The sequence below is a fragment of the Shewanella sp. HL-SH2 genome (assembly GCF_051164935.1).
Classification (GTDB): domain Bacteria; phylum Pseudomonadota; class Gammaproteobacteria; order Enterobacterales; family Shewanellaceae; genus Shewanella; species Shewanella glacialimarina.
The window spans coordinates 332,844-448,186 of record NZ_CP195035.1; the positions used below are offsets into that span (position 1 = coordinate 332,844).

Sequence of the window (115,343 nt, forward strand, 5' to 3'; positions counted from 1 at the left end):
GCGCTAATAACTAATTTTTTAGTGGGCTCGCTCTCCGCTAAGGTCAGCCTATAAACTGTTTCACCTAACAAGGTATCGACACTGATATTGTCAATATGGGGATAAGCTTGAATGAGCTGTTGCAGTGAATAATTCATCTGGGCGGGCTGCACTTTAGATTGCGGGTTGGTAACCAAATCATCACCATGGATAAAATCGATATCCATATAGACCATATAAGCGCCCGTGACCGACCATATCGCAAATTGCAGCCCTAAAAATAACATCAACCATTGATGAAGCGTTCTTGCGGTTTTATGCATGACTTTCTCTGTATTTGAGCTAAAACACTTTTATATTATTACCTTAACAGTTTTAGCTAGGTAATCGTTAATCATCTTGTTGCTGCAATAATAGCTTAATACCTTGATAGCTTTGCTGATTGTTTAGCACTGGTTTGCACCCAGTTGTTGAGCTTGGGAGGAGGATAAGTTCAACATCATCGATAAGTTTGCTCGATAACCGTCCCTCACGGCAAGCTTGCACAATCCACTGTTGGTAAGCTGGATAATTGGCAGCCATATTAACTGAAACCACCCGATTGGCGAATTCAATATTAGCCAGACGCTGTTTGTTATCAATATCGGCTTGGCTGCCTGAAGTTAAATAATGAGACACCCCTTTAAATATTGATTTGCCATTATCATCTTTACGGGCTTGAGTTTGCTCGATAACCCACACACCATGCTCACCAATAACCGACAGATGTTTATCAGCAATATTGACTAACAGTGCGGTATTTTCATCCACCCCAAATCCCATTTCACTATCAGTGGAGGCGGTTAGCATTAACAATCTTATTTGGCGATCCCGCTCAGAAAAATGCGTATCCATTATCCCAAAAGGAAATAACCCCAAGCCACCCTCTGCACGATAGGTCACTGCCGTTGCGGGTATATCCCCATCACACTGATGTATTTCGCACCGCTCACTCGGTGGTTTGGCACTCAATACACCATGCTGTATTGCGCCGTCACTAGTGCCGCCAGTGATCATATTCGCCGCTGTCATCACTGCTGTTCCCGCACTCGTCCCGCCAATCACGATTTGTTTATTGGCCAAGCGATTTTTAATGACGGCTAACGCTTTAGACGGCTTTTTATCCGGCGTTAACCAAGCTGTTAAGGTTAAACTTTGATCGCCACCATTTAAAAATAAGCCATCAATATGCTCAAGCTGCTGATACAAATTTTCGGGTGACTCACATAGACGTTGTTGTAATTGTGTGTGTTCAGGATAAAGCCTCGCTTTATCAGTATTTCCTTGCAGTTGCTGGCGAAGCAATGGCAATTTCTCGCATTGATCATGATGTATACCAGCTTGCAAAGCCGCATCTAAGGGCAACCAAATAACATCAGCGCCAGCTTGTTCAAAAGCACTGGTGTAGAAAGAAATGGACTCAAACGGGTCTCGGGCTGAAGCGGTTACAATACCAATTAATGGGCGTGTCGCATCGGGATTTTTTTGCTGTTTTTTTAGTAAAGCCTGCAAGGTAAATAGTCGATAAATAGCCGGACCATAAGGCTTGGTTGTGGCATCAAGCCTGACTTGTTCTTGCAAGGGGCTGCCATCAATAGAGTGTTGTTCTTGTTCTAATAAATCGAGTAAAGCATAGTATTGCTGATCGGTTAACTCATCCAATAAATGCTTATCAACCTGATACACAGCATCTTTTAACTGGTTTAAATTAACACTGCTTTTTGCAGCTTTTCGACTGGCTTTGCGCAGATTGTTAGTTTGATTTAAAGATAATGTTTGCAAGCTAAAATGATCAAGTGCTCGTTCAAGCCAATCAAGGCTGAAGTGATATTGGATTGATAATTTGGCATTAGGTGAAAAAGTGATGCTGTCGACGCAGGAATGAGGTGAAAGTGAGCTACAGGTTTTTAAGCCACCCCCAACTAACATCAAATCAAACCCAGGTGATAATGGTTTTTCTAGCTTTGGTGAAACGTCTTGATTTGCCCATACATTATCAACAAACAATAATTGCAATAACAAGCAAAAAGCTAAAGTGCTAAAAAATATAAATAATTTAATTCTAGAAATAATTTTCATGGTTGCACTCAAAAAAAAGTGTCTGCCACGTATTGACTCAAGCATCATATTACGGATAGCCTCTTAACATATCAACAACAAAAGATTATTTTTTATAACATGATATTTTCAGCAACTCTTTTCCAAAGATACCACTTCCGTAATTGGTATCTGTCTGAATGGTGGGACGAATAACCTACTGAACACGTTAGTGTTTGGTGGAGTTTTGTCTAGCCGTCTTACTCCCCTCTCAATCATTTGATTGACGTTCTACTGCCTGCAAACATTTATTAATGCCAAGCGTATTGACTCACGCGCAGTGTAGCCACGTCTAAAAATTACAATTAGAGATTTATCGGGAGCTTACCATGAGAAGTTCAGTACTTTTATGCGCCGTGTTTGGAATGGCGTTATCACCTGTTGCCTTAGCCGTTGCCAACGAATTAGAAAAATCACAACCAGAACAAATAGTAGAACGGGTTGAAGTGACGGGGTCACGCCTTAAAGGTGTCGATATGGAAGGGGCTAACCCTTTACAAAGTTTTAGCCAGGATGAAATAGCCAAAAAAGGCTATGGTTCTGTCAGTGAGTTTTTACGTGATTTACCCCAGGCATCAAGCGCTGGAACTTTCTCTGAGTCTGGCGGCGTAGCAGGAGCAGATGGTGCCCCTGCTGGCGCTTCAGGGGTCAGTTTACGAGGACTAGGCTCAAGCTCTACCCTAGTATTAGTCAATGGTCGACGTGTTGCAGTGGATTCATTTTCAAACGGTTCAGACTCATTTGTGAACGTTAACTCCATCCCGCTTACTGCAATCGAACGGATTGATGTGTTAACCGATGGCGCCTCATCGATTTATGGCTCTGATGCTATCGCTGGGGTGATTAATTTTATCCTACGTAAAGATTTTGTCGGCCATGAATTAAGTGCACAATATGGTAATGACACTTCAGACCACGATGCCAGTAAAACCAATCTGACCTATGCTGGCGGGTTTGAAACCACTAATAGTAATACAACCATTGTGGTTGACTATGCTACGCGCAATCCAATTTTTAACAGTGATAGACCGGTTAATGTGACATATGAGTCTAATACGCGTATGTCAATTGACGGTGATGACTACGCCGAAAATTGGTGCGGTGACGATACCCAAAAAAGTGGTAGCCGTTGTAACTATGACTACGTCATTCAACGCGCCATTCAACCTGATTATGAAAACATAGGCGCTACACTGAATCATATCTATCGACTTGATAGTGGTTTAGAATTTTTTGCTGAAGGCATGTTTCAACAAAATAACGGCTCATCCTATGAAGCTCCAGCTGGCTACACGGCTTATGTGGCCGGTGATTCGGTAAATGTTCCTCAATACGTTCAAGATATCGATATACTAGATGGCAGCGTGAGTGATTTTATCACTGTAAGAACGCGTTTCCCTGAGCGTCGAATTCAAGAATATGACACCCAAAGCTACCGCATGTTAGCGGGTATTAGAGGGGATATAGCCGATTGGAGCGTCGAGTCGGCACTGAGCTACGGTAAATCGACCAATGAAATTAGAAACGTATCTGGATACATGAATGCCAATCGTCTAGATGCCGCGGTGGCAAACGATAGCTTTAATCCATTTAATTTAGGCCAAGATAGCAGTTCAGCCCAAATAGCGGCATTACGAGATCCTGGCGTGCGTCAGGGTGAGTCTGAAGTATTATCACTCGATTTTAACTTCGCTGGAGACTTATTTGAGCTGCCTGCAGGTATGGTCAGTTCAGTATTTGGTGGCGAGTTCAGAAAAGAAGATATTTTTGACAAACCTTCAGTGAATGCCGTTAATAATGAAATCATTGGCTTGGGTGCCAGCGACGCCGCCGCAGATCGCACTCAATACGCTGCATATGGTGAGTTTAACTTCCCATTAGCTGAATCACTCGACTTAATCGCAGCCTTACGTTACGACCATTACAGTGATTTTGGTGGTGATGTAAACCCTAAAGTCTCGTTACGTTATAACCCAATCGATGAGCTGGTATTACGTGCATCTTGGAGCACAGGGTTTAGAGCGCCATCGTTATCGCAACTTGGGGCAGGTACTTCATTAGGCAGCCAATATATTAATTGCGGTGCAGATGAAGCTTATAGCGCATTATGTGGCACAGCTGGTGCCGATTTAGGCGAATTAGAGTTTGACCAAGAAACCTTAGGCAATAAAGGCTTAGAAGCAGAAAAGTCGCAAGCGATTAACGTGGGCATGTCTTGGAATGCGACCGATGAATTGCAATTGACTGTCGATTATTGGCGCTATGAGCATGATGATATTGTTGATATTGACGCGAATACCACCCTGGATGCCTGTATTAAAGATCCTGCTAACGTGGTCGGTAGTGTTGCTGAGTTAGGCGATAATTTTGGCTGTGTTGTTGATGGACGAGGTGATATTAGCTTCTTACGCACAGGTTATTTTAACGTTGGCAATCAAAGTACTGACGGCTTAGATTATAACGTTAACTATCGCTTAGACACCAAAACAATAGGTGAGTTTAAGTTCTATGTAGCTGGTACTGAAACCTTCTCGTTTGAACGCCAAGTGACACCGACTAGTCCTGTTGAAGACTTATTAGGCAAGCTCAGTGGTGCATCTGAAACCGCGCGCCCTGAACGTGTTATTGATTTAGGCACAGACTGGGAAGTTGATAACTGGAATGCCAACATTTCAGGTCATTACATTAGCTCCATGGGTGACGGTGACTTTAAGTTTGATAATGAAACCGTTGAAGATTGGTTAACCTTTAGCGCCAGTATTGGCTATGAACTTAACGAAAATCACACTGTATTGTTATCGGTCCGCAACCTAACCGATGAAGAGCCACCCTATGCTTCTTCACCCACTAATGGCTATGCCAGCTCGGTACATGATTGGCTCGGACGCCGCTGGAATGTACGTTATACTTTTAAGTTTTAAATAACTTAAGCCCTGTAGGTCGTGCATAGCACGGCCTACATTTTCTATCACCAAAATAAAAAGTAAAACAATATGAAGTTACAGACAGCTCGAGAAATGCCAGATGCCTTCATCATCTTGTTTTTTGTTGTGTTATTTGCCGCAATTACCACCCACTTTGTCCCAGCAGGTTTTTTTGAAGTGGCTATCAATCCTGATACTAATAAATCAGCATTAATTGCCGGTAGCTTTCAGTTTGCCAGCGACTATCAGGGTGTGCCTTTATTTGCCGAACAGGGTGAAATTGGCTTTCTTAATTTTGCCTTTGAAGGCATGGTTTCAGGTGACAAATGGGGCTCAGCCATTGGAGTAATGATGTTTATCATTATTACTGGCGGCGCCTTTGGCATCATCATGCAAACCAAAGCGGTTGATAATGGTATTTTGGCGTTAATCGCTAAAACCCAAAAATTTGAACTGGCTTTTATTCCTATTCTATTTGTATTATTTTCTGCAGGCGGTGCGATATTTGGTATGGGCGAAGAAGCCATTGCCTTTTGTATTGTGCTGTTACCCTTAATGCGCGCCATAGGCTACGACGGTATTGTGACAATTTTAGTCACTTATGTGGCGACTCAAATTGGTTTTGCCGCATCTTGGATGAACCCTTTTAGTGTTGCAATAGCTCAGGGTATTGCTGACCTTCCGTTAATGTCAGGCTTAGAGTTTAGAGTGATAATGTGGTTTATTTTTACCTCTGTCGGTGTTGCATTTACTATGCACTACGCCCAAAAAATAAAACGAAACCCTGAACTATCCCCCTGCTTTAACGAAGAAGTTTTTTCAACTGAGCCGCAGGTAAAAGTTAAATTCAATTTAACCGATGGCCTTATTCTCACCACTTTTATGCTGGGTATTGTTTGGGTTATTTGGGGTGTTATTGCCAGAGGTTATTATATTCCCGAACTGGCAAGTCAGTTTTTTACCTTAGGTTGTGCGATAGGTTTAATCGCCATTCTCAGTAAACGCCTTAAAGTTAATGATGTTGCCAATGCCTTTAAAAAAGGCGCACAAGAATTATTGCCGGCGGCAATGATTGTCGGCATGGCCAAGGGTATCGTGATTATATTAGGCGGCGATCAAGCGGACACTCCATCTGTATTAAACACCCTGCTGCACTATACTGGTCTATTTTTAGGACAATTACCTGAAACCGTTTCAGCGGTTTTTATGTACTTATTTCAATCCATATTTAACTTTTTCATCGCATCGGGTTCTGGCCAAGCTGCGTTAACTATGCCGATTATGGCGCCATTGTCTGATATTTTAGGCTTACCCCGTCAAATTGCCGTATTAGCCTTTCAATTAGGTGACGGCTTAACCAATATCATCATCCCAACATCTGCCGCGCTGATTGGCTGTCTTGGTGTCGCTAAAGTAGATTGGTTTGTTTGGGCCAAATTTATATGGCGATTTATGTTGCTGCTGGTCAGCATTTCGATCACGTTTATGATTGTTGCCGTCAGCATCAATTTTAGCTAAGGGTTTTCATGCAATTATTTAAAAATGCACAAGTTTATGCCCCAATGTACCTGGGTAAAAAAGATGTTCTGTTGGGCGGCGGTAAAATTATTGCCATTGAAGATAATATTGAACTCACCGCCAATTCATTCATTACTGTCATTGATGCAACAGGACGACTATTAACCCCAGGATTTGTAGACTCACTGGTACACATTACCGGTGGGGGTGGCGAAGGCGGATACACGACTCGCACCCCTGAAATGCATATAAACGATGCCATTAAAGGCGGCGTAACTACTGTGATAGGCGTACTGGGGACTGATGCTCAAACCCGCAGTTTAGAAAATCTTCTCGCCAAAGCATATGCGTTAGAAGAGCAAGGTTTATCAGTATTTTGTTATACCGGCTCCTACCACTTGCCTATGGTCACCATTACCCAATCAGTTAAGCATGACATTATGCTGATCGATAAATTTATTGGTGTCGGTGAAGTGGCTATTGCTGATCATCGCAGCTCGCAAATAACCTCACACGAAATGGCCCGACTCACATCAGAAGCAAGAGTAGCTGGCATGCTGGCTGGTAAAGTCGGGATTGTTAGTATTCATGTGGGGGATGAGCCCAGTAAACTCGATTTACTTGAACAGGTGATTAGTCAGTTTGATATCCCCATTACCCAGTACTACCCAACCCATATTAACCGCAGCAAAGCGCTGTTAGAGGCAGGGATTGAGTTTGCCCTTAAGGGTGGGTTTATTGACTTCACCACCAGCACCACGGCACAAATTATTCAACAGGGGGAAGTTCCCGCTGCAAAAGCATTAGCATTAGCACTAGACAAACAGACTCCAATTAGCCAGCTAACTATGAGCTCAGATGGTAATGCTAGTCTGCCGGTATTTGATACTAAAGGTAACCTAGTTGATTTACAGATGGGCCAAGTTAGTAGCCTACATCAAGCTATGGTTGATGCTGTTAATCTATTCGACGTGCCTATTGAACTTGCTTTAGCCTCAATAACTGAGTCACCGGCAAATATATTAAGGCTGACACACAAAGGCAGAGTAGCTATTGATATGGACGGCGATATTAATTTATTGAATGCTCAGACACTGTCTATTGAAGCGGTGTACAGTAAAGGTAAGTTAGTTTTTTCTGAGGGAATATCGCGTCTTAGTATACCGTTCTAATCATGATTAAAACGGCTATATAGAGCTAACTTAACATTGAATTGTTAGCTCTATAATCTTATTAATGCTCATGCTGATATATTTGCCCAACTTCTAAAACAGGTGATGCATCTAACTTTTCTGCATCCATCATGCTTGAAATTCGTTGCATGGTCGCCAACATCTGCGACTGTTCCCACTCTTGCATTGACTCAAAGCGGGCAATGAAGTGATCTTGCAAAGGCTTAGGAGAGTCTTTAATTATCTCTTTGCCTTGATCAGTTAAACTGATCCCCACCTTGCGCTTATCTGTGGTTGAACGCGTACGCGTCACCAACCCTCGCTTTTCTAAACGATCGACAATACTGGTAATGGTTGCTGAGCTTAAGTTAATGGTTTTAGCCACTTCTTTAACCATAGCACCGTCATGTTCCGCAATAGACAGCAAGACCAATAGTTGTGGGCTTGTTAAGCCAGTCTCTTTACATAACTTCTTTGAATACAAATCAATCGCGCGGATTACCTGCCGCAAAGAGACCAGTAACTCTTCATACTTTTTCATCGGACTTATTCACCCCAACTATCTGTTCAACGCTAATAATTACAATTCTATCAAAATCTGAATAACTCATAAACAGACTATTTTGTTTATTTTAAAACGAAATAGTTGTCATAAAGTTACCAACATGGGTTGATCTTCCCCGTTAACAACGTATCATAATGGTTCGTACTCTAATCATTCGTGGTGAATCATATGAAACGCAATAATTTTATGAGAAAAATCTTCAAATCAAAAGTAAAGCCTAAGAGAATCGCTAAGAACTCAATGGAACTCCTTTGTTTCTGGTTAATTCTTGCGACTTATGTTTTTAGCCCTTTGTATACAATATATAAGTCGAACTCAAACAATAACGCAGGAAAGTAATGAATTATACCTATTTCACATTAACGTTATATTTTATGTTAATGCTAGGCATCGGAATTTATGCCGCTAAAAAATCCACTTCTAACTTATCTGATTACATGTTGGGCGGCAGAAAAGTCAGCCCTCAAGTAACCGCACTCTCCGCCGGAGCCTCAGATATGAGTGGCTGGATGTTGATGGGTTTACCCGGCGCTATTTTTGTCTCAGGTTTTAGCACCGTCTGGGTTGCTGTGGGCTTAGTTGTAGGTGCCTGGGCAAATTATAAGTTAGTCGCCCCTAAATTACGTGTATACACCGAAGTCGCTAATGATGCGTTAACCTTGCCAGATTTCTTTGGCCAACGTTTTCACAAACAAGATGGCATTATTAAGCTGGTATCTGCGATTGTCGTCATTATCTTCTTTACGCTTTATACCTCTGCAGGCTTAGTTGGCGGCGGCAAACTATTTGAATCCGCATTCGGGCTCGACTATCAGCTAGGTGTTTTCATTACCATGTTTGTGGTCGTAGCTTATACCTTATTAGGTGGTTTTCTTGCGGTAAGTCTGACCGACTTTGTCCAGGGCGTCATTATGTTCATCGCCCTAGTTATGGTGCCCGTGGTTGCTTTTACTTATTTTGAAAGCACAGAAACCATGATGGCTTACTCACTAGAAGAGATCCCCTCGTTCAGTCAAAGTCTTGAAAGCCTGACCGTATTATCATTATTATCCAGCTTAGCTTGGGGCCTAGGCTACTTTGGTCAGCCACACATTATTGTTAGGTTTATGGCAATTGATACGGTTAAGAATATCAAAACAGCTAGACGTATTGGCATGAGTTGGATGACGGTCACCATTGTGGGTGCACTAGCAACAGGGCTAACTGGGGTGGCGTATGTGAATAAATATAATGTTGATTTAAAAGATCCCGAAACCATATTTATTTTCTTTTCGAACGTCTTATTTCACCCACTAATTAGTGGTTTCTTATTAGCCGCTATTTTAGCCGCGGTAATGAGCACAATATCATCACAGCTTTTAGTATCATCAAGTTCACTCACCGAAGACATTTACCGTGTTTACAGTAAAAAAACGCTGTCGCAAAAACACTTAGTGAATGTGGGCAGAGGATGCGTATTTGTCGTTGCACTAATAGCGGCAGTCATGGCATTACAACCGTCTAGCAATATTCTTGGCATTGTCAGTAACGCATGGGCAGGGTTTGGTGCCGCATTTGGTCCATTAATTTTGTTCTGTCTGCTGTGGGAGCGAGTCACTTATAGCGGTGCACTTGCCGGAATTATCACTGGGGCGGCAACAGTATTGTTTTGGATTTATGCGCCAGTGTTAGACGGTGGCGCAACACTCAGTAGCTTAGTGTATGAAATGCTACCTGGGTTTTTAATTAGTGCACTCAGCATATGGCTTGTTAGTCTTTGGAGCGAAAAGCCTTCAAAGAAAATAACTGACCAATTTAAAGAAGTTAATCAAGTATTGATTGAAAGCACATCATAAGAGGAAGTATGTCTTTAAGTAATAATAAACGGATCGTTATCAAAGTGGGCAGTGCATTAATTGCCCCAGGTAGTGACGGTTGCAGTCCTAAATACCTGAAAAACATCGCCGACTTTATAAAATCTTGCCGTAAACAAGGCTTACAAGTGATCTTAGTTTCATCGGGTTCTGTTGCCGCGGGGCGCCAATGGTTTAATGTTGAGACCCCTTCAAAGGCATTGAAGAAAGCCATGGCCGCCGCGGGTCAAAACGACATGATGGCAATATGGGCTAAGTTGCTTGATATGCCACTGGCACAAATATTACTGACTCAAGGCGACCTATGTAACCGTGAGCGCTATGTCAGTATAAAAGAAACTATCGAGTCATTACTCGAATATAACGTACTGCCAGTGATTAATGAAAATGACACTGTCACCTCTGAAGAGTTGAAAGTGGGCGATAATGATAATCTCGCCGCAATGGCTGCCGCGGCCATTAATGCTGATACTTTAATTATGTGCACTGATGTTGATGGGCTTTATGATAAAAACCCACACAGCCATAGTGATGCAAAATTATTACAGCAAGTGGATGTCATCACACCGGAAATATATGCCATGGCAGGTGGAGCAGTAAGCTCAACAGGCACAGGTGGTATGCAAACTAAGATTGAGGCTGCAGAAAAAGCCACCGCACATGGTATTGATACCTTCATTATTAATGGTTTTGACGTTAACTCTTTTAACCAGTTACTTGAAGGTAAAAACCCTGGTACTCACTTTTTACCTAGCAACGAGCCATTATCACCCGCAGTGCATTGGATGACTCACACCGTTCGCGAACGTGGCGAAGTGATCATTAATGACACCACCACAGCGTTTGGTGACAATGAAGATATGTTGACCCGCGAAAATATTATTGAAGTTAAAGGTCAGTTTTCAGCAGGAGACACCATTTTAGTCACCACAGATGATGGCACTAGAGTGGCTAAAGCCATGACGAATTACAGTAGTTGTTTATTAAATTATATCGCCCAAGAGCAAAACGATATAAAAACGACCGACGGCTATTTTTCTCAAGACAATTCTATTATCGCAAAAGAGCATTTAACCGTTTTGGAGAACACATGAATTTAATGACAACTATGTCACAGCAGGCGTCACAAGCAGCACGCGTGTTAGCAAATTTAGATACAGCAACAAAGAATAAGGTTTTGTTAGTCATGGCCGCCGAACTGCGTAAAAGTTCACCCGCCATACTTGAAGCCAATAAGTTAGATATGGATGGCGCTAAGCAAGATAATGTCGCCAGTGCAATGCTTGACCGTTTATTGCTAAATGAAGATCGCATTGAGCTGATGGCTAAAGGTATAGAAGACATTGTAAAGCTTGAGGATCCAGTAGGTAAAATACGTGATATTGGCGAGCAACCTAACGGGCTTAAAATCAGTAAAATGCGCATGCCTTTAGGCGTTGTGTGTATGATTTATGAAGCAAGACCCAATGTGACAGCAGATGCTGGCGCCCTGTGCTTCAAGTCAGGTAATGCCATTATTTTACGCGGCGGTAAAGAAGCGATTCATTCAAGTAAAGCTATCGCTAGTATTTTACAAAAGACCTTAGCCTCATTTGATTTACCAGAAGCATTAATCAGTGTGGTACCCAATGCTGACAGACAACTGCTAATGGATTTGATGGATCAACGCGGCCTGATTGACGTGATCATTCCCCGTGGCGGCGAAGGGTTAATTAACTTTGTCACAGACAACAGTAAAGTACCGGTTATTCAGCACTTTAAAGGTGTTTGCCATTTATACGTTGATAAAGATGCTGATTTTGACAAAGCCATCAATATTCTGCTGAACGGCAAAACCCAACGTACTGGGGTGTGTAATGCACTAGAAGGCTTAGTGGTTCACCAGCAAATTGTTAACGACTTTATGCCGTTAGTGGCAAAGCACCTAGCTGAACATAAGGTTACCATCAACGCCTGTGCCACCAGCCTGCCTTTCTTTAAGCAAGCTAATTTATTGGCTGATGAAGATTTTGGTCAGGAATATCTTGATTTAGAAATCGCCATCAAAGTGGTCGATAATATGGATAAGGCCTTAGATCACATTCATCAAAATGGCAGCCATCACACTGAAGTCATTTGTACTGAAAACCCTGAGCGTGCTCAACGTTTCCAGCGAAGTGTTGATGCCTCGGTTGTAATGGTCAATGCCTCATCGCGCTTTTCTGATGGTAGTCAGCTAGGTTTAGGTGCCGAAATTGGTATTGCCACCACTAAGCTACATGCCTATGGTCCTATGGGATTAGAAGCATTAACCGCTGAAAAGTTTTTAGTGTCTGGTAACGGCCACGTTAGAGGCTAGTCATTAGCTTTGAGCGAGTGAAAATCACTAAATTAAGCTGGTTAACTTCAGCTCAGGATAGCTAAATAAAAAGAGGCTCACATAATGTGAGCCTCTTTTTTTATGCATCAAAGCGATAGCTCAAACTAGGCTTAAGCAATAAAGGTATTGGCACTCTATTGCTATGCACATCAGTAATTTGAAAACATGATTAATCACTTATGCTAAATGCTGAGTAAAAAATGCTAATGTTCTTTGCCATGCTAACTCAGCATTAGCTTCATCATAACGGCTAGTAGAATCATTATGAAAACCATGGTTAGCATTTTTATACATGTGCATTTGATAAGGCACATCAAAAGTTTTTAAATCTTGCTCATACTCTGGCCAAGACTGATTCACTCTTTCATCCAGCTCTGCTAATTGCACCATTAAGGGAGCCTTGATATTTTTGCGCAGCTCTTTGGCCGCTGGAGTACCATAAAAAGGCACCCCCGCCTGAATAAGCTCAGCATCAACAGCGGCGAGATAATTCACAATATAACCACCAAAGCAGAAACCAACAGCGCCTAACTTGCCATTACTGTTTGGATGACCTTTTAAAAACTTGCCCGCAGCAACAAAGTCATGTTCAATTTTAGCGCGATCTAATGTTGCTTGCATCGCTCGCCCTTCATCATCATTCCCAGGGTACCCGCCTAAAGAAAACAAAGCGTCTGGGGCAAATGCAATAAAGCCCGCTTTGGCTAAACGTCTAGCCACGTCTTTAACATAAGGATTAAGACCACGGTTTTCATGTACCACCAGCACCACTGGTAATAAACCCGTTTTATCTGTCGGCGTCACTAAATAACCGCGCCCTTTGCCATACCCTAACGGCGAATCAAAGATCTCATAAGTGGCTTTTATAGCAGCGTCATTAAAGGATACCTGCTCTGCTAAAGCATAATTGGGCAGTAAAGCTGACGTCAGTACGCTCATTGAATATCCCAGCGCCACTAGCGAACCGAGCTTTTTGATGAACATGCGACGATCCATGCCCCCATGGGCATATTCGTCATACCAATCAAATGCTTGTTGTGGAATAGTATTTTTTAACGTTTCTGACATCTGAACTCCCTTAGATCATATATAGCGTGACCGTTGCAATATTAACGGCATTCAACAATCGATAAATTGTCACTTCTTATACTTATATTTATGTTTAGTTTTATACTCACTCTGGCGGAAATTGATACGCCATAGCTTCATTTATTGGCATAGCTTTAGCAAAAAACCAACCTTGTACACAATACACTCCCGCTTGTCGTACAATCGCTAATTCAGCCTCGGTTTCAACGCCCTCAGCAACTAATTGATAACCTAATTCGGAACATAAAGCCGCCATATGCTTATATAACAGTAACCCGTCAGCAGAATCTGTCGCCAATAACATCGAGCGATCAAGTTTTATATCATTGGGGGATAACTTAATTAAACGTGATAAGTTAGAAAACCCTCGGCCAAAGTCATCAATGGCAACACTAAAACCTTTACGCTGTAATTGCGCTAAATTCGCCCAAGCCTGGGGACTGTCATCTTTAAAACCAGACTCTAACACCTCTAACTGTATCTGATGTGGATACAAACGATTGAGTTCGTCTAGTCCCTGTATAATTGAGACTTCTAATAACGACAAAGGGTGAAGATTAATCGACACAAAAGGCCTAATACTATTTTCTGCCAGCTTTTTGAGGTCATGTTTAATTCTATTGACCACCCAGAAATCGATCATCGACACTAAATTATTGCGTTCAAGAATATCCATAAACCAGGGGCCAGAAATTTCACCCAGGTTATTTTCCAGTCTTAGTAGCGCCTCAAAGCCGATTACCTTACGCTGATTTATATCCACTTTAGGTTGGTAATATAAAATCAACTTACCATTGTCAATCTGGTGTAATACTTGATTCAATTCTGTAATATGAATAATTGAATCTCGCTGCTCAGAGCTGTATCGAGCTTCTGCATCTAATTGATGGATATCAGTAAATTTTAATTTATGACTGAGCTTTTCTATTAAGTTGGCATTATTGGCAAATCTGCTGGAAAACAACACAAATGGCAGATAAATAAACACATTCAACACAATTAAACAGGCCTGATATAGCACAGCCTTAATGTCACCACTGATTAACCAGCTGTTCAAAAACACCGGGGTCATCCAAGATATTTCTTGAGAGGTAAATTCAATAAAACCTAAACCAAGTACCCAATATGAAATAATAAAATTAACCGCTGGCGCCAAAATAAAGGGAATTAAGTAAACAGGATTAAACACAATCGGCAATGCGTAAACGATTAGCTCACAGAAGTTAAACATGTTAAAAGGCAAAGACACTTTCATCAGCGTTAACTCTTGTAACGAACGACCACGCCACAAGGTTGCAATCACCAAAGACAATAAACAGCCTGAGCCCCCCACAATAACAAAGTTGTTGTAAAAACTGTTTAAAGATAAGCCCGCAACAAAAGATTCTGACATCAGCACATTTGAAAAAAGACTTAAGTAAGTGTTATCACCATGCACCCCGATAAACCAAAGGCTATGTATGATTAACATCCGGATAAAGCCTTGCACCTCTAATGACAATCCAGTCACAAAGGTCACCAAGTAAGCAGTCAAATCACCAATCAACAAATCCATAATCGGTAAAACTAAGTACAGAGTGAGGTACACTAAAAAGAAAGGCAGAATAAGATTTAAGTGCTTCATTAAAAACGAGCTTGCCACTGATGCTCTAACCAGCTTCAACCCATTAAAGCCAAGAAAAAAACGCACTAAATAGGGCACCAACAGTGGAATAACTATGGAGTAAAAGTTAGGCCAAACAGAGCTTAGCATATAGCCAGAGTCACTTTTAATCAGATAATTACTGTGAGTAATAAAACACAAGCAAGCCAAAATACTGCCCACTATAGTGTTAACTCTTAAATTTTTAGAAAGGTGGTAACTTAGCGAAATCACAATTGCTAAAGGTGAGATGGCCATAATTAAGCTGTGACTTGTGTCCAAAGCAGAAAAAACAGCTATTTTACCCGCAAAATCGGGCAACAAAGACTGTAATCCGATCAGCATAAAAGCTAACGAAGAAATTACAAAAAAAGGAATAAGTGCAATAAAGCCTTCGCGCATAGACAGGATAAGCACGGTTTGATTCAAACTTGCTAAACGTTGAAATCGGCGAGATTCGAAAAGAGATGTTAACAATAAAAACACTTAAATTTAACATGGCGATTTATTGATAATAACGCAGATTACTTATATTTCAATAGCAACTTGTACAGACAAAGATTTACGCCTATTTTGAAGCTCTACCCAAGCAACATAAGCCGACTAAAATGCTATTCAAATTCAGTCAATGCCAGGCAACACCGTGGAAAAATGGCTTAGGCAGTACATTTCAGCGCTATATTTGGCCCCTAGATGCTGACCTAGATAACTTTGATGTACGGATCAGCATGGCAAGAGTACAAACCAATGGACCTTTTTCAATATTTAAGGGTATCGATCGTCACTTATCACTACTTGAAGGTAACGGGTTAAGGCTAACTTTTACTGATAACTCTGCGACTAACAAGCCTTCAGCTAGCCGTCCTGCAATAGACTTAAGCCAAACTAGTCGCCCTTATGCCTTTAAAGGTGAATGGTCTATTCATAGTGAGCTTATTGGTTCACAGGTGTTAGATTTTAACGTCATGGTTCGTAGAGGGTCGTATCAGGCTAAGGTAACCCAATGCCAATTAACCACCGACTGTTTATCCACAATTCAGCATGAAGGCGAGTTAATCCTGTTATTTTTAAAAGATACTGAGTTCCAAGATGAAGCCACTCAGAGTCATTCAATCGCTCAATATGATTTGTTAATAGTTTCAAGCGATATTATTAGCCATTGGCGTTTTAAACACGCAACTCCCGTTATCATCACCCAACTATCAAAGTGTGCAGGTTAACCAAAAGTGCACTTATTTGATGAAAATGTGTCGTTAACCACAGATTAGTTTGTGCACTATCGGTAACCTGAAGTAAGACGCAACAAACAGGGGAGCTTAAATGAAACATAAATTTATCACTACAGTACTAGGGGCTTTACAACCCAACCTTTTACAGTCTTTAGCTCAGGTCAGCCGCGAAATGGGTGCCAGTTGGGAAACCACTAAAGTCATCAAGCTCGACGGTCAATTCACGGCTATGATGCGGGTTATGATAAGTACAGAACAAGAATTGATTTTTAAACAACATTTAGCACAAAAATTTCCTCAGCTGACCTTCGTCTATGCCGAATTCGAGCATGAAAACCTACCACTTTGCACCGAGTTTACCTTAACCTTAGACTGTAATGACCGAGCAGGATTAACCCACGATATAAATCAGATATTGTCTGAACTTGAAGCCAGTGTTGAACACCAAGAAAGTAACCGAGTACAAGTCACGTCTATTGGTAAAACCGTATACAGCGCCAAGCTCAACTTAAGGCTGCCAGAAAACGTTACCCAAGCATTGTTAATCACTCAACTTGAAACAATAGCCGACAATATTAGAATTAAGATAGAGGACTAACACTGCCAACCAAAAGTAGTGCGACCTGTAGTGATTGCATCGATTATGAGATGATATCGGTGTCAGTAATAGAAACTTTTTCAGGCGAATAACATCGCTCCAAAGGGCTTTATATGAGTTGAATAGTCATAACACTCGGGCCAAGTCAGGCCTAGGTAAGTTAACCATGTCATCTTGACACAGTAAGTTCAGAACAAAAGGTTAAGTTGACACAAATACCTTACGGCAACCCAAGTACAAAATCGATAATATAGATTCACATAGCGCGGCAAATAACAGCCCTAGCAACATGCCAATAGCAATCGCTTCGGGCTTTAATAAAATCACATGGGAATAGTTTTTCCATACCTCAACTTGAATGTCATGTTGCGGTGCCAGAATAAGCTGTTGATAAGGGCTGTAACTGTGTAGGCGGAACTGAGTAAGCGCCTCGGTTAACAACACATAACGTTGATAAATAGACTCAATACTTTCACCACCAGCATTAACAACCGGATCATTGTTTTGCCGATAGTGGCTAATTAGCTTATTGAAGTCGCCACCAAAAAAGCGATCAGCATCGCGCTGAAATTCAGCCAAACTCAGTTTAGCTTCTAATTGATGCGCCTCAAGACGTTGCCCATATTGATCAACAAAACCGGGCACCTGAATACCAATTAATACCCCACACACAAATAAAATGATCCGCAGGTAGTCCATCAAATATTTAATCATAATGAATAAAATGTCGCCAAATACAAAGCATCACAATATCACTGATTATCTCACTAAGCACCTTGAATAAGTGGATATATATTTTGCATCGCAGGCCATCATAAATCACTGATGTCGTTATATTGGCTCATTCAAATAAGCCAATATGCTAGTTTGTCGACTGACCTAACTAATATCGCTAACCCAACTAATATCATAGTGTGGCAGTTTTTCATGGCCGTGATCACTTTTGCCGTTTAGCTCTGTTTGCTGAATAAAGTGACCTTTCATTTCTAAGGCATCGATACCCATCTCCCAATTGCCGCACCAAATACCAATGGCTACGGCGGCGTAATAGCGCGATGAAGTCACGGCATAAAAATCAACCTGAAAACCCTCAGGTATCTGCTTTGCTACACATCGAGTGGTTTGGCCATTATAAGAGGATGGTGCCCATTGGCAGCTTTCAAAACAAGCAGCAAAGTCAGACCAAGGTTGTATTTTCATATCAAGCGGTTGTGACATTTCTGTATCGGCAAAAAATAACGCTGACAAAGGTAAACGCTTATGAAACTGAGCGTTGAATATGCGAATAAATAAAGGAATATACCCGCTTGGGTAACCCACCGCACACAGGCAAATAATGGCATCCTTATCTGCATTAAAACGATCTCCAAGATGCGATTTGACACTGACATGATCGGCCCCAGGACCAATCCAACAAGTACCCAGTCCCATTTTAGTCGCATCAATAACGATTTTTTGCAAGCTTCGGCCAATATCTAAAATCGCACTTCTATCGTATTCTGCTGGCGCAATAGCCACTAAAAAGTGACGAGCATTCACAACTGGCCACACGGTGATAGGTGCTTCAACCCATTCTAAACGAATAGGCACATTACCTAATTTGGGTGCATTCAAATGCGTGCTAACCGACTGTGCCAACCCCTGAGCATGCTCAGAGGTTAACTTGCGAATCTGGTAAGAGCGACATGAACGTCGCTGTTTTATTAAGGTAAACACATCCTCAGTTCTTGGCTTTGGTAGTGCTTCAGGAAAACGAATGTGAAATCGAGATGTAATCACATCAAACACAATAATGGTTAACAACAACAGCGGTAACACCAACAGCACATTGGCAAGGGTATTCAAACCCAATAAATATAATAACCCAACAAATATAAATAGCCCCAGCGTTGCAGGCACTAGCATCAAATACTGTAACCAACCGGTAAATTGCAGTTTCATCTTTTGCGCAACCGCGTGAATAAGCAGCCTGCGTAACCAAGGAATAGCGACTTTGTCGATGATCGCCTGCTCATTGGCACCAAGACTTTTATAAATAATGTCTGATTTTCTAGGTCTGGTTACTGCTGTCATTATTACGCCTCTATATGCAAGTGATCGCTTGCATTATGGCAGGGATATTCTTTTTTGCAAGTACGTACTCGCATAATTTATACTGCCACCGATCTGCTGGAGGGCACATGCCAAAAAAAATTGATGAAGTAAAACTATTTGAAACCGTAATCCATGACTGGATGACCCATGGTTACGTGGGTACAACAACAAAAGCAATTGCCAAGATAGCAGGTATAAACGAGGCCACACTATTTCGCCGTTACGGTAGTAAAGCGGGACTATTCGCAAGAGCTGTCGATCATCAGTTAGCTGACACACCTTTGGCTAACATTAAAATGACCGGAGTACTACTCGCTGATCTATCCTCGCTAGCGACGGCTTATGTTGCAACTTTTGAGGCCCATGGAGATGTGGTTTTTCGTACCTTGCAGGAAAGCCCCCGCCACCCAGAAGTCAAAGAGGCGATGACCAATTTACTCAGTAATATTCAAAAAATGATCCAACTCGTCGGTTTTCATCAGCAACAAGGCCACCTAAAAGATGAACACCCAATGCTGACACTGACATCATTCATTGGCCCTATCGCGACTTATCTGATGTTTAAACAATCTGGACTAAGAGATGATATTCCAGCATTTAATGTTGAGGCTCATTTAAGATTATTTCTTGAAGGCAGAGGAGTTTAAATAATCCTATGGGGCACACTAATATCATTTCGAAGCACATTGTCAGTGACTATTTCTACCTGTAGCCAGTCAGTAGCTTTTGCAAGAGCAACTTTGTTTCACATTAGTTAATTCGCATAAGATGCTATACATACCGTCATAAAAAGACTGCCCATGTGTTACCAGCACTAACAGGATTTTGGACAAAATGGGATTAGAAAGTGTATTTTTATGAAAATTGGCCTTGAACCAACGACTGGACTTTAATTATGTCCAGCAAACTATATAGATATTAGTCCACGTTTGGTCGATTAACTTAGCCCAATACTTCATGGGTGCTTATTGCCTGCCGCAGGCCGATGTATAGATGTTCCAACGAGACGCGGTAAACACAATTCTATCCCCATGACTTTAATAACAATAAAAAACTATCTTTACGCCGCAATATATAGCTAAGTTATTGACATATTTCAAAATATTGACACTTGCAAATAGAGTAATACTCGATACAGTAAGTTAACTTTTATGATCAGTTATACTTTTCCACACGACAACCTCACCCCACTAATTATAAGAAGGTCCATGATGAAAACAGCGAAAACCCTGATAGCGCTCTCCCTATCAAGCTTACTTGTCGCCTGTGGCGGCGGTGACGACACCCCAGCGGAGCAAATGGGAGTGTTTAGCTTAGGCGTGTCAGATAACCCAAGTGACGCTAAAGATGTGACTATCGCTTTTAAGCAAGTGGTACTGAAAGGCAGTACTGGCAGTATTTCATTTAACGTGTCTGACGATGGGGCATTAAAACAAGTCAATCTACTTGAATTTCAAGGTACTGCAGTTGAAACCTTAGTGAGCGGCCAAAGTATTCCTGTTGGCGAATACCAAATGTGTATTTACATGCAAAGAAGTGAAACGCCAAATGCCGATAGCTCTTATGTTAAAACCATGGATGATAATCTCCATGGTTTAACAACCAACAGCAATGGCTCTTGTGGCGGTGTTGGTGCAGACGATACTGATACTGGGCGTTTATTTTTTAATAAGAAATTTACTATTGCAGCCGGTACCAACAGCTTTGTTGCTGAATTTGACTTAAATAGCGGCTTACAAGACCCTAAAGGAAATAAAGACTACTGGACCCTAAAGCCAGCATCAGTGCAGCTATATAACAATGCAGAAGTCGGCGCAATTAAAGGCAATACCCCATCAGAACTTGTGACACAGTGCGAAGCTGCTGCCGGTGGCAGTATCTTTAGCCATGCAGCCTATTTATATTCCGCTGCAACTGCGCTTGATAATATGAGCGATTTTAGAAGTGATGCCGTTGTGGCGCCAAAAATTGCGCCTATTGCAGCTGCAAGAGTGAACGATATTATGGATCAAAGTAACCAAGTCATTGGCCAAGGCTATGAATTTGGTTTCGTCGTTGCTGGTAGCTACAGTGTGGGTTACACCTGTGTCGCTCAAAATGATGATCCTGATGCCAATAACAACCCAGACGATGTTGAGCTACCTTTCTTTATCCAAGCCGATATACAAGCAGTAACAGTAACCAATGGCACTGTAGCCGATGGCGATTTTGTTGTGGCGACTAGTCCATAATATTAATTGACTGGTTTGATGCCAGATAAAGTTGAATCACATACAAGGCATCCATAATGGATGCCTTTGAGTTAGGGTAGTTTTGCTGTCATTGCCCAGCCACTGCCTAAGTTGTGGCTGAATTTAAGCTGATCGACTTATGTAATATGCACGTATTGAATGATCAAATTTTTATGAGCAGAATCAACTATGCACTCAACCCATCATGTGACTCTAAGCTATTTAGGCTTATTACCTTTTTTGATTTTAACTGGCGGCTATTTCTTTAGCGAGACACCGTGGATACTGCAAGCTTTTGTTATTTATAGTGTCAGCATTTTAAGCTTTGTGGCAGGCAGTTTGTGGCAAGCTCCATTCAATATTCAAACAAAACAAGGCACAAAACATCAGCAAAATAACGTTGACCAGTTAGAAGAGTCGACAGCTCGAAGCCAGTCACTAACTCAGGCGTGGCTTGTCGTGCTGGTGACTTTACCTTTACCGCTTGGGGTGTGGGTTAGTGTTGAATTTAGCTTACTGTGGTTAGCTGGCAGTTTTGTTTGGCTATTATTGCTGCAAAAGCGGTTACCAAGTTGGGCGTTATTAAGCAAAGAGTACCAACAAATGCGGGCCAAAATAACCTCGGTAGTATTGGTGTGTCATTTATTAATGTGGGCGCAATTGAGCCATTTAGGAGTCGTTGCATGAATCAAATCAATCCAAAAGCACTGCTTTTAAGCAAATGGACGGCAACGTCGCCAGTGAATCGAGAAAAACATTTTGCCGTGACCGCCGTTGAATTTGATGACGATAAAAAAGTCATTCGCTGCGTCATTCAAGCGGTTTACAACAATAATGAATATGAGATTAATTGGCGTGATTTAAAGCAGCCTTCCCAGTGGCGCCAAGGCTGGTGTTAAATCTGGCATTAGCATCATGGAATTGACTGTGTCTTCTGCGTGATAGCAAATTATTTTCAAAGAGTTACCTATTAGATCTACAGGAATATCTTTATAAACCAACACTCTAGAGACCACTTAAATAGACTTACTTCATTGCTGCATTAACATATACATCAAATCTATTTTTCTTAGTCTCAATGGCCATTGAGGGCTTAACGCCATCTAAGTCTTCGGCGTAATCAGGGCGTTTGACTACCACGCGTTTAGTGGCCAGTGATATTGCTGGTTTGAGTAAGCTGTCGGCATCTAAGTCGGCGCCCACTAGGGTTTGAAATACGCGCATTTCTTTTTTCACTTGGGCAGACTTTTCACGGTGCGGGTACATAGGGTCAAGGTAGACAACATCAATTTCTGTGCCGCTAGCTTTGGCTGCATCGGCTAATGCGGTAATGCTGGAACCATGAAACAAGCTCATGCGCTCCGTCATCCAATCGCCTATTTCAGCATCTTCATAGGCGCGACGTAAACCGTCTTCTAATAATGCTGCGACCACTGGATGACGCTCAACCATAATCACCTTACAGCCTAAACTGGCCAGTACAAATGCATCACGGCCTAAGCCTGCTGTACCGTCTACCACGGTTGGGGTGACACCTTGCTTAAGGCCGACCGCTTTAGCAATTGACTGACCACGGCCACCGCCAAACTTGCGTCTATGGGCGACGGTACCCGTAACAAAATCGACCAGAATGCCGTCGAGTTTGGGCTCGTCACGTTTGTGTAAGGTTAATTGATTTTGCTCGAAACGCAGCTCAAAGGGTGCGCTTGGTTCATAGTGCAGTGACCATCGTTGGCAAATATCGACAAGGCTTGGGTATTGTTGATTGAAATAAATCGCGGTCACTGTATTGCCTACATTTAGGGTGAATAAGCCTATTATGCCAAAAGGCTACCGCAGTGAATACCTATACCGTGCTTAAGCTGATTGGTATTAGCCAAGATAAAACTTATAATGTGATTATCTTGCAGTCCACGCTGCTACTTTTTTTGGAATATCTCATGTTAAGTTACCGTCACGGTTATCACGCTGGCAATTATGCCGATGTACTAAAGCATTCAATGTTACTGCAAGTGCTTAAATTAATGCAGAAAAAAGATAAACCTTATGCCTATATTGATACCCATGCTGGTGCGGGTGCTTATTCATTAAATGATGAATTTGCTCAAAAAACCGGTGAATACTTAGACGGTGTGGCCAAACTGTGGGAGGCCAGCAACCTGCCAGCAGCATTAGCAGATTACGTCGAAGCCGTTAAAGTGTTTAACGCTGAATATGATCAGCTAACGGTTTACCCTGGCTCGCCCAGTTTTGTCGATGCCGAGTTACGTGAAAAAGACCGGATGCTATTACACGAGTTACACAGTACTGATCACGATTTATTAGCTGAATATTTTGTTAAAGATAGGCAAGTAAAAGTACTTAAAGGTGACGGTTTACAAGGTCTAATAGCTGCAGTGCCACCGCCAGAGCGCCGTGGGGTGATATTAATCGACCCAAGCTACGAGATTAAATCTGATTATGTTGATGTTGCGGAAACTATCATTAAAGCCCATAAGCGATTTTCGACTGGGGTGTATATGTTGTGGTATCCGGTAGTTCAGCGTGAGCAAACGGAATCTATGCTCAATTTACTTAAAAACAGCGGCATTAAAAATCAACTACGAGTAGAGCAAGCAATTAAACCTGACAGTAATGAATTTGGTATGACTGCGGCAGGGTTATGGATTATTAATCCGCCTTGGCAATTAGATGTAACCGCAAAAGAAACCCTTAACTACTTAGAGCGTCGTTTAGGTCATAGCGGCGGTAAAACGATAGTGAAGGTAGAAGTGCCAGAATAGTTGGCTATATAATGCTTTAGCACTTTATTAAAAAGCCCATGTAATTTGAATTACATGGGCTTTTAAATCATTTCAGTGCAGTTACATCGGCTTCCTAATCGCCATTTAACGTCCGAGAAAGTGCCCCTAATATCGCACTTAACGCTCCAACACTCACGTCCTTACGGGTATTATTACTTGATGAATGACTTTCAGGGCGAGACTCTGCTACTTCCCTCTTTTCTGCATTTTCATATGCACCAATAACAAAGTCGCTACCTGCATTTGTGGCCGTTCGTGCTGAACAAGCTGTTAGTAACGTTACCAATAGACATACCAGTAAAATCCTTCTACTCATAATCGTCCTTAACCTTAATCATTAAATTGGTTTAAAAAAATGCTCCAGCCGCACCCGGAAATACCACAGGGCTGACATTACCATTCGCTGCGACACTGGCAACACCAAACACATAATTATCTATTACCATATTTTTCAACATAAATTCATTTACAATGCCTACATAACGGCTGTGAGTCCATTCAGGCACTGTAGTTAATCGCCAATAAACTCGGTATCCAACCACCTCTTTATCCGCTGTTTTAGCCCAGTTGAGTGTGGTGCTAGGAGAAACTTGCCCCTTTATGCTGACACCTGATGGTGGCGCGGGAGCCCACGCCATTGACGCTAAGCTAATGGCATTTAGTGCGGTTAATTTTGCAGTAAAATCAAAATCAACGCCCTCAATCACATCACCATAATTAATGCCATTTTCAGTGCGAATATCTTGATGCTGACGATCATAATGCTCATTAGTTTCCATCACCCGCACGGCAGGAAAGCCCGCTTTGTTGAACGGTAAATGATGTCCACCACGGCCAAAACGGTCAAGCCGATACACTAACATGACATCTAAATTGGTCATGTACTGATCAACTAACGCTTTAATCTTGCGCGCCAAATTGCGTGACGCAGAGTCATTCTCGCCGCCACTGAAGTAGCGCTCTTTGGCTTCATCAGTGGTTTCAACAAAACGCACTCCTTCAGAAAACACCCGTACTGTAGAGTTATTCACCACGCCATTAATACCGGCAATATTACCGATCATGTCATTATTCAATACCGCTTGCACTTGCCAGCCCTGACTTTTAGCATAATTAGCTAAAATATCTCCGCCATATAGGCCCTGCTCTTCACCTGACAAGGCGGCATAGACGATAGTGCCGTTAAATTGATATTTCGATAACACCCTAGCCGCTTCAATTGCACCTGCAACGCCTGAGGCATTGTCATTGGCACCCGGTGAAACTGAGGTAGCATCTAATACGTCGGTGACTCGAGAATCGATATCGCCGCTCATCATCACCACACGCTTAGGGTCAGTTTTACCGCGCTGAATAGCGATGACATTAACCACTTCAGTTGGATTAGCAATGCGTTTGCCTTGCACAGCGTCACTGACGGTTATGACTTCTAAGCAGCCACCACAGTCTTTTGAAATATGATTAAACTCGGCCTCTATCCAACGCCTTGCCGCGCCTATGCCTTGGGTATCCGATTGAGTTTCAGACAAGGTATGACGGGTACCAAAGCTCACCAGTTTTCGCACATCTTGTTCTAGCCGGCTGGCCTGTGGCGCGGTAGCTATGTCATATAAGCGCACATCTTCTTGGGATGGTGCCGCATTTATTGCAGGAGCTTGTACGGCAGCGTTTGCATAACCTGAGGAAGATAAGCACAGGGCAGCAATGGCAACCGATAAAGAGGTAATAACGGGTGAAAAAGTCATAAACATTCCTTTAAATTTTAGCCATATGATTAGGCAGGGTTATTTATTGGTATTTTCTGTTGTATTAATGCCGTTGATGGCCATTTTTTTAGCTGAACTTATGTTTTATCAATCAACTCAGCTGGCTTTCCGATAGCGACTATAAAGAATTTTTACCCGTTGCACGTAGGCTTGTGTTTCAGGATATGGCGGTACACCATTGTATTGGGTAACCGTTGATGGACCTGAATTGTAGGCCGCACAAGCTAGGTCTATGTCACCATTAAATCGTGCTAATAACAGTGCCAAATAACGACTGCCACCGTTTATATTTTGCTCTGCTTGAAAGGCATCTAACACTTGCATGTCTTTGGCAGTGCCTGGCATTAATTGCATTAACCCCATAGCACCAGCTTTAGACACCACATTACTTCTAAAAGCTGACTCGGCATGAATAACAGCTCTGATGAGTGCAGGCTCAAGTTTATATCGTGATGCAGCAACGGCGACAAAACTGGCATAATCTTGGGTGAATAATGGGGTTTTATACCAATCAATGGTTGAATCAGGACGGCATGCATAGCATTCAAACAGTAACACACGGTAGTTAGTATGGTCTGGCTCAGTGTCACTGAATGCGGTAATACCATCTTTTTCATATTGATAGACTTTACGTTTTTCAACACCTAAGTCGGATAAAATACCGTGTTCTGAATAACTGGCTTTAAGCTGTTTTTTAGCAGGCTTGCTTAAATCAGGTTTAGCGAGTGGATAACTATTATCTAGCACCAGGGTTGATGTAATAGATTTATCCGCACCCTCTGCCCCTGGCGGAATAACAGCGAGCTCATTTAGGTCGGGAAACAAACTAAGATGCGCTTTATTAGCGGGTGTAGATTGAAGGTTGGGTTGATATACCGCTTTTATTACTGGTTTTTTTGTATTGTTTTCCGCAGTTTGATTGGCCAGTAACCCGGGACAAAAAACCAAGCTTGTCAGCACAATGCTGTGCAGTAACCGTTTTAGCTGTAACCGGTTTTCTATACTGCTTAACTGCAATATGCCACTCAACTCGATTAACCTACATCAGGTATGAGCTGGGGCATAACCGATACCTTGGCTAACTTGGCAACAATAGACCCCGGAAACATACCAACGCCTTGATTCAATTCAGTCACGGTTTGATTATAAAAATCAGCCACGTTTTGATAATCTAATTCTAATTGTAGATATTCATTCACCCGCTGCTCATCAAGATCATCGCCATGCAAAGCTGAAAATAAGCCTTTCTGCAGCATATCCATTTCAGACCAGACAGCTAAAGTAGTCGGTAAATGATGATCAATGCCCTGCGACCACAAGCTATTATCAGCCAGGGCGCGCAACTGCTGCCATTGATCAGCTTGCGCTTCATCCAAAGGTTGATGTTGTAAACTAACATCAGATAACTGGCTTAATAAAACTAAGCGAGCATCAATTTTTTGATTCAAAACAATCAGAGAATCAATCGCTGACTGACGTTTTTTGACTAGACTGGCGTACCATAGGTAGCAGAGAATAACAGCCAAGCTTACACTCAGCAGCAATGCTTGCATGATATTTTCCTTAATGATGATTTTTCTAATTCTTATCTAGCATAATAAGCATAATTTACTTTATATTTCACTTAAATCTCAGCGAAGTCACAACTATATTTATTACATCACAATGGCTAACAGTAACATTTGGTTGACAAAACAAACAATTTTATTGCATCTAACTCAATATCGTGACGAATTAAGTCATGACACAGCCACACTAAATGACAAGTTTAAAATCCAAACTAAAAAATATTAAAATCAGCCACTTAAACACGAATTACGGTGAGCAATTTTTAACCCACACCACAACAAATACTCTCTTATCATACAACAAATCCACTATAAAACGCTTACTTTTACCCGTTAAAGCAGTCATTTTTGCTCAAACCTAATTAACTCATAAATATAAATTAATTTTCAATTAACTCTGCCCCTGTAAGCTAATAAGTTGGCAAAACTATATCAACTATCCTGACGACCATGCTCACATCAATACATAAATGTATTAATGGCGATGAGGAAAAAGCCTAAATAAATCAAGGAACCACATGAGTCAATCAAACCAACCAAAGACTAAATCGCCTCAAACAGCCTCTGACATAGCCTCGTCCGGTGCCTTTGTACGATTTTTAAACATAGTAGAAAGACTCGGTAACTTATTACCCCACCCAATCACTTTATTCGCCATGTTCTGTGTCGCTGTGGTAATGATAAGCGGTATTGCGGGTTACTTTGAATTGTCGGTTGTTGACCCTAGACCAGAAGGCACCTCAGGCAGAAGTCCTGATGGTTTAATTCACGTAGTGAGCTTACTCAGCGCAGAAGGCTTACAACGTATTGTGTCAGGCTTAGTGACTAACTTTACCGGTTTTACACCATTGGGTACGGTACTGGTGGCATTACTTGGCGTAGGTATTGCCGAACGTTCTGGTTTGTTATCAGCGGCAATGCGTTTGTTAGTGATGGGATCATCAAAGCGCTTAGTCACTTACACTATTGTATTTGCAGGTATTATATCTAACACAGCGGCAGAGCTAGGCTATGTTGTCCTCATTCCTATGGCTGCAATGATATTCCATTCATTGGGCCGCCATCCTCTGGCGGGGCTAGCAGCGGCCTTTGCTGGTGTATCTGGCGGCTATAGCGCCAATCTTTTATTGGGTACTGTTGACCCTCTATTGTCAGGTATTACTGAAGCCGCAGCACAAATGATCGACCCTGAATACACAGTTGGCCCAGAAGTTAACTGGTACTTTATGTTTGCCTCCACGTTTTTAATTACCTTGCTAGGTGGTCTGGTAACAGAAAAAATTGTTGAACCTAAATTAGGTAAATATGACCCAAGTGAAGCTGGCGACTTAGATGACCAACCCATGGAGAACGTTAGTGATATTGAAAAGCGTGGCTTAAAAATGGCAGCCTTTGCTGCTGTCGCATTTTCTGCTTTATTAGCGTTAACTATTATTCCTGAAAATGGGCCATTACGTCACCCTGAAACGGGACTCGTAGCTGGCTCACCTTTCTTGAAAGGAATTGTGGCATTTATCTTTATCGGCTTTGCTATTCCAGGTTTAGTGTACGGTAAAGTCGTTGGCACCATGAAGAAGGATGTCGATGTCATCAATGCCATGTCACACAGTATGAGTACTATGGGTATGTACATAGTATTAGTCTTTTTTGCTGCTCAGTTTGTGGCGTTTTTTAATTGGACAAACTTAGGTGCGGTATTGGCTGTAGGTGGTGCGCAGGCATTAAATACCATTGGCTTAACAGGACCATTAGTATTTGTGTTATTTATTATGCTGTGTGGCGTGATCAACCTTATGCTAGGCAGCGCCTCTGCACAATGGGCTGTTACTGCGCCAATTTTTGTGCCCATGCTAATGCTCGTTGGTTATGCTCCAGAAACCATCCAAGCGGCATATCGAATTGGTGATTCAGTCACCAACCTTATCACTCCGATGATGAGCTACTTTGGACTTATTTTGGCGGTAGCTTGCCGTTATAAGAAAGATTTGGGGATCGGCACCTTAATTGCCACTATGCTGCCCTACAGTATCGTGTTCTTTATTGGCTGGACTATGTTCTTCTTCCTGTGGGTATTTGTATTAGGCATTCCAGTCGGCCCCAATGCTGCCACTTATTACACGCCGTAATAAATAACAGCATGGCACAATAATAAAAAACGCATCTGTGTAAGATGCGTTTTTTATTGGATGCTAGCAAATCAATGGGTGATCCGCTCGCGTTCAAATAACCATTAAAAATCGATTAATATCGATAAAACAGTCTCCAGTTTATTCTCTAATTCTTGCCATTCTGCATCTGGGTCGGACCCTGCGACTATGCCCGCGCCAGCAAATAAGGTAATTCGACGTGGCTCAATCAATGCACTGCGAATAGCGACTGAAAACTCAGATTCATAATGATTAAAATAGCCACAAGCTCCGGCATACCAACCGCGGGTGTAACCTTCACGCTGACGAATAAAGTTCAGTGCACTGTGGCGAGGCAACCCTCCTACCGCAGGAGTTGGGTGCAGCGCGCGTAATAGGTCAAAATCATTCACCCCAGCTTTTAACTCTGCTCGAATTGCGCGGTGTAAATGCTGAATATGGGTTAATTTAAATATTTTAGCTTGCTCGTCAGCACCGACATACTGACTAAGTGGTTTTAATTCACCCACGATATGCTGCCTAACCAGCTGGTTTTCATGACTGTTTTTAGCATCGTCTAATAACTGCTGCGCTAAAAAGTCATCTTCTTCCTGATTTAAACCTCGGGTCGTTGTGCCTGCTAGGGCTTCTGTAAATAACTCATTCTGGCGACGTAAATATAACCGTTCTGGTGAACATGATATAAATGTCCGTCCAGGACTAAATTGAAACCCAAACTGGAAGCTATTAGGATTACGCCCCTGCCAGCAAGCCAGTACAGTCCAGGGGTCAAGTGACTCAGCTATATCAATTTGTGTTTGTCGCGACAGCACAACTTTAGGGGTAGTTTGATTAAAATTATCTTGAGTCACTTGCTCAACTAACTCGCGCCACCGCTCTTGATTCGGTAAGTCACTGCGACTCATTAGTTGTGTTTTATTCGGCGGTGAAAGCGGTTTAGGCCGCTCTATTTTAGAGATTAAATCAAGCGCTTTTTGGCACTCTAACTCTCGATCTTGGCCATCGAAGTTTAAATTAAGTAAGATTTTTATTTTATGACCACTTCGTCTTAATTCTATACGAGGCAGAACAAACCGAACCCGTCCAAAGTCAGCCCAGCAGTCAACCGTACGGTCAAATGCTACCCCACCGTAGTAACGTAAGTCTTGGCTTGCGCCCTTACTCCGCTGTGCCTGGTAGTCTGCGGATAGTTGATGATCATCCACTTGGTCTTGATAATAGAATTGTTTACACATCCCAATAGCGGCAACTTCTTCTGCCTTGTCGCGGCCATGCCAATAAATACGTGGATACTGAGTTTGTGCACTCAACCAAGATAATAGCGGAACTGCTGGTGCTTCTACAGATAGTTGTACAATCGGCACGATATTAGGCGCCTGCATAACTTGGGCAAGTTTTTGCTTTAAGTCATTAAATTGTGAACTAAAAAAGTGACCAGACAATACCGACTCCTATTTATGCTGATAATTTAGATAAAGTTAATCAACCAAAGATTCAGTGTCAATCGTCAACTCTGCACGCTGTGATCTATAATTAATTAATATGCTAATATTGCAGAATGATGGTGTAAACTATTGCGCATGCTGTAACGTAAATCTTTAAGGTTTTTAACATTGACCCCAAGGAAGGCTCAACATTAAGCAGGCCAATATCACTTTAACTATTATATAAATTGTTAAGTGCATTTTTGACCTTGAGGGCGCTTGTCAAATGAGTGATTCAATAGAATCTTCAAACACTGTAAAAATTCCAGTCGCCAAACTAAACCTCGGTATGTTTGTGACGGCTATCGATCATGACAACAGCACTGTAGAAATTGCCAATGCCGGCCAAATAAAAAGCCGTGACGCTATTACAAAATTAGCTAACAGCAATATTAAATTTGTATGGGTAGATATTGACCGCTCATCAGACAGTTGCGGTCTAAAAAAAGTGCCTCCACAGCAAGTGCCTGGTAAACCACTGGCAAGAAAAGCCACTATTAGCCGTGATGCGCAACAAGTTCACGCCAAAAAACTTCTCAATGAAGCGAAAGGGTTAATCAAAAAAGTATTATCTGAAACCTTTGAAGGTAAAGCCGTTGAGGTTGGTCCTTTTGAAGCCGTTGCCGATAAAATGATTGAATCTGTGATGGATGATGCTGACGCCTTTAAATGTATTTCAGCGCTGCGCACCAAAGATGCTTATTTGCTGGAACACTCAATCAATGTCGCATTTCTATTAGTGACTTTCGGTAAACACCTCAAACTAGATATCGACACCCTGCGCCAAATGGCTGTTGGTGGTATTTTGCATGATATTGGCAAAGTGAAAGTCGATAATAAAATTTTGCATAAACCCGGAAAACTAACACCGGAAGAGTTTGAGCATATGAAACTGCATCAAGTGTATGCGGTTGAAATTATGGAAGACACCAAGGGTTTGTCGCAGATCAGTAAAGACGTATGCTTAATGCATCACGAAAAGCTAGATGGCCGGGGCTACCCGAAAGGTTTGAAAGGGGATGAACTTCCAATACATGGGCGAATGAGTTGTATTGTCGATATTTTTGACGCGCTAACTGCAGCACGTTGTTACAAAGAAGCCATGAGTCCGGCTGCTGCATTTAAAATCTTAATCAGCTTAACGCCCTTCCACTTAGATCAATCATTGGTTTACGAGTTTATCCGCTGTATTGGGATTTATCCTGTGGGATCACTGGTACAACTGTCAGATGAACGTGTCGGTATTGTCTGGGAAGCTAAAAACCGTGATGCACTACACCCTATAGTGAAATGTTTCTACTCGTTAAAACACAAACGCTATACCGATGTCACTATGGTGGATTTGCTAAAAGCTGACATTAACATTGAACGCGGTATCTCCCCAAGCGCACTAGATGTAGACCCTGCACCATTTTATTAATTCTTGATATTAATAAATCATATTAATGGTAAGTAATGTCCCCATACATGGGGGCAAGCTTAGCGAGTAAAGCATTGCGGGTTTGTATCGGAATATCGTTCAGCTGCATTGCTTTGGTTAAATGGCCGACAACAGCGTCAAAGTCAGCCTGGCTAATGTTCAACCCCTGATGCGCATTAAACATGCTCTCGCCTTGGTAGTCACACCCGCCCCCGGACACAACACATAAATGTTCGACTAATCTTTGCTTAAAAACACTAATATCCGTTTCACGAAAGTGATCAACTATGCGTTCATCTTGTGAAATTAGCTTTAAAAAATCATCGGTAATTAACTCAATACCGTGATAACCGCCAAGACGTTGGTAAAGTAGGTTTGTAGATGGTTTAGTAATAGAACAGCCTAAACATATCACTAACAAAACACTGCTAATTAGCATAATACCAATGTGTCTCATAACGCCCCCTCAACTGAGAGATACCAGCCTTTTTGTTGCTCAAAACCCGCAATATCACCTAAATCGGCATAAGCGGCTGTTACTGAAAAATGTTTATTCACAAACCATGCTAAAAAAATATCTTGCCAGTCGTCTTCTTTAGCAAAATCCAACTGATTGGGTTTCTGACGATACTCGTAACCTAGGGCAAGATCATCTCGTAATAAAACAGCTACTGAGCCCTCTAACATCAACTGATAGTCATTTGAATTCACACTACCAAAACCCAGTAAACCAATTTGATTCGCCTTAGTGGCTCGCACCGTAGCATTAAGTAATAAATTACGACCCGCTATCGCATCTAAAATCACCTTGCTAGAGGCTAAATAAATATCTAAACCTGAATCATCTTGCGCACCTACCGCGCTGGGCAAACCAAAATCGTCAACTTTTTTATACTGCATACCCACACTGATTTGTGGCATGGAACTATAAAGTAACTCGCCTGCAAGTTTATATTTTATCCCTAAAATATCTTGTCCAAGTTCACCACCTAATGAATCTAAACTAAATGTTTGTTTGGCTATGCTAAGTTCAAATTGATTATCATAACTGACGGATGCGCCCACGACATTAAGGGTAAAGTCATCAACTGCAACCTGAGTAGCCATTGCGGTTGCCGCCCACTCACCACTACTGCCATAACCGTTAATCACTGCCCAGGGAACAATACCGCCACCAGCTGTTCCCTCAATTTCACTGGCGCCACCCGTGGCAATAATTCTGCTCGATTCAGCATAACTATTGGGGATAAAAATCACACAGATAGATAAAGTTGCGGCAGATATGGCCTGTAAAATACGTTGCATGTTAAATTCCCACGCTATTAGAGTTAAGCTGTCGTGCGATTAAATTCACTCACCCAAACCTGCAACTCGGCAGCTTTGACGGGCTTAGAAAACACATAGCCTTGGATAATATCACAGTCCATTTGCTTTAAAATATCAATCCCTAATGGGGTTTCAACACCTTCGGCGACCACAGACAAAGCCAAGCCTTTAATCAATTTAATGCTGGTTTCAACTATCATATGGTCAGTCGCGTTATGATGAATGTCTTTGATAAAACTGCGATCTATTTTCACTTCATTAACGGGTAACATTTTTAAATAAGCTAATGACGAGTGACCCGTCCCAAAATCATCAATCGCAATATGAAAGCCGTGTTGTTTAAATTGGTTAAGCACCTTAATGGTAGTTTCTGTGTCTGTCATTACCGCACCTTCGGTAACTTCAATAGCTATCGCGTTAATAGGTAAATTAACATCATGTAACTGCTGCGCTAATCGAGCTGGCAATGACTCATCCATTAAGTCATGTGCCGATAAATTAATCGCCACAGAAATAGCTAACCCTTGTTGATGCCAAATGTGCGCCTGACGGATAGCTTCAGCCATAACCCATTCACTAATAATCGAAATGTTACCTGAGTTCTCGGCAAGTAGGATAAATTCATCTGGGGGAACAAAGCCCAAATCTGGATGCTGCCAGCGAATTAATGCTTCAACAGCATGACAAGTATTAAGTTGAATATTCACCTTAGGCTGATATACCAAATGCAATTGCCCTTGAATTAATGCTTGCGGTAAATCCCGCACCAATGACAACTCGCGTTGATATTTATCATCATCACCTTCTTGATAAACATACGAATCATCGGCTTGAACACAGGCATGGTTCAAGGCTATCTCAAGGTGTCTAAAGAGAGTGTCTATATGTTGATACAAGCCATTCAACTGCACAATGCCAGTTCTAATTGATAACGTTATTTTTGACCCTGCAACATCAAATGGCATAACCACACCATGTAAATACTGGCTAATCTCAGCTTTATTTGCCGGTTGTTGTAACAACAATAAAAAGGCATCGCCGTCTAACCTTGCAACAAGGGATACATCGATAGACAAGCGGCTTAACCGTTCAGAAAAACTGACTAACAGCTGATCACCATTAGCAAAACCAATAATGTCATTCACTTGCCTAAAATGCTTAATATCAATCAATAACAAGGTACCAGTTAAGCCAATAATTTTATGTTTGATGTGTTTTTCGGCGGCAAAACGATTGAACAACCCCGTTAAGGGGTCGTGTTCAGATTGATATAAAAAGTCTTGTTCACGTTGCTCAATATTACTGCGCATTGTGGATAAAGTATCTGCAAGAGCCTGCAATTCTGCAGGGGCGCCGTAAATTTTAGTCGGATTTTCACCCTGGCCCACTTTTTTAGCGAAATTAACCAAAGCATCTATCGGTTTAGTTAATCCATTGGTGACCCACATGGCCACAATAAAGGCCAATAAAGAAGTGAATGCAAATATCAGCAGCATGTTGTTACGCAGTTGCTGATAATTAAGTTGCCAGCGCTGATTAGACTGATGCAATACGACCCATTGCGCATCACTTTGCGGATCTAACTGAATAGCCTGGGACAAATAGTTATCAGGATAGTGCTCTTGTGGGTGAAGGGTAGCATCGGCAAAACTGAATGAAATATCACTTAAGTGTTGAATCAATTCTGGCGCTAAAGTAGAAATAATTTCAACAGGTATTGATGTTGAGTTAATAAAACTCACATCGATACCTGTCATCGCCTTAGCTTGTTGAGCCACATTTTCATCGAGTAAAAAGCCCATACCAACCCAGGCAATTAATGTTGGCGCTTTTACTGGCTGAAACACAAATTGATAGTTAGCGTGATTAACATTTAACATCACAAAGTCGTTATCTTCACTTTTATGCTTGGTAAATAAGCTAGCAACATCGTTGGCTGATAAACCTGTCAAACTAGACGATAACAACTGCCCCTGCGGTGAAAGTAATATGGCTGCATTAGCATTAATACGTTTACCGTGATTCGATAAAACCGAAGAAATGGTCTCTTGCTCTTTAGTTGCAACAGCACGTTTAAAGCCAAAGTCAGCACTCAGTAATGACAAACTCTGATTCAACTGTTCACTGCGGTTAGCCAAAATATCGCTAAAAACGTTAATACCGACACTTAATCGCTGTATTTGCTGTTGCCGACTCGCATTTTGAGTCGCATTCAACACAAATACTGCCGTTAACAGTTGCACCACTGTCAGTACCACTAAAAAGACCAAAATCAATCTATGTCGAAAACTATTGCGCATTGGCTAACTCAATTTGAGTTGACTGACGGGTTGCAGCAAATCCTGCTGGGGGGGATGTTGGCTTGTCCTGATGTTCTATATCAAGCTGTAGCTCAAGCGTTTTTTGGGGTTCGCCGGTTAATACCATTGGTGCTACTGCCACGGAAGTTTTCTGCCACGGGTGCCATACGTTAACGTTATATTTTCCTGGGGTTAAATCATTAAAGCTCACACGACCTTTATTATCGCTGACACCGTAAAGTGGACTTTGGGCGACATAAATAAAGGCCTGCATATAATCATGAATATTACAGCCTATCGCCACAATACCTGGCTGTTCAAATTCGATTGGTTCTTCTGCTTTTCCGACATATAACTTTAATTCAAACGGTTTTGCGGCTGAAAATGAATACACATGGTGCCGGGTACGATCAAAGTTAGGAAAATTGACTTTATCGCCTTGTTGAACAGCCAGTACAAAAGGCTGGAATATTCGATTCTGCTGCTTCATTTCATGATTGTTAATGGCTGATGCTGACATACTATGTTCAGGGATCAACTCCACCACAGCATCACTGATTGAAGCACCTTGAAGGTCACTCACATCAACATCTAAGATAGTCGCTGACGCGCCAACAGATAAGGTAAAAAAGGTTAACAATATCAGCACCCGTAATCGAAAACTCAGCATTTATATCTCTTCTTGGTTGATGACACATTTGCAGTAAGTTTAGCTTAACCCTTTGCATAAATGCATAATATTACTCTGCTCACTATGTAACTAAGTATGATCAATATAACCAACTTCTTACTAATATAACTAATAACATAATTTACGCTGTTTGGGTTTATCAATTCCCGCAAACAAGTGTTAAGTGCGTAAACATTAAACTCAAATATTCATTAAAAAGCCTATTCGAGTAAAACTGGCCACATCTACAGTGCTGCTATCGTCTGGCACAATTACCCCGAGGTGACGCTCGGTATTTGGCACATCATTTAGTAGCATGTTTAACTCAGCTAGCCCAGTCACGACAAAATGGTAACCAATCAGTTATGAGATAGTTAAAATTGATATTGGCGCCAACAAAGTCATTACCTCGATAATATCATCCGCTTTTATCATTATATTGGAGGGGAAATGACACAATTATGGCTATCACGTCGGCTTAAATCAGCTGTGATTATTACCTTATGTATTATCGCCGTTATTGCCTCTATACAAACCACAGGACTCACACGAGCATTAATCGAGTTAGTCGCATTCGGCGGTCTTATTTGGCTCGCATTAAGCAAACCCGATATTAAACAGCACGACGCCTAACGGTTAAGCCTTAAACAGGTTTTGCTACCGCTGATCCCCTCGTTCAAGTTATTCATGTCTTTGTTATAGATTTTATTTACCGATTTCAGCATCTTTTATGCATAAAACTGCACGGCAAATTCAGTATCATTACTCTGAAGATTTCATACCTAAAATGTCACAATATAAATCAATGAACTGCTGCCAATTGCAAACCATAGCAACACGCCTAACAGTAACGGTTTAGGACCATTAGCGCGCATTTTTTTGACTGTAATCGCCGCGCCAATTAAAAATAAGCACAAGACTAACACTTGTTTAGACACAGCAAACAATAGGTTATAAACCGGTTGCCCCTGGGGGATAAAGTAGGCAACTAAAATGGCGACACAATAAAACAGAATAAAAAATGGAATGGTAATTTTGCTTTTATCACCACCAAAGGCAATAGCACTTAATAATGCGATAGGGATAATCCACAACGCTCTAGCAAGCTTAACTGTGGTGGCAATTTTTAACGCATCATCACCATAGGCCGCCGCGGCGCCTACAACCGACGAAGTGTCGTGAATAGCAATAGCGCTCCACACGCCAAAATCATATTGAGACAATTGCAGCGCATGGCCAATCGTTGGAAACACAAACAAGGCGATTGAATTGAGTAAAAATACGCAGGCTAACGACACAGCAATTTGATCATTCTTCGCATTAATCGCCGGTGCGACAGCAGCAATAGCACTGCCGCCACAAATAGCAGTACCACAGCTAATTAAATGTCCGGTTTTACTGTCTAAGCCCATTAATCGTGTCAGGCCGTAACCTAAAATCAAGGTAAAGAAAATTGAGCCCACAATGAGGCCAAGATTATTACTGCTGGCGTCAATCGCTTCAGGTAAGTTAATCCCAAAACCTAAACCAACAATCGAATACGCCAGTAGCTTTTTAGTCCACTTACCTAAATCAATACTGTCAGGCACCAAACCGATACTCGCTAATGTAAACCCCATCAATAACGCAACTGGCGAAGATATTAGCGGCGTGAGGCACAACAAGCCTACTGCGACAAACAACCACATTTTATATTGTGTAGTAGATAAGTTAGTCATGGCGTAACACGTTTAAAAAGCAATCCGTTATTGTAGCAACTTGCCTGCACTCAAACGATGTTTATGGTGAATATTTTCAACTCACTACACAAATGATGCCTGACGCGACAACCGCTAATTCAATACTATATCCAACAGTATTCAAACTAGGCAATAGCAACAGACTGAAGTGGGCGACATTTTAAGTCGCGAAATATCGTGACTTAGTTATAATGTTTATATTCTTTGTTGATCAGTCTTTATAAGCATAAATATGACCGAAAAAACTAGCCTAGCCACCAGCCATTTTCTACCCAAGAATACGTTACTGCTCAATGCAATGACGGAAGGAGTCTATGGCTTTGACCTTGAGGGTAATGCCGTTTTCATTAACCCTGCAGCAGAGCTCATGACGGGATGGCGAAGTGAGGAGTTAATCGGCAAAAATATCCATAATTGCCACCATCATAGTCATGCCGATGGAAGCCCTTATCCTCACCAAGATTGTCCGATTTATCGCACGCTACATGACGGTATTGCCCGTCAAGTTAGTGAAGATGTGTTCTGGCGTAAAGATGGTAGTTGTTTCCCTGTTTATTACAGCTCAACACCGGTTTATGATAATAATATTCTTATTGGTGTTATCGCCATCTTTCGCGATGTGAGTATTCAAAAGCATACTGAAGATTCATTACGCAAAGCCCTCGCACAAGTACAAGCCTTATCTGAGCGATTAACCTCAGAGAATCAATACTTACTCACCGAACTACAAGGTAAGCAAGGCGCTATGGGCTTGTCTGGCAACAGCAAAGCCATAAACCATTTAACTCAGCAGATTAATCTCGTTGCTAATACCGACAGCACGGTATTAATTTGTGGCGAAAATGGCACAGGAAAAGAGCTAGTCGCGCGTAGCCTGCACCAATTGAGCCACCGAAAAGACCAGCCCATGGTAAGCGTTAACTGTGCTGCCTTTTCGGCATCCATTTTAGAAAGCGAGCTATTCGGCCATGAAAAAGGCGCGTTCACTGGGGCCATTAGTCGACGCAAAGGTCGCTTTGAATTAGCCCATAATGGCACGCTCTTTTTAGATGAAATAGCCGAGCTCAGCCTTGAAGCGCAATCAAAGTTATTGCGCGTCATTCAAGAGCAATCTTTTGAACGGGTTGGTAGCAGCGAAACCATTAAGGTTAACATTCGTCTTATTGCAGCAACGCATCATGATTTACAAGCTCGTGTAGAGCAGGGTTTGTTTAGAATGGATTTGTTTTACCGCCTCAATGTTTTTCCTATTCAGGTTCCTCCCCTGCGCGATCGACAAGAAGACTTGCCTAACCTGGTGAGTGATTTGGTCGCATCGCTCAGTCAAAAACTAGCAAAGAAAATCACCAAAGTGAGCGCAAAAGGCTTACACAAGTTACAACAATACCCTTGGCCGGGAAATGTGCGTGAGCTACAAAATTTAATCGAAAGAGAAATCATTCTAACCCACGACAACACGTTAACATTTAATAGCTTACAGCTTTCCACACTCAAAGATAAAAACACTGCCATTAAGGCGCCTTTAACCATGATAGAAGCCGAGACTGCGCATATTATCGACACTCTAGAATGTACTCAATGGCGAATATCGGGTCCAAATGGTGCAGCAGCCATGCTGGCATTGCCGCCCAGCACATTGCGATCTCGAATGAAAAAACTCGGTATTAACCGTTAGCCTGACGCTTAATCAATATTGGATTCATCAAGCGACTCACTTAAACATCATGACCACTAAGTCACGATATTTCGCTTAATTGCGATATATCGTGATGCACCATCAACTCAAAAAAATATTTCTCTATTAAAATCAGCTTGATAAATAAAAACTATGTTGGCTTACCTATTGCTATATAACGACGTAATGTCATTTTAGGAAAACAACATGTCTGCACCAGAATCAAGTCGATTACCATCATCCCAACGCATCCCAATTGTGAATGTCAGCTCATCTCCCTCAGGTAAAATTCATGTGCGTGAACAATATGGTGTGTTTCAGCGCATTCGAAAATACAGTAATACTTTATTGATTGCTGTTTTCTTTTTATTGCCCTTTATAACCTACCAAGGGCGTCAGGCCATTTTGCTTGATGTTACCCAGCAACAGTTTTTCTTTTTTAATATCACCCTGTGGCCGCAAGATTTTACTATTCTGGCCTGGATGTTTATGGCGGCGGCATTTGGGTTGTTTTTTGTGACCGTTTATTGGGGCAGAGTATGGTGTGGTTTTTTATGCCCGCAGACGGCGTGGACCGCTATGTTTATGTGGATAGAGGCCAAAGCTGAAGGAAACCACCATCATCGTGCCGCATTAGATAAAGCCCCTTTATCAGCATCAAAAATCCGTAAACGCATGACCAAACACTGTTTGTGGGCCCTTACGGCATTAATGACAGGTTGTGGGTTTATGGGCTATTTTATGCCTGCTAAAGATCTATATATTGATATTTTTACTTTTTCTAGCGGGTTTTGGACAGGCGTTTGGGTATGGTTCTTTGCACTTTGTACCTATATCAATGCGGGTTGGATGCGCGAAATGATGTGTTTACATTGTTGCCCATACTCGCGCTTTCAAGCGGTGATGTTTGACTCAAATACCAAAACAGTCAGTTACGATGCCGCCCGAGGCGAATCAAGAGGGCCACGAAAACGCTCACAAAGTACCGATTTAGGTGACTGTGTAGATTGTCATTTATGCGTGGATGTTTGCCCAACAGGTATAGATATTCGCAATGGTTTGCAATATGAATGTATCAACTGCGGTGCCTGCGTCGATGCATGTAATCAAACAATGGAAAAATTTGGTTATCAACCCAACTTAATTAGTTTTACCAGCGAGAATGCACTAAAGCCAACTTCCGCCATTCTGGCTCCCCAAAGCCAAATAACTCAAAGCCATACAGATCAACAACCCAGCATTCCAACTAAAAAGCTACCATTAAAAGCGCTAGGATACGCATCAGCTTTACTCATTATGTGCGTATTAATGGTAGTAGACTTAGCCAATCGCAGCTTAATTCAACTCAATGTGATACGAGACCGTCAAACTCTCTATCGCGAAGTTGGAGAATTTGTCGAAAATAGCTATCAACTTAAAATCCGCAATAAAACCCAGCAACCCGTCAATTATATTATTGGTATTGATAGCCGACATCCGGGTTGCGATCTCACTCTTATCACCGACAACAAAGTCCATATTCAACCAGGCGAGCAAATTGAATATCCGGTGACTTTACGCTGTAAACAGTCAGAAAACACAAGTGCGATGAGCAAACAAACCATCAGCTTCTATATTGCTGATCAAGCCACTCCATCAAACAAAGTCAGCCAAGACTCTAATTTTTTCTGGCCAAGCAACTAATTGCCTAGCCAAGCAACTTAAGCAAGTAATCAAAAAGCCAGCGGGTTAGCCCGCTGGCTTTGAGTAATTCTTGCTTAAATGCTTTCTTAATACGCTAAAGTTAGCAACAGGCTTAACGCTGGTGCATGGCGTAATCGCTACCATCTTTAGCGGTAAACACTTTGCAACGGCCTTCGGTTGGTTTGCAGCTTGAGTGTAATAAGCTGATCCATTGTTTGTAAGGTGTCGGTAAATTCTTAATTGGCATTTCAATTTGAATATCTTCAATGTTCGCCAAATCATCAGAGCCAATATCGCCCTGGCGGTCGAAACAAATTTCAATATGAGTGTCATTATTTTTTAATACCACTGATGTTGGCTCGCTTTTATGACCCGTTAGCGCAACAAATTGGCAAGGATTTAATAAACCACATTGTGTGCCATCTTTTAAAAATGCAAGCAAGTGCGTGTAGTAAACCACATAACTAGTCACATCTTGGTGTGAGCCTGTTGCTAATGGAAATTGAGCGTCTAAAAATTCTTTCGCATTAATAGAACGATCTAATGGGTTAGTAGTTGCCACAAATTGCTCACCAATGAAGTGGTTAAGGTTTTGGGTAGATGTTTTGCTTGCTTGAGTAGACATGTTCATAGCCTTATCCTCTTCTTTTAATCGTAGGTCACATTATTTTATTTATAATGATTCAAAATGGTTTTTAATTTAAGCCTTGTTCACAGCTTGATTTTTAGTCTATGCTATTTTTACTAAGAATTTCACAATAAAAATTTTACAGTGTGAATTATACAAAATGAGAAATGATAAAAGCTTGATGCGAAAGACCCATTTTCTGGGCACAAAAATAAGAAACTTGCGTAAACGCAACAACTTAACCATGGAAGACTTATCTGCCCGCTGTATGCGTGTAGACGCTAACAACTCACCTTCTGTGTCATATTTATCTATGATTGAACGTGGTAAGCGTGTGCCAAGTGCCGATATGCTTGCGGTTATCGCAGTGGTTTTCCAAAAAGAAGTCGGCTGGTTTCTGGATGACGTGCCAGAAGATCACGCTATTACGCCTGAAAAAGGCAATAAAGGTGGCATTAGTGGTATGCCGCTAGAGCCAAGCTTTTTATTCTCTAATGATATTTTACAAATTGCGATACCCGAAATGCTGTCGCAAACCGGTACATCGGGCAGGCAGTTTGCTCACTTGCTGATCCGCGCGCACCAAGAGCATCACCAAAATCATTTTCCTGATTTAGAACGTGCCGCTGAAGATGTGGGTTTAAAACGTATGCCCTTAATGGCCGATGACATGCTCACCATTGCCGCCAGGATGGGATTAGTGATTAAGTGGATTGACCGCACTCCGCAAGAAATTCGTGATGAGATGGGGGCAAGCTCACATCAATTAGTGACTTCTTTCTTTGAGCCTCCCGGCACGATTTACTTAAACAACACCTTGAAGAATCGACCTCATCGTTTGAAATATGATTTAGCGGTGCATATTGGTCACTGTGTGTTGCACAACAAAGATGGCTTAAAGTCGGTGATGACCTCAGGGCGAAAAGAAGAAGGTGATGACAACGGTATTCCGCAGTCAAACACCCTTAATGCTCAAGATATTTTGCATGCTTGGCGTGATTTTGAATCAAGCTTTTTTGCCGGTGCCTTACTGTGTCCTAAGGTCCCCTTTAGGCAATTGCTTGATCGCCACGGCTATGAAATTAGTGTGCACAAGCAATTACAAGTTTCGGCATCGGTTGCTATGCGTCGCATGACAGTAGTGTCACCTTACCCACATTGGCACTTCTTTGATGCCTATGCGCCAGGCAAATTAAAAGCGGTATATCGCGGCAATGGTATCCCGCTGCCATGGGGCAACATGCGTTTAGTGGAAGACCCTTGTCAGCACTGGGCGGTGTTCAGAATGATTAATGAGCCGTCATCTGGTACGTCAGCGCAAATTTCGATTCTTAATGTGGGTAATCAGCCCCGAATATATTGCTGTGAATCTATTAAGGTTGAAGACTCAGCGGGTAATCCACATGTGTTGTGTGCTGGAATTGATTTAAACCCAGCCATTGATGCCCAGGGTAAAGATTCACTGTCGATTGCCAATGATTTGAAACAAGCGTGCGCCTCTAATGGTGGCTCTGTGGTTATTCCAAGGCACATCAAACAAGATCTCACCAGTGTGGCTAAAATTCTTAACATTAATTGGATTGAACGCGGCATTAAAAATGACGCCCGCTTAATTTGCTCACGCGGCGCAGTGTGTCCAAGACAACCAAGTTGTTACGCTGTTGGTAAAAATTTATGTGAAGAGAATTAACTCAAACACTGTCAATAATAAAATGCCGTTTAAATATCAATTTAAACGGCATTTTATTCGCTTACAAAAGATGTGACCAATAGCAGCTTAAGCCCATTGGCTATATGGCTGCTTCATTAATGAAGAATTGTAATAACGATTATCACCGGTCACCTCTTCACCTAACCAATCCGGTTTTGTCACAGCTTGCTGTTCACTTTCTAGCTCAAGCTCAGCAACTACCAAACCTTGATTATCACCATAAAACTCATCGACCTCAAATACTTGGTTTTGATATTCCACCAAGTACCGGGTTTTATCAATCACCCCTTGTTCACATAATTTGAGCAAGTCTTGTGCCTCTTGCACACTGATTTCTTTTTCCCACTCAAAGCGTGACAAACCGGCTTGATTACTAATGCCTTTGATAGTTAAAAAGCCTTGTTCACCCATTATTCTAACCCTTACTGTGCGCGATTTTTCAGAATTTAAATATCCTTGAACAATTCGAGTTGAGCGGTGAGCAAGTGATTTAAATTGGTCATTATGTACAAGATACTTACGTTCAATTTCGACAGTCATTTAATAAGATTCAGCTAAAGATGATGAAGCCCATTATTGAAATTTATCACCTATTTGTATAGGCATTTATTTGCTTCTTGTTGCTATTACCTTTGCCGTAGACTATTCAAAGGCTTCAGAATTAGACCTTCAAAATAAGTTAACCGCAGAACCTAAACGGACTAACATGAACAAGAGTATGTTTAGAACGAGCCATGAGTTAAAGACGATAATGCCTATTAACCAATGTTATTTCTCAATTGCAGAATGAATTGTTTTATTAATCATTCGTAGATGACTCAACACTGAAAAAAGAGTTAATCGTGGTCCGATTGTAAGAAGTTAATTTGTCGAACTCCACTGCCTAGGTAATATTGGTAGTATGGAGAATATTGCTAGCATAAATGATTAACCCGTTAGATTAAGCATCAACAGAAAACACTTTTTCAAAAAATTGATCCGTTTCGTTGATACAACCCCATCTTACATCGGCGGCTTGTTTCACCTCTTCCACCATTTTAAATTCACCGCTTTATCCTCATGCATTAGTTGAAGTTTATCGATGCCTTTAACAAGGCGAATTAACGCATCAAGAGCCAGCCTATTACATATCAACACAGTTAGCTGTGCAACGAAATGTTTTATATGTATTTATTATCCAGATCGGTGATCATTTATACTGACCACTGTAGTCGCATAGGTTGCACGTAAATCATGAAAACGATGCGTGAATGAAGGGCTGGTCTTTTTAATTAACTCTCTTAGCTCTATCCATCTAGCCTCTATAGATTTACCTGTAACAGGGTTTCCTTGTTCACTGACAAAAAGTGGCTCGTGACGCTCACATAATTCAAGTCTTTCAACGGCGGCTTGAGTTAGACTGGATGCAGTTTCTTTTAAGGAATCTAGCTTAATATCGAGCTTATTGACCCGTTTAATTCTTCGCTCCGAGATACGATATTCATTGAGCGTGCTCAATAGAACGGAAGAAATTTCCACTCGTCTTTGTTTTAGGTGCTTGGTTTGAACGCCTGTTGATTGTGGCGATAAAACTATTTCACAACGATGCTCGCTTTCAGCTAATGATGTCGCGGTATCGAGCGCATTGAGGGAGAGTGTTGCTACCTCTTGAATTCGCATTCCTGTATCAATGGAAATCAATACCTGTAGGCGTAATTCCTCTGAGGCATTGGGTAGGTATTGAGTCAGGACACTAAGTGATTTTTGGTTGAGTGGTGACAGGGGACGTATGTTTTTACTGCTTGCGTCCTTTGGCACTTTAATTCTCAAGTCGCTTGTTGTGACAGTGAAGGTTGGTGATATATGGGCAAGCACTCCCTGACTTTGAACTGAAACGAATTCCACCTTAAATGGGGCTTCTTTCTCATTCTTTATTATCAAATACCCATCGTGCATTAACCATTTGTAGAAGTTAACGATTTGATTCATTCGAACACTAGCTGTGCTGTGTGCAAGTTCACCCTTCTTGATTTTTTTTAATAAATGAGAGCGGAAAAGGTAAGTCGGTTTAAGTCTTTTAATTGGAGGGAATTTATCCCACTCCAACCCTTCATCCTCAAGGAATTGATAATAGGCGTGCAAAGCTTGAGCACAAGGAGATAGGTCTTTAGCATCCTTGGCTGCTTTTTGATAGAAAAGGTAACTATTGGCTTCGTGATTGAACGAACCATCGTGATTAAAAATAGTTGGAAGGGAGCCAATGTTGCCACTAGCTGGAGAACAGTGACAGACGTTGTTATTGATTGATAAATCAGTCTCTTTATAGATATTGTTCGATTGAATTATAAATGACATAAATGATCCTAGAAAAAGTACTGGTTATACATACCATATAACCAGTACTTAGTTATTTTCCAGATTCAATTATGTGTGCAAGATGCTTTTCCTACACTAACCTGTCATAGTAACGAATTCTTCAGCACCCGTTGGATGTATCGCAACAACTGAATCAAAATCTGCTTTGGTTGCGCCCATTTTCATGGCAACGCCAAACCCTTGCAGAATTTCATCCATACCAAAACCAATACCGTGAATACCTACTACCACTTCATTATCTCCAGCACATACTAGCTTCATTTTACAGGCTTGACGGTGTGCTGTGACAGCTGTGTACATTGAAGTAAAGCCTGAGGTGTAGACTTTCACCTTATCTTTACCGTACTGCTCAATCGCTTCGGGTTCGGTAAGCCCCATAGTACCAATTGGAGGATGACTAAACACCACAGTAGGGATCAGGCTGTAATCCATTTTTGCATTAGGCATTTGACCAAATAAGCGCTCTGACAATAAACGCCCCGCTTTGACTGCAACAGGAGTTAGCTCTACACCACCTTCCATAATATCGCCAACACAGTAAATGCCTTTTGCGGTAGTATTTTGTTGCTCATCGGTTACTACATAACCTTTGGCATTTAAAGTAACATCAGTATTTTCAAGACCGATATTATCCGTTGCTGGTGAACGCCCAATCGCCCAAATTAGCGTGTCTACGGTAATGCTATTACCGTTTTCAAGCTCTAGCGTTAAGCTTGCATCAGCATTTTTAATCACTTGCTTTGGCGTACTGTGAGTATGTAATGTTGGGCCATCGGTTGCCATTGCTTCAACAAGCGCATCAACTAAAATAGGGTCAAAGTTGCGCAAAGGTGCATGTTTACGCACTAATAAATGAGTTTCGCTACCAAGGGCATGTAATACGCCTGCTAGCTCAACAGCAATATAACCCGCACCCACTACGGCGACGCGCTTTGGTTGTTCACGTAACTCAAAGAACCCGTTTGAATCGATACCGTACTCGGCACCTGGAATATCAGGAATAGTCGGCGCACCACCGGTTGCGACCACAATATGGTCGGCGGTGTAATGCTCACCATTCACTTCAATGGTGTTGTTGTTAACAAACTTGCCGTAACCGTTTAATAGTGTCACTTTGTTGCTAGCAAAACCACGGCCGTAGGCTTCGTGAATACGTCCAATGTAAGCTTCACGATTATCAACTAAGGTGTTCCAATCAAATTTATTAACTGTGACATCAAAACCATAATCTTTGGCATAAAGATTCATGGCATCTGCGACGTGCGCACCATACCACATCACTTTTTTAGGCACACACCCTACGTTTACACAGGTGCCACCCACATGTTTTGCTTCAATAATTAATACTTTTGCACCGCGCATTGCTGCACGATTTGCTGATGCGATACCGCCACTGCCGGCACCCAAAGCAATATAGTCAAAATGTTGAGCCATGATAATCTCCGCTGCAATTGATATGGCTATTGTAGGGAGGAAACGACTTGGATGCTAGGTGCCATTAATAAACTCGCGTTAACGTTTGTACTGGCATCGGTCGTGATCACCCTGAGAAGGTCCTTTTCCTGCGCACTGCAAACATTTCCACTCAGATAACCTAGCGGACAACTCTTTTTCAAAATGTTGTTGATGGCGGTTTTCTGTTCGAACTTTACCTTGCAAATAGGTAATACGATTATGCAGCCAGCGACAACTGGGATCATCGGCCATTTTAGCGGCTGCGGATGATTTTGTTTTGGAGGATGTTTTTCCTGACCCTTTGATGGATTTTGTGGCATTTTGTAACCGATATGGCGCAACTAATGCTTCTTCAGCATCATATTCAAGTGAAAATGAAGGCTGACTTATCTTAATAGGTTTACCTTCACTGTCATAAACACCATCTTTACCAAGCTTTACTGCTGATTGATTATTAAGCTCAGTTTGTTTTAACTTTGTATTGGCAGTTAGCTGTGCCCAATCATCACCGGCAATACTTTGATTGATACTTGAAAGACAAATGAGAGAAAATAAGACAAAACAGAATATAACGAAAAGTTTCATAATGCATCCTTGCAAAAGCTGAGGTGATAAAAAGCGCAACCATCCTGTTGCGCTTATAAGTGTAGACTAAGTTTCACATAAAGGTGCAATAGTCATCTAGCCGAATTAGAAAGCCCAGTTAACATGCACACCAACATAGGTTTGATTTAAACTCCCCTTAACACCCTCAACCAATGTTTCACGCTTAATATCCTCTAATGCTTTAGTACGGCTAAAGTGCGCTGACAATTCCACATTGTTAGATAGTGCATAACCCACTTCAACACCGAACTGTATGTGATTGGTGCCGTCATGTTGTTCTGTCATATACTGAAAGTCAAAACCTTGAACAAAATACGGTGTCACATTAAATTGTTCAGTAATATCCCACGGGCTATGTAAACTCACTTCTACAAAGTATCCATCGGCTTCAGTGGCATAGGTGTAACTTACTGCAGGCACTAACCAATCTATTCCAGTATAGGTGAGTGAACTAAATAGCTCATTGTCTGAACCGTGTTCATCACCATAAAACTCTAACCGCTGAAAACCCACAGTCGCTTGAAGTTGTTGATGTAAATGAATTGTATATTCAACACCAAAGTTCCACTCAACATAATGCGTTTGATCGCCACGCCCCAATGCGGCAAAACCGACTAAGTCATCTTGAGTAACACTCGCAACGCCCCAGGCAATGCCGCCTTTATCGAGGTTATTGCGCCCTTCGGAGATATACTCGCTATCCCAAGCAATATCTAATGCAAACTCAGACGCTGAAAGTTTTTGTACTGACGATGTTAAAAGGATACCTGCCAAGGTGAGCCCCATCATCGTGGTTCGCAAAAGATAAACCTGACTTAAGATATAAGTACTCATGATTGCTGAAACAGAAGGTAACTTTGTCATAATGATTATTGACTCATCGAAACAGAAATTAACAATTTTAGTGATACTAACTAATAGCGGCAATAAAGATAATGATAACTAATTGCATTTGCGATCTAGTTGTCAATAGTTGCACTGTAAATAGCATGTAAATGCAAATCGGGAGCAAAATCACTTTTTTTAGTCAGTTTTTAACCTAGGTAATGCCTGATAGAGTATTCTTAGGCATACTCCTATTCATCCGCACAGCCTATTTGACTTGAAATTCAACCCTGTCGCCCTCATAAAGATCACATACGCCTACTCTTCGAGGAAACATTATGAGCAACCCATTGCTAAGTGGCACAGAATTACCGCTTTTTTCACAAATAAAAACTGAACACATTAAGCCAGCTGTAGAACAAGCCATCGAAAACTGCCGCAACAGCATTGATGAACTCCTCGCAAAGAATAATCTATATACTTGGGATAACTTAATTGCGCCGCTCGAAGAAGTTGATGATGAGCTCAGTAAAGTCTGGTCACCGGTTTCTCATATGAATTCAGTTGTTAGTAATGATGAATGGCGTGAAGCACACGATGACTGCCTACCACTATTATCGGATTACGGCACCTATGTCGGCCAACACCAAGGCTTATATGAAGCCTATAAATCGATTCACCAGTCCGCGGATTTTGGCCAATTAACCCAGGCACAAAAAATGGTGATTGAACAAAGCCTTCGTGATTTTGAATTATCGGGCATTGGCTTAAGTGATGCAGATAAAGTCCGTTATGGCGACATAGTGAAACGCCTTTCAGAACTGACCAGCAATTTTTCAAACCAATTACTCGATGCCACCCAAGCGTGGACCAAACTGATCACCGATGAATCGGAGTTAGTCGGCTTACCGGAATCAGCTATCGCAGCAGCAAAAGCCATGGCTGACGAGAATGAGAAAACAGGTTGGTTATTCACCTTAGATTTTCCATCATATTTACCTGTTATGACCTACAGTGAAAACCGTGAGTTACGTGAAGAATGCTACCGTGCATTTGTAACGCGCGCATCAGACCAGGGCCCGAATGCGGGAGAGTTTGATAACAGCAACAACATGAATGAAATTATTGCGCTACGTCATGAAATAGCTAACTTATTAGGTTTTAAAAGCTATGCCGATGAATCTTTAGCAACCAAAATGGCTGAAACCCCTGAGCAAGTGCTAGGCTTTTTAAATGAATTAGGTGAACGCTCAAAAGATCAAGCTGCTAGCGAGTTGGCTGAACTTCGTGCCTTCGCAAAAGAACATTTCAATGTGACCGAAATGGCGTCGTGGGATTTAAGCTTCTATGCCGAAAAACTGCAACAGCATAAGTATGAAGTATCCCAAGAAGTGTTACGCCCGTACTTTCCTGAAAACAAAGCTTTATCAGGTCTTTTCTTTACGGTAAACAAGCTGTTTGGTTTAACCATTAAAGAAGAAAAACAATTTGATACCTGGCATAAAGATGTGCGTTTTTTCCATATTTTTGATGCTGAAAACATTCACCGTGGCAGCTTCTATCTCGACTTATATGCCCGCACAGGTAAACGTGGCGGAGCATGGATGGATGATTGTCGAGGTCGTCGTATTACCTCTACTGGCCTACAAAAGCCAGTTGCTTATTTAACTTGTAACTTTAATGGCCCCGTAAATGGTAAGCCGGCTTTATTTACCCATGACGAAGTGATTACCTTATTCCATGAGTTTGGCCACGGCATTCACCACATGCTCACCAAAGTTGATGTAGGCGGTGTATCAGGCATTAATGGTGTGCCATGGGATGCGGTTGAATTACCAAGTCAATTTTTAGAAAACTGGTGCTGGCAAGAAGAAGCATTAGCGGAAATTTCAGGTCACTTTGAAACCGGTGAGCCACTTCCTAAAGCATTGCTGGATAAAATGTTAGCGGCAAAGAACTTCCAATCTGGCATGATGATGTTGCGTCAGCTGGAATTTTCGTTATTCGACTTTAGAATGCACCATGAGTTTGATCCTGCTAAGGGCGCCGATATTCAGGGTATTTTAGATGAAGTGCGCAGTAAGGTAGCGGTATTAACACCCCCCAGCTTTAACCGCTTCCAACATGGCTTTGCCCATATTTTTGCAGGTGGTTATGCAGCGGGATATTACAGCTATAAGTGGGCTGAAGTATTGTCCGCAGATGCCTTTTCACGTTTTGAAGAGGAAGGTATTTTCAACTCAGAAACAGGCAAAAGTTTCTTACACAACATACTCGAAATGGGCGGCAGTGAAGAACCCATGGAGCTATTTAAACGCTTTATGGGACGTGAACCTAATACCGATGCCCTATTGAGACATAGTGGTATTGCTGCTTAACAAAATACTGTAAACAAAAAAGCGCCATTAAGGCGCTTTTTTGTTTAAATTGAAACATCCACACTTGATAACTTAGGGCGTTTATCCATTATTGGCATAAAAAGAATTGCCTTACAGGAATTATCACAATACATTAACAGGCCTCCATACTAATAATAATCTATGAACGGACTTGAACGTTGACAGCCAATATACAGCCTATTTTCTTTGATTTAAAACCAGGAAAAATCGTCGATTTACAAATTGACCATCCTGTTAAGTTACGTATAAAAGCGACGTTAGCAGGTTATGATTTAGGCCAATATATTATCTTAAAACATCCCGCCCCACAGAATATGAATAACTACAGCGATGTGTTGACCGAAGGCAATGTGGTTGTTGTTCGTTATCTACTCGAAGGTCAACAAGGGGAGTGTTACGCGTTTAAAGCCACCATTCGAAATATCACTAAGATTCCTGAAAAATTTATATTTTTAACCTACCCAGAAAAAATTGAAAATAGACAACTACGTACTCATCAACGTTATGTCACTCATTTACCGGCATCGCTTGTCGCAAGAGGCGAACAAGAGGTTAAAAAAGCAGCCCAATTAAAGGGCATTATTTCTGATATTTCCGCAAAAGGTTGTGGTTTTGTTTTTAAAACCGACAACCCTAAAGTGACTGTAAACCAAAAAGATATCTTTGTTGTGCTTCGCTCACCTAGCGATCTTGAAATTACCATTCCCGCCAGAGTATGTAATAGCCGTTTTGAAAATGGCAAAGTGAATGTAGGCATTCAATTTAAAGAAGATGATGAACAGATCAAAAAGCTATTGAACCAACTCTTTATCGAATTGTAATGTCAGTCATCGACACTTCAGTCAAATAGCCTAATCAGCGCCCATTCCTGTTATAGCTGCTTTATTTAAACACCTTAGGTTATCGTTTATCGATAACTTATTGCCGATATAAAATCATTATGATAACTTAGCTGCATTATTACTCAGATAAAAAGCCACTCATGGATAGAATTGCAATAATCAGTAAATGGATAAAATGGTTACTACTACTGCTCGCGACACTGCAACTTGGTAGTTACCTTGCTGTGATGACCATAGGTGAATATAAAGACGGCATATATTTTATGAGCGTCGATTGGTGGGGATTTTTTAGCAGTTACCTCAGCGTCGACTTTGAACCATCCTGGCAAGCCTTAGGTCAGCACCTTTATGCTGATGGATTTAACCCTGGCGTTATTCTTGGCGGCGTCGAAATAATACCTTACCTGTTTATTTACTTTTTTCTATTCCAATTATTTAGTTTATATCAACATGGTCAGGTATTTACCTCAGCAAACTTTTACTGCTTAACGCGCATTGCCACAGTTTTTTTTATGTGGATAGTACTCAGTTTATTTTACCCTATGGTAGTAGCAATATTTCTCCATTCGACCGGATTAAGTAGTGCTGTCCCCGGTTTTTTCACTATCGGCAGCCAAGAGATTAAATACGCGTTAGTTGGGCTTATTTTCTATTGCATTGGCTGGGTAATGAAACACGCCGCCGAATTACAAATGGAGGCGGAATTAACTATTTAATGGCCATTATTATTGAATTAGATGTCATGTTGGCAAAGCGGAAGATGAAGTCAACTGAACTGGCTGAACGGGTAGGGATAACCCCACAAAACTTATCAGTACTACGCAGCGGACGTGCTAAGGCGATTCGCTTTTCGACATTGGATGCAATTTGTCAGCACTTGCAATGTTCACCGGGCGATATTTTAGTGCATCAAATTGATGAATAAATTAAGGAAGATAATATGCACACGTTAGTTAAACAAGCCGCGATAAGCGCAATGATTTTGATGACTTCTGCCTGCACTGTGCGCATAAGCGAAGAAACCTTTATTGCTAGCGATAAAGCACCAACGACCTTTACAACCGAATTCACCCAAAAATTACAGCAAGCCTTGCCAGAACATTTAATTGCTCCGGTCCAATTAATTGCCAGCGATAATGTCAGCTTAAATGGCTTTTATATTGATAACCCAAACAGCAAGATCACCTTAGTTTTTTTCCAAGGTAATGGGATAAAAATAGAGCCATATAGCTTATCAGCATTAACCACACTATCAGCGTTGAATACTGATATTTTTGTGATGGATCGCCGCGGATTAGGCGCAAGTGAAGGCAAACCGCGTATTAAAAATATTGTTTCCGATGCACAGCAACAATTGGACTATTTACACCAACAATATCAACCAACAAAAATCATTTTGCATGGTTATTCATTAGGTAGCTTTATTGCGGCTGATTTAGCCAAAAACAATACCATTAACGCATTAGTATTACATGGTTCAGCAACCAACGCTGATGACTGGGTAGATGAAAAAACGCCCTGGTATATGGCACCCTTTATGAGTGTGGAAATGCCAGAAGATTTTCGTAAAATAGATAATGAAAAAGTGGTCGCACAATATTATAAAGGGCCATTATTAGTCATTGCTGGAGAGAATGATGAGGAAGTACCTGTGGGGCTATCAGAGAAGTTATATGCGGCTAGCAAATCTGCAAATAAAGAGTTAATTATTGTCCCTAATGCTGGCCATCAAGGAATGTTAACTGAGGCTAAGACAATGGCCCAATACCAAGTATTTATAGATACACTTTAATGTCATAGTCCTTATACAAGCAGGCTTAAACGAGTACATTGAAGATAATAAAAGAGGCGCATAAGCGCCTCTTTCTAGCTATAAAACCTGAAAACTATTAAGCCAGCTTAAATCAACTAGGCTAATTTTAAATCATGCTTTAAGCGGTACATTACCATATCTTCTATCGTTAGAACCGGCATGTTATGTTTTAAACCAAAGGCAACAATTTGTGGTGTTTTAGCCATAGTGCCATCTTCATTGGTTAGTTCACACAACACACCAGCAGGCGCTAAACCTGACATTTGCATCAAATCAACTGTGCCCTCTGTATGGCCGCGACGCGACATCACTCCACCAGCACGGGCGCGCAGTGGAAACACATGCCCCGGTCTTGCTAAGTCGCTGGCTTTAGCATGTACTGCTGTTGCCGTTTTAACTGTAGTAACACGATCAGCTGCTGAAACACCTGTGGTCACGCCAACTTTGGCTTCTATCGATACCGTAAATGCCGTTTGATTAGCACTGTTGTTATCCATCACCATAGGTGGCAGTTCAAGCTTATTAGCTTGCTCATCAGTTAAGCATAAGCACACAATACCGCTGCATTCACGGATCATTAATGCCATTTGCTCTGTGGTTAGGTGCTGTGCTGAATAGATAATGTCGCCTTCGTTTTCACGATCTTCATCATCAAGTAATAACACGCCCCGACCTTGTTGTAAGGCAATAATAGCTTTTTCAACGCGTTCGATTGGATCACCAAAAGGTGCAAGTAAAGATAACTGATTCATGGTTTACTCCTAAAAAATACCAGAACCAGGGCTTTGAAGAGGGTTTTTACGCCAAATAGAATTGCATCAGTGGACAGAGTCTACTGATGGTGTTGCTATTCTCTCTCATCCGGACTTTAACCGTCGGCTTTGGAATATTAGCTATTACCATATAGTAATAAACTAAGTCACCAAATCTGCTGACCTCGACGAATCGAGCGCTCGCGGGCTTTATACTTACACCATATAAGTAGGCATAAGTATTTACCGCCGGTGGGGAGTTTCGCCCCGCCCTGAGAATTAATGCTGAAATTCAGCAGCGCTATAATAATGTCCTAGCCACATAAGTTCAATCAACTCAACGCACAAACACCCACGAAAATCGCGAAAACTCTGCTTGCTCGCTGGTATGACCTCTGCTAGCCTGTGGCACTCATAAAGGAGTGGTTGTAAATGAATCTTTATTTTCGATTAGTGTGGTTATTCATGTGGCGCATTCGCCATTGTCCTGGCATTGGTTTTTTAGGCACCAGCAAGATTAGTTATCGAGCGCTGCCGTTTGATTGCGATGTAAATCTGCATCTCACTAACTCACGCTACCCTGCATTCATGGACTTGGCACGTACCTATATGATCGCCGATATGGGATTAATGAAAAAATTTCTTAAGATGAAGTGGATGCCAATTGTTAATGCATCTGAGTTCACTTATATCCGTGATATTAAGCCATTTGAAAAGTTTGAAGTTGAAACTAAAGTGGTTGGATGGGACGAAAAATATTTCTATATTGAGCAGCGTTTTGTCACCGCACGCGGTTTGCATTGTATTGTTCATGTCCGTGGCGTATTTATATGTAAAGGCAAACAAGTGCCGATTGACACCTTAGTGTTAGAAGCGGGCTATGAAGGTGCAACACCAGAGTTACCTCCAGAAGTGGTAAAGTGGAAGCAATTTTTACAACTTAAAAAAGAAAGAAACATTTAACGCCTAATGTTAATCTAAACAACCACAGCCATCGTATAGATGGCTGTTTTGTTTGTGCCATATAATCATTTAAATAGATTAATTTAGCTCATAACTCAAACGCTAAATGACAATCAAATACCTGAGGACCATATTGTGGCTAAGCTAGAAAAATTTGCTGATATCGTGTTACGTGCCTGTGAACGCAAAGGTGGAATGGCGGCTGTTGAAGCTTTGTTACCCAACACATTATCCAGTAGTGAAATAGCCCAATACAGTGATGCACAATTATTATCAGCTATGTCTAAGCGGGTTTTTCAAAGTGGTTTTGTGTGGCGCGTAGTCGACAATAAATGGCCCGCTTATGAAAAAGCCTTCTTTGATTTTGAGCCACAAAAAGTGCTGATGCTATCACCTGAGCAGATTCAACAACGGGCATCCGACGCAACACTGATCCGCCACCAAAAGAAGACCCAGGCTATTGTGGATAATGCCTATATGGTGCAATCATTAGCGGCTAAACACGGCAGCTTTGCTGAGTTCATCGCCCACTGGCCAACCGAAGATATTATCGGTTTATGGCAGTCACTGAAAAAACAAGGGACCCGTTTAGGCGGCAATACTGGTGCGTACTTTTTACGCTCCATTGGCAAAGACACCTTTATATTATCCAACGATGTACAAGGGTATTTAAAAGCCAAAAACGTTGTCGATGCCGGATTTAGTTCACAAACAGGCCTTAAACAAACACAAGCAGCATTCAATACTTGGCAACAAGAATCAGGGCTGACATTAGCTGAAATAAGCCGAATTATTTCACTCGGCGTCGGTGATAACTATCTGTAGAAGTGATGATAGGTATTAAGCTGTTACTTGATAACGGCTTAAAAACATTTTTGCAGTTTCATCGGCCAGATGTTGGCGCTCTTCACTGGTGAGTAAAGGTTTGTAAGCCAATAATTGTGGCCAGAAACAATGCCCTTTAATTAAGTGCATTAACTGTTCATTAGCAAAATTAACATCGGTTAGTGCTAACTTATTATCGCTTACGGCGGCTTTTATCCAGCGCAGTAACGCCGTTTCAAGCAGCTTCATTTTCTCAACCTCTCGGTTCATCTCTTCACTATTGTAAAACAAGTGCCCAAATGCGACTCGGGCCATATCGATATGTTCTTGTGAATTAATAAACTCAATTTCGGTCAAAATAATGGCCGTAAATTGTTGCAGTAAATCTTTGTCGGCTTGATATTGACCCTGGTTACGTGCCATAGCTTCAAGCCACAATTCACTCACTAGGTGCATCACTAAGGCTTCTTTGGTGGCAAAGTGATTATAAACCGTGCGTTTAGACACTTGCGCCTCTTCAGCTAGCTTGTCCATACTGGTCGCTGCGACACCTATCGATTGAAAGGTGCGCTTGGCTGCATCGATAATGGCTTGTCGTTTTAACTGACTGCGGCTTTTCTTTTCAGTATCCATGTCGCTTTATATTCAAAAAATTGATAAAAGTTATTTTACACTGACCAGTTTACTTTTCAACTGGATCAAAATAAACTACACCGTATAGTTTACTTTTGACTAATAATGAAAATGTTGATTATTGTCGTACCAGTCTTGTTAATCATGAGTATATCCATTGGGATATTTCAATGGCTAATTGTGTCGAAAACCAAGCTGTAGATTAGCAAAAAGGAATATCTGATGTTTGCAATATGCTCAAGAGTCTTGCGTTTACAAAACGGACAACTGCCCTTGCTAAACAACATCATGTTGAGCTGATTATTCCTGAATTTGGCAGACTGATTTGCATGGCAACTCCACAAGCACATAATCTTTGATGACAAAATTCAGCGAAATTAACGCAACAAATACGTGTTTTACAATAAAAATAGGCAAAACTAACCAAAAGAGCTAACAGACAGAAACCATTAATAGTGGAATACTATAATAACTTTCAACAAGGTTATCTTAGTTGGTCAGTGTAATTGCAATATATAGCTGTTAAATTAACCACACACTGAGTAAACATTTTTAGTTAAATTACTCATAAAACAAGTTTTTTGGTCCAAATTCGTTAACAAACAGTTATCAATCAAGCGGGTTAACGTATTTATTTACAATTTAGCCCATTGGCTTTGCGAATAGTTTCTATGAGCAATGTTAATTGCGTAGCAAAATATAAAGTTAGAATTGAAATAGCCTTTTTCACACAGTAACCTAGTTGTGTGTGGATACATTAGAGTAGGAGCTCTCATGCACAAAGCATTGAAAATTGCCGCAGTGATAACTGCGACGTTATGGTTAACAGCCTGTGGCAAACAAGACGAAGGAGCGCAGGCTCAACAAGAGCGCCCACCTACTCCGGTTGGTGTAATGGTGGTGACAGCACAGTCGCAGTCTATTCAAGTAGAGCTACCGGGTCGCAGCAAATCGTTTTTAGAAGCTGAAGTTCGTCCACAAGTGTCTGGTATTATTACTGAACGTGGATTTGTTGAAGGTAAAGAGGTCACTAAAGGTCAATCTCTTTATCAAATCGATTCTGCTACCTACAAAGCGGCTTTAGTCAGTGCAGAAGCTGATTTAGCCAGTGCTAACGCAGGTTTGGAATCTGCTAAAGCGAAAGCGGCACGCTACCAAACATTGGTAAAAACTAATTCGGTCAGTGTACAAGATTTTGATGAAGCAAAAGCTGCTTATAAAGAAGCCTTAGCATCTGTAACCGTTGCGCAAGCCGCTATTAACACAGCTAAAATCAACCTTGAATATACTGAAGTAAAAGCCCCAATTGCTGGTCGCATAGGTAAATCATCAGTAACAGCAGGTGCTTTAGTTACCGCAAATCAAAGCAGCACTTTGGCGACGATTCAACAATTAGACCCTATCAATGTTGATATTGCTCAATCTAGTGTGCAGTTATTACGCCTTAAAAGTAAGCTAAAAGCGGGTAAGTTACAAAAAAGTGACAATGCTACTGTTACGCTGATTTTAGAAGACGGTACCACTTATGATCAGCAAGGTACGATGCAATTTGCTGAGGTCAGTGTTGACGAAGCTACTGGGTCTGTCACATTACGTGCTGAATTCCCTAATCCTGATGGTGTGCTGTTACCTGGTATGTATGTGCGTGCACGCTTAGATACAGGCACTGACCCACAAGCTATTTTAGTGCCCCAACGTGCTATTACTCGTAATACTAAAGGTCAGGCAATGGCGATGATTGTTAATCAAGATAACAATGTCGAAGTGCGTATTGTCACTACTGCTGAAGTAATTGATAACCAATGGCGCATTATTGATGGCCTCCAAGCTGGCGATAAATTAATTGTAGAAGGTTTACAAAAAATTCGTCCAGGTGCGGCGGTATCACCACAGGTATTAACTGCAGACACTCCACAAAAATAGGACATTATTATGGCTCGCTTTTTTATCGATCGCCCTATTTTTGCTTGGGTGATCGCAATTCTTATTATGTTAGCAGGGGTGCTGGCCATTAAAGGCCTGCCCATTGCTCAATACCCTAGTATTGCACCGCCAACGGTAGTCATTACCGCATTTTATCCTGGTGCATCGGCCAAAACCATGGAAGATACCGTGACTCAAGTTATTGAGCAACGTATGACAGGTATTGACCATTTACGCTATATTTCTTCTAGCAGTGATAGTTTTGGTAACGCTACAGTTACCTTAACGTTTAATGCCGAAGCCGATGCCGATATTGCTCAAGTTCAAGTGCAGAATAAACTGCAGTCGGCAATGACCTCCTTACCTCAAGAAGTACAATCACAAGGTGTAAACGTTAACAAATCCAGCGCGGGTTTCTTAATGGTTGTGGCGTTTGTGTCTGAAGACGGCTCGCTGGCTAAAAACGATATTTCTGATTACGTTGCTGCCAATATTCAAGACCCTATGAGTCGAGTACCAGGTGTTGGTGAACTCGAGTTGTTTGGTGCACAGTACGCAATGCGCATCTGGCTTGAACCGCTAAAGTTAACCCAATACAACTTAACCAGTATTGATGTAATGGCAGCCATTAGAGAGCAAAATGCTCAAATATCAGCTGGCCAATTAGGCGGTTCACCTGCAATGCCTGGCCAGGAATTAAACGCCACGGTTACCGCACAAAGCCGTTTACAAACACCTGAACAATTTAAACGTATTATTCTGAAATCAGACTCTTCTGGCGCAAATGTCTATCTTGAAGACGTGGCTCGAGTTGAACTTGGTGCCGAAAGCTACGCGGTTGAATCCTTCTATAATGGTAAACCTGCATCTGGTCTAGCTTTTAAGTTGGCAACAGGTGCAAACGCACTCGATACAGCTAATAATATTCGCGACCGTTTAGATGATTTAAAAACCTATTTTCCTGAAGGGTTAGAAATTTACTATCCATATGACACTACTCCATTTGTTGAAAAATCAATTGAAGGTGTGGTTCATACGTTAATCGAAGCTATCGTATTAGTATTTTTGATCATGTATCTGTTCTTACAGAACTTCAGAGCAACGCTAATCCCAACGATTGCAGTACCCGTAGTACTACTCGGTACATTCGCTATTTTGTCGGCAACAGGGTTCTCTATTAACACCCTCACCATGTTCGCTATGGTGCTGGCAATTGGTCTATTGGTCGATGATGCTATTGTGGTAGTAGAAAACGTTGAACGATTAATGTCTGAAGAAGGGTTGAGCCCACTTGAAGCAACCCGTAAATCGATGGATCAAATTACTGGGGCGCTTGTTGGTATTGGTTTAACGCTTTCCGCGGTATTTGTGCCTATGGCCTTTATGTCAGGCTCTACCGGGGTGATTTATCGTCAGTTCTCAATCACTATCGTATCGGCTATGGCGTTGTCAGTATTAGTAGCGTTGATTTTAACACCTGCATTATGTGCAACCATGTTAAAGCCATTACCTAAAGGTCATACCCATATTAATACCGGCTTTTTTGGTTGGTTTAACCGTATGTTTGATCGCATGACATCTCGCTATGAAGCGAGCGTGGCAAAAATTCTTAAACGGAGTTTCCGCATGATGGGCATATATCTTGTGCTTGTTATTGCTACAGCGTGGATTTTCTTACGCATGCCAACGGCATTCTTACCAGATGAAGATCAGGGGATTTTATTCACCCAAGCAATTTTACCAACCAACTCAACCCAAGAAAGTACCGTTAAAGTGTTAAACGAAATCAATGATTTCTATCTGACCCAGGAAAGCGATTCGGTAAACTCTGTGTTCAGTGTTGCAGGTTTCAGCTTTGCGGGTATGGGCCAAAACATGGGCATGTCGTTTGTTGGCTTAAAAGATTGGGCCGAACGAGAAGAACCAGGTCAGGATGTACAGTCTATCGCAGGTCGTGCAATGGGCCGCTTTATGCAAATAAAAGAAGCCATGGTGTTTGCGTTTGTTCCACCTGCGGTAATTGAGTTGGGCACAGCAAATGGTTTCGATTTATATCTGCAAGATAGAAGCGGTAAAGGCCATGATGCATTAATTGAGGCACGTAACCAGTTACTGGGTATGGCGGCACAAAATCCAAGCTTGGTGGGCGTTCGTCCCAATGGCCAGGAAGATGCACCAATGTACGAAATTCATATCGACCAAGCCAAAGTGCGCGCACTGGGTATTGATATCAACAGTGCCAACAGCGTACTCGCTACCGCATGGGGTGGCTCATATGTGAATGACTTCATTGACCGTGGTCGCGTTAAGAAAGTATACGTACAAGGTGAAGCTAAATATCGTATGCAACCCAGTGATTTAGACACTTGGTATGTCCGTAATTCAGAAGGCGAAATGGTGCCCTTTTCAGCCTTCGCGACAGGCTCTTGGAACTTTGGTTCACCGCAGTTACAACGCTTTAATGGTTTACCTGCTGTCAATATTCAAGGTGCTACCGTGCCTGGTTACAGTACCGGTGATGCTATGGTTGCGATAGAGAAAATGGTCGAACAATTACCACCTGGGTTTGGAGTTGAGTGGAATGGCCTGTCCTATGAAGAACGTTTGTCGGGTAACCAAGCACCTGCATTATATGCTTTGTCAATTCTAGTGGTGTTTTTGGTCCTTGCAGCACTCTATGAGAGCTGGTCGGTGCCATTTGCCGTCGTATTAGTCGTACCTCTAGGGGTTATTGGTGCATTGCTTGCTATGAACGGCCGTGGTTTACCTAACGACGTATTCTTCCAAGTAGGCCTATTAACAACCGTCGGGCTGGCAACTAAAAACGCTATCTTAATTGTTGAGTTTGCTAAAGAATTCTACGATAAAGGGGCGGGATTAATCGAAGCAACACTGCATGCGGTTCGCGTGCGTTTGCGTCCTATTCTAATGACATCATTAGCATTCGGCTTCGGTGTGGTCCCATTAGCCATCAGTACTGGTGTCGGTTCCGGCAGTAAAAACGCTATTGGCACCGGTGTGTTAGGCGGCATGATGAGCTCGACATTCCTAGGTATTTTCTTAATTCCATTGTTCTTTGTCGTGGTTGAAAGACTTTTCAGCAAGAGAAAAAGCCAAGCTGAATCAGAAATAAACAGTGTTGACTTAGCTGCAAGCAATAAGCCTGACGCTTAACGCTTTTCAGAAAATATCTGAGTAAAGCTATTTGGCAGAATATAAAGGACCAAACGTGCAAACGTTTGGTCCTTTATTTTATCAAGCAGAATAAATGGTTAAGATCGTCCTCGAACGATATTTACCAGTAGGTTAAAGGTCAGCAAAGTAAGCTTTAACACCTAGTTTGCTACCTATCTAACCCAAAGTATCAATTGCTTTAACTCACCTGAATTAAACGTGGCATATAAAAACCTATCATTTACTTCATCAATTAGATTGTTATTGATAACCTCTTGATCTCGTCACTCTAAGTAATTCTAGACGCTTTTAACCCCCTATATGCCAACTGTCCTTAATATGTGACATTCACTCGCATTGATGTCCAGTCAGATTTAGCCAACATAATACGACTAGCCAATTAGGGCCAAGAAAGAAACTCGTCCACGAGCGGTATGGCTGAAACTGTTTGAGTCAGTATATTTAGACGGAGCAGTCACGCCAGTAACGAAAGCCATTATTGCCTCACATGCTAACAACAGATAAATGTACGAGTATTTGAAATTTATCTCAGCGACAGCATGATTTAGATGATAATTTTGCTAACCTAACAACCCTCAAGTTACCCCCCGGTTCACCAGAACTAAACCATAGAGAGCAAGTGTGATAACGACTTTCTCAGAATAAACTCGTTAATAGCTGCTTTCATGGAGATGAGGATATTTGAGCCAGAAGGGATCCGATTAAGCTATTAGAGAGAATAGGTCTGACCCATGAATTAATGTAATTAGTATCATCGGATTGGTATTTAGCGCCTGGAAATGACCTACTCTCACATGGGCATATCGGCCACACTAATACTATGCTCAAATGACATGCTCAAATCTCAAACGTAAAAAAGCCCGTTACGTTAGTAACGGGCTTATCACTACTCTTGCGAGTAAATTAGGCGCCTGGAAATGACCTATTCTCACATGGGCATATCGGCCACACTATGTATGACTTATACCATTTACATTAATTAATTGGTCAGTTTTGTCCACCGTCTAGAACATAGTAGAATCACCCTTTCCGGCTCTGCAATAAATCGATTCCATGCAATGGAACACTGCTCAACAATATCGTCATATCCACTAAAGCAACGATTGGCGAGTTCATTCTGACGAAGCCATTGCCACACTTGTTCTATAGGGTTGAGTTCTGGCGAATAGGGCGGAAGCTTAAGGATACTAAGGTTATCAAAGTCCTCTGTCAGCTCCTGTTGATGCCAACCTGCGCCATCCATGATGACCAAAGCATGGCGACTCGATTCGGTAGCCTCTGAAATTAATTTTAAATGCTCCCACATATATTCACTATTGGCATGCGGGGCAATAATAGCCTCTGTCGCACCCGTTGCCGGACACACCGCGCCATATAAATACGCTGATTCAAACTGTTGTTGCCTTACCGCTCGTGGTCGGGTTCCTTTCGTTGCCCAAATGCGGGTTGTTGTATTTTGCTGACCAAATCTGGCTTCATCTTGAAACCAAACATCAATGCGATCTAACGCCACATGACCAGGGGTGTTAAGGATCGTTGACAGCTGGAAGTTTTTTAAAAGCGTCCTGAATATCTTGAGATTGTTTTGGGTGACGAGAGCGGGTCGTTATCCATGACAATCCTAATTGATGCAGTAATCTGTAGATATTTGCCTGTTTAAAGGTCACGCCAAATTCAGACTGAATAAAAAGACTGACATCTCTTGCCATCAATCTTCCGCCACTCTCAGACAAGCTTTTGACGTTGTACAAATTCTTTCAGATTTACCAGTTGTTTCGCCGATAATTGAGCGGGTCGACCTGGATTATGTTTATCATCTAGGCCGCTAATGCCATGAGTTAAATAATGAGTAACCCATGCATTTACACTGGTTCTACTGACCTTCAACATGTTGGCTATAGCAGTACGAGAATGACCTTCGGTAAAATGAAGTAAGGCGAGATAACGCATACGTTTACGTGCGCTTTTCTCAGATTTAACTAATGCTGCAAGATTGAGATTATTCATCGATACTGAAATAAGGAAATGACAACTAATTAGATCACATATTTAATGTAAATGGTATTATGCTCAAGAATAATTTTTCGACACAAAACAAAAAGGCCACTCAATTAGAGTGGCCTTGCTGTTTTATTTGGCGCCTGGAAATGACCTACTCTCACATGGGGAGACCCCACACTACCATCGGCGATACTGTGTTTCACTTCTGAGTTCGGAATGGGATCAGGTGGTGCCACAGCTCTATGGTTTCCAGACAAATTTGGTTTATCTAACACACTCATGTGCATTAAATAATAATTCGGAAAGCTGATTGCTTTATCTGAGTTTGAGTCTCGTTACACTATTTAAGCGTCCCATTCTAATACTAAGTCGTATCAGTAAAACCCATCTGGGTTGTATGGTTAAGCCTCACGGGTCATTAGTACAAGTTAGCTCAACGCCTCACAACGCTTACACACCTTGCCTATCAACGTAGTAGTCTCCTACGGCCCTTTAGAGAGCTTAAAGCTCTAGGGATGACTCATCTTGGGGCTCGCTTCCCGCTTAGATGCTTTCAGCGGTTATCGATTCCGAACGTAGCTACCGGGCAATGCCATTGGCATGACAACCCGAACACCAGCGGTTCGTCCACTCCGGTCCTCTCGTACTAGGAGCAGCTCCCCTCAATCATCCAACGCCCACGGCAGATAGGGACCGAACTGTCTCACGACGTTCTGAACCCAGCTCGCGTACCACTTTAAATGGCGAACAGCCATACCCTTGGGACCGACTTCAGCCCCAGGATGTGATGAGCCGACATCGAGGTGCCAAACACCGCCGTCGATATGAACTCTTGGGCGGTATCAGCCTGTTATCCCCGGAGTACCTTTTATCCGTTGAGCGATGGCCCTTCCATTCAGAACCACCGGATCACTATGACCTACTTTCGTACCTGCTCGACGTGTATGTCTCGCAGTTAAGCTGGCTTATGCCATTGCACTAACCGTACGATGTCCGACCGTACTTAGCCAACCTTCGTGCTCCTCCGTTACTCTTTGGGAGGAGACCGCCCCAGTCAAACTACCCACCAGGCACTGTCCTCAACCCCGATAAGGGGCCAGAGTTAGAACATCAAAACTACAAGGGTGGTATTTCAAGATTGACTCCACTCCATCTAGCGACGAAGCTTCAAAGTCTCCCACCTATCCTACACATGTAGGTTCAATGTTCAGTGCCAAGCTATAGTAAAGGTTCACGGGGTCTTTCCGTCTAGCCGCGGGTATACGGCATCTTCACCGCAATTTCAACTTCACTGAGTCTCGGCTGGAGACAGCGTGGCCATCATTACGCCATTCGTGCAGGTCGGAACTTACCCGACAAGGAATTTCGCTACCTTAGGACCGTTATAGTTACGGCCGCCGTTTACCGGGGCTTCGATCATGAGCTTCTCTTGCGATAACCCAATCAATTAACCTTCCGGCACCGGGCAGGCGTCACACCGTATACGTCATCTTGCGATTTTGCACAGTGCTGTGTTTTTGATAAACAGTTGCAGCCACCTGGTATCTGCGACTGCCGTCAGCTTAGGGAGCAAGTCCCATCACCAACAGCAGCGTACCTTCTCCCGAAGTTACGGTACCATTTTGCCTAGTTCCTTCAGCCGAGTTCTCTCAAGCGCCTTGGTATTCTCTACCCGACCACCTGTGTCGGTTTGGGGTACGATCCCTACTAACCTGAAGCTTAGAAGATTTTCCTGGAAGCATGGCATCAACTACTTCATCACCTTAGTGACTCGTCATCAGCTCTCAACGTGTACATTTAAGTACGTGTTCCCGGATTTGCCTAAGAACACCGCCTACTACCTTAAACGCGGACTACCAACGCCGCGCTAGCCTAGCCTTCTCCGTCTCTCCATCGCAGTTAGCAGAGGTACAGAAATATTAATCTGTTTTCCATCGATTACGCCTTTCGGCCTCACCTTAGGGGTCGACTCACCCTGCCCCGATTAACGTTGGACAGGAACCCTTGGTCTTTCGGCGAGGGAGTTTTTCACTCCCTTTATCGTTACTCATGTCAGCATTCGCACTTCTGATACGTCCAGTGTGGGTTACCCCTTCACCTTCAACCGCTTACAGAACGCTCCTCTACCGCTTGCAGTAAACTGCAAACCCGTAGCTTCGGTGGTATGTTTAGCCCCGTTAAATCTTCCGCGCAGGCCGACTCGACTAGTGAGCTATTACGCTTTCTTTAAATGATGGCTGCTTCTAAGCCAACATCCTAGCTGTCTAAGCCTTCCCACATCGTTTCCCACTTAACATACACTTTGGGACCTTAGCTGACGGTCTGGGTTGTTTCCCTTTTGACAACGGACGTTAGCACCCGCTGTCTGTCTCCCGAGTAGTACTCATTGGTATTCGGAGTTTGCAAAGGGTTGGTAAGTCGGGATGACCCCCTAGCCTTAACAGTGCTCTACCCCCAATGGTATTCGCTCGAGGCGCTACCTAAATAGCTTTCGAGGAGAACCAGATATCTCCGAGTTTGATTGGCCTTTCACCCCCAGCCACAAGTCATCCGCTCATTTTTCAACATAAGTCGGTTCGGTCCTCCAGTTGATGTTACTCAACCTTCAACCTGCCCATGGCTAGATCACTCGGTTTCGGGTCTACGCCTTGCAACTAAACGCGCAGTTAACACTCGGTTTCCCTACGGCTCCGCTATTCGCTTAACCTCGCTACAAAACGTAAGTCGCTGACCCATTATACAAAAGGTACGCAGTCACGGTCTCAAGAACCGCTCCCACTGCTTGTACGTATACGGTTTCAGGTTCTATTTCACTCCCCTCACAGGGGTTCTTTTCGCCTTTCCCTCACGGTACTGGTTCACTATCGGTCAGTCAGGAGTATTTAGCCTTGGAGGATGGTCCCCCCATATTCAAACAGGATGTCACGTGTCCCGCCTTACTCGTTTTCATCTATGGTTAGTTTTCATGTACGGGGCTATCACCCTGTGCCGCTGAGCTTTCCAACTCATTCCACTAACACCCCATAGACTTAAGGGCTAATCCCCGTTCGCTCGCCGCTACTAGGGGAATCTCGGTTGATTTCTTTTCCTCTGGGTACTTAGATGTTTCAGTTCCCCAGGTTCGCCTCATACAGCTATGTATTCACTGTATGATGACCACTTATGTGGCCGGGTTTCCCCATTCGGATATCGTTAGCTCAAATGCTTATTACTAGCTCGCCAACGCTTTTCGCAAGTTATTACGTCCTTCATCGCCTCTGACTGCCAAGGCATCCACCGTATACGCTTAGTCACTTAACCATACAACCCAAATGAGTTTCACAACCCTTGTAAACAAGAGAATGAACTAATTAGACTGTATCGCAACTAGCTGGTTTTTACTTGTCTCACTCCCGACCAGGAAGTGTGACTCGCCTTAGTTTTTAGAATATTCAAGACACTTAAACAGTGTTTTGAGAACTCAAGATACTGATGCTTTCGCATCAATATTATTTTCGCACTAACGTAATCACACAAACGACAACGAATCATCATCCATGCGCCTTTAGTTAGTACTATCAGCTTTCCAAATTGTTAAAGAGCGGGCTTAAAAAAGCCAAAGATAAAATTTCGTTTATCTTTGGCATCTCGGACCAATATGTATGTTTCTCATTCAAGAGAATGGTGGAGCTATGCGGGATCGAACCGCAGACCTCCTGCGTGCAAGGCAGGCGCTCTCCCAGCTGAGCTATAACCCCTTTACATACAGTGAGAATTTACGTTTACCTTCTAAGAAGGTCAGCCAATTTATTTGGCTTGCCAATTCGAATTTATCCAAGGCAATTTATTGCGACGTTTAGTTCACTAAACGAGCGGTAAATTAACACAGGAGAAATGAAGAATTGGTGGGTCAGAGTGGACTTGAACCACCGACCTCACCCTTATCAGGGGTGCGCTCTAACCAGCTGAGCTACAGACCCAACGTAATTTCTCTTTCTTTCTATCAAGTAATCTGTGTGAACACTCACATGCATCTCTGCACTTTTAGGTATTGAGTTAGTCGTATAGGTAAGGAGGTGATCCAGCCCCAGGTTCCCCTAGGGCTACCTTGTTACGACTTCACCCCAGTCATGAACCACAAAGTGGTGAGCGTTCTCCCGAAGGTTAAACTACCCACTTCTTTTGCAGCCCACTCCCATGGTGTGACGGGCGGTGTGTACAAGGCCCGGGAACGTATTCACCGTGACATTCTGATTCACGATTACTAGCGATTCCGACTTCATGGAGTCGAGTTGCAGACTCCAATCCGGACTACGACGTACTTTGTGAGATTAGCTCCACCTCGCGGCTTTGCAACCCTCTGTATACGCCATTGTAGCACGTGTGTAGCCCTACTCGTAAGGGCCATGATGACTTGACGTCGTCCCCACCTTCCTCCGGTTTATCACCGGCAGTCTCCCTAAAGTTCCCGACATAACTCGCTGGCAAATAAGGATAGGGGTTGCGCTCGTTGCGGGACTTAACCCAACATTTCACAACACGAGCTGACGACAGCCATGCAGCACCTGTCTCAGAGTTCCCGAAGGCACTAAGCTATCTCTAGCGAATTCTCTGGATGTCAAGAGTAGGTAAGGTTCTTCGCGTTGCATCGAATTAAACCACATGCTCCACCGCTTGTGCGGGCCCCCGTCAATTCATTTGAGTTTTAACCTTGCGGCCGTACTCCCCAGGCGGTCTACTTAATGCGTTAGCTTGGGAGCCCAGTGACTAAGTCACCAAACTCCGAGTAGACATCGTTTACGGCGTGGACTACCAGGGTATCTAATCCTGTTTGCTCCCCACGCTTTCGTGCATGAGCGTCAGTCTTTGTCCAGGAGGCCGCCTTCGCCACCGGTATTCCTTCAGATATCTACGCATTTCACCGCTACACCTGAAATTCTACCTCCCTCTACAAGACTCTAGTTCCCCAGTTCCAAATGCAATTCCTAGGTTGAGCCCAGGGCTTTCACATCTGGCTTAAAAAACCGCCTGCGCACGCTTTACGCCCAGTAATTCCGATTAACGCTCGGACCCTCCGTATTACCGCGGCTGCTGGCACGGAGTTAGCCGGTCCTTCTTCTGTAGGTAACGTCACAGCAACAGTTTATTAAACTACTACCTTTCCTCCCTACTGAAAGTGCTTTACAACCCGAAGGCCTTCTTCACACACGCGGCATGGCTGCATCAGGCTTTCGCCCATTGTGCAATATTCCCCACTGCTGCCTCCCGTAGGAGTCTGGGCCGTGTCTCAGTCCCAGTGTGGCTGATCATCCTCTCAGAACAGCTAGGGATCGTCGCCTTGGTGAGCCATTACCTCACCAACTAGCTAATCCCACCTAGGTTCATCCAATCGCGAAAGGCCCGAAGGTCCCCTCCTTTCCCCCGTAGGGCGTATGCGGTATTAGCAGTCGTTTCCAACTGTTATCCCCCTCGACTGGGCAGATCCCTAGGCATTACTCACCCGTCCGCCGCTCGCCGGCAAAGATAGTAAACTATCTTCCCGCTGCCGCTCGACTTGCATGTGTTAGGCCTGCCGCCAGCGTTCAATCTGAGCCATGATCAAACTCTTCAATTAAAGTTTTTTGAAACCCGAAGGTTTCGGCTCAATGAATTCTGATTGCTTTATCAACCGAAGTTAACAAAGTCTTTTTGTACATATTGCTATGAACATTCATCGTTGCATTGAGTTTAAATTTTTTGATTGCTCTTCCTAAGAAGAAGCAATTTCGAATAACTCAATACCTGTGAATGTCCACACAGATTACTTGATAAATTGTTAAAGAGCGTTGATGTTGATTTTTCAAACATCGCCGTAAGACGCTAGGTCGTTGGCTTGGGCTGCGTATTCTACAGACCCTGTTGTCAGCGTCAAGTGTTTTTTCAAACTTTCTTTTCGCTGTTGATTTGATGATGAAACCGAAGTTTTTATCCTTTCAAATCAACCTGACTTCCTAAGTGATTAACTTCAGATGCCACTTTGCTTTCGCGCTGTGCCGTGTCAGTGGTTGCGCATTATAGGGAGATTCTGATTCGGCGCAAGGGGGGATCGCGATCTTTTTTGCTGACCGATGATCTTTTACCCAGATCGCTGTTTTTTTCGCTTTTGCAGCCTATAAATCCGACAAGTTTGATGCCCAAAGCAGTATTTATCATATTTAAGTTAGTTTTAAGCTCATTTTTTCTACAACGGACTGGTTAATGTTCAGATTATTCATTAATATATAGCGGTTTTTTAACAGTTATTTTTCATTTCATTATTATTAGAGATTATTTTATGCAGAAATCATTCGTGATTGTTCTTATTGCAGCACTTGTTGGTGCTTTTGTTTTTTTCCAAGTTCAAGGTAGTGTAGCTTCCTCTGTAGCGTTTATTGCAGGGATAGTAACAGCAACACTTATCTTTACCTTTGTTCCAGCTAGCCAAGCTCGCGCATCTGATGAACCTTATGTAGGTCCAACAATGACGTTATATGTTGGTAACTTACCTTACCGTGTTCATGAAGGTGAAGTTAAAGAGTTATTTGGTGAATATGGCCCGGTTAATTCAGTCCGTTTAGTACGTGATCGCAAAACAGGTCGCCGTAAAGGCTTTGGCTTTGTTGAAATGTCTGAAGCGGGAGCTCAAAAAGCAATGGGTAAGTTGAACGACTATACTTTTCAAGAGCGTACTTTAAAGGTAAGAGAAGCTAAATCTCAAGAATCTGATTCTTCCGATTCTCCTGATGCTTAATCTAACTTAGTTAGGTGGTTTAGTCGGTTATTTGTTTCACACTAGTGAACCCATAACCGACTAATGCTTTATAGAGTCCTGTTGAAATCTGCTTTGTATAACTGACCGTTAATTCACTTCCCTGCTTATTACTTATAGGCACTAATGTTTTTACTCTATTCGCTATTGCCAATCCAGAATCTAATAATTTGACATGATTACCCAGTATCTGGTTAATTTTCGCTGCGATAATAGGAAAATGTGTACAGCCTAATACCAGCACATCAATATCGGCATCTTTAATAGGTTGCAGTATTAACGCCAATTCTACTAGGTCTATGATTTCACCTGCGACATATTTCTCTGCCATCATCACCAATTCTGATGACCCGAATAATTCTACTTTGCAGTCATCGGCAAATTCATTGATCAGTTCTTGGGTATAGTCGCGCTTTACTGTGCCTGGTGTGGCAAGTAATCCAATATGCTTTTTAGCAGATAATGCGGCGGCGGGTTTAATGGCAGGTACAACACCAACAACAGGAATAGATAAACTCGCCCTTAACCTTGGCAATACTAAAGTGCTAGCGGTATTACATGCAACAACCACAATAGCAGCATTGATTTGATGCACCTGTTGTAGAATTAACTCAACACACCCTTCAATTAAATCTTCTTCTGATAAGTTGCCATAGGGCAAGCGGGCGTTATCAAATAAATAATGATAATCCCTATTTGGCAGTAACTTGCGGATTTCTGATAGTACTGATAAACCACCTATTCCTGAGTCGAATACTAAAATTGGCTCTGACAAAGTGGTCTCCTATTTTATATACATTGGATATCGACGCTATTTGTTATAAAATTTGCGCCCTTTTTTATTGCCTTTGGTGGAGAAAATGAATTTAGCAGCCATGGACCCAAATAACTATGCTACGCAACTTGAACAAAAGCGTAACAAGCTTGAACAAGCCTTTGCTGATTTTACCCCACCAGCATTAGAAGTGTTCGCTTCTGAACCTGCTAATTATCGGATGCGCGCCGAATTTAGAATGTGGCATGAAGGCGAAGACTTATATTACTACATGTTTGACAAAGCGCTGAATGCTAAAGTGCGCTGTGATCAATATTTACCAGCGGGTACTTTGATCAATCAAATGATGGCCGCCTTAATTGAAGAACTAAAACCAAGCCCTTCTTTGCGATATCGTTTATTTCAGATCGACTTCCTGTCTACTTTAAGCGGTGAGATTTTAGTATCTTTGTTATATCACCGTCAATTAGATGATCAATGGCTTGAAGATGCTAAGGCACTGAAGGCTAAACTCGCCAAACAATTTAATGTTAATTTAATTGGCCGAGCTAGGAAGCAAAAAATCGATTTAGATAAAGATTTTGTCACTGAAAAACTGAATGTGAACGGTAAGATGCTTCAGTATAAGCAGATTGAAAATAGCTTTACCCAGCCTAATGCTAACGTGTCAGTTAAAATGCTTGAGTGGGCAATAAACGCTACCCAAAATAGCCAGGGTGATTTACTTGAACTCTATTGCGGCAATGGCAATTTCACAATTGCATTGGCGCAAAATTTTTCACGCGTACTGGCTACTGAGCTAGCTAAACCATCAGTTGATGCTGCGCAATATAATATTGAAATTAATAAAGTCGATAACGTGCAGATTATTCGCATGTCTGCAGAAGACTTTAGTGATGCGATGACCAAAAAACGTAGCTTTAGACGCTTAGAAGGTATCGATTTGGACAGCTATGATTGCAATACTATATTTGTAGACCCACCAAGAGCCGGTATTGATGACGAAACATTAAAGTTGGTTCAAGGCTATGAGCGTATTTTATATATATCGTGTAACCCAATTACGTTAAAAGATAACTTAACGGTACTAGGCGTTACCCATAAAATTACCCGCTTTGCATTATTTGATCAGTTCCCATATACCGACCATATGGAATCGGGTGTGCTACTTGAGCGCAAGTAACGCAGCTTTATCAATATGAATAAAAAGGGCAGAGAGTTAATCTGCCCTTTTTATTAAAGTATATAACTGAATTATCAGCTGCGGTTGTCCATTTTTTGTTGTAATGCTTCAGCACCTGTCGCCACCATTCGTAAATGCAACACCAGTTGATCAGCCAGCGATTTTCGCTCACTTCGCTTTAGGTCTAATGCGCTGGCACCCGCATTGAACACTAAAGTCACCAAAGCCTCGGCTTGAGCTCGTGCAAGTGTTGGGTGTCTATTTGCGTGTGCTTCGGTGTAATGGGCTAGTTCAGAAATAAAGTGTTCAACCTCACGCTCAACTGCTGCGCGAAAAGCCGCTGATGTTCCTGAACGTTCATGTAATAGAATTCGGAACACATTGGGGTTTGATTCCATGACTTCCATAAAAGTGTCAACTGAAATACGAATAACACTCCCACCCGCTTCAGCACGTTGACGACCTTTACGCATCATTTGCCTAAGCGTTAATCCGCCCTCATCAACCATAGTCAGGCCAAGCTCATTCATATCTTTAAAATGACGATAAAAAGATGTCGGTGCGATGCCGGCTTCTCGAGCAACTTCACGTAAGCTTAAACTAGAAAAACTGCGCTCAGCACTTAATTGATTAAACGCTGCATCCACTAATGCACGGCGGGTTTTCTCTTTTTGTTGTGCTCTTACACCCATTTAAAAAATCGCTCAGTCAAGATTAATTAACAGATAATACCCCTTTTATCGTATAAACACAGCCCTATTGAGCTTGACCCAAAACAGATCACAGGATAAATTAGCTTACATATGTACGCTCAATTAGTTTAGACTCATATTTAAAAGTTAGCAGGAAAGCGATTAGATGAAAAAACCTCCTATTATTTGGCTTAACACCTTGTTGTTCGCTATTACCTTTATTGGTGCTGTGGTATTAGTGCCTTGGCGCGGTATAGCGCACGGTTTTGATGGTGTAGAATGGCTTGCCTTCATTGTTTTAGCCTATGCCAGTGGCTTGTCTATCACCGCTGGTTATCATCGTCTTTGGTCCCATAAAGCCTACAAAGCGCATCCGGCAATGCGAGTATTATTTGCATTAGGTGGTGCATTAGCATTACAAAATAGTGCTATACACTGGTGTAGTGATCACCGTGTACATCATAAACATGTCGATAATAACGACAAAGATCCCTACTCAGCTAAGCTGGGCTTTTGGTACAGCCATATAGGTTGGATGTTACGTGAATATCAAGCGAGTCGTTATAGTGATTACAATAACGTCCGCGATTTGCAAAATGATCCGATTCTTGTGTGGCAACACAAACACTATTTAGCATTGGTTATTTTAATGAATATCGGCTTACCTGCTTTATTGGGCTGGTTAAATGGTGACATAGTGTCAATGGTATTAATGGCTGGCTTGCTACGATTGGTGGTAGTGCATCATTGTACTTTCTTCATTAACTCACTTGCCCATATTTGGGGTAAACAGCCGTACACAAACAAAAACACCGCTCGCGACAATGCTTTTTTAGCCTTGCTGACATACGGTGAGGGTTACCACAACTTCCACCATATTTTTGAAAATGATTACCGTAATGGTATTAAATGGTGGGATTACGATCCAACCAAGTGGTTAATAAAAACGATGGACTGGGTTGGACTAGCCTCCGACTTACGTAAAGTACCACAAGAGCGTATTGAAGCTGCTAAACTGAAAATGCAACTGCAACGTGTACAGTATAAAGTTGCCCATTTACCTAATTGCGATGAAATAATTGATACCTTCCAAGCTGAATATGAACTTATGAAGCAGCATTTGATGGAATACTATCAAGCCAAAAAAGCGTTGATTGAAGCTAAGCGAAAGCAATTAGTTGATACCCACTTAAAAGAACAGGTTCAAGAACTTCGCGAACGCTTTCTTGAGCAGCAGCGACAATGGAAAAGCCTGACGGCTGCTTACGCGTAGTTTTAGTCTGAATTCTAGCGGCCAATTAACAGCCGCTTTATAGTGACATTAATGCCGCGCCCTTTAAGGGCGCGGCATTTTTATTAGCCCGTTGACTGTGTATAAAAACGCTATAGCAATTGCAAAAACTAATTCAAATGCGCTTTTTCTATTTAATGCTACCCAAGTACCAGATTATCTTTCACAATGAATCTATAACAGACCTTCACTTCCTTAGATTAAGTTATTCATTATGAAGTCCAATTATCCAGACATTCGCTTAACCGAATACAGCCACGGTGCGGGATGCGGTTGTAAAATATCCCCCCAAGTACTCAGTACTATACTGTCATCACAATTACCGCTATTCACTGACCCTAATATCCTGGTCGGTAATGACACGCGTGATGATGCTGCGGTATACAAACTCAATGATGATATTGGGATTATTAGTACTACTGACTTCTTTATGCCTATCGTCGACGACCCTTTTACCTTTGGTCGTATTGCAGCGACGAACGCAATAAGTGATATTTATGCCATGGGCGGAACCCCAATAATGGCGATAGCTATTTTAGGCTGGCCAGTAAACAAACTGCCTGCAGAAGTGGCTCAACAAGTCATAGATGGCGGACGCCAGGCCTGTAAAGATGCCGGCATTATGTTAGCGGGAGGGCACAGTATTGATGCACCAGAACCTATTTTTGGTTTAGCAGTGACAGGCCAGGTACAACTCAATGATTTAAAGCAAAACAGCACGGCTAAATCTGATGACAAGCTGTATCTGACCAAACCTATTGGTATTGGTGTACTGACAACGGCTCAAAAACAAAAAAAGCTTAAACCCGAGCATAATCATATTGCGATTGATGCTATGTGTCAGCTGAATAAAGTTGGCCAAGATATCGCTAAAATAAAAGGCGTCAATGCCTTAACAGATGTGACTGGGTTTGGTTTAGCAGGTCATTTAATCGAACTCTGCCAAGGGGCTAATCTCACTGCGACACTTAACTTTAATGCCATTCCTAGATTAGCAGAAGTCGATAACTATATTGCCCAAGGTTGTATTCCAGGAGGAACAAGTCGTAACTATCAAAGTTATGCACCGCATTTACCATCATTGACCGATTACCAGCAGGCAATATTATGTGATCCTCAAACCAGTGGTGGTTTATTGATAGCAGTAAATGAATCGGCGCTGGCAGAGTTACACAAAGTATTAGCTGAGCATCAAATTGCCCTACATTGTATTGGGACATTGAGTAGCAATGCATTGAACACACCTGAACAACTAGTGGCTTTACTCAATGAGTAATACCATTGCCGCCAGTGAATACGGTCGATTGTTACTAGAAAAGCGACCTCTGATTGACGTTCGCGCGCCAATTGAATTCAATAAAGGTGCTTTTCCCGAGTCAGTTAATTTACCTTTGATGAATGATAGAGAGCGTCAACTAGTGGGTACCTGTTATAAACAGGAGGGGCAACAAGCCGCCATTACCCTAGGCCATCAATTGGTCAGCGGTGATATTAAGCAAAGCCGAATTGATGCCTGGTGCGAACAAGTACACCAACATAATCATAGTTATTTATATTGTTTTCGAGGCGGCCTTCGCTCTCAACTTAGCCAACAATGGCTGCAACATGTAGGTATTGATATTCCCTATGTTTATGGGGGATACAAGGCACTACGTAGCTTTCTGATTAGTACTATTGAACAAGCTGAATCAAATCACCATTTTTTGATTTTAAGCGGCAGTACCGGTAGTGGTAAAACTGAGTTTATTCATCAGCGTAAAGAAACCATCGACCTAGAAGGCCTGGCTAATCATCGCGGATCAAGTTTTGGTAAACAAATAAGCTCACAACCTAGCCAAATTAATTTTGAAAATAATCTAGGGGTCGCGTTACTTAAATATCAACAGGTCAAGTCATCATCCAAATTGCTGTTAGAAGATGAGAGCTTCTTAATTGGCCGTACCGCTATTCCGCAGCCATTTTTTAAAGCCATGCAGCAAGCGCCAATTGTATTACTTGAAGAAGCATTTAATGCTCGAGTCGATAGACTTCATGGTGAATATGTCAGTAATATGCACCAACAATATTGCACTCTATTCGGAGAGGTTGAGGGGTTTAACGCGTTTGCAGTGTATTTAGTCGACAGTATTAGCAAAATCCGTAAACGCTTAGGCGGAAAACAACATGACGAGTTACAAGGACTTATTCAACAAGCATTAAAGCAGCAGCAAAATCAGCATAATCTTGATGGTCATTACGCCTGGATAAGCCAGTTACTCAGCAAATACTATGACCCCATGTATCAATACCAACTGGATAAAAAACTCACTAAGGTGATTTTTAAAGGTAATGCCACTGAAGTGCACCAATGGTTGGATGAGCAAAAATAGACGCAAATAAAAAATGCCTGATGATTCAGGCATTTTTACTTACAAAGCACTGTTGATTTACGCTATTAAAGATTAAGGTTTATATCAATTAATTGATAAGTATACTTATCAAAAAAACTTGAACGGATTGCTGAATTTTCACGGGTTTTTTCCGCTCGCTGTTGACGAAACGCTTGGTACTGGCTGGGGGAATGGTTTTGATAACCATAAATAGATACCGTTATTCGCGGTTGCGTAAGCTGCTCAAAGCGCGACTCGATATTCGCCGGTAAACTCAACTCAGGCATCACGCCATTTAACGGAGCCTCTACACTCCAACGAGCCGTACCGTATTCGTACAAATTAACGGCTAAAAGTGTGTTGCCTAATCCTATATTGGTAAAGTTATAACTAGAGGTACCACCATTGAGCATTCCCTCCAAAATAGTTTGTGTTTCCGCTAACATTTCATATTGATTCAGCGGTATATGTAAGTCCTGTTGTGACATAGCATTAGTCACTTTCTTACGGATACCTGACTGATACGATACATCACCAAATTCATTGCCCCCCAATGACTCAAACATACTTACAGAAACAAAGTTATTCTCTAAAAGCGCCGGAAAAACCTGAGGCTCATTTTGCCACGCTAACCAATTAACCCGGCCAGACTCAGTTTCTGAAAACGTAGTGTATCTAACATTGCCTGGGTCATAAGGGTTAACAATCACACTGAGTAATGCACCTTCATTCTTAGCGTTGTCGAACTGGCTACTTGACACAGTGAAAGGTTGGCTAGAGTCATGTCCATTGACATCTAATATAGCAGAGTAAGCAATAACTCCTGATTGTTGCGGCATTAAGGTCACGTGAACTGGCGCAAATTTGCCATCATTCTTACATAATAATCTTGAGGTATTTTCGCTTCGTTCAAATAACGCGGTATAACCTGAATACACTGCATTAACATCACTGAGGTCAAAATTAAATGTTTCACATTCACATTGCGCATCTAAGCTATTTTGCCAGAAAGTGCGAACACCTAAATCACCTCCAGTAATCTCAGTATCGGTATTAACCAGCATTTCACCATCGATATCGACGGCTATACTGATGTGCTTAGCATCTGCAGGCCATAGAATATCGACTTTACCGCTGGAAGGACTTTTCGACTGACTTAAGATACTGCCATCTTGACGATGAACAATAATATCGGCACCCGCTAAGGGTTGGGTAAAGCTACACTGAGATGCTTCTGACAATAAATCGACAGTTAATCGTTTACTTGGCGATATACTTATATCGCCACCGCCATCACTGCCGCCACAAGCAGAAAGCATCATAATCACTGATGCCGAAAACGCACTGGTTAATATTCTGTTCTGTTTCATTTAATTTTCTAATTCCTTGAATAATGTTCACAATAACATTGCGGCTACATTATTCAGGATTATAAAAATAACACAATATGGATTTAATAATATGCTATGGCCAGTTACTCAGCATTAAGTAACATGACATTCCATGGAAGATTTTCGGTACCTACGACAATAAAATTTGGATTCTCTAGTGTGTCTCGCTCATTGTAAGTCATTGGGTGCAAGTGGATATCAACCAAGGCTCCACCCGCTTCTTCGACAATAATTTGTGCTGCACCTGTATCCCACTCACCTGTTGGGCCCAAACGGATATAACAATCTGCCTGGCCTTCAGCAACTAAGCAACTTTTCAATGCTGCGCCACCTAACACCACTAACTCGCAGTCTTTGGGATGGCTAAATAATTTAAGTACCTTTTGGGGGTCTTGTCGGCGGCTAACCGCTATTCGCAGATGATTTTGCTCTGATAGCGCTAATTGAGTGCTAGTAATACGTACTTCACCTTCGGGGCTACGTTTATAGGCACCTAACCCTGCAATAGCGTAATAACATACGTCGGTCATTGGCACATAAACAATTCCCATGATGGGACGATTATGTTCAACAAGGGCAATAATCACCGAGAAATCACCACTACCAGCAATAAATTCACCAGTACCATCAAGCGGATCGACTAACCAATACTTTGACCAGTTTTGTCTGACAGACAAAGGGATATCAGCATCTTCTTCACTGAGAATAGGAATGTCCGGTGTCAGCTTAGCAAGACGTGAACAAATTATGTCATGGGCGGCCAAGTCGGCAGACGTTACAGGGGTATTATCAGATTTTATCTCTCGTTTAAAATCACCTGACTGGTAGATTTTACGAATAGCATTCCCTGCTTCGATAGCAATTTCAATTGCTTGTTCGATGATGGCTTCAGGCTTCATTACAACTCCAGTTGCTGGAAATAAGCATGTATTACTGATTAAAACTAACTTTAGCTAACTTTAGCCAAAGTGCGAGGATAATACTTTACTGGGTAAGTGAATGGCACTTACCTCTGTATGACTCATACGGCGAAACAAGCAGTTATTTAGCTAGAAATTACTTCGCTAAAAACTGTTTAGCTAAAAAAAGTGCGCTTACACTTCGAGATTCAGAAAAGTCGGGGTTATCTAACAATGCTTGCCAATCATCTAGTGCCCAGGGCACCACAATAATCGGTTCAGGTTCATCACCTTCGAGTTCACTGGCATACAATTGCTCAGCAACAAAAATATGCATCTTGCTAGAGAAGTACCCCGGTGCCAGTGACAGCGTTTTTAGATGGGTTAATTTTTTACTGGCAAAACCTATTTCTTCTTGTAATTCACGATTAGCAGCCTCAATAGCCTCTTCACCAGGATCAATAAGCCCTTTAGGAAAACCTAATTCATAATTATCCGTTCCAGCGGCATACTCTTTTGCGAGCAACAACTGACCTTGATGAATAGGCACCACCATGACAGCGCCACGGCTTCCGCCCTTCATTCGCTCATACTGGCGCTCAACACCATTGGAAAACTTAAGATGAACTTGCTCAATTTGAAATAGCCGACTTTTAGCGACAATCTCTGTGTGCAAGATTTCCGGCTTACTATGCCGCTGTGTCATTGCAACCTCATGTGACGAATGAAATAAGACAAGCGACAATATTACTACCCTAAGCGTAATCTACAACCGGAATTTACAGTCTTCTTAAAACAAGTTTCTATGTTTTAGTCATTAAAGATGATTCATAGCGCTACTTTTGGGATTCAAACTCAATAAAAAAGGAGCTAATTAGCTCCTTTTTCACTTCTACAACCCTTTAAAAATGATAACGTAAACTGAGCTGGCCAGTTAAAATATCATTTGGCTCAATATCAACATATTGATACCCCAGCCCTAAAGACCAAGATTCTGTCATTTGATAACTAAACTGCATACCGGCATACCAATCGGTACCACTAAGCGTTGTGGTTAAGCTGCTATTATTCATCTGGCTGGCAATATCGGCATTCCATCTAAATAAACCAACCGGCACTTCAAGACGCCAATCCTGATGCTCAACTAAAGTAAAACGCAGTCCTAGAGTTATACCATCAGCCAGTATCGGCGTAACCGATTTCAATGCCTGTTGATATGCCTCAGGGCTTAAGGTGCTGCCTTTAAGTTGTGCAGTGCCGCTACCAAAGTCAGAATAACCTAACTCAACAGCAAGAAAATTGTTCCATTGATAACCCGCACTCAAACCCAATGCAGTATCGCTATCATCAACATCAGTGACTTCAGTATCGTTTGGATATTGCCAATTTTGTATCTTGCTATCAGCATACGCTTGTCCAACAAACCCATCTAGATACCAGCTGTTGGCTTCTGCTGCATTAGCTTGCGCTGTCACACCAGTCAATAACACGCTGCTGATTGCTACCGCCAGCCATTTACCTCGACGCACTAAACCACCAAAAGCAAGTAGCACCAATCCGTACAAGGATAAGCTACCACCACCGGATTGATTATCGATAACAACTTCCTGATAAGCTTTAATGGTCACTAACACCTGCCCTGAGGCTTCGCCGCCAGCACCATCACTTATCAAATAGCTCAGTGTATCCACCCCTTCAAACCCCTGTTTAGGTGTATAACGAAGCTGGTTAGATTCTATCGATACAGCCCCTTGTAATGCCGTACCACTGACTAACGTTAAGCTGCACAATGTCAAAAAACACCTTGAAAATAGTGTTTATTCACATGAGGTCACCCTGCATTTTTAAGTAAGGTCCGAATTTAACTCTGAACTATTGTCACTACATGCTGTTAAATTTGTTAAATTGCGTTGAATCACATTAGCTAAGATAATGAATTTATACCCTTATCAAAGTGACGCTTAAACATTCAGCACGCTTGTTGAGACTAGTATATAAAGGAAGAATGACAAGTGATGGCTAAACTTTTTATCTGCAAAGGATTTATTGATGTTTAACTGGAATAATATAGATACAGTGTTACTCGACATGGACGGCACCTTGCTGGATTTACACTTTGATAACCATTTTTGGCTTACTTTAGTGCCGCAGCAATTAAGCCAACAAAGACAAATTAGCCTTGATGCGGCCAAGCAATTAGTCGAAAACGCTTACCACAAAGTGACTGGCACATTAGATTGGTATTGTTTAGATTATTGGCAGCAGCAGCTTGAGCTGGATATTCTCACTCTGCATTATTCACTTGTTGAACGCATTCAAATGCGTCAAGACAGCATGCCTTTTCTTATGGCATTGGGTGCTATGAATAAAAAACGTATCTTATTCACCAATGCCCACCCTAAAAGTTTAGCGTTAAAACTTGAGCATACTGAACTGGCACAGGGTTTAGATGCAATGTTATCAAGTCATGAAACGGGTTACCCTAAAGAGCATCCGCAGTTCTGGTTGACGGCGATTGAAAAATATCAGCTAGATCCCGCCAGATGTTTATTTATTGATGACAGTGAACCGATTTTAGCCGCATCGAAAAAGGCGGGCATAGGGTTTCAGCTAGGCATAAAAAATCCTGACAGCCAAAAAGGCCATAAGCTATTTAATGATTTTCCGGCAATTGATGATTACCATCATTTATTAGATGACTTACTTGCAGGCCAACATCTATAACGCTAGCCCAAGGTAGTAATGGCGCAATTATCCATAACCTCACTGATGAAAAAAGGGCGCTAGTGCGCCCTATCATAATCAATACTCGAACGCTCAGCACTCGCTGACACTTATAAACCCGGGATAGCACCTTGATAGTTAATCGGATAATATCCTTGGCTATCTTGTCTACCCAAAAATGCTAAAGCTTCGGTTAAATCTTTTGGCTGAGCCGCTGTAGGTTTTATTTTAGCACTGACTTTAACCAAGTTATTTTCAGCCAAAGTAATAGTGCCCACCAAACCTAATTGATTCAATTGCTCGTCGGTAGTTAATTGCACTTGACCATCAAGACAGTTCAGACCTAAAGCAATATTACCCAATGGATATTCGCCAAATTGATTAATGACATGGGTACTGTTTAAAAACAACTTACCTTTAAGCTGCTCACACCAGGGCAGACCCTGCTCTAGCTTCTCTACCATTAAGCTGATGTCGCCATTTAGTTGCGCTCTAAACGGCAAGCGTGCTCCCGCAACAATAAAACTATTGGGCGCATCAAAGCGTAAATTTTCTACCTGCAAACCGGAAAAAGAGTATCTGATACTGCCTTTACTGCTGACAGCCGTTGCCCGCGTACCGATTTTAAAATCAATATCTGCACGGCCAATAAACAATGCCCACGGACTCAACTGCCAACTCACCTGTTCTAATTGGCGTTGATCAATACGCACCAGATCGGCTTTACCATCCCATAAAGTACCGTCCACACCCGAAAACTGAATATTATTCGGTAATGGCGCTACGCTCACTAACAGACTGGCAGGTAAATATACAATCAAAAAAATCAAATACACCACTACAGCAATGCCAATTTTGACAAATAATTTCACAAACATTCCTTACTGAGACAACTGAATACGTCTGACATTAACAAAACCCGCCGTATCTGAATCTGATAAATCGACGCTATCTAACGTTAAACCTTTTTGATCAACCAAATTATGTAAATAGTCTAACAGCGAGTCAAATGGCACTTCGTCCATCCACAGTTGAATTTTATTATCCTGTGGCTGCATTCGAGTTATCTCTAAATTATATTGGCTGGCAGTTTGGTTCACAATCGAGCTTAAACTGCCGCTAGCTTGAACTTTCGCTCCGGCTTTTTCAAGGCCAGCTATCTTATTGGCTGTTTGCTTCACATAATTTAAGTTTTGCAGCTCAGCATTATAATTACGCTCGGCTGTTTGTTGAGCATTTGAAATAGGCGACCATACTCCCCAATACAAAATACCAATCACCACAATCACACTACAAAAACCAACTAGTTGTTGCTCTCGATGCACTAAGCCTTGCCACCAAATACGCAAATTATCCATCTTATTTGCTCCTCAAGGTTAGTGTGCTGGTAACACTGTCTTCATTACTGTTCATTGCACCGCCATCGAGCTGGAAGTCTTTGCTGACAATGTCTTTAAATTTATCTAACTGGGCATAATTGTCAGCAACAACCTGCATCCTTAATTCATTACGGTTTGCATCAAAACGCAATGAGGTGGGTTTAAGTTGAGGTACACTGGAAAATGCGGGCTTCAACCCATCTAACATTTCAAAAAATGCCACTCCACCACCTTGACCTTGCATACTGCGCAACTGGCTATTGATTTGGGAGCGAATATCCACAATACGATTAATGCTTGGCGCTACAGACTTAAATATCGCCTCACTTTGAATTTTCATTGCCGCTGTCTGATGATTTAATTGAGAAATTGCCAAACCTTTATTAACGAGCGCCAATACCAAAACAGCTACCATCATAATCGCAGCATTACGCCATAACATAAGGTGTTTACTGTATTCACGCTTGGGCTTATATGCACCTGATAATAGGTTAACCGGGGCATTCAAAATACCTTTGGCCAATACCATCATAGGGAGTTCAAGCGGCTTAGGTGACAGCGTTATATGGTTAGCGTTAAAGGTTATTCCTTCACTATAACAAGCAACATCAATGCTCTGCTCGATAGCGGCACTTTTTTGCGCCTCTGCGACTAACTTTGGCAATGCTAAGTCAGTCCAGGCCTTAGGCAAACTGACACCAGCACCTTCGCCTGTTCGCAATAAATACTCATCACCAAAGCTCATAATAGCCCAGCGACATTGCTCAAGGGGTAAGGCTAAGCAATCTGGTACAATGCGTTTTGCTTTTAAACCTGCATCCATTAACCATGTTAGCCATAATTGCATTTGTTGATGCTCAACCGCGACCACATTAACATTGTCACCATGGCGGGTTCCTACCACAAAATGCATGTTATCTACATCACTGGCAATGGACTCTTCCAGCATAAATGGCAACGCCTTAAGCGCTTGACGTTGGCCTTTTTCAGGTACCGCTATTTTAGTTAACGTCATGCTTGCTGCTGGCACTAACACATCAACAGGTCGATTACCCACACGAGCTGTTAAGCTGTTAAGACTGAGCGCATCGGGTAATTCGCCTGAAGCAATGATTTCTTGCTCCTGCTCAGACCACACTAACCATGAACATGGGTGATCTGCTGTTTTACCTAATCGGATAAATAGCCTTTCAGACACTGTTATTCTCCACCAATCTCTTACCGCATCATGCGGTTGAGTTTGTTATTATTGTTGGCCACCGTACTGGCGAGTGATGACATCTAAATTATTGCCACTGCGCTTCAATACACTGTCCATTCTGAATATTGCATTATCTACTTTGGCACCTGAGTGCAGTAAAAAATAATCACTCGTAATCACAAAACTTGAACGAAGAGTCGCTTCAGACTTTATTCCTCTAAATGAGGAGTTATCCCAAAAATCTTCTATTTTTTCAAAACCATCTGCAGGTCGCTGGTTAATAATATTTTCGGCATCGGCAATAGAAATCTGATTATCCAACATGCCTACCATTAACGCCGCTTGTTCAACTTCAATAGTATTTACATTGAGCAATTGGCGATCATCACCGGGTATCGCACAAATATAGGGTAATAGTGTTACATATATATCTTGGGTAAAGCCCAGCACTGCACGAAGCTCACTACGATGCTGCATTAATGTATTCGCTGCACGATACGGTACTTTTCGAGACTCATATTCGGCATCTTCTGCACCAAATGGACCCGATAAAGTATCTTCATCAATATAATCTTTTAGGGTATGCGTTAAACGCTCTGCACCAAACTCATCCATGCCTAGGGCAATTAATAACCCTTGAAATTGCTTAGCCGCCAAGGTTAATTTTGGCTGCCCATTTTCAACTTCTTTTGACTCAAGCCCTACGGCATTCAAGTTGAAACAGGCACGCATATCTTGTATTTCACCGGCAATTTGGCCGTCTTCAACAGGAAAAATCACGTCGGCTAATGCCCAATATTGCTGGCGATGAACGATATTACCGTCGGCATCTTCAAAGTCTTGTTTGAGCACTTTCATTGCCAACTCTTCGCCGGACAGGGCATACCAATAAGCCTGATCATATTGCGCTAAATTAAGTGTACGACGCATTGAGAGCTGGTTGCGACTGGTGATGTTAGTGGCAATTGTGACTACCACAGCAACAATTAAAATCACCACTATCATGGCTACGCCCTGCTGCTTATGACGCCCCATCAACCTCGTCCACCATCATTACCATTGCCGACATCACGGCCATTATCATCAGTTCCATCACCATTATTCGTACCATCGTCAACTTTATCTTTGTCTGACTCATTATTACCGTTTGATCCATTATTAGAATCATTTTTGTCGCTAGGTTTGGGTGCTGATGCACCTTTGGGCAATAAAAACTGGCGTTGAATTTTTCCTAAGCCCTCAATTTCTAAGTTAATCGCAATCCCTTTTGGCATGGTGGTGCCATCGGTTTTTCGCTCCCATTTATCATTAATATAAAATGAATATTCTATTGATAATACATTTTCAATAATAAGTGTTTTTAATGGCTCTGCACCACTTTCAGGCTCTGGGTAAGGATAATACCAACGCTCTAAGCGACCACCTTGCACAACATAGGCAACCGACTGGATACTGCCTCGGGGTAAAATACCATCAGGGTTTAACCAACCTAACCGATAAAACACCAATGCTTCCGTTTCTGACTCAAGTAGATTGTCACCACTTTGAAAATAACTGTTACTGCGTTCACCATCTAAGCCGCGAAATGTACGCGCAACTATTTGACCCAAATCTCGCTCAATTGCGCCAAAACCTTGTTGTAACGCTTTTAAACGAACGGAGAAAGCCTTGGTCACTTCATCGTTTTTCATTACGGTCGACAACACTGAGTTTGCTGCAAGGCCAATCATCGCAAAAATAGCGATAGCAATAAGCATCTCAAGTAAGGTAAAACCTTTATGGCCTTTAACCGCGGTTGTGAACATAACTACTCACTTGTGCCACTATGCGGGTATAACGCTGATCTTTACTCACACTGACTCGGATCATTCTGAAATTATCATCGGTGGTTTTTATCACTTCTTGACGCCAATACCACTCTTCACCGGCCAGCTCTACTTGGCCATCTTTTGAACCAATGTCGGGAAACTTATCCGGCAAGCGCGCCTCAACCATTTGATTACTGGCAACCCATTGCCCTAAGGTTCGCTCTTCTAAAATGGGCATGTTAGCCATTTGCTCGCCTAAACTTTTTGTGACTGACACAGCTGCAATAGAAAATACTGCTAAGGCGACAATCACTTCTAGTAAGGTCATGCCTTTAGAGTTGTTCATCAAAACGCCCTATCGATAATCGCCCTAATGCATCACCCACAACTAATACATCAATAGGTTGTCGGTTTTCATCGTTTATTGAAAAGTTCAGCTCAAATGGGGTCATCTCACCGCTTGGAAACAACAGAATTTGAGGTTCAGGATTTTTCTTTTTATCTTCAGCACTGGGCTCGTCAATAAAGGGCTCATCAAACCAAGAGTCTTGTTGCTCATCCTCTTGGTCAAGAGGCATACCATCTAACACTAAATTAAGCGTCATTCCTGGCGCTAAATCATGAACAGATAACAGCTTATCTTGCTCTATGGGTTCCCATTTAGCATCTTTATAATACACAAATTGATATGCGCTTTCGTCAACCACTATGCCAATGAATTGGCCACTTAACACGGTTTCATCGAGTACTAATTCTACTGCAGCCATAAAGCGTTGAGCTTGCTTTTTTAACTCTTGTTCAGGCCCAGCACTGCCCATTGATAGGGTAACAGCCGCAGCGGCTAGCCCCATCAATAATGCAACAAGCAAGACTTCTAGTAGCGTAAAACCAGATTGACGATATTTTTGCATGGCTTATTGGAAATCTTGTAAATTCCAGTTACCGATATCATCTTCAGTACCTGGTTGACCATCTGGACCTGCGCTAAAGATATCTAACTTGCCGTTTTCACCTGGGCTTAATAATAAATATTCGTTGCGCCATGGGTCCTGTGGCAAACGTTTTACATAGCCATCATCACGGTAGTTACGTGGCTCTGGCGATGATGACGGTTTTTGAACCAATGCATCTAAACCTTGATCTGTGGTTGGATAAACACTGTTATCTAGCTTATACATGTCTAATGCGTTTTCGAGTGCAACGATGTCAGATACCGCTTTTTGCTGATCGGCTTTATCCTTGTTTCCCATTAAGTTGGGAACTACCATTGAGGCTAAAATCCCTAGAATAACGATAACAACCATGACCTCAAGTAAGGTAAAACCACGTTGTTTGGTGTGCTTTTGCATTGAATACTTCCTCTAAAACAGTGTTGTTAATATTATGTGGATTAAGGCTTTAGCATTAACCGCTGATTAAATTGTTGAGTTCTAAAATAGGTTGTAAAATTGCCATTACAATAAATAACACTACACCTGCCATGCTAACAACAAGCAGCGGCTCAAATACGCCGATAGCAATGTTGACGTTAGATTCAAATTCACGGTCTTGGTTATCTGCCGCACGTTCTAACATATTTTCTAGCTGGCCACTTTTTTCACCCGAAGCGATCATATACAGCATCATAGCGGGAAAAAGTTTAGTGTTGGTTAATGCTGCGCCTAAACTGGTACCTTCGCGCACTCTAGCACCGGCATCATCAACGGCAGCACGCACTTTCACATTTTGCAGTACTTCACTGGAAATACGCATACCATCTAATAATGGCACCGCACTAGCGGATAAAATACTTAGGGTTCGAGCAAATCGTGCGGTATTGATACTCTTACTGACCTTACCAATCACAGGAAGTTTCAATAGTAATGAATCAAACTTCATCCGCATTGCTGGCTGAGTTAATAAGCGTTTAAGTACAACAAACAAGGCGACAATCACGCCAACAAGAATAAAACCGTAGTTTTGCACAAAGTCAGAGGCAAGAATTAAAAACTGGGTTGTGCCGGGTAACTCTTGGCCCATATGTTCAAATTGACCAACCACTTTAGGTACGACTGCGGCTAATAATACCGCAATGACGCCAATGGCAACCGTGGTCAGTACCGCAGGATAAATCATTGCCTGAGTCAGTTTTGATTTCAATTGTTGGCGGCGCTCGGTGTAATCGGCTAAACGATTTAACACTACTTCTAAATGGCCAGATTTTTCACCCGACGCCACCATAGCGCGATATAAGTCATCAAATACATGGGGGAATTCCGCCATTGAGTCAGCAAGGCTATAACCTTCGACCACCCGTGAGCGAACCGCCATAATCATATTACCTAAACGGGCTTTTTCAGATTGTTGCCCCACAGCTTTTAAGGCTTCTTCAATCGGTAAACCCGCGGCAACTAAGGTGGCAATTTGTCGGGTAATTAACGCCAATTCCGCGACAGAAATACGTTTCTTAAATAAGTTACCAAAACTAAAACCGCCACTTTGTGAACGAGCCTCTTTGTCTGCCACTTGCTGTATTTCTACCGGCATTAGGCGTTGCTCACGTAATTGACTACGGGCATGACGCGCCGAGTCGGCTTCTATCACCCCTTTTTGTTGCTTGCCTTTTTTATCAAGGGCTTTGTATTCAAACGCTGCCATTGATTATTCCTCGCGAGTGACGCGTAGTACTTCTTCTAATGTCGTTAAGCCTGCCAGCACTTTACTCATGCCGTCATGACGAATACTTGGGATGGTTTTACGGACATATTTTTCAATGGCTAACTCACCACGGCCACCGTGAATAAGTTCACGCACGTTATCATCAACCACCAGCAGTTCATGAATGCCGGTACGGCCACGATAACCATTTTCGCCACAGGCTTTACACCCTTTGGCACGGAATATAACCCGTGTGTCATTGGCGGTTATGCCTAAAAGTTCACGTTCACGCTCATCGGGCACATGCGATTCTTTACATTTAGGGCATAAGGTACGAATAAGTCGCTGCGCTAATACGCCCAGTAAACTAGATGAAACCAGAAAAGGTTCTACGCCCATATCTTGCAGACGCGTAATAGCACCAGAAGCGGTATTGGTATGTAAGGTTGAAATCACTAAGTGACCCGTAAGTGATGCTTGTATGGCAATTTGCGCGGTTTCTAAGTCGCGGATTTCGCCTATCATTACCACATCGGGGTCTTGACGTAATATGGCGCGTAAACCTCGGGCAAACGTCATGTCGACTTTATTGTTAACCTGAGTTTGGCCTACACCTTCTAATTCATATTCGATAGGATCTTCAACGGTTAAGATATTGGTGTCTTTGGAGTTGATTTCAGTCAAGCCAGCATACAAGGTAGTACTTTTACCTGAACCTGTTGGACCGGTCACCAAAATAATGCCATGGGGCTTACGAATAAGTTGATCGAATTGCTCGCGAATACCGGGTGTCATGCCCAATTGCTGTAAATCAAGGTTACCGGTATTTTTATCTAACAGACGCATCACCACACGTTCGCCATGACTTGATGGCATGGTCGAAACACGTACATCGACCGCACGTCCAGCAATACGCAGCGAAATACGTCCATCTTGTGGTACACGTTTTTCGGCAATATCTAATCGTGCCATCACTTTAATACGTGACACTAGTAAAGAAGATAACTTGCGGTTTGGTTTTAAAACTTCCTTCAACACACCGTCAATACGGAAACGAACAATAAGTTGTTTCTCATAGGTTTCAATATGGATATCAGAGGCTTCTTCTTTAATGGCTTCGGATAACAAAGCGTTAATCAACTTAATGATTGGCGCATCATCATCACCTTCGAGCAAATCCTCTGTTTGAGGCAACTCTTCAGCTAAGGTAAACAAGTCCATCTCGTTACCAATATCTTCCATAAGCTGTTGTGCTTCTGACGAATTGGCCTGATAAGCTTGGGTTAACTTAGCTTCAAAAGTGGTTTTTTCCAATTTGAATAAGGGTAAATCTTGTCCTGTATAACGACGCGCCTCAAGCATGGCTTCAATAGGGGTCGCCTCAGTGTAAAACAACGACAACAGCTCATCTTGTTTAGCCAGCACCAATTGAAAACGGTGGGCAAACGTGAACGGTAGTCGCTCTTTGCTATTAGAGTGGAAGACCTCATCGCCTTCCACTTCTAGCGCTAACTCTTGAGATGCCTGCGCCAACGGATCCGCTGCGATATCAGTCATCATTTTGCTCACTATCATTTAGATCATTTGTTTGTTTGCTTTCATTAATGCTTCTTAATGCCGGGTCAGTTTCACGCATTTGGGTTTCTAACCCTTTACCATTTTTATAACGTTCAAGTACCTGGTTAACGTCATCCGGAACATAAGTGTCTTGATCCCACTCGTCCAAAATTGGCACATTAGAGTCAGGCATTAAGTTGATACCGCCACGTTGCTGTTCAAGTTGCAGTGCACGGAAATAGTTATACTTACGACCCGCTATGCCTTCCATGGTGATACCGTCACGGATAATGGTTGGCTTAATAAACACCATTAGATTTTTCTTTTTCTTACCGCTTGAAGACGATTTAAAGAGATGACCAATAATAGGCAGATCACCTAAAAACGGCACTTTTTGCACGCTTTCTTGAACTTCTTCACTGATTAAGCCACCCAGTACCACAATTTGACCAGAATCAGCCATAACAGTCGTAGTTAAGCGGCGAGTCGCAAAGGTCACATCAACACCGGTTTTACCGTTAATGCCTGACACCTCTTGCTCAATCGTTAGCTTAACCGAAGTCCCTTCGTTAATTTGCGGTACGACTTTTAATTTAACGCCCACTTCTTTACGTTCAACGGTTTGAAAAGGGTTACTGTTACCGTTACTGGAATTTTGGCTGCCGGTTAAAATAGGTACTTCATCACCAACAATAAACGAGGCTTCTTGGTTATCAAGAGTGGTAATTGACGGCGTTGCCAACACGTTTGAATTAGTGTCACTTGATACCGCTTGAATAAGTGCTCCAAAGTCACCCATAGCAACGCCCCAGGCCATGCCATTTACTTTGCCTAAAGCCTGTGCAAGTAAAGTAATATCGCCCTGAGAACTTGGGTTTTGACCAATTACCTCACCTGTACTTGGATTAGTAATAAAAGTACCTTCTTGTTCGCGTGCATTCCATATACCCGCACCAATCTCACCAATCGTTGGGCCTAGGTTATTAAACTGAGTGCCGCCACCGGCTTCGGTAACCCATTGAATGCCAAAACCAACATCATCGCCTTCGGCAACTTCAACGATAATAGCTTCAACCAATACCTGTGCTCGGCGAATATCGAGTTGGTTTATCACGCTTTCGATGGTGCGCATTTGATCGGGTTCAGCACTGATCACCAAGGCATTGGTGTCAGCGTGGGCCATAATATTAATTTCGCTACGGCGCTTACTGCCACCAGCTTGTTGAGCACCGTCTTTATCACTTTGTAAGTTTTGCGCAAAACCGGTTAATACTTCGACTAAATCTTCCGCATTGGCATAACGTAAATAACGTACTTTAGTATTACCAGTATTCGCTTGTTCTGCATCTAAACGCTTAATTAACTCAACTACGCGTTGACGACTTTTTTCATCACCGCTGACAATCACAGCATTGGTGCGCTCGTCGGCAACCACTTTAGGTGCTTGGCCAGGTAATTGTGATTGATTAGCACTTGAACGGTAAAGGGTGTCAATGATACGAACAATTTCACCCGCCGAAGCAAACTCTAATGACACCACTTGAACTGCGGTATCACCCTGTTTGTCAACGCGGCGCACAATATCCACCAACTTGTTAACAACAGCGGCTCGCCCCGAAATCATTAATACGTTTGATGGGTCATAGTTAACAACGTTACCGCCACCCGCGTTATCATTTAATTGGCGCAATAGCGGTGCAAGCTGCTTAGCTTCGGTATTGTATAGCGCCACAATACGCGTCACCATTTCGTCACCTAAGCCAGGAGTAGAGTCATCAGCAACACGAATTGCAGCAGTTTTAGCGTCTTTATCTTTAATGACTTTAATGACATGGTTTTCCATTTCAACCACGGCATAACCATAGACTTGCAGCACATTGAGGAAAAACTGGTAATACTGATCGTCATTTAACAGATCATAACTACGCACATTAATTTTACCGCGCACTGTAGGATCGACAATAATAGTTTTATTCAGGTTTTTACCGACAATATTAATAAACTCTTGTATGTCAGTTCCTTTGAAGTTGGCAGCATATTGTTCCGACCAAGCGCCATGGGAAGCGAGCATCGCAGCACCAGCAATCATGCCTGCAATAATCTTGTGTCGAAGTCCTTTGTTATTCATTATTCTTATTCCCCTAATGCCACTAATTATTGTGGCAAACTAAACATGATTTCGACCAATTGTCCTTCGCGTTCGACCATCACCGACATTTCTGTCAGTTCAGACAACTGCGCCATCACTTCTAATGCCTGACTCATTTCGGTCAGATCAAATCCGTTAATTGATTTAGCTAAATCACTCGGTTGGAACCCTGCCTGTTTAAACAGTTCCGCATCTTTACCTGGATTTAAACGATACCCGGCTATTTCTCCGTCTCTTTGAACGGGGGAAATGGCAATATAATCGGTAATTTTACTTGGGTCAGACAGCAACTCATCACGTGAATGAGCCAATTCAGCAGAAAGCTCACTGTTGCGCATGTCCACTTGCCTAACATCACGCGAGTTAATTTTAGCCTGCTGGAGCTGCTGATTAACATTACTTTGCGTGGTGTATGCTAAGCCATCTAACATCAAGGTTTCATAGCGCCCCGAGTTAGTAATAATGATGCGGTCGGCGTAGACTTCTTTAAGTGAAGCAGACGTCCCTTTAATTTTATCGCCAAGGCTGTAGGTGTCTTGGTTGCCGCTAGATTCAATAACAGCCAGGCCATGTCGCTCTGATGTTGATGCAACCACACCCGTTAATAAAATTGATAAATTGGTTTTAGGTGCGTCAGTGATTTGCTCAACGACCTCTGCCTTAGGCCGACTATTATTGTTATTAACTTGACCAAACAATAATAAATTGCGCACAGCATCAAGCTCCACACGCTTGGCGGAAGAGGCCGACACAGGAGAGGGTTGCCAATTTGCCTGATTATCAGACACGGGCATTAACTTCCATGTAATTTGTGCAGCAAGCAGCAACACAATTATAAGACCTAAGCCAAAGACGATATTACTCACTTGTTTGTGAGGAATAACGGCAGCTTTAGTGATCAGTTTATCTAATAAATCCATAGGTTTTGGACCCTCTATACTTTTACAGTACAGGCCTCTGTTTTATGTTGTAATTTAGTTATAGCTACCCATGCTAACTCACACAGCAATAAGCAACAAGCCCAGAGCAGATCAATTGGCGAAATACGCCCAAATATGCTAACTTTACGCGCCAGAAAAGGGTGTGAGGTCGGCCGCTTTTTACGATGATACTTTATCGATATGACGGTAAAATGAATCAGCTTGTGAACTCAGTCCAGTTTAGGGAGGCGCTTTGAAAGACAATAAGTCCGATAAATCCACTATTAGGCTCGACAAATGGCTTTGGGCAGCTCGTTTTTACAAAACCCGCGCATTAGCCAAAGACATGATTAATGGCGGCAAAGTACATTACAATGGACAACGTACTAAATCCAGTAAGAATGCTGAGCTGGGTTGTAAAATACGCATTCGCCAAGGTCACGACGATAGAGAAGTTGTTATTGTAAAGTTATCGGAGCAACGACAAGGTGCTGAAATTGCCCAAACACTTTATCAAGAAACCGAACAAAGCATTATTAAACGTGAGTTTAACGCCGAAGCAAGACGATTGAACATGCTAAACAATCCGGTTCCAGACCATAAACCGGATAAAAAACAGCGCAGACAGCTTATGCGCTTCAAAGAATTATAGAATTAGACGATTAATCAATTAATCGACTTATTACAGAAGAGATACGTGATGACTAACGATATATTACACCGCTACCTGTTTGATAACGCTGATGTCCGTGGTGAAATTGTTCAATTACAAGATTGTTACCAACAAGTACTATCCGCCCATGATTATCCTGTAGCGGTTCAGCATTTATTAGGTCAATTGATGGCAGCAACCTCTTTACTGACAGCCACAATTAAATTTTCTGGTGATATCAGCGTCCAGTTACAAGGTGACGGCCCAGTATCATTAGCGGTCATTAATGGCAATAACAAGCAAGTATTACGCGGCGTTTCACGCTGGAAAGGTGATATTGCCGCTGATGCTAGCCTGCAAGATATGATGGGCAAAGGCTATATGGTGATAACCCTAACACCGGATGAAGGTGAGCGTTATCAAGGTATTGTGTCATTAGACCACTCGAATATGGCGGCCTGTTTAGAAGAATACTTTAACCAGTCAGAGCAGCTACCGACTCAAATTCAGCTTTTTGCCAACGGTCAACAAGCGGCGGGAATGTTGTTACAGGTATTACCTTCTAAATCAGCTGAAAATGAAGACTATGAGCACTTATCAGCAATTACTGCCACAATTAAAGCTGATGAATTGTTCACCCTTGACGCTGAACAAGTGCTACATCGCTTATATCATCAAGAAGAAGTGCGTTTATTTGATCCTGTAAATGTGACATTTAAATGCAGTTGTTCACGCGAACGTACCTCAGCAGCTATTCGTACTATTCCACAGACTGAAGTGGAGCAGATTTTAGCTGAGGAAGGTAAAATTGATATGAACTGCGAATACTGCTCAATAATGTACACCTTTGACCGCATCGACATCGCCTCCATTTATGCCATAAGCCCAAGCAACGACACTGCACAGTAACCTCACCACGTAAAAAAAGCTGAAAGGGTTTCACAAAAAAGGCGCTAAATGCGCCTTTTTTGACCTTTGTTCTCAGCAAAAAATAGACAAACCTGAAAAACTTTCAAAAAAATTACCAAACTGTTCGTTACCCCGCTTGCAACATACGTTACAATCAAGCATCTGAACGGCATAGACATATAATAATAGTCTTTCAGAAAACCTCTTTCTTATGCTTTAGAGCGAAAACGACCTATAAAATTGGAGATTTACACTATGGCGGATGTATCAAACCGCGTTCACCTTAATCCGACAACTGCGCAACTTGTTGAAATAGCGCTTCTTCGTGGCGAAGGTCAACTTACCGCAAACGGTGCATTAGTGGCAAAAACGGGCGAAAGAACAGGACGTTCACCTAACGATCGTTTTATTGTTAAAGAATCAGGCTCAGAAAGTGAAATTGAATGGGGCAAAGTTAACCGCCCATTTGATGCAGGAAAATTTGATGCGTTATGGGGCCGTGTAGAAGCTTACCTAGCAGACAAAGAGTTGTTTATGTCTGAACTTGAAGTGGGCGCAGATGATGACCATTATTTACCGATAAAAGTCACTACCGAATATGCATGGCACCAGATATTCGCACGTAATTTATTTATCACGCCAGAGACCTTTAACCGTGGCAACAAAGACGTTTGGCAAATAATCAATGCGCCAGGCTTTGTTTGTGTGCCAGAGCGTGATGGCACCAACTCAGAAGCGACAGTTATCCTTAACTTTGCAGAGCGTAAAGTCTTGTTAGCAGGTCTTAAATACGCCGGTGAAATGAAGAAGTCGATGTTCTCGGTGCAAAACTTCCTGCTACCAGCCAAAGGCGTGTTACCAATGCACTGCTCGGCAAACGTGGGTCATGATGGCGATACTACCCTATTTTTTGGTTTATCAGGCACAGGTAAAACCACCTTGTCAGCCGATCCAAAACGTTTCTTAATTGGTGATGACGAACATGGTTGGGCACCGGGTGGCGTGTTTAACATTGAAGGCGGCTGTTACGCCAAATGTATCGATTTAAGCCAAAAGAATGAACCTGTTATTTGGGATGCTATTCGTTTTGGTACCGTGCTTGAAAACGTCGTATTAGATGCTAACCGCGTGCCTGACTATTCAGATACCAGCTTAACCGAAAACAGCCGTGCAGCTTATCCTCTTGAGCATATTGCCCAACGTAAAGAAGAAAACTGTGGCGCAGAGCCAAACTCAGTGGTGTTTTTAACCTGTGATGTCTCTGGTGTATTACCGCCAGTTTCAATACTGACTAAAGAGCAAGCTGCCTATCACTTCTTGTCAGGTTACACGGCTAAAGTGGGTTCAACTGAAATGGGCTCTACTGCTGCGATTCAATCAACATTTTCAACCTGTTTTGGTGCGCCTTTCTTCCCTCGCCCAGCGGGCGTGTACGCTGAACTGTTAATGAAGCGTATTGAATCATTCGGTAGCCGAGTGTATTTAGTTAATACAGGCTGGACAGGTGGTCCACATGGTGTTGGTAAGCGTTTTGATATACCAACAACGCGTGCCATTGTTGATGCTATTGTTAGTGGTGAACTAAAAGATGTTGAAACAGTTCATATCGAAAAATTGAATTTAGCGGTACCCGTTGCAATTACCGGTGTTGATAGTAAGTTACTTAACCCAGTTAACACTTGGGCTGATAAAGCTGAATACGATAAGTATGCCCAACAAATTGCCCAAGAGTTTGCGGCAAACTTTGTTAAATACGATGTGTCAGATGCGATTAAAAATGCTGGACCTAAAGCTTAACTCCCCTTGCTTTAGGTTACTATTTTAACCGCCAATAAGCCCTAACCTAGTTAGGGCTTATTTTTTACCCTTTCGCTACCCGTTTAAACCTGTCTCACCAACAACCTATTCTGATTAACATCATCAGACTTACCCTATTAAATAGGCTATTGGGTTAATCTTCACCGGCCGCTATAGGTGTACCTGATTAGCCAAGTTAATAACTTTGTAACAAGCTTTAACATCTAGGTTATTTCACCCAAAACGTTGCTATGATAAGTAATATTTTAAACTGTTCAAACTCATAAGAATAATATTAAGCGAGCCACGATGCACAGATTAGCTTTATCAACCAGTATTGCCGCGATGTTACTGTCGACAGCATGTTTTGCCGATACACACTCAAATGCGCAATTTATTAATGATGCTATTTTGCCGCCAATGCATGCCTGGCAAGGTAAGAGTGAGTCATTGTTGGTGGCAAATGATCACCCATGGGTAACGCCATTTGAACAACAAAATTATCTTAGCAGCCCCAGTTATGCCGACACAGTAAGTTGGTTTGACAAACTTGTGCAAAGTAGCTCAATGCTTAAAAAAGTCAGTATAGGCAAAAGTCCGCAAGGGCGAGATATTTGGATGATTATCGCCTCTCAAAACGGCGCTGCAACCTCTGATCAATTAAGCGAAAACAATAAACCCACTGTGCTGGTACAAGCAGGTATTCACTCTGGTGAAATAGACGGTAAAGATGCTGGCATGATGTTGCTGCGCGACATAGCCCATGGCAACAAAAAAGCCTTATTAGACAATACAAACCTGCTTTTTATTCCTATTCTGTCGGTTGATGCCCATGAGCGAAGCAGCCAATATAGTCGCGTAAATCAACGCGGCCCCATCAATATGGGCTGGCGCACAACAGCGACAAATCTTAATTTAAACCGAGATTACGTAAAAGCAGATGCGCCTGAAATGCAGCATGTGTTAAGCGTCATTAACCAATGGCAACCTGACCTGTATATTGATGTGCATGTCACCGACGGCATTGACTATCAATATGATGTCACCTTTGGCTATAACGTTAAGCAAGGTGCTAGCCCACAGATATTTGCATGGCTGGATAGCACTTATAGACCAGAAATTGAATCAGCTTTGTCAGCCAATGATCATATTCCAGGTAAACTGATATTTGCCAATGACAATACCGACATGCACAAAGGTGTGTCTTACTGGAACCCAAGCCCGCGTTTTTCAAATGGTTATGGTGACGCACGACATTTACCGACAATCTTAATTGAAAATCACAGCTTAAAACCGTTTAAACAACGCGTTTTAGGCACCTATGTAATGTTAGAGCAAACCTTAAAAACGGTAGGAGAACACAGTAAAACCTTATCGGCGGCTATTCGTCAGGATCAACAACGGCTTGCCAGTAATATAGTATTAACTTGGAAAGATGAGCCCCAAGCAACATGGGACTTTAAAGGTATTGATTACAAGCTTGAAAAAAGTGCTATCAGCGGCGCAAATGTGGTGCGCTGGACCGCAGAGCCCAAGCTTTATAAAGACCTGCCTGTTATAGGCAATACGAAAGCTGACATCCAGGTGACTCGACCCAACGCCTATTATATTCCGCCACAATGGACAGCCGTGATTGAAAAATTAGCATTACACGGTATAGAAATGACCAGCTTGGTTAAGCCGATAACGATCACCGCCGAGCAGTATCGCTTTGAGCACCCTAAATTTGGCCAACAGGATTATGAAAGCCGTCAAACAGTAATGGCCGATACCATCAGTGACAAAGTAAAAGTCACACTCGAAGCTGGTACAATTAAAATTAATACCGCACAACCACTTGGCAACTTAGCCATATTGTTGCTTGAGCCACAGGCTGAGGATTCATTATTTTTCTGGGGATTTTTCAACACCATTTTTACTCGTACTGAATACATTGAAGATTATGCTGTAGAGCCTTTAGCGGTAAAAATGCTCGCACAAAATCCACAGTTAAAAGCTGAATTTGAGCAGGCATTAGAAGATGAAAGCTTTGCCAGTGACAGTGATGCAAGATTGCGTTGGTTTTATGAGCGCAGCCCATATTACGATCAACAATATCAAGTGTATCCAGTCTTAAGAGAAGTCCAATAAACACGAAAATATCGCCATTGAAAACATCGATGGCGAATAAGGTCAATCTACGCGATAGCTAAGGTTTGCTAATGTTAAATGAAATTACATGATAATTAGTGCTCACGCTTAACATCACCATCAGCCGCAACAGGAATACGCTACCATAATCATTAATAAAAATTGAGACCGCCTAAAGCTTACTAATTCTATTGATTATTTCATTATAACATTACGTATCAAATCGATTAATTAATGTTAGCTTTTGATGTCTAGGCAATTTTTTTACTGCTATCTCACGCTTGGTCGCACTGCTGCGGCAGCTCAATGACTCTTGATACACCAATGTTAGTGGACCTTTACCTTTAAGGTACTTTGCAGCCAAAGGGCCTGATGACTGATGCTCAGAGAAACGTCGAGCGACATCAGTGGTTATCCCTGTGTATAAATGCCCATTGGCACACTTAATTATGTATAAAAACCAATCTTTTGCTGATTTTTTTTGCTGCATATTTGCTAAAAACCTTAAGTTGGATCATAAAACACTACGATTATCATGGCATACTAACCGACAATTTTATCTTCTCACCACTTGGTGATGACAACCCTGCTTTTAAAGGAATATCTGATGATAGCAACTCAAGACCCTTGTGCTCAACCTACGTTATTACACCCAGATGACGCTATGCTACAGCTACTTGAACAAGTTGAAGCCACTGAAGACTCTGAAGTAGTTGAGTTATCACACTCTATCGGACGAGTATTAGCAGAAGATCTTGCGTCAGGTTTAGACTTACCTCCTTTTAATAATTCTGCGATGGACGGTTACGCAATGCGATTTGCGGACTTAACACCAAACAAGTCAGAAACCACACTCACTTTAGTTGGCAGCTCATTTGCTGGTCACCCTTATCGCGGTAAAGTTACCGCAAATACCTGTATTCGGATCATGACAGGTGCACCTGTGCCACAGGGTTACGATACCGTGCAAATGCAGGAAAAGGCGGTGACTAATGGTGAAGAAATTACGATTACCCACCCAGGCAAGCATGGGGCAAATGTACGATATCGCGGTGAAGAGCTTACCGCTGGCACCAAAGTATTATTTAAGGGAACACAAATTAGAGCCGCCGAAATGGGCGTACTGGCAACAATAGGCATCAGTAAAGTCAGAGTGAAACGCGTTATAAAAGTCGCCTTCTTTTCTACTGGCGATGAACTTCGCCCGGTTGGTACAGAGCTTGCGCCAGGACAAATTTATGATTCAAATCGCTATTCGATTCAGGGACTCATGGCCAAAGCGAATGTCGAATGGATAGACTTAGGCGTCATTGAAGATGATAAAGAAGCGATTCGCGCTGCATTTAGAGATGCTGCCGAATGTGCCGACATGGTAATAACCTCTGGTGGGGTGTCGGTGGGTGATGCGGATTACACTAAACAAATTCTATCCGAAGAAGGTCAAATCACCTTCTGGAGACTGGCGATAAAACCTGGTAAACCTTTTGCTTTTGGTAAGTTAGGTAAGGCTGTGTTTTGTGGCTTACCCGGCAATCCGGTTTCATCTATGGTCACTTTCTATAAATTGGTGTGGCCTATCTTAAATAAAATGCAGGGTTTACCCCATAAAACTCCGCTAACTTATCAGGCAAAATTACTCACCCCTATTCGCAAACACCCGGGGCGTGTTGAATATCAACGTGGTGTATTAACTCAAAACACCCAAGGTGAACTTGAAGTATCTACTACCGGTGGGCAAGGCTCTGGTATGTTAACGTCAATGAGTATTGCTAACTGCTTTATCAACTTAGCTCAATTCCAAGGTGATACTGAGGCTAGCTCTATGGTCACAGTAGAACCCTTTAATCATGTGTTAACTTAGGAGTTGATATGAGCCAATCCGAAGATAACGCTATCAGTGATAATTTGTGTCACGACGAGATATTGTCAGACAACGAAATGCTGCGTTACAGTCGCCAAATATCGATTAAAGCAATGGATATTGATGGCCAAGAAAAACTTAAATTAGCTAAGGTACTGATTATAGGCGCTGGCGGATTAGGTTGTGCCGCAAGCCAGTATCTTGCTGTAGCCGGTATTGGTGAAATAACACTGGTCGATTTTGACACAGTTGAACTGTCTAACTTACAACGCCAGGTTTTGCACCAGGATGCCAATATTGGTCAAGCTAAAGTGCACTCTGCCAAACAAACGTTAACTCAACTCAACCCACTAATTACCGTTAATGCGATTAACGCTTTACTCGATGATGAGCAAATCAACACGCTCGTTTCTGCCCATAGCCTAGTATTAGATTGCACCGATAATGTTTCGGTGCGCGAACAACTTAACCACTGTTGCTTACAGCACCAAATACCGCTGGTTTCTGCGGCGGCGATTAGAATGGAAGGCACGGTGACAGTATTTGATTATCAACCCAATACACCTTGCTATCATTGCTACAGCCAACTTTTTGGCGAGCAACATCTAACCTGCGTAGAGTCAGGTATTCTAGCTCCAGTCGTCGGTTTGGTAGGGTGTATTCAAGCAACCGAAGCAATAAAAGTGATTACTGCAATGGGGCAACACTTAGCGGGTAGAATATTGATGATCGATGCGATGACGATGGAGTTTCGCGCAATGAAACTGACTAAACAGCCCCACTGTGAGGTGTGCGGTTCACCAACCAACAAACTTAAATAGCGGTTTAAACTGTAATCACACTGTCAGCTATAGATAAAGTCGCATCAGTATTGGTCAGATTAGATTGTTGGTCTAATAACGCCCGTTCAGCTTTAGACACATACTGTGGTTTATTCGCAGTATGTAGTTTTTGATTGGCTTTTTTGGCTTTAGCTTTAAGAGTTTGGTTGATTTTCTTTTTTCGGTTCATGGTGATTTAACTTTTAAATAGTTTTCAAATAATAACTTGATACTCACTCAAGTCAAAAGGCACTTGCTGAATATACTGCTAGCGAGTATTAATCATTAAAGCCGTAACATCTTAATTCAAGTAAACTTAACACGTTAAGTTACCTCAAAAATACGGCTAGACTCAATATGATTAAACTATTACAAAGCTGTTATTATTCTTGTAACACAACCCATAACGCATGAATTAAGCCTGGTACAAAGAAGAAAATACACAGCAAAATATTAATCAATAAATCCTTACCTGCGCCTTTTTTCAAAAAAACGCCCACTGGCGGCAACAATATAGCAATAATTACCAGTAATAATTTGTTGGTATCCATATAGTGTTATGTCCTGATTTTGATAAATTAATTTACCGTATTAGCTTACACATGTGGCAACGGGTTTACTACATCAAAAAACAACCCAAGGCACATTGCGCTCACTAGGCGCTGTACATGCACTAACAATGAATAGCTAAAGCCTAAGGCTTTTGCGGCCAGTCAAGTTCAGCGGGTAATAACCATTCATTTAGCAAACAGGTTTGCATCGCTGGTGCGAGGAACTGCTGACCTTGATGTGGCGCTTGTGTAAATTGATATTCTTGCCCCAAATAGCAAAAATTTAATTGGTAAGCATGCAAGTAACAACGATCATCAATAGCTTCACCATAAAGGCTATCACCTAATATGGGCACACCAATACTGGCTAACGCCACCCTGAGTTGATGGGTTTTTCCGCTGTGAGGTTTAAGTAAGTAAGCCCGTATACCTGCCCCAATTGAAGTTGAATAAAACTGAGTAATAGCCGGATTATCTTTACTGCGTAACAGTTTATACATACTGCGGCGCGCTTTAGCCATATCACCAATCACCCAACCTTGTTTCTTTTTAGGCTTACCATTGGCGATTGCTAAGTAGTATTTTTGTATTTGATGAGCAGTAAACATCTGCGTAAAACGGTTAGCGGCTTCGGGATTTTTAGCTAGGATGAGTAGCCCTGATGTTGGGGTATCTAAACGGTGTACCGCAAAGAGTTTTATACCGAGATCAAGCTCAGCTTGGGCAACAACGCCGGCAGAGCCGTCTTGGCTATGAAAATGCACATTGGGGGCTTTATTGATAATAATAAAGTCATCTTGTTGGCTAATAACTTGATACATGCTCATACCGCAACAGTTCGCTTATTTAAAATGGATACTAACTAATAATCCAGGGTGATTATCCGACATTTCAATACTGGCTTGATGACGCGATAAAATGGCTTTAACCATAGATAAACCTAAACCAGTGCCTTTAAAATGACGGCTAGGGTCAAGTCTGACGAGTCTTTCAAAGACGCGTTCTTTATCTTCATCAGCGATACCTGGGCCATTGTCGGCAATTCTAATCCACTTACCATGCTGTTCTATATGAATTTTAGCGCCTTCTGGTGAATATTTTATCGCATTATCGACCAAATTAAACAATGCCTGAAACAGCAAGTGTTTATCCCCTTGTATCACCACGTCTTGACGCAAATCAATGGTGAACTGTTGTTCTTTGGCTTCAGCTAACACATCTGCCATTTCATATAAATCCTGGCAAATTTCTTGTAAATGCACCGGCTGTAAATCAAGTAACTGCTGACCTTCTTCAATTCGTGTTAATGACAACATGGCATCAAAGGTGGCCAAGCAGTCATCTAACTCTTCTAGCAACTCTGCGCGAGCATCGGCAAGCTCAGATTGAGGTTTGTCAGCAAGCTGCTCAATACCTATGCGTAAATGAGACAGCGGTGTACGCAGGTCATGGGCAATATTGTCGGTTACGCCCCGGACGGCACGTAAGTTTTGCTCTAAGGTATCTAACACCCGGTTAAACTGCTGCGCCAACATATCAAACTCGTCTTGCTGGCGTGAGACAGGCAATCGCGTGTCATAATGCCCCGCTTCAATTTGTTCACTAAGCTGATTGTATTGCACTAATCGACGCAAAATAGCCTTAGAAAAAATATACCCCAACGCCAAAGTTAAGCCCAATGTGAAAGCGACCGCCCAAAATGCCGCATTAACAAACTTTTCAATTAACATCGCTAATTGATCCGTTCGAGTCGCAATTAATACCGGGCCGTAATTGGTCATGGCCAAGCCGCCGGTCAAAATGTGCAGCTTATCTGGCCCGCCGGTAAAAATGGGAAACTGGCGCGTTTCGGGTAACAGAGGCATGTTGTCAGGTAAAAAAGTTAATGCGCCGACCATATCGACGCTATTTTTCCAGGCAATTAAAGCGGTTTTGGGATCAGATGCTTGAATTTGAGCTGCAAAGCTACGCCGATTAACGGTCAAAGCTAATTGCTGATAACGTTGCATCTCAGCAGCTAGGTGATTATCGACTTGATTTTCTTGCTCGATAATCAGTTGTCTGTATAAGCTAGAAATCAGCATCACAATTAAAATTGTCACTAAAGTAGAGAAAATTAATGTGATACGCCAAGCGCTACTTTGGTAAGGCTTAATGCCCTTTGCAAAGACGATATCCAGCACCTCTTATGGTTTCAATTAACTCACCGTGTCCCAGTTCTTCAAACTTACGACGCAGCTTAGCAATATGCACATCAATCACATTGGTGCGGGGATCAAAATGATAATCCCAAACTGCTTCAAACAATAAAGTACGGCTAATTACCTGATTAGGATGTTCCATCAAATATTTAAGTAATTGAAACTCTTTAGGTTGTAGCATTAACTCTTTGTCATCTAAGGTAACGTTTCGAGTCAACAACTCCATTTTAAGACCGCCGACCTCGAGATCTGTGGTCGTTGGCGCAACTACATTTCGTTGGGCTAGCTTTTCTGCGCGCACCAATAGCTCAGCAAATGCAAAGGGTTTGGTCATGTAATCATCCCCCCCGCTCGTAAGCCTTTAATTCGCTCATCAACGTGGCTTAAGGCAGATAAAATTAACACCGGTGTTTTATTACCGCTAGTACGCAGCGCTGACAACAAGGTCAAGCCATCAAGTTTGGGTAACATTCTATCTAGCACAATTAGATCATATTGATTATGTTTAGCCAGTGTTAGCCCTTCTTGGCCATCTGTAGCACTATCAACACTATACTGTTGCGCGGTAAACCCTTCTGCCACATATTTCAATGTTGTGGCATCATCTTCAACGATCAAAATACGCATAGTCATAGTCGCAATTAATCCCATTTAAGTAGTGGTAATGGACGGAGATTCTCAATATCGAAAGCGATGATTTTTTTGGCTTCGTTATTGAGCATTTGTAATTCAAGATAACTAATTGATAGGTCGTGGTCTAAATCAGCCTGCAATAAAAAACCGCTTTGATTAAGCGTAGCTAAGCTCACTAAAGAAGAGAAAGAAATATTTTTTTCACGCATCAAACTAACTGCATGAAGTAGTTCAATGTCGCGCCCCTCATAGGGCTCGCTGGCTTCTTCAAGCAGCGCACCATTTTGGGCACTAAATTCAAATTGATAAAGCCGTTTCGATTCAGTATTAATTGCAGACAGCTGATAAACTAGCTGGTCGTCTTCAATATTGAGGCCAAAGCCACACAAGGTTCCCTTGTCCTGTTGCTCCCAATGTTCCATCACAGAAATGGGCGTTAACAAGCCTTCTTGGGAAAGTAATGATTGTATTGATGGTGTGGCCATCGACACAAAAGGGAACAAGTACAGTGCAAAAAGCAGCCGAACCATTTTAAGCCTCGAATATAAAAGAATGCGTACCGTGATACTTTACCTAAGTCCTACTAAAGACCCAAGAAATGTAAGATTAATAATTGATCATGCAAGCAAGCGAAACTTTAGCTTTTAAGGCTTTTGGGGCATTCAAACAGCATAAAATGGCAATCCACAGGCTCTAAGTTTAAGTTTAAGTTTAAGTTTAAGTTTGTAAAATTTGGATTTGATCAGACTTCAATGCCACTGTGGTTTTCTGACCTTGAACTAATGCGAGTTTATCGCATAAATGCGTTGGGATATCCGCATTAATGACTTGCTCAACGCCAGCAATACGGGCAATAACCCGAACAGATTCGCCCATCACCAGTAAAGACTCTATTTCAACATCTAATTTATTAATACTTTTACATAAGCGACCGCTGGTAATGGCATTAAATCGAATACCCTGATTAGGGATCACCCAGCGCACTTGCTGGCCAATAGTCATTTTAGGTGCGTTTTCGATCGCTATTTGATGCTCGCCAAAAGCTAGCCAGGTCATATTACGTCCCGGTTCCTGGGCGATGACTTTTGCATCAAAAATATTACGTAATCCCATTTGCCTGGCAACGGCTTCATTACGCGGATGAGATAGCACCTCAAAAGGCTTGCCCTGCTGTAACATTTGCCCCTGGCTAATCAAAATCATTCGGTCAGCCAGTAACTGCGCTTCATGGATATCATGGGTCACCATGATCACTGGAATCGCTAATTGGGATTTTAATCTGGCCAGTTCGATATACAACCTTTCGCGGGTTTCCCTATCGACTGCAGAAAAAGGCTCGTCTAATAATAATACCGCAGGCTCACGGGCTAAGGCTCTTGCTAAGGCGACACGCTGACGTTGGCCACCAGACAAATTTGCGGGTAATCGGTCGGGCAATCCCTCAAGATTAACTCGCTCCAACCAATCTAATGCCCGCTGCTTGCGCTTTGCTTTAGGAACATGATCTAATCCCGCCATCACATTTTGAATGGCACTAAGGTGCGGAAATAAGCCAAAGTGCTGGGGAACATAACCAATATGCCGCTGTTGTGGGGTTTTATAAACCTTTTGTTGGCTGTCAAACCACACTTGCTCGCCATAAGTTATCTTGCCCGACTCTGGCTTACTCAAGCCAGCAATCATGCGTAATAACGTTGTTTTTCCGCCGCCAGAAGGGCCAACAACCGCTAAGACCTCTCCCGCTTTACAGCAAAAATGGGCTTCTAAGGGAATGGGTAGCAGTTGCGATAAATCACAATGTAAATCAGCGACCGGAACTGCCAAGATGACCCCCTAATCGCCTTGATAAACTGGTGGTTAATGCTAAGGCGCTAATTGCAAATAATAACAGCACTAAAGACATGGTACCTGCACCATCAAAGTCAAAAGCTTGCACGCTGTCATATATGGCAATAGAAATAGTTTTTGTTTCACCGGCTATGTTGCCACCCAGCATCAACACCACACCAAACTCACCTAATACGTGGGAAAAACACAGTACTAAAGCGGTTAATACCCCAGGCCATACCATAGGCAGCTCCACTTTAAAAAATAAGGTCAGTCGACTCATTCCACAACAGTCCGCCGCATCTCGAACATCGGTGGGAATAGTTTCAAACGCACGTTGAATCGGTTGTACAGCGAAGGGAATATTGACCAATATAGAAGCAATCACCAAGCCTGAAAAATGGAACACCAATTGCTGACCAAACAACTGCTCAACCCATTGGCCTATAAAACTTTGGTTACCCATGCCCACTAACAAATAATACCCCACCACGGTTGGCGGTAACACTAAAGGCACCATGATCAAGGCTTCAACCCATGACTTGCCACGAAACTGGCGATAAGCCAAAGCCCGTCCAACAAACAATGCTAATGGAATAAGAAATAACACAGTTACACTGCTAAGTTTGACCGACAGCCACAGCGCTTGCCAATCCATATTAATCTGGCTCCATCGTATTTGATGCTGAGATTATACTGCTTTGTGAGGATGATGCCTCAGGGACTTTAAAACCATATTGTAATAAAATTTGCTGTGCAGAACTTGATAACATATAGGTATAAAATTGTTGCGCTGTGCTAGAGGCGGTTTTCATTAATACCATACGTTGATTAATTGGCTGATAAAGCTCATCAGCAATGGCAACATATTGACCTATACGTTCAAAATTAGGGGTTAATACTAATGACAATGGCACTATACCGCCCTGAGTTGAGCCGCTAACGGCAAATTGCGCCGCTTGAGAAGCGTTTTCACCTAGAATGATATGCGGCTCAATGGCTTGCCATAAGCCTTTTTTTATTAGTACTTGTTTAGCGCTTTCGCCATAAGGGGCATGCACCGGATTAGCAATCGCAAACCGCTGTAATTGACCAGACTCGATTAAGGAAACTAAACCAAGCAATTGTCCATCAAGCTTTAGCGGGGAGTTTTTAGGGGCAGCTAAGGCTAAGCGGCCCATAGCATAGATGTGGCCAGCATCTTGAGTGATACCTGCTTCAACTAACTTATTTGGATAAAGCTCATCGGCACTGAGCAACAACTCAAATGGTGCACCATGCAAAATTTGCGATACAAAATTACCTGACGAGCCATAACTTAATCTCACCGAAAGACCCGTATCTTGACTAAACTGCTTGGCAATATCATCCATCGCAAATTTAACGTTGGCCGCCACAGCAATCGCGGGGGCGTCGGCGGCATTAACCGTCAATATTGTCATACTGTTGAACGACATCAGCAGGCAGCAATAAAATAGCCATTTTTTGCTCAGCCAAGACGGTGACAAAGTCAAAATACACCGACTGAATATATTGTTTTGCTTGGTGTCGTCCATAGTGATCACTTTATCCGCTAGTCTTTTTGCCACATTTTAGCGGCTTGCTCATCACTGTCACGGGCATCAACCCAATTGCTGCCATTACTGCCAGCCTCAAGCTTCCAAAAAGGCGCTTTAGTCTTTAAAAAATCAATCAAAAACTCGCACGCTGCAAAAGCGGCTTTGCGATGGGCGCTGGTCACACCGATAAATACAATCTGCTCACCTAAAGACATAGTGCCAACACGGTGAATAATAGTGACATAATTAAGCGGCCAACGCTCTTTTGCTTGCTGAGCAATTTGCATTAGCACGGCTTCTGTCATACCAGGGTAATGCTCTAACGTGAGATCGGTCACTGGATTACCGTCATTAAAATCTCGCACTTTACCCACAAAAGTCACTACGGCGCCGTCGCTATGATCACTGGCCAGTAGGTTATATTCTTCTGCTACATTAAAGTCTGCGGTTTGCACTTGCACTTTAGCTGGCTGGGTCATATTAGCCCCCTGTAACAGGCGGAAAGAAGGCCACTTCATCACCGTCAGCAACTACGGTATCCCAATGACTAATGGTTTGATTAACCGCAACCAGTAATTTATCTGACGCCATCACTTTAGCCCACTTGTCATCTTGTGCGGCTAAAGCAAGTCTCAAAGATTCTGCGGTGGTGATACCGTTAGCAGGAAAAACTAATTTGGCGGTACCTAATAATTCACGTACCTGAGCAAAAAATAATATTTGGATCATAATCTTATGTTCACTTATCAATATCGATTAACGTAGGATAATACTGGTTTTAATAACAAGAGCGAATTTAGCAACAATATGGGGGGTTACAACAATCCTGGGGTTAACTCATCATGTGATACCAACAAGATTTAGGCTTTAAAGTGACCTGATTTTCCACCTCGCTTTTCCAGTAATCTAACCTGTGAAATCACCATATCTTTTTGCACAGCTTTGCACATATCGTAAATGGTTAATGCCGCCACTGATGCCGCAGTTAATGCTTCCATTTCAACGCCGGTTTTACCGGATAACTTACATAAACTATTAATGCGTACTCGATTAAATTCAGGTTCGGCGACTAAGTCAACTTCCACTTTTGTTAGCATTAATGGGTGACACAAAGGAATTAAGTCAGCGGTTTTTTTAGCCGCTTGAATACCGGCAATACGTGCTGTAGCAAACACGTCACCTTTATGGTGGCTGCCGCTCATGATCATTTCAAGAGTTGCCGGGGCCATTTCAATAAATGCTTCAGCGCGAGCTTCTCGTTCAGTCACTGCTTTCTCGGTCACATCGACCATGTGGGCATTGCCGTCAGCATTAATATGGGTAAATGGGTTGCTCATGTATACAGCCTTTAAATTAGATAACAGAAAAGTTCAACTAGCACCCATTTCCACTAGCCACCAATAGATGCTAAGTGCTGGGTAACACCGGTGATCCCTTGGTGCAAATAATGGGTTTGTTCTTTTTGAGCAAGTTGACCATGAAGACGTTCAATTAACTCGGAACGTTGATCGGCATGTTGTAATAGATCACGTAAATCTAAGCCGCTTTCAGTGAATAAACATAAATGCAGTTTACCTTTCGCCGATACCCGAAGACGATTACAGCTTGCACAAAAATCTTTTGCATAAGGCATGATCAAACCAATTCGGCCTTGGTAATCTGGACGGCTAAAGTTTTGCGCAGGGCCATCGTCAACGGCGGAGCGATCATGTAGCCAGCCTTCAGCCATCAAGCGCGCCTTAATATCACTACCCGCTAAATGATGCGCTTTAAAATAGTCATGGCCTAAACCGGTTTCCATTAACTCAATAAAACGTAAATCAATCGGAGTGCTTTTAATCCAGTGTAAAAAGCGCGGTAAATCTTTGCTGTTTAAATCTTTCAGTAATACAGCGTTGACTTTAACTCGCTCAAATCCGGCTTCCAGCGCAGCATCAATACCGCGCATCACTTCATCAAACTTGTTTTCACCAGTGATTTGATAAAACATTCGCGGGTCTAAACTATCTACCGACACATTAATGCGTCTTAAACCTGCGTCATACCATTGCTTAGCATTTTTTTCTAAACGATAGCCATTGGTGGTGGTGGCAACAGTGTGAATGTTTGGATTATCAGCAACGATGCGCACAATGTCGGTAAAGTCTTTACGCAGAGTAGGCTCACCGCCAGTGATACGAATTTTTTGCGTACCGACTTCGCCAAAAGCCGCCACCAGATTTTCTATCTCTGATAACGTCAAAAAGCTTGGTTTACCATCGGGGCGATAGCCATCTGGTAAACAATAGGTGCATTTGAAATTACACACATCAGTGACTGACATGCGCAAATAGTGAAATTTTCGACCAAAACTGTCTTGTAGTTGGGACATGTTAACCTTTCCAAGTGTGGGAGGTGAGTGCATTTCTTTGCCCACCCCGGTGGCATTATTACCACGGCTAAATATCCATATCGATAGACGTAGGATAAAAAGCTCGGAGAACCGTCGTTATTGATTATAGGCCTAAAATACTGGCCACAAATACCCCTTTTGCTGTATTTGTCGATAATAGTGATAATTGCATTAGCGATTTGTGACTCTGCTCACTATGATCAAATAGATTGAAATACTGGGCTGCAAGATAAAATTGCGGTAAGGTAAGCAATAGAATAAACGATCGTTTAGTTGTCGTAATCATACACAATAATAACTATAAACCCGTTATACAGCGGGCAATTTTAAAGGTGAGAAGATGGAACGCGAATCAATGGAATTCGACGTAGTAATCGTCGGAGCGGGTCCTGCAGGTTTAGCAACCGCATGTCGTCTAATGCAAATATCTAAAGATGCTGAAAAAGAGATCACCGTTTGTGTGGTCGAAAAGGGCTCAGAAGTCGGTGCCCACATTTTATCTGGCGCGGTTTTTCAACCCGAAGTGTTAGACGAGTTGTTTAATGACTGGCGTGATACAGACTCACCGATGAAGACCAAAGTCACTGATGACGATATTTACCTACTTAGTTCCGAGACCCAGTCTCGTCTTATCCCAAATAGTTTAGTGCCAAAAACGATGCATAATTCCGGTAACTATATTATTAGTGTCGGAAATTTAGCTCGCTGGTTAGCTGAGCGCGCTGAAGCTATGGGCGTCGAAATTTTCCCCGGCTTCGCCGCAAGCGAATTACTGTTTAACGAAGATAACAGCGTAAAAGGTATTTTAATTGGCGACATGGGCGTTGGCGAAAATGGCCAACCCAAAGATAGCTTTATGCCAGGTATGGAATTACACGCCAAATACACTGTTTTTTCTGAAGGTTGTCGTGGTCATTTAGGTAAACAACTGATCGAAAAGTTCCATTTAGATAATGGTAAAACACCACAACATTATGGCTTAGGATTTAAAGAGATTTGGAAAATCCCAGCTGAACAACATCAACAAGGTAAAGTGGTTCACACAGGTGGCTGGCCGCTAAACAATGGCTCATCAGGTGGTGGTTTCTTGTATCACATGGAAGATAATCAAGTGGCGGTTGGTTTGATTGTTGACCTAAACTACAAAAACCCGCACCTCAGTCCATTTGATGAGTTTCAGCGTTATAAAACACACCCGGTTATCTCGCAATATTTAGCAGGTGGTGAGCGACTCACCTATGGTGCACGTGCCATTGCCAAAGGCGGCTTAAATTCGTTACCTAAAATGAGCTTCCCAGGCGGACTTATCATTGGATGTAATGCCGGTACGTTGAACTTTTCCAAAATCAAAGGCACTCATACCGCTATTAAAAGTGGTATTTTAGCGGCTGAAACCTTAGGTGAAGGCTTACTTGCGGGATTAATCGGTGGCAAAGATTTAGACTGTTTCCAAACTCGCTTTGAAAAAAGCTGGCTGCACGAGGAGTTACATCAATCACGTAACTTTGGCCCTGCTCTTCATAAGTTTGGCACTCTTATTGGTGGTGCATTTAACTTCATCGACCAGAATTGTTTTGGTGGCAAGTTCCCGATGACATTTAGAGATACCACACCTGATTATGCCACTATGGGACTTGCAAGCGATTACAATAAAATCGATTATCCAAAACCTGATGGCAAGTTGAGTTTTGATAAACTGTCGTCAGTTTATTTGTCCAATACTTATCATGAGGAAGATCAACCTTGCCATTTGCGCTTAAAAGACCAAAGCATTCCTATTTCGGTTAATTTAGCCAAGTTTGATGAACCGGCGCAGCGTTATTGTCCCGCAGGTGTATATGAAGTTGTTGAGGAAGCGGGGGACAAAAAATTTGTTATCAATGGCCAAAACTGTATCCATTGTAAAACCTGCGACATTAAAGACCCAAGCCAAAACATTACCTGGGTAACGCCCGAGGGCGGCGGTGGTCCAAACTATCCAAATATGTGATTGATGTTTACTTATTGCCTTTAATTTTAATAAACGCACTATAATTGGTGCGTTTTTTTTATCTATTAGGCTAAGCTTGTTCAAGTTTACCCGCTTCAGTCCGATATAGAGTGACAACTGTAACAAGGCGTATGACATGAATTTTTTTAGCCAATTGACCATCAAACAAAAAATATTACTTACCGTGACACTTGCGGTTCTGCTTTCAACCATTCTAGTTGGCGTAATAAGCCAACGCAGTGCCAAAAATGTGGTTGAAGAGCGTATGCTTAGTTCAGAAATGCCGAGCATATTAATGCAAATGCGTAACAAGGTTGAGTTGGATATCAGCACATTAATGAATGCCGCTGAACAACTGGCCAGTAGCAAGATGTTACTCAAGTGGTTAGAACGAGGCCGCCCTGCAAGTGAAGAAGGCGATGTCGTCGCACAGCTAAAAAGCATTACCCAACAATATGATCTTGCCCAAGCCTCTTTTGCGGACAGAGAAACAGCAGCGTACTACACCCAAGACGGCTTTTTACGAGTATTGAACCAACAACAGGACGGCTGGTTTTTTGACTATAAAAACAGTGGTCAGGAGCGGATGCTCAATGTTTTTACCGAAGACAATGGTGATGTCAAACTGTTTATTAACTACCAACAGCCGAATGGCCGCGGCCTAGTCGGTTTAGCAAAATCACTTGATGACATGGTAAATCTATTAGCCTCGTTCAAAATTGAAGATACAGGCTTTGTTTATTTAGTCGATGCTGAAGGTCAGGTGAAGCTATATAATGATAAAAATCAAAAAGGTAGAACCTTAAATCAGTTATACCCCAATGCAGACATCCAAAAGCTGCTCAATAAAAACGACTTTAACCTTGTTAAAGCGGCGGTCGACAATCAAGACATGTTAATTGCCAGTAGCTATATTTCTTCTATGGGCTGGTATTTAGTGGCTCAGGTACCTGAAGCTGAGGTTTTTGCATTAATCGAAGAATCGTCATATCAAATTTTGATTTCGACTATTATTATTGCGGCACTATTTATCGCTATCGCTATCGCTGTAGCCGGTTCAGTAAGCCGTCCGATCACTCAAGTTGCCGAGTTATTTCGCAATATTGGTGAAGGCGAAGGCGATTTACGTCAGCGTTTACCTGTTAATGGTGAAGATGAAATAGCTCAACTTGCCCGAGGTTTTAATAGCTTTATCAGTAAAATTCAAGATTCTGTTATCGAAGTCGCTCAAACCAGCGAACAGCTGGGTAAATCGGCAATTGATGTATCAAATCAAGCGCATCAAACATTAGAAGACAGCAAACTTCAGAAAGACCGCACCATTATGGTAGTGACAGCCATAAATGAAATGGGTGCCACGGTTAATGAAATTGCCAGTAACG

Annotated in this window: 99 protein-coding genes, 2 tRNA genes, 3 rRNA genes, 3 pseudogenes and 2 riboswitches (2 of these 109 cut by a window edge); of the genes and pseudogenes, 43 read left to right on the forward strand and 64 right to left on the reverse strand. The window is 42.2% G+C overall.

Translation table 11 applies throughout. From position 1 onward, the window contains the following. Both ACRWP9_RS01295 and ACRWP9_RS01300 read right to left on the reverse strand, forming a co-directional pair. Positions 1 to 302 carry the beginning of a PepSY domain-containing protein gene (locus ACRWP9_RS01295; RefSeq protein WP_434927520.1) on the reverse strand. Its footprint begins 439 nt before the window's first position, so only the first 302 of its 741 coding nucleotides appear in the window; it begins with the start codon at positions 300 to 302; its stop codon lies beyond the left edge, outside the window. Positions 303 to 369: 67 nt separating this feature from the next. Beyond that, entirely contained in the window at positions 370 to 2,097 is a 1,728-nt protein-coding gene (locus tag ACRWP9_RS01300; protein ID WP_434927521.1) for a cyanophycinase, read from the reverse strand. 347 nt (positions 2,098 to 2,444) lie between these two features. On the opposite strand from ACRWP9_RS01300, the gene ACRWP9_RS01305 reads away from it, so the two are divergent. The 3 genes from ACRWP9_RS01305 (at position 2,445) to iadA (ending at position 7,729) form a co-directional block, all read left to right on the forward strand. Beyond that, a complete protein-coding gene (locus ACRWP9_RS01305) occupies positions 2,445 to 5,036 on the forward strand; it encodes a TonB-dependent receptor (RefSeq protein ID WP_434927522.1) in 2,592 nt (863 codons plus the stop codon). A gap of 72 nt (positions 5,037 to 5,108) precedes the next feature. After that, positions 5,109 to 6,557 carry a putative basic amino acid antiporter YfcC gene (yfcC, locus tag ACRWP9_RS01310; RefSeq protein WP_434927523.1) on the forward strand — a complete coding sequence of 483 codons (1,449 nt, stop codon included), beginning with the start codon at positions 5,109 to 5,111 and terminating at the stop codon, positions 6,555 to 6,557. Positions 6,558 to 6,565: 8 nt separating this feature from the next. Further along, positions 6,566 to 7,729, forward strand: a complete 1,164-nt coding sequence (gene iadA / locus ACRWP9_RS01315) for a beta-aspartyl-peptidase (RefSeq protein WP_434927524.1) — start codon at positions 6,566 to 6,568, stop codon at positions 7,727 to 7,729. 61 nt (positions 7,730 to 7,790) lie between these two features. On the opposite strand, the gene ACRWP9_RS01320 is transcribed toward iadA, so the two are convergent. Beyond that, positions 7,791 to 8,270, reverse strand: coding sequence for a MarR family winged helix-turn-helix transcriptional regulator (locus tag ACRWP9_RS01320; protein ID WP_434927525.1), 480 nt, complete (start codon positions 8,268 to 8,270; stop codon positions 7,791 to 7,793). A gap of 362 nt (positions 8,271 to 8,632) precedes the next feature. Between ACRWP9_RS01320 and putP the strand changes: the two genes are divergently transcribed. The 3 genes from putP to ACRWP9_RS01335 are packed head-to-tail and all read left to right on the forward strand — an operon-like array spanning position 8,633 to position 12,485. Beyond that, entirely contained in the window at positions 8,633 to 10,129 is a 1,497-nt protein-coding gene (gene putP, locus ACRWP9_RS01325) for a sodium/proline symporter PutP (protein WP_434927526.1), read from the forward strand. Positions 10,130 to 10,137: 8 nt separating this feature from the next. Continuing rightward, positions 10,138 to 11,241, forward strand: coding sequence for a glutamate 5-kinase (gene proB, locus ACRWP9_RS01330; protein ID WP_434927527.1), 1,104 nt, complete (start codon positions 10,138 to 10,140; stop codon positions 11,239 to 11,241). Next, positions 11,238 to 12,485, forward strand: a complete 1,248-nt coding sequence (locus tag ACRWP9_RS01335) for a glutamate-5-semialdehyde dehydrogenase (protein ID WP_434927528.1) — start codon at positions 11,238 to 11,240, stop codon at positions 12,483 to 12,485. Before proB ends, ACRWP9_RS01335 begins: the two co-directional genes overlap by 4 nt. A gap of 198 nt (positions 12,486 to 12,683) precedes the next feature. Here the strand turns inward: ACRWP9_RS01335 and ACRWP9_RS01340 are convergent, their stop codons facing one another. Together ACRWP9_RS01340 and ACRWP9_RS01345 are read right to left on the reverse strand one after the other, a co-directional pair. After that, positions 12,684 to 13,574 carry a dienelactone hydrolase family protein gene (locus ACRWP9_RS01340; RefSeq protein WP_434927529.1) on the reverse strand — a complete coding sequence of 297 codons (891 nt, stop codon included), beginning with the start codon at positions 13,572 to 13,574 and terminating at the stop codon, positions 12,684 to 12,686. A gap of 106 nt (positions 13,575 to 13,680) precedes the next feature. Next, a complete protein-coding gene (locus tag ACRWP9_RS01345; protein ID WP_434927530.1) occupies positions 13,681 to 15,714 on the reverse strand; it encodes an EAL domain-containing protein in 2,034 nt (677 codons plus the stop codon). Between the two features lie 131 nt (positions 15,715 to 15,845). Here ACRWP9_RS01345 and ACRWP9_RS01350 point away from each other — a divergent pair, with 131 nt between their 5' ends. Both ACRWP9_RS01350 and ACRWP9_RS01355 read left to right on the forward strand, forming a co-directional pair. After that, positions 15,846 to 16,457, forward strand: a complete 612-nt coding sequence (locus ACRWP9_RS01350) for a HutD/Ves family protein (protein ID WP_434927531.1) — start codon at positions 15,846 to 15,848, stop codon at positions 16,455 to 16,457. A gap of 100 nt (positions 16,458 to 16,557) precedes the next feature. Further along, positions 16,558 to 17,064, forward strand: a complete 507-nt coding sequence (locus tag ACRWP9_RS01355; protein WP_434927532.1) for an ACT domain-containing protein — start codon at positions 16,558 to 16,560, stop codon at positions 17,062 to 17,064. Positions 17,065 to 17,265: 201 nt separating this feature from the next. On the opposite strand, the gene ACRWP9_RS01360 is transcribed toward ACRWP9_RS01355, so the two are convergent. Together ACRWP9_RS01360 and ACRWP9_RS01365 are read right to left on the reverse strand one after the other, a co-directional pair. Next, the gene (locus ACRWP9_RS01360; RefSeq protein WP_434927533.1) at positions 17,266 to 17,778 is read right to left on the reverse strand and encodes a DUF2937 family protein; all 513 of its coding nucleotides are present in this window, start codon (positions 17,776 to 17,778) and stop codon (positions 17,266 to 17,268) included. A gap of 165 nt (positions 17,779 to 17,943) precedes the next feature. Next, complete coding sequence (locus tag ACRWP9_RS01365) at positions 17,944 to 19,137, reverse strand: nitroreductase family protein (protein ID WP_434927534.1); 1,194 nt, start codon at positions 19,135 to 19,137, stop codon at positions 17,944 to 17,946. A 107-nt stretch (positions 19,138 to 19,244) separates the two neighbouring features. On the opposite strand from ACRWP9_RS01365, the gene ACRWP9_RS01370 reads away from it, so the two are divergent. From ACRWP9_RS01370 to ACRWP9_RS01385, 4 genes are all read left to right on the forward strand, one after another. Then, the gene (locus ACRWP9_RS01370) at positions 19,245 to 19,805 is read left to right on the forward strand and encodes a TetR/AcrR family transcriptional regulator (protein ID WP_226412547.1); all 561 of its coding nucleotides are present in this window, start codon (positions 19,245 to 19,247) and stop codon (positions 19,803 to 19,805) included. Between the two features lie 564 nt (positions 19,806 to 20,369). Then, the gene (locus tag ACRWP9_RS01375; RefSeq protein ID WP_434928889.1) at positions 20,370 to 21,389 is read left to right on the forward strand and encodes a DUF4382 domain-containing protein; all 1,020 of its coding nucleotides are present in this window, start codon (positions 20,370 to 20,372) and stop codon (positions 21,387 to 21,389) included. A 189-nt stretch (positions 21,390 to 21,578) separates the two neighbouring features. Further along, complete coding sequence (locus ACRWP9_RS01380) at positions 21,579 to 22,076, forward strand: DUF3429 domain-containing protein (RefSeq protein ID WP_434927535.1); 498 nt, start codon at positions 21,579 to 21,581, stop codon at positions 22,074 to 22,076. Then, positions 22,073 to 22,288, forward strand: coding sequence for a TIGR02450 family Trp-rich protein (locus ACRWP9_RS01385; RefSeq protein WP_226412539.1), 216 nt, complete (start codon positions 22,073 to 22,075; stop codon positions 22,286 to 22,288). Before ACRWP9_RS01380 ends, ACRWP9_RS01385 begins: the two co-directional genes overlap by 4 nt. A gap of 127 nt (positions 22,289 to 22,415) precedes the next feature. Here ACRWP9_RS01385 and ACRWP9_RS01390 read toward each other — a convergent pair whose 3' ends face one another. Further along, positions 22,416 to 23,174 carry a class I SAM-dependent methyltransferase gene (locus ACRWP9_RS01390; protein WP_434927536.1) on the reverse strand — a complete coding sequence of 253 codons (759 nt, stop codon included), beginning with the start codon at positions 23,172 to 23,174 and terminating at the stop codon, positions 22,416 to 22,418. A gap of 155 nt (positions 23,175 to 23,329) precedes the next feature. Here ACRWP9_RS01390 and ACRWP9_RS01395 point away from each other — a divergent pair, with 155 nt between their 5' ends. Further along, positions 23,330 to 24,172, forward strand: a complete 843-nt coding sequence (locus ACRWP9_RS01395) for a 23S rRNA (adenine(2030)-N(6))-methyltransferase RlmJ (RefSeq protein ID WP_434928890.1) — start codon at positions 23,330 to 23,332, stop codon at positions 24,170 to 24,172. A gap of 94 nt (positions 24,173 to 24,266) precedes the next feature. Here ACRWP9_RS01395 and ACRWP9_RS01400 read toward each other — a convergent pair whose 3' ends face one another. The 4 genes from ACRWP9_RS01400 to ACRWP9_RS01415 all read right to left on the reverse strand — a co-directional run bounded on the left by ACRWP9_RS01400 (position 24,267) and on the right by ACRWP9_RS01415 (position 27,512). Next, a complete protein-coding gene (locus ACRWP9_RS01400; RefSeq protein WP_434927537.1) occupies positions 24,267 to 24,509 on the reverse strand; it encodes a hypothetical protein in 243 nt (80 codons plus the stop codon). Between the two features lie 31 nt (positions 24,510 to 24,540). Continuing rightward, the gene (locus ACRWP9_RS01405; protein WP_434927538.1) at positions 24,541 to 25,938 is read right to left on the reverse strand and encodes a M28 family peptidase; all 1,398 of its coding nucleotides are present in this window, start codon (positions 25,936 to 25,938) and stop codon (positions 24,541 to 24,543) included. A gap of 117 nt (positions 25,939 to 26,055) precedes the next feature. Continuing rightward, a complete protein-coding gene (locus ACRWP9_RS01410; protein WP_434927539.1) occupies positions 26,056 to 26,988 on the reverse strand; it encodes a lytic transglycosylase domain-containing protein in 933 nt (310 codons plus the stop codon). Positions 26,989 to 26,993: 5 nt separating this feature from the next. Then, positions 26,994 to 27,512, reverse strand: a complete 519-nt coding sequence (locus ACRWP9_RS01415; protein ID WP_434927540.1) for a hypothetical protein — start codon at positions 27,510 to 27,512, stop codon at positions 26,994 to 26,996. Positions 27,513 to 28,045: 533 nt separating this feature from the next. Here ACRWP9_RS01415 and ACRWP9_RS01420 point away from each other — a divergent pair. Then, positions 28,046 to 29,653 carry an AbgT family transporter gene (locus ACRWP9_RS01420; protein WP_434927541.1) on the forward strand — a complete coding sequence of 536 codons (1,608 nt, stop codon included), beginning with the start codon at positions 28,046 to 28,048 and terminating at the stop codon, positions 29,651 to 29,653. A 104-nt stretch (positions 29,654 to 29,757) separates the two neighbouring features. On the opposite strand, the gene ACRWP9_RS01425 is transcribed toward ACRWP9_RS01420, so the two are convergent. Then, positions 29,758 to 31,116: an isochorismate synthase gene (locus ACRWP9_RS01425; RefSeq protein ID WP_434927542.1), complete on the reverse strand. Its 1,359-nt coding sequence runs from the start codon at positions 31,114 to 31,116 to the stop codon at positions 29,758 to 29,760. A 268-nt stretch (positions 31,117 to 31,384) separates the two neighbouring features. On the opposite strand from ACRWP9_RS01425, the gene ACRWP9_RS01430 reads away from it, so the two are divergent. Beyond that, entirely contained in the window at positions 31,385 to 32,578 is a 1,194-nt protein-coding gene (locus tag ACRWP9_RS01430) for an HD-GYP domain-containing protein (protein ID WP_434927543.1), read from the forward strand. Positions 32,579 to 32,600: 22 nt separating this feature from the next. Here the strand turns inward: ACRWP9_RS01430 and ACRWP9_RS01435 are convergent, their stop codons facing one another. Genes ACRWP9_RS01435 through ACRWP9_RS01450 form a run of 4 tightly spaced genes read right to left on the reverse strand, consistent with a single transcriptional unit; the run spans position 32,601 to position 36,874 of the window. After that, a complete protein-coding gene (locus ACRWP9_RS01435) occupies positions 32,601 to 33,035 on the reverse strand; it encodes a group I truncated hemoglobin (protein ID WP_434927544.1) in 435 nt (144 codons plus the stop codon). Further along, the gene (locus ACRWP9_RS01440) at positions 33,032 to 33,883 is read right to left on the reverse strand and encodes a DUF3034 family protein (protein WP_434927545.1); all 852 of its coding nucleotides are present in this window, start codon (positions 33,881 to 33,883) and stop codon (positions 33,032 to 33,034) included. Before ACRWP9_RS01440 ends, ACRWP9_RS01435 begins: the two co-directional genes overlap by 4 nt. A 23-nt stretch (positions 33,884 to 33,906) precedes the next feature. Beyond that, the gene (locus tag ACRWP9_RS01445; protein ID WP_434927546.1) at positions 33,907 to 36,204 is read right to left on the reverse strand and encodes an EAL domain-containing protein; all 2,298 of its coding nucleotides are present in this window, start codon (positions 36,202 to 36,204) and stop codon (positions 33,907 to 33,909) included. Then, entirely contained in the window at positions 36,194 to 36,874 is a 681-nt protein-coding gene (locus ACRWP9_RS01450; RefSeq protein WP_434927547.1) for a methylamine utilization protein, read from the reverse strand. Before ACRWP9_RS01450 ends, ACRWP9_RS01445 begins: the two co-directional genes overlap by 11 nt. Positions 36,875 to 37,324: 450 nt before the next feature. Here ACRWP9_RS01450 and ACRWP9_RS01455 point away from each other — a divergent pair, with 450 nt between their 5' ends. Further along, positions 37,325 to 37,507 (forward strand): hypothetical protein, encoded by a 183-nt coding sequence (locus tag ACRWP9_RS01455; RefSeq protein WP_434927548.1) that lies wholly within the window; start codon positions 37,325 to 37,327, stop codon positions 37,505 to 37,507. A 149-nt stretch (positions 37,508 to 37,656) separates the two neighbouring features. On the opposite strand, the gene ACRWP9_RS01460 is transcribed toward ACRWP9_RS01455, so the two are convergent. Continuing rightward, positions 37,657 to 38,592, reverse strand: coding sequence for a YeiH family protein (locus ACRWP9_RS01460; RefSeq protein ID WP_434927549.1), 936 nt, complete (start codon positions 38,590 to 38,592; stop codon positions 37,657 to 37,659). 253 nt (positions 38,593 to 38,845) lie between these two features. On the opposite strand from ACRWP9_RS01460, the gene ACRWP9_RS01465 reads away from it, so the two are divergent. Beyond that, positions 38,846 to 40,288, forward strand: a complete 1,443-nt coding sequence (locus tag ACRWP9_RS01465; protein WP_434927550.1) for a sigma-54 interaction domain-containing protein — start codon at positions 38,846 to 38,848, stop codon at positions 40,286 to 40,288. Positions 40,289 to 40,495: 207 nt separating this feature from the next. Next, the gene (gene ccoG, locus ACRWP9_RS01470) at positions 40,496 to 41,971 is read left to right on the forward strand and encodes a cytochrome c oxidase accessory protein CcoG (protein WP_434927551.1); all 1,476 of its coding nucleotides are present in this window, start codon (positions 40,496 to 40,498) and stop codon (positions 41,969 to 41,971) included. Positions 41,972 to 42,083: 112 nt separating this feature from the next. On the opposite strand, the gene ACRWP9_RS01475 is transcribed toward ccoG, so the two are convergent. Further along, positions 42,084 to 42,602 carry a malate synthase gene (locus tag ACRWP9_RS01475; RefSeq protein ID WP_226412508.1) on the reverse strand — a complete coding sequence of 173 codons (519 nt, stop codon included), beginning with the start codon at positions 42,600 to 42,602 and terminating at the stop codon, positions 42,084 to 42,086. A gap of 157 nt (positions 42,603 to 42,759) precedes the next feature. Between ACRWP9_RS01475 and ACRWP9_RS01480 the strand changes: the two genes are divergently transcribed. Continuing rightward, positions 42,760 to 44,289: a DUF3612 domain-containing protein gene (locus tag ACRWP9_RS01480; RefSeq protein WP_434927552.1), complete on the forward strand. Its 1,530-nt coding sequence runs from the start codon at positions 42,760 to 42,762 to the stop codon at positions 44,287 to 44,289. An 87-nt stretch (positions 44,290 to 44,376) separates the two neighbouring features. Here the strand turns inward: ACRWP9_RS01480 and ACRWP9_RS01485 are convergent, their stop codons facing one another. The 5 genes from ACRWP9_RS01485 to ACRWP9_RS01505 form a co-directional block, all read right to left on the reverse strand. Beyond that, positions 44,377 to 44,850, reverse strand: coding sequence for a CYTH domain-containing protein (locus tag ACRWP9_RS01485; RefSeq protein ID WP_434927553.1), 474 nt, complete (start codon positions 44,848 to 44,850; stop codon positions 44,377 to 44,379). A 633-nt stretch (positions 44,851 to 45,483) separates the two neighbouring features. Continuing rightward, entirely contained in the window at positions 45,484 to 46,644 is a 1,161-nt protein-coding gene (locus ACRWP9_RS01490) for a tyrosine-type recombinase/integrase (protein WP_434927554.1), read from the reverse strand. A 96-nt stretch (positions 46,645 to 46,740) separates the two neighbouring features. Beyond that, positions 46,741 to 48,099 (reverse strand): glutathione-disulfide reductase, encoded by a 1,359-nt coding sequence (gene gorA, locus ACRWP9_RS01495; protein WP_434927555.1) that lies wholly within the window; start codon positions 48,097 to 48,099, stop codon positions 46,741 to 46,743. Between the two features lie 78 nt (positions 48,100 to 48,177). After that, positions 48,178 to 48,705 (reverse strand): hypothetical protein, encoded by a 528-nt coding sequence (locus tag ACRWP9_RS01500; protein WP_434927556.1) that lies wholly within the window; start codon positions 48,703 to 48,705, stop codon positions 48,178 to 48,180. Positions 48,706 to 48,810: 105 nt separating this feature from the next. Further along, positions 48,811 to 49,500 (reverse strand): hypothetical protein, encoded by a 690-nt coding sequence (locus tag ACRWP9_RS01505; protein WP_434927557.1) that lies wholly within the window; start codon positions 49,498 to 49,500, stop codon positions 48,811 to 48,813. A 389-nt stretch (positions 49,501 to 49,889) separates the two neighbouring features. Between ACRWP9_RS01505 and prlC the strand changes: the two genes are divergently transcribed. From prlC to ACRWP9_RS01530, 5 genes are all read left to right on the forward strand, one after another. Then, positions 49,890 to 51,929: an oligopeptidase A gene (prlC, locus tag ACRWP9_RS01510; protein WP_434927558.1), complete on the forward strand. Its 2,040-nt coding sequence runs from the start codon at positions 49,890 to 49,892 to the stop codon at positions 51,927 to 51,929. A gap of 179 nt (positions 51,930 to 52,108) precedes the next feature. Continuing rightward, entirely contained in the window at positions 52,109 to 52,771 is a 663-nt protein-coding gene (locus tag ACRWP9_RS01515; RefSeq protein WP_434927559.1) for a PilZ domain-containing protein, read from the forward strand. Positions 52,772 to 52,932: 161 nt separating this feature from the next. After that, on the forward strand, positions 52,933 to 53,508 hold the full coding sequence (locus ACRWP9_RS01520; RefSeq protein WP_434927560.1) for a DUF2975 domain-containing protein: 576 nt from the start codon (positions 52,933 to 52,935) through the stop codon (positions 53,506 to 53,508). Next, positions 53,508 to 53,717: a helix-turn-helix domain-containing protein gene (locus ACRWP9_RS01525; RefSeq protein WP_434927561.1), complete on the forward strand. Its 210-nt coding sequence runs from the start codon at positions 53,508 to 53,510 to the stop codon at positions 53,715 to 53,717. Before ACRWP9_RS01520 ends, ACRWP9_RS01525 begins: the two co-directional genes overlap by 1 nt. Before the next feature lie 15 nt (positions 53,718 to 53,732). Then, positions 53,733 to 54,584, forward strand: a complete 852-nt coding sequence (locus ACRWP9_RS01530; RefSeq protein WP_434927562.1) for an alpha/beta hydrolase — start codon at positions 53,733 to 53,735, stop codon at positions 54,582 to 54,584. Between the two features lie 116 nt (positions 54,585 to 54,700). Here the strand turns inward: ACRWP9_RS01530 and ribB are convergent, their stop codons facing one another. Then, positions 54,701 to 55,357 (reverse strand): 3,4-dihydroxy-2-butanone-4-phosphate synthase, encoded by a 657-nt coding sequence (gene ribB, locus ACRWP9_RS01535; protein WP_434927563.1) that lies wholly within the window; start codon positions 55,355 to 55,357, stop codon positions 54,701 to 54,703. Between the two features lie 93 nt (positions 55,358 to 55,450). Next, positions 55,451 to 55,641, reverse strand: a riboswitch (FMN riboswitch). A 148-nt stretch (positions 55,642 to 55,789) separates the two neighbouring features. Between ribB and ACRWP9_RS01540 the strand changes: the two genes are divergently transcribed. Together ACRWP9_RS01540 and ACRWP9_RS01545 are read left to right on the forward strand one after the other, a co-directional pair. Further along, positions 55,790 to 56,320, forward strand: coding sequence for a thioesterase family protein (locus ACRWP9_RS01540; protein ID WP_434927564.1), 531 nt, complete (start codon positions 55,790 to 55,792; stop codon positions 56,318 to 56,320). A gap of 135 nt (positions 56,321 to 56,455) precedes the next feature. Next, a complete protein-coding gene (locus ACRWP9_RS01545; RefSeq protein ID WP_226412492.1) occupies positions 56,456 to 57,145 on the forward strand; it encodes a DNA-3-methyladenine glycosylase I in 690 nt (229 codons plus the stop codon). Between the two features lie 15 nt (positions 57,146 to 57,160). Here ACRWP9_RS01545 and ACRWP9_RS01550 read toward each other — a convergent pair whose 3' ends face one another. Then, positions 57,161 to 57,778 carry a TetR/AcrR family transcriptional regulator gene (locus ACRWP9_RS01550; protein WP_434927565.1) on the reverse strand — a complete coding sequence of 206 codons (618 nt, stop codon included), beginning with the start codon at positions 57,776 to 57,778 and terminating at the stop codon, positions 57,161 to 57,163. A gap of 774 nt (positions 57,779 to 58,552) precedes the next feature. Here ACRWP9_RS01550 and ACRWP9_RS01555 point away from each other — a divergent pair. The 3 genes and pseudogenes from ACRWP9_RS01555 to ACRWP9_RS01565 form a co-directional block, all read left to right on the forward strand. Then, complete coding sequence (locus ACRWP9_RS01555; RefSeq protein ID WP_434927566.1) at positions 58,553 to 59,701, forward strand: efflux RND transporter periplasmic adaptor subunit; 1,149 nt, start codon at positions 58,553 to 58,555, stop codon at positions 59,699 to 59,701. Between the two features lie 9 nt (positions 59,702 to 59,710). Continuing rightward, positions 59,711 to 62,875: an efflux RND transporter permease subunit gene (locus ACRWP9_RS01560; protein WP_434927567.1), complete on the forward strand. Its 3,165-nt coding sequence runs from the start codon at positions 59,711 to 59,713 to the stop codon at positions 62,873 to 62,875. Between the two features lie 370 nt (positions 62,876 to 63,245). Continuing rightward, a pseudogene (locus ACRWP9_RS01565) lies at positions 63,246 to 63,518 on the forward strand (IS630 family transposase); the annotation flags it as partial. A 357-nt stretch (positions 63,519 to 63,875) separates the two neighbouring features. Here ACRWP9_RS01565 and ACRWP9_RS01570 read toward each other — a convergent pair. The 6 genes and pseudogenes from ACRWP9_RS01570 to ACRWP9_RS01595 form a co-directional block, all read right to left on the reverse strand. Continuing rightward, positions 63,876 to 64,903 (reverse strand): annotated as a pseudogene (locus ACRWP9_RS01570) (IS630 family transposase). Between the two features lie 132 nt (positions 64,904 to 65,035). After that, positions 65,036 to 65,151, reverse strand: a 5S ribosomal RNA gene (gene rrf / locus ACRWP9_RS01575). A gap of 143 nt (positions 65,152 to 65,294) precedes the next feature. Next, positions 65,295 to 68,197 (reverse strand): 23S ribosomal RNA (locus ACRWP9_RS01580). A 361-nt stretch (positions 68,198 to 68,558) separates the two neighbouring features. Continuing rightward, a tRNA-Ala gene (locus tag ACRWP9_RS01585) sits at positions 68,559 to 68,634 on the reverse strand. A 145-nt stretch (positions 68,635 to 68,779) separates the two neighbouring features. Next, positions 68,780 to 68,856 (reverse strand) — tRNA-Ile (locus ACRWP9_RS01590). A gap of 89 nt (positions 68,857 to 68,945) precedes the next feature. Next, positions 68,946 to 70,490 (reverse strand): 16S ribosomal RNA (locus tag ACRWP9_RS01595). The 16S, 23S and 5S rRNA genes sit together here with 2 tRNA genes alongside, the layout of an rRNA operon. 699 nt (positions 70,491 to 71,189) lie before the next feature. Here ACRWP9_RS01595 and ACRWP9_RS01600 point away from each other — a divergent pair. Next, a complete protein-coding gene (locus ACRWP9_RS01600; RefSeq protein ID WP_434927568.1) occupies positions 71,190 to 71,645 on the forward strand; it encodes an RNA recognition motif domain-containing protein in 456 nt (151 codons plus the stop codon). Between the two features lie 19 nt (positions 71,646 to 71,664). Here ACRWP9_RS01600 and murI read toward each other — a convergent pair whose 3' ends face one another. After that, complete coding sequence (murI, locus tag ACRWP9_RS01605) at positions 71,665 to 72,438, reverse strand: glutamate racemase (protein WP_434927569.1); 774 nt, start codon at positions 72,436 to 72,438, stop codon at positions 71,665 to 71,667. A gap of 85 nt (positions 72,439 to 72,523) precedes the next feature. Here murI and trmA point away from each other — a divergent pair, with 85 nt between their 5' ends. Then, complete coding sequence (gene trmA, locus ACRWP9_RS01610) at positions 72,524 to 73,621, forward strand: tRNA (uridine(54)-C5)-methyltransferase TrmA (RefSeq protein ID WP_434927570.1); 1,098 nt, start codon at positions 72,524 to 72,526, stop codon at positions 73,619 to 73,621. Between the two features lie 74 nt (positions 73,622 to 73,695). On the opposite strand, the gene fabR is transcribed toward trmA, so the two are convergent. Next, complete coding sequence (gene fabR / locus ACRWP9_RS01615; protein WP_434927571.1) at positions 73,696 to 74,313, reverse strand: HTH-type transcriptional repressor FabR; 618 nt, start codon at positions 74,311 to 74,313, stop codon at positions 73,696 to 73,698. 166 nt (positions 74,314 to 74,479) lie between these two features. On the opposite strand from fabR, the gene ACRWP9_RS01620 reads away from it, so the two are divergent. The 3 genes from ACRWP9_RS01620 (at position 74,480) to mnmH (ending at position 77,973) form a co-directional block, all read left to right on the forward strand. After that, complete coding sequence (locus ACRWP9_RS01620; protein WP_434927572.1) at positions 74,480 to 75,586, forward strand: acyl-CoA desaturase; 1,107 nt, start codon at positions 74,480 to 74,482, stop codon at positions 75,584 to 75,586. Between the two features lie 232 nt (positions 75,587 to 75,818). Then, positions 75,819 to 76,880: a selenide, water dikinase SelD gene (gene selD, locus ACRWP9_RS01625; RefSeq protein WP_434927573.1), complete on the forward strand. Its 1,062-nt coding sequence runs from the start codon at positions 75,819 to 75,821 to the stop codon at positions 76,878 to 76,880. After that, positions 76,873 to 77,973, forward strand: coding sequence for a tRNA 2-selenouridine(34) synthase MnmH (mnmH, locus tag ACRWP9_RS01630; protein ID WP_434927574.1), 1,101 nt, complete (start codon positions 76,873 to 76,875; stop codon positions 77,971 to 77,973). Before selD ends, mnmH begins: the two co-directional genes overlap by 8 nt. 65 nt (positions 77,974 to 78,038) lie before the next feature. On the opposite strand, the gene ACRWP9_RS01635 is transcribed toward mnmH, so the two are convergent. From ACRWP9_RS01635 to ACRWP9_RS01650, 4 genes are all read right to left on the reverse strand, one after another. Then, positions 78,039 to 79,343: a hypothetical protein gene (locus tag ACRWP9_RS01635; protein WP_434927575.1), complete on the reverse strand. Its 1,305-nt coding sequence runs from the start codon at positions 79,341 to 79,343 to the stop codon at positions 78,039 to 78,041. A gap of 104 nt (positions 79,344 to 79,447) precedes the next feature. Next, complete coding sequence (gene cysQ / locus ACRWP9_RS01640) at positions 79,448 to 80,263, reverse strand: 3'(2'),5'-bisphosphate nucleotidase CysQ (protein ID WP_434927576.1); 816 nt, start codon at positions 80,261 to 80,263, stop codon at positions 79,448 to 79,450. Between the two features lie 157 nt (positions 80,264 to 80,420). Next, on the reverse strand, positions 80,421 to 80,969 hold the full coding sequence (gene nudE, locus ACRWP9_RS01645; protein ID WP_434927577.1) for an ADP compounds hydrolase NudE: 549 nt from the start codon (positions 80,967 to 80,969) through the stop codon (positions 80,421 to 80,423). A 196-nt stretch (positions 80,970 to 81,165) separates the two neighbouring features. Beyond that, the gene (locus ACRWP9_RS01650) at positions 81,166 to 82,059 is read right to left on the reverse strand and encodes an outer membrane beta-barrel protein (protein WP_434927578.1); all 894 of its coding nucleotides are present in this window, start codon (positions 82,057 to 82,059) and stop codon (positions 81,166 to 81,168) included. Positions 82,060 to 82,312: 253 nt separating this feature from the next. Between ACRWP9_RS01650 and yrfG the strand changes: the two genes are divergently transcribed. After that, positions 82,313 to 82,987: a GMP/IMP nucleotidase gene (gene yrfG, locus ACRWP9_RS01655; protein WP_434927579.1), complete on the forward strand. Its 675-nt coding sequence runs from the start codon at positions 82,313 to 82,315 to the stop codon at positions 82,985 to 82,987. Between the two features lie 110 nt (positions 82,988 to 83,097). Here the strand turns inward: yrfG and ACRWP9_RS01660 are convergent, their stop codons facing one another. Genes ACRWP9_RS01660 through gspC form a run of 12 tightly spaced genes read right to left on the reverse strand, consistent with a single transcriptional unit; the run spans position 83,098 to position 94,638 of the window. After that, entirely contained in the window at positions 83,098 to 83,859 is a 762-nt protein-coding gene (locus ACRWP9_RS01660; protein WP_434927580.1) for a type II secretion system protein N, read from the reverse strand. Positions 83,860 to 83,868: 9 nt separating this feature from the next. After that, complete coding sequence (locus tag ACRWP9_RS01665; protein WP_434927581.1) at positions 83,869 to 84,345, reverse strand: type II secretion system protein M; 477 nt, start codon at positions 84,343 to 84,345, stop codon at positions 83,869 to 83,871. A gap of 1 nt (position 84,346) precedes the next feature. Then, entirely contained in the window at positions 84,347 to 85,564 is a 1,218-nt protein-coding gene (gene gspL, locus ACRWP9_RS01670; protein ID WP_434927582.1) for a type II secretion system protein GspL, read from the reverse strand. Between the two features lie 48 nt (positions 85,565 to 85,612). Continuing rightward, the gene (gspK, locus tag ACRWP9_RS01675; protein ID WP_434927583.1) at positions 85,613 to 86,602 is read right to left on the reverse strand and encodes a type II secretion system minor pseudopilin GspK; all 990 of its coding nucleotides are present in this window, start codon (positions 86,600 to 86,602) and stop codon (positions 85,613 to 85,615) included. Continuing rightward, the gene (gene gspJ / locus ACRWP9_RS01680; RefSeq protein ID WP_434927584.1) at positions 86,602 to 87,372 is read right to left on the reverse strand and encodes a type II secretion system minor pseudopilin GspJ; all 771 of its coding nucleotides are present in this window, start codon (positions 87,370 to 87,372) and stop codon (positions 86,602 to 86,604) included. The genes gspK and gspJ overlap by 1 nt, the downstream gene beginning before the upstream one ends. Continuing rightward, positions 87,353 to 87,721: a type II secretion system minor pseudopilin GspI gene (gene gspI / locus ACRWP9_RS01685; RefSeq protein WP_434927585.1), complete on the reverse strand. Its 369-nt coding sequence runs from the start codon at positions 87,719 to 87,721 to the stop codon at positions 87,353 to 87,355. Before gspI ends, gspJ begins: the two co-directional genes overlap by 20 nt. Further along, the gene (gene gspH / locus ACRWP9_RS01690) at positions 87,708 to 88,286 is read right to left on the reverse strand and encodes a type II secretion system minor pseudopilin GspH (protein ID WP_434927586.1); all 579 of its coding nucleotides are present in this window, start codon (positions 88,284 to 88,286) and stop codon (positions 87,708 to 87,710) included. The genes gspI and gspH overlap by 14 nt, the downstream gene beginning before the upstream one ends. Before the next feature lie 3 nt (positions 88,287 to 88,289). Next, positions 88,290 to 88,724, reverse strand: a complete 435-nt coding sequence (gspG, locus tag ACRWP9_RS01695) for a type II secretion system major pseudopilin GspG (protein ID WP_434927587.1) — start codon at positions 88,722 to 88,724, stop codon at positions 88,290 to 88,292. Between the two features lie 55 nt (positions 88,725 to 88,779). Further along, positions 88,780 to 90,012, reverse strand: coding sequence for a type II secretion system inner membrane protein GspF (gspF, locus tag ACRWP9_RS01700; RefSeq protein WP_434927588.1), 1,233 nt, complete (start codon positions 90,010 to 90,012; stop codon positions 88,780 to 88,782). A gap of 3 nt (positions 90,013 to 90,015) precedes the next feature. After that, positions 90,016 to 91,569 carry a type II secretion system ATPase GspE gene (gspE, locus tag ACRWP9_RS01705; protein ID WP_226415791.1) on the reverse strand — a complete coding sequence of 518 codons (1,554 nt, stop codon included), beginning with the start codon at positions 91,567 to 91,569 and terminating at the stop codon, positions 90,016 to 90,018. Beyond that, positions 91,562 to 93,697: a type II secretion system secretin GspD gene (gspD, locus tag ACRWP9_RS01710; RefSeq protein WP_434927589.1), complete on the reverse strand. Its 2,136-nt coding sequence runs from the start codon at positions 93,695 to 93,697 to the stop codon at positions 91,562 to 91,564. The genes gspE and gspD overlap by 8 nt, the downstream gene beginning before the upstream one ends. A gap of 26 nt (positions 93,698 to 93,723) precedes the next feature. After that, the gene (gene gspC, locus ACRWP9_RS01715; RefSeq protein WP_434927590.1) at positions 93,724 to 94,638 is read right to left on the reverse strand and encodes a type II secretion system protein GspC; all 915 of its coding nucleotides are present in this window, start codon (positions 94,636 to 94,638) and stop codon (positions 93,724 to 93,726) included. Positions 94,639 to 94,891: 253 nt separating this feature from the next. Here gspC and hslR point away from each other — a divergent pair, with 253 nt between their 5' ends. The 4 genes from hslR to ACRWP9_RS01735 all read left to right on the forward strand — a co-directional run bounded on the left by hslR (position 94,892) and on the right by ACRWP9_RS01735 (position 100,126). Next, positions 94,892 to 95,290: a ribosome-associated heat shock protein Hsp15 gene (gene hslR / locus ACRWP9_RS01720; RefSeq protein WP_226412436.1), complete on the forward strand. Its 399-nt coding sequence runs from the start codon at positions 94,892 to 94,894 to the stop codon at positions 95,288 to 95,290. A gap of 48 nt (positions 95,291 to 95,338) precedes the next feature. Next, entirely contained in the window at positions 95,339 to 96,199 is an 861-nt protein-coding gene (hslO, locus tag ACRWP9_RS01725) for an Hsp33 family molecular chaperone HslO (RefSeq protein WP_434927591.1), read from the forward strand. Between the two features lie 234 nt (positions 96,200 to 96,433). Continuing rightward, positions 96,434 to 97,996: a phosphoenolpyruvate carboxykinase gene (locus ACRWP9_RS01730; protein ID WP_434928891.1), complete on the forward strand. Its 1,563-nt coding sequence runs from the start codon at positions 96,434 to 96,436 to the stop codon at positions 97,994 to 97,996. Positions 97,997 to 98,305: 309 nt separating this feature from the next. Continuing rightward, entirely contained in the window at positions 98,306 to 100,126 is a 1,821-nt protein-coding gene (locus tag ACRWP9_RS01735; RefSeq protein WP_434927592.1) for a M14 family metallopeptidase, read from the forward strand. A gap of 211 nt (positions 100,127 to 100,337) precedes the next feature. Here the strand turns inward: ACRWP9_RS01735 and ACRWP9_RS01740 are convergent, their stop codons facing one another. Then, positions 100,338 to 100,616, reverse strand: a complete 279-nt coding sequence (locus ACRWP9_RS01740) for a GIY-YIG nuclease family protein (RefSeq protein WP_434927593.1) — start codon at positions 100,614 to 100,616, stop codon at positions 100,338 to 100,340. A 117-nt stretch (positions 100,617 to 100,733) separates the two neighbouring features. On the opposite strand from ACRWP9_RS01740, the gene moeA reads away from it, so the two are divergent. Together moeA and moeB are read left to right on the forward strand one after the other, a co-directional pair. Continuing rightward, positions 100,734 to 101,987: a molybdopterin molybdotransferase MoeA gene (gene moeA, locus ACRWP9_RS01745; protein WP_434927594.1), complete on the forward strand. Its 1,254-nt coding sequence runs from the start codon at positions 100,734 to 100,736 to the stop codon at positions 101,985 to 101,987. A gap of 8 nt (positions 101,988 to 101,995) precedes the next feature. Then, a complete protein-coding gene (gene moeB / locus ACRWP9_RS01750; protein ID WP_434927595.1) occupies positions 101,996 to 102,808 on the forward strand; it encodes a molybdopterin-synthase adenylyltransferase MoeB in 813 nt (270 codons plus the stop codon). A 4-nt stretch (positions 102,809 to 102,812) separates the two neighbouring features. On the opposite strand, the gene ACRWP9_RS01755 is transcribed toward moeB, so the two are convergent. The 13 genes and pseudogenes from ACRWP9_RS01755 to moaA form a co-directional block, all read right to left on the reverse strand. After that, positions 102,813 to 102,998 carry a DUF2986 domain-containing protein gene (locus ACRWP9_RS01755; protein WP_434927596.1) on the reverse strand — a complete coding sequence of 62 codons (186 nt, stop codon included), beginning with the start codon at positions 102,996 to 102,998 and terminating at the stop codon, positions 102,813 to 102,815. A gap of 193 nt (positions 102,999 to 103,191) precedes the next feature. Next, positions 103,192 to 103,359 (reverse strand): YqaE/Pmp3 family membrane protein, encoded by a 168-nt coding sequence (locus tag ACRWP9_RS01760; protein WP_434927597.1) that lies wholly within the window; start codon positions 103,357 to 103,359, stop codon positions 103,192 to 103,194. Between the two features lie 143 nt (positions 103,360 to 103,502). Continuing rightward, a complete protein-coding gene (locus tag ACRWP9_RS01765; RefSeq protein ID WP_434928893.1) occupies positions 103,503 to 104,180 on the reverse strand; it encodes a TIGR01621 family pseudouridine synthase in 678 nt (225 codons plus the stop codon). Positions 104,181 to 104,201: 21 nt separating this feature from the next. Further along, positions 104,202 to 105,443, reverse strand: coding sequence for a sensor histidine kinase (locus ACRWP9_RS01770; protein ID WP_434928894.1), 1,242 nt, complete (start codon positions 105,441 to 105,443; stop codon positions 104,202 to 104,204). A 67-nt stretch (positions 105,444 to 105,510) separates the two neighbouring features. Next, positions 105,511 to 106,187: pseudogene (locus tag ACRWP9_RS01775) on the reverse strand (response regulator transcription factor). A 14-nt stretch (positions 106,188 to 106,201) separates the two neighbouring features. Beyond that, positions 106,202 to 106,723 (reverse strand): hypothetical protein, encoded by a 522-nt coding sequence (locus ACRWP9_RS01780; RefSeq protein ID WP_434927598.1) that lies wholly within the window; start codon positions 106,721 to 106,723, stop codon positions 106,202 to 106,204. Between the two features lie 187 nt (positions 106,724 to 106,910). Beyond that, complete coding sequence (locus ACRWP9_RS01785; RefSeq protein ID WP_434927599.1) at positions 106,911 to 108,017, reverse strand: ABC transporter ATP-binding protein; 1,107 nt, start codon at positions 108,015 to 108,017, stop codon at positions 106,911 to 106,913. Beyond that, on the reverse strand, positions 107,998 to 108,678 hold the full coding sequence (gene modB / locus ACRWP9_RS01790) for a molybdate ABC transporter permease subunit (RefSeq protein ID WP_434927600.1): 681 nt from the start codon (positions 108,676 to 108,678) through the stop codon (positions 107,998 to 108,000). The genes ACRWP9_RS01785 and modB overlap by 20 nt, the downstream gene beginning before the upstream one ends. Before the next feature lies 1 nt (position 108,679). Continuing rightward, on the reverse strand, positions 108,680 to 109,477 hold the full coding sequence (modA, locus tag ACRWP9_RS01795) for a molybdate ABC transporter substrate-binding protein (protein ID WP_434928896.1): 798 nt from the start codon (positions 109,475 to 109,477) through the stop codon (positions 108,680 to 108,682). 116 nt (positions 109,478 to 109,593) lie between these two features. Next, entirely contained in the window at positions 109,594 to 110,058 is a 465-nt protein-coding gene (gene moaE, locus ACRWP9_RS01800) for a molybdopterin synthase catalytic subunit MoaE (RefSeq protein WP_434927601.1), read from the reverse strand. Between the two features lies 1 nt (position 110,059). Continuing rightward, positions 110,060 to 110,308, reverse strand: a complete 249-nt coding sequence (gene moaD / locus ACRWP9_RS01805; protein ID WP_434927602.1) for a molybdopterin synthase sulfur carrier subunit — start codon at positions 110,306 to 110,308, stop codon at positions 110,060 to 110,062. A gap of 131 nt (positions 110,309 to 110,439) precedes the next feature. Further along, complete coding sequence (gene moaC / locus ACRWP9_RS01810) at positions 110,440 to 110,916, reverse strand: cyclic pyranopterin monophosphate synthase MoaC (RefSeq protein WP_434927603.1); 477 nt, start codon at positions 110,914 to 110,916, stop codon at positions 110,440 to 110,442. A gap of 53 nt (positions 110,917 to 110,969) precedes the next feature. Then, positions 110,970 to 111,950: a GTP 3',8-cyclase MoaA gene (gene moaA, locus ACRWP9_RS01815; RefSeq protein WP_226412403.1), complete on the reverse strand. Its 981-nt coding sequence runs from the start codon at positions 111,948 to 111,950 to the stop codon at positions 110,970 to 110,972. Next, positions 111,938 to 112,071, reverse strand: a riboswitch (molybdenum cofactor riboswitch). (Overlaps the previous gene by 13 nt.) A 240-nt stretch (positions 112,072 to 112,311) precedes the next feature. On the opposite strand from moaA, the gene ACRWP9_RS01820 reads away from it, so the two are divergent. Next, positions 112,312 to 113,961 (forward strand): electron transfer flavoprotein-ubiquinone oxidoreductase, encoded by a 1,650-nt coding sequence (locus ACRWP9_RS01820; RefSeq protein WP_434927604.1) that lies wholly within the window; start codon positions 112,312 to 112,314, stop codon positions 113,959 to 113,961. Between the two features lie 136 nt (positions 113,962 to 114,097). Beyond that, positions 114,098 to 115,343, forward strand: the 5' portion of a protein-coding gene (locus tag ACRWP9_RS01825; protein ID WP_434927605.1) for a methyl-accepting chemotaxis protein. The gene runs 671 nt beyond the window's last position; 1,246 of the gene's 1,917 nt are visible here — the first part of the coding sequence; it begins with the start codon at positions 114,098 to 114,100; the stop codon falls past the right edge of the window.

Bases quoted from the DNA above. Each gene is read 5' to 3' on its own strand.
- ACRWP9_RS01300 (WP_434927521.1), bottom strand. From the start codon at position 2,097: ATGAAAATTATTTCTAGAATTAAATTATTTATATTTTTTAGCACTTTA.
- ACRWP9_RS01305 (WP_434927522.1), top strand. From the start codon at position 2,445: ATGAGAAGTTCAGTACTTTTATGCGCCGTGTTTGGAATGGCGTTATCA.
- yfcC (WP_434927523.1), top strand. From the start codon at position 5,109: ATGAAGTTACAGACAGCTCGAGAAATGCCAGATGCCTTCATCATCTTG.
- iadA (WP_434927524.1), top strand. From the start codon at position 6,566: ATGCAATTATTTAAAAATGCACAAGTTTATGCCCCAATGTACCTGGGT.
- ACRWP9_RS01320 (WP_434927525.1), bottom strand. From the start codon at position 8,270: ATGAAAAAGTATGAAGAGTTACTGGTCTCTTTGCGGCAGGTAATCCGC.
- putP (WP_434927526.1), top strand. From the start codon at position 8,633: ATGAATTATACCTATTTCACATTAACGTTATATTTTATGTTAATGCTA.
- proB (WP_434927527.1), top strand. From the start codon at position 10,138: ATGTCTTTAAGTAATAATAAACGGATCGTTATCAAAGTGGGCAGTGCA.
- ACRWP9_RS01335 (WP_434927528.1), top strand. From the start codon at position 11,238: ATGAATTTAATGACAACTATGTCACAGCAGGCGTCACAAGCAGCACGC.
- ACRWP9_RS01340 (WP_434927529.1), bottom strand. From the start codon at position 13,574: ATGTCAGAAACGTTAAAAAATACTATTCCACAACAAGCATTTGATTGG.
- ACRWP9_RS01350 (WP_434927531.1), top strand. From the start codon at position 15,846: ATGCTATTCAAATTCAGTCAATGCCAGGCAACACCGTGGAAAAATGGC.
- ACRWP9_RS01355 (WP_434927532.1), top strand. From the start codon at position 16,558: ATGAAACATAAATTTATCACTACAGTACTAGGGGCTTTACAACCCAAC.
- ACRWP9_RS01360 (WP_434927533.1), bottom strand. From the start codon at position 17,778: ATGATTAAATATTTGATGGACTACCTGCGGATCATTTTATTTGTGTGT.
- ACRWP9_RS01365 (WP_434927534.1), bottom strand. From the start codon at position 19,137: ATGACAGCAGTAACCAGACCTAGAAAATCAGACATTATTTATAAAAGT.
- ACRWP9_RS01370 (WP_226412547.1), top strand. From the start codon at position 19,245: ATGCCAAAAAAAATTGATGAAGTAAAACTATTTGAAACCGTAATCCAT.
- ACRWP9_RS01375 (WP_434928889.1), top strand. From the start codon at position 20,370: ATGAAAACAGCGAAAACCCTGATAGCGCTCTCCCTATCAAGCTTACTT.
- ACRWP9_RS01380 (WP_434927535.1), top strand. From the start codon at position 21,579: ATGCACTCAACCCATCATGTGACTCTAAGCTATTTAGGCTTATTACCT.
- ACRWP9_RS01385 (WP_226412539.1), top strand. From the start codon at position 22,073: ATGAATCAAATCAATCCAAAAGCACTGCTTTTAAGCAAATGGACGGCA.
- ACRWP9_RS01395 (WP_434928890.1), top strand. From the start codon at position 23,330: ATGTTAAGTTACCGTCACGGTTATCACGCTGGCAATTATGCCGATGTA.
- ACRWP9_RS01400 (WP_434927537.1), bottom strand. From the start codon at position 24,509: ATGAGTAGAAGGATTTTACTGGTATGTCTATTGGTAACGTTACTAACA.
- ACRWP9_RS01405 (WP_434927538.1), bottom strand. From the start codon at position 25,938: ATGACTTTTTCACCCGTTATTACCTCTTTATCGGTTGCCATTGCTGCC.
- ACRWP9_RS01415 (WP_434927540.1), bottom strand. From the start codon at position 27,512: ATGCAAGCATTGCTGCTGAGTGTAAGCTTGGCTGTTATTCTCTGCTAC.
- ACRWP9_RS01420 (WP_434927541.1), top strand. From the start codon at position 28,046: ATGAGTCAATCAAACCAACCAAAGACTAAATCGCCTCAAACAGCCTCT.
- ACRWP9_RS01430 (WP_434927543.1), top strand. From the start codon at position 31,385: ATGAGTGATTCAATAGAATCTTCAAACACTGTAAAAATTCCAGTCGCC.
- ACRWP9_RS01435 (WP_434927544.1), bottom strand. From the start codon at position 33,035: ATGAGACACATTGGTATTATGCTAATTAGCAGTGTTTTGTTAGTGATA.
- ACRWP9_RS01440 (WP_434927545.1), bottom strand. From the start codon at position 33,883: ATGCAACGTATTTTACAGGCCATATCTGCCGCAACTTTATCTATCTGT.
- ACRWP9_RS01445 (WP_434927546.1), bottom strand. From the start codon at position 36,204: ATGCGCAATAGTTTTCGACATAGATTGATTTTGGTCTTTTTAGTGGTA.
- ACRWP9_RS01450 (WP_434927547.1), bottom strand. From the start codon at position 36,874: ATGCTGAGTTTTCGATTACGGGTGCTGATATTGTTAACCTTTTTTACC.
- ACRWP9_RS01455 (WP_434927548.1), top strand. From the start codon at position 37,325: ATGACACAATTATGGCTATCACGTCGGCTTAAATCAGCTGTGATTATT.
- ACRWP9_RS01460 (WP_434927549.1), bottom strand. From the start codon at position 38,592: ATGACTAACTTATCTACTACACAATATAAAATGTGGTTGTTTGTCGCA.
- ACRWP9_RS01465 (WP_434927550.1), top strand. From the start codon at position 38,846: ATGACCGAAAAAACTAGCCTAGCCACCAGCCATTTTCTACCCAAGAAT.
- ccoG (WP_434927551.1), top strand. From the start codon at position 40,496: ATGTCTGCACCAGAATCAAGTCGATTACCATCATCCCAACGCATCCCA.
- ACRWP9_RS01475 (WP_226412508.1), bottom strand. From the start codon at position 42,602: ATGAACATGTCTACTCAAGCAAGCAAAACATCTACCCAAAACCTTAAC.
- ACRWP9_RS01480 (WP_434927552.1), top strand. From the start codon at position 42,760: ATGAGAAATGATAAAAGCTTGATGCGAAAGACCCATTTTCTGGGCACA.
- ACRWP9_RS01485 (WP_434927553.1), bottom strand. From the start codon at position 44,850: ATGACTGTCGAAATTGAACGTAAGTATCTTGTACATAATGACCAATTT.
- ACRWP9_RS01490 (WP_434927554.1), bottom strand. From the start codon at position 46,644: ATGTCATTTATAATTCAATCGAACAATATCTATAAAGAGACTGATTTA.
- gorA (WP_434927555.1), bottom strand. From the start codon at position 48,099: ATGGCTCAACATTTTGACTATATTGCTTTGGGTGCCGGCAGTGGCGGT.
- ACRWP9_RS01500 (WP_434927556.1), bottom strand. From the start codon at position 48,705: ATGAAACTTTTCGTTATATTCTGTTTTGTCTTATTTTCTCTCATTTGT.
- prlC (WP_434927558.1), top strand. From the start codon at position 49,890: ATGAGCAACCCATTGCTAAGTGGCACAGAATTACCGCTTTTTTCACAA.
- ACRWP9_RS01520 (WP_434927560.1), top strand. From the start codon at position 52,933: ATGGATAGAATTGCAATAATCAGTAAATGGATAAAATGGTTACTACTA.
- ACRWP9_RS01525 (WP_434927561.1), top strand. From the start codon at position 53,508: ATGGCCATTATTATTGAATTAGATGTCATGTTGGCAAAGCGGAAGATG.
- ACRWP9_RS01530 (WP_434927562.1), top strand. From the start codon at position 53,733: ATGCACACGTTAGTTAAACAAGCCGCGATAAGCGCAATGATTTTGATG.
- ribB (WP_434927563.1), bottom strand. From the start codon at position 55,357: ATGAATCAGTTATCTTTACTTGCACCTTTTGGTGATCCAATCGAACGC.
- ACRWP9_RS01540 (WP_434927564.1), top strand. From the start codon at position 55,790: ATGAATCTTTATTTTCGATTAGTGTGGTTATTCATGTGGCGCATTCGC.
- ACRWP9_RS01550 (WP_434927565.1), bottom strand. From the start codon at position 57,778: ATGGATACTGAAAAGAAAAGCCGCAGTCAGTTAAAACGACAAGCCATT.
- ACRWP9_RS01555 (WP_434927566.1), top strand. From the start codon at position 58,553: ATGCACAAAGCATTGAAAATTGCCGCAGTGATAACTGCGACGTTATGG.
- ACRWP9_RS01560 (WP_434927567.1), top strand. From the start codon at position 59,711: ATGGCTCGCTTTTTTATCGATCGCCCTATTTTTGCTTGGGTGATCGCA.
- ACRWP9_RS01600 (WP_434927568.1), top strand. From the start codon at position 71,190: ATGCAGAAATCATTCGTGATTGTTCTTATTGCAGCACTTGTTGGTGCT.
- trmA (WP_434927570.1), top strand. From the start codon at position 72,524: ATGAATTTAGCAGCCATGGACCCAAATAACTATGCTACGCAACTTGAA.
- fabR (WP_434927571.1), bottom strand. From the start codon at position 74,313: ATGGGTGTAAGAGCACAACAAAAAGAGAAAACCCGCCGTGCATTAGTG.
- ACRWP9_RS01620 (WP_434927572.1), top strand. From the start codon at position 74,480: ATGAAAAAACCTCCTATTATTTGGCTTAACACCTTGTTGTTCGCTATT.
- selD (WP_434927573.1), top strand. From the start codon at position 75,819: ATGAAGTCCAATTATCCAGACATTCGCTTAACCGAATACAGCCACGGT.
- mnmH (WP_434927574.1), top strand. From the start codon at position 76,873: ATGAGTAATACCATTGCCGCCAGTGAATACGGTCGATTGTTACTAGAA.
- ACRWP9_RS01635 (WP_434927575.1), bottom strand. From the start codon at position 79,343: ATGAAACAGAACAGAATATTAACCAGTGCGTTTTCGGCATCAGTGATT.
- cysQ (WP_434927576.1), bottom strand. From the start codon at position 80,263: ATGAAGCCTGAAGCCATCATCGAACAAGCAATTGAAATTGCTATCGAA.
- nudE (WP_434927577.1), bottom strand. From the start codon at position 80,969: ATGACACAGCGGCATAGTAAGCCGGAAATCTTGCACACAGAGATTGTC.
- yrfG (WP_434927579.1), top strand. From the start codon at position 82,313: ATGTTTAACTGGAATAATATAGATACAGTGTTACTCGACATGGACGGC.
- ACRWP9_RS01665 (WP_434927581.1), bottom strand. From the start codon at position 84,345: ATGGATAATTTGCGTATTTGGTGGCAAGGCTTAGTGCATCGAGAGCAA.
- gspK (WP_434927583.1), bottom strand. From the start codon at position 86,602: ATGGGGCGTCATAAGCAGCAGGGCGTAGCCATGATAGTGGTGATTTTA.
- gspJ (WP_434927584.1), bottom strand. From the start codon at position 87,372: ATGTTCACAACCGCGGTTAAAGGCCATAAAGGTTTTACCTTACTTGAG.
- gspI (WP_434927585.1), bottom strand. From the start codon at position 87,721: ATGAACAACTCTAAAGGCATGACCTTACTAGAAGTGATTGTCGCCTTA.
- gspH (WP_434927586.1), bottom strand. From the start codon at position 88,286: ATGCAAAAATATCGTCAATCTGGTTTTACGCTACTAGAAGTCTTGCTT.
- gspG (WP_434927587.1), bottom strand. From the start codon at position 88,724: ATGCAAAAGCACACCAAACAACGTGGTTTTACCTTACTTGAGGTCATG.
- gspF (WP_434927588.1), bottom strand. From the start codon at position 90,012: ATGGCAGCGTTTGAATACAAAGCCCTTGATAAAAAAGGCAAGCAACAA.
- gspE (WP_226415791.1), bottom strand. From the start codon at position 91,569: ATGACTGATATCGCAGCGGATCCGTTGGCGCAGGCATCTCAAGAGTTA.
- gspD (WP_434927589.1), bottom strand. From the start codon at position 93,697: ATGAATAACAAAGGACTTCGACACAAGATTATTGCAGGCATGATTGCT.
- gspC (WP_434927590.1), bottom strand. From the start codon at position 94,638: ATGGATTTATTAGATAAACTGATCACTAAAGCTGCCGTTATTCCTCAC.
- hslO (WP_434927591.1), top strand. From the start codon at position 95,339: ATGACTAACGATATATTACACCGCTACCTGTTTGATAACGCTGATGTC.
- ACRWP9_RS01735 (WP_434927592.1), top strand. From the start codon at position 98,306: ATGCACAGATTAGCTTTATCAACCAGTATTGCCGCGATGTTACTGTCG.
- ACRWP9_RS01740 (WP_434927593.1), bottom strand. From the start codon at position 100,616: ATGCAGCAAAAAAAATCAGCAAAAGATTGGTTTTTATACATAATTAAG.
- moeA (WP_434927594.1), top strand. From the start codon at position 100,734: ATGATAGCAACTCAAGACCCTTGTGCTCAACCTACGTTATTACACCCA.
- moeB (WP_434927595.1), top strand. From the start codon at position 101,996: ATGAGCCAATCCGAAGATAACGCTATCAGTGATAATTTGTGTCACGAC.
- ACRWP9_RS01755 (WP_434927596.1), bottom strand. From the start codon at position 102,998: ATGAACCGAAAAAAGAAAATCAACCAAACTCTTAAAGCTAAAGCCAAA.
- ACRWP9_RS01760 (WP_434927597.1), bottom strand. From the start codon at position 103,359: ATGGATACCAACAAATTATTACTGGTAATTATTGCTATATTGTTGCCG.
- ACRWP9_RS01765 (WP_434928893.1), bottom strand. From the start codon at position 104,180: ATGTATCAAGTTATTAGCCAACAAGATGACTTTATTATTATCAATAAA.
- ACRWP9_RS01770 (WP_434928894.1), bottom strand. From the start codon at position 105,443: ATGCTGATTTCTAGCTTATACAGACAACTGATTATCGAGCAAGAAAAT.
- ACRWP9_RS01780 (WP_434927598.1), bottom strand. From the start codon at position 106,723: ATGGTTCGGCTGCTTTTTGCACTGTACTTGTTCCCTTTTGTGTCGATG.
- modB (WP_434927600.1), bottom strand. From the start codon at position 108,678: ATGGATTGGCAAGCGCTGTGGCTGTCGGTCAAACTTAGCAGTGTAACT.
- modA (WP_434928896.1), bottom strand. From the start codon at position 109,477: ATGTCGTTCAACAGTATGACAATATTGACGGTTAATGCCGCCGACGCC.
- moaE (WP_434927601.1), bottom strand. From the start codon at position 110,058: ATGACCCAGCCAGCTAAAGTGCAAGTGCAAACCGCAGACTTTAATGTA.
- moaD (WP_434927602.1), bottom strand. From the start codon at position 110,308: ATGATCCAAATATTATTTTTTGCTCAGGTACGTGAATTATTAGGTACC.
- moaC (WP_434927603.1), bottom strand. From the start codon at position 110,916: ATGAGCAACCCATTTACCCATATTAATGCTGACGGCAATGCCCACATG.
- moaA (WP_226412403.1), bottom strand. From the start codon at position 111,950: ATGTCCCAACTACAAGACAGTTTTGGTCGAAAATTTCACTATTTGCGC.
- ACRWP9_RS01820 (WP_434927604.1), top strand. From the start codon at position 112,312: ATGGAACGCGAATCAATGGAATTCGACGTAGTAATCGTCGGAGCGGGT.